Origin of the sequence: Geothrix limicola, assembly GCF_030268085.1 — a bacterium.
In the GTDB taxonomy this organism is placed as follows: Bacteria; Acidobacteriota; Holophagae; order Holophagales; family Holophagaceae; genus Geothrix; species Geothrix limicola.
The window spans coordinates 1-115,343 of record NZ_BSDE01000008.1 but is presented as its reverse complement, the minus strand read 5'-3'; the positions used below and the strand labels follow the sequence as shown (position 1 = coordinate 115,343).

Here is a 115,343-nt window from a genome sequence, read left to right as displayed (position 1 = left end):
GGCCACGTCGCTGGTGATTTCCAGGCCGCGGTTGATGGGACCGGGGTGCAGCACCACCACGTCCTTCTTTGCGCGCTTCATGCGGGCCGGGTTCAGCTGGAAGTAGCGGCTGTACTCGCCCTGGCCGGGGATGTAGGCGCCGGTGCCACGTTCGAACTGGGCGCGCAGCATCATGATGGCGTCCTGCTGGGGGATGATGGCGTCGAAGTCGTAGCTGATGTCGATGGAGGGCCAGGTGGCCTTCAGTTCCACGGGCAGGAGGGTGGGGGGGCCGACGAGGGTGACCTTGGCGCCCATGCGGGTGAGCAGCCAGAGGTTGGAACGCACCACGCGGCTGTTGCGGATATCGCCCACGATGGCCACGCGCAGGCCTTCGAGCCGGCCGAAATGCTTGCGCAGGGTGTAGGCGTCCAGCAGGGCCTGGGTGGGGTGCTCGTGGGCGCCGTCCCCGGCGTTCACGATGCTGGCCTTCATGTGCCGGGCCAGCAGGGCGTGGGCCCCGGGGGCGCTGTGCCGCATGACGATGAGGTCCGGGTGCATGGCCTCCAGGTTCATGGCCGTGTCGACGAGGGTCTCGCCCTTGTTCAGGCTGCTGGTGTCGGCGTCGAAGTTGATGATCTCGGCCGACAGGCGCTTTTCGGCGATCTCGAAGCTGTTGCGGGTGCGGGTGCTGTTCTCGAAGAAGAGGTTGACCACCAGCTTCTTGCGCAGGGCGGGGACGATCTTGATGCTGGGGCGCTCGCAGACCTCCTCGAAGGCCTGGGCCTGGTCCAGCAGAGCCGTGATGTCCCGGGGGCTCAGGGGCTCGATGCCCAGCAGATGCTTGTGGGGGAAGACGTAGCGTTCAGACGTCATTAACAGGCCTCCACGGTGACGCCGTCTTCACCGTCAACTTCCTTTACGCGCACCGCCACCCGCTGTCCGGGGGGCACCTCCACCCGCAGCCCCGCCAGATCCGCCTGGATGGGGAGTTCCCGGCCGCTGCGGTCGGCCATGACGAGGAGCATCACCCGGCGGGGCCGGCCATGGTCCAGCAGGGCGTCCAGGGCCGCGCGCACCGTCCGGCCTGTGTAGAGGACGTCATCCACGAGGACCACGGTCCGTTCCTTCAGGGTGAAGGGGATCTCCGTGGGACGGACGATGGGGCTGCCCACCATCTCGGTGAGGTCGTCCCGGTAGAGCGTGATGTCCAGGGCGCCCACGGGCACCTGGGCGCCGGTGGCGGCCCTCAGCAGGATGGCCAGGCGCTCGGCCAGGGGTAGGCCCCGGGAGCGGATGCCTAGGAGGACGACCTCCTCATCGGCCTTCAGGCGGGCCACCAGATCGGTGGCCAGGCGCCGGAGGGTCGCCTCCATCTGACCGGGGTCCATGGGGCAGGGGCCTGGGGCAGCGGGCATGGAACCTCCGGGGTGCGCTCCCCCACGGGGCGCGCTCGCACGTTTCAGTCTAGCCGAGCCGGGCCCCTGGTCGGAGACCCCGGGGCAGCTTTTGCAGGATTCAAGTTGGAAACCCGCCCCTCCGATGCCCCATCTGAGGACACTCATGAGTCAGGAACGGCGACAGTACCAACGGATCCCCCTGGAGGCCAACCTGAGCTTCCAGGAATTGAGTTTTCACAAGGGCGAGATCCCGGCCACGAGCAGCTACAGGGACGTGTCGGCCGGCGGCCTGCTGGTGGATTCCCCCCGGGCCTACCCCCTGGGGACCCTGCTCAAGCTGGAGCTGCGGGTGCCCGGCTGGGGCCGCTACCAGAACCACTTCGGGCCTGTGCAGGACGCCGAGGCCCGCCCCCTGGTGGCTCTCGGCATGGTCGTCCGGGTCGAACAGCTGGATTCCGGCGGCTACGAACTGGGCGTGAAGTTCCAGAACGTCTACCCTGATGACCTCGATGCCCTCATCAAATTCCTGGAGGCCTACGCGCCTCCCCCCTCTCTCTGATTCCGTTTCACCATCCTTTCCAGGAGGCCCCCCGTGAAGATCCTCATCGTGGACGATTCCTCGACGATGCGGCGCATCATCATCAACACCCTTTCGCGCATCGGCTACACCGATGTGGTCGAGGGTGAGAACGGCAAGAACGGGCTGGAAAAGCTCGGCCAGGGCGGGGTGGAGATGATCATCACCGACTGGAACATGCCCGAGATGGATGGCCTCGAATTCGTGAAGACCGTGCGCGGCCAGAATGCCGCCATCCCGATCCTCATGGTGACGACCAACGCCGCCAAGGAGGACATCGTCGAGGCGCTCCAGGCCGGCGTGAACAACTACGTGGTGAAGCCATTCACCCCGGAGACCCTCAAGGAAAAGATCGAATCCCTCCTCGGGTAGGGAGCAGGCCATGGACCAGTCCGAAATCGACGCCCTCCTCGCCGGAGGTGGCAAATCACCCAAGAAGCCCAAGGGGGGCAAGGGCTCTGAGCCGGATCCGGCCCCGGCGCCACCCGCGCCCCAGTCTGCGGCCCATGGCGAGCCCCACAAGGATGGCAGCGGCCACGTGATCTCCGAGTTGGACACGGTCACGGCCGTGACCGAGCGCGAGTCCAACAAGGTCATGGACCAGCTGGACCAGATCAGCCGGCTCGTATCCCGCCAGCAGCAGCTCATCACGGACATGATGCGCCACGAAGGCGCCCAGGCCCAGGGCGTCCAGAAGGCCATCCACGAGGTCATGAGCGCCAGCAAGGAGATCCAGGACAAGGTCTTCGAGGCCATGGACCTGATGCAGTTCCAGGACATCACCCGGCAGAAGCTGGAGCGCATCGTCCACCACCTGCGCCAGATCCACGACTACATCGTCGATCTGCTGGGCACGGGCCTGAAGAGCGATGCCGAACGGCCCTCCATTAGCCACACCATCGCCCAGACGGGCACCACGCCCGACGAGAACAAGGCCCACGCGGATGCCGTGATCGAGGCCTTCAAATCCCAGAAGAAGGGGTAAACCATGGCCGCCGAGTCCACCCAGGCCCTCCTCGCCACGGAGCTGGTGCCCTCGGGCCAGCTGGTGACCTTCACGCTCGACGGCGTGGAGTTCGGCCTGGACATCGACCGGGTGCAGGAGATCACCCATCGCATCGATGTGACGCCCGTTCCGGGCAGCCCCAGCTTCATCCTGGGCGTCATCAACCTGCGCGGGCTCATCATCCCGGTCATCGACAGCCGGGTGCGTTTCCACCTGGCCCCCCAGGAGCCCACGACGAAGACCCGCATTATCGTGATGCGGATGGCCAGCGGCCCCACGGGCCTGCAGGTGGATTCCGTGGCCGAGGTGGTGCGCCTGGAGGATCACACCGTCCGGGAGACGCCCCCCCTTGTGGCGGGCATCCGCGCCGAATACCTGGCGGGTATGGTCACGGTGGGCACGCGGCTCATCACGCTCATCCACCTCGAGAAGCTGCTGGACAGTGCCGAGCTGACGCGCCGGGCCGAATTCGATGATCTGGCCGTCACCGGCACCTTTGCGGGCGGCGGCGAGGGGGACGAGGAACTCGAAGAGGATGGTCGGCCCTTCGTCACCTTCCGGTTGGGCGCCGAATCCTTCGGCATCGCCCTGCATGAGGTGGAGGAGATCGTCGAGCTGCCCCCTGTGACCAAGGTCCCCGACGCTCCCGACTACGTGCTGGGGGTGATCTGCCTTCGCGACCAGGTGATGCCGCTGGTGGACCTCTCCGAGATCCTGTCCATCCAGCAGGCCGGCGCCGAGCGCAAGCGGGATATGGTGGTGCTGCTCTCCTTCGGCACCGCGCGGATCGGCGTGGTGGTGGACGAGATTCAGGAGATCCTGCGCGTGCAGGACGGCCAGATGTTGCCGCCGCCCCAGACCCTGTCCGAAGCCGAGCGCGAGCATCTGGAGGGCATCCTCCTCCTGCCGGGCCGCATGGTGAGCCTCATCAACGTGCTGAAGATCATCACCGGCGACGACCAGGAGAAGATCGCCGCCATGGGGCAGGGCCTCGGCCTCGCCGACACGCGGGTCCAGGAAACGACTCCGAGCCTGGAACTGGTGGTCTTCCGCCTGGGGCCTGAAAGCTACGGCCTGCGTCTGCACGAGGTCCGCGAAATCATCATGGTGGGCCAGATCACGCCCGTGCCGCGCGCACCCCATTTCGTGGACGGCGTGCTCAACCTGCGCGGCGAGGTGATGCCAGTGGTGGATCTGCGCACACGCTTCGGGCTTGAGCGGGTGGAGGCCACCAGCATTTCGCGCATCCTCATCACGAGCATTGGCGGTGTCTACACGGGCCTCGTGGTGGATGCCGTGGACGAGGTGCGGCCGGTGGACCTGCACCGCTTCGGTCCCCCGCCCGCCGTCACCGCCGTGGGCGCCAACCGCTACATCGAAAAGGTGGCGCGGCTGGACAACGGCATGATCTTCCTGCTCGAACTTCAGCAGCTCCTGACCGACGCGGAGACCGAGCAGCTCCAGGGCCTCCAGGGGCGCCGCAACAGGACGGGTGAGCCATGAGCGATTTCGCCCTCGACGATCCCAGCTTCTACGAGGATTTCCTCGTCGAGGCGCAGGAGCATTTCGAGCAGATCGAATCCAACTTCCTGGCGCTTGAGGAATCGCCCGGCGACCTGGATTTGCTGAACGCCATCTTCCGCAGCGTCCACACCATCAAGGGCGCCGCGGGTTTTCTGGGGCTGCAGAAGGTCCAGGCCGTCGCCCACGTGGGCGAGAACGTGCTGGACGACCTCCGCAAATCCCGGATGGAACTCAGCGACCGCGTGATGGAACTGCTCTTCGAAACCGTGGACATGCTCAAGGTCCTGGTCGAGGATGTGCGCGTCCAGGTCCGAAAGCAGGGGGAGGCCGAGGATCCCGATCCCAGCGAGCTGATCCGCAACCTCGAATCGCTGAAGAAGGGAGGCGAGGCCCAGGCCCCCACCCAGGCCGCCGCCTCCACGGGCACCCTGAACCTGCCGGCGCCCCTGGCCCGCGTGAGCGAGGCCGGACGAAGCGCCGCCGCCACGGCCCTGGCCGAGGGCAAGACCGTGCTGGGCATCCATGCGGAACTGGCGGGCACGATCTACGGCACGGCCTTCAATCCCCTCTCGCTCTTCCAGATGGTCGACCTGGTGGGCAAGCTGCTGCACCGCCAGTTGATCCCTCGGGAACCCGAGGTGGATCTCGAAAGCTTCGAAGCCCGCGCCTTCCACCTGGATCTGGTGATGATCATCGAAGCCACCGAGCCCATGGAGGAGATCCGCAAGGTCTTCGGGGCCGTGACCAACGCGACCATCAGCTTCTACCCCTTGAGTCTGGAGACGGCCTCGGCCGCGACTGCCGCCGGCGACGGCGCGCCCGCCGCGGAGGACCGCCGCAAGAGCGGCCGCCGCAACACGGATGACAAGGGCGCCTCCGACACCATCCGGGTGAGCCAGGCCAAGCTCGAGCAGTTCATGAACATCGTGGCCGAGCTCATCATCAGCAAAACGATGATCAGCCACCTCGTGGAGCGCCTGATCCCCCAGGTCAACGGGCACCCCGCCTCGACCGTGGCGAAGGAGCTGGCCCACGCCTCCGTCTACCTCGACCACGTGAGCAAGGAGATCCAGGCCTCGGTGCTCGGCATCCGCATGGTGCCGGTCAAGACCATCTTCTCCAAGTTCCCGCGCATGCTGCGCGACCTGGCCAAGAACAGCGGCAAGAAGATCGATCTGCAGATGGTCGGCGAGGACACCGAGATCGACAAGAGCATCATCGAGGAGCTGGGCGACCCGATGATCCACCTCATCCGCAACAGCGCCGACCACGGCATCGAGATGCCCGAGGCCCGCGTGAAATCGGGCAAGTCCGAGGTGGGCACCGTGATCCTACGGGCCCGTCACGAGGGCGACAGCGTGGTGGTGGAGATCGAGGACGACGGCAAGGGCATCGACCCCACCATCATCCGCGCCAAGGCCGTGGAGAAGGGCCTGCTGACCCAGGACCGCGCCGACGCCATGCCCGACGATGAAGTCATCGAGATGATCTTCGCTCCGGGCTTCAGCACCGCCGCCAAGGTGACGGACATCTCGGGCCGCGGCGTGGGCATGGACGTGGTGCGCTCCAACGTGCGCAAGCTCAACGGCCGCGTGGGCGTGCGCTCCACCGTGGGCAAGGGCTCGGTCTTCACCATCAAACTGCCGCTGACGCTGGCCATCATCGACGCCCTGCTGGTGAAGAGCGGCAACCAGGTCTTTGCGCTGCCCGGCACCGCCGTGGAAGAGACGCTCATCGTGCCGCTGGAGAGCGTGTCCCACCTCACCAGCCGCCAGGCCATCAACCTTCGCGGCGAGGTGCTGGGCGTCTGCCGCCTCAAGCACCTGCTGAAGTCTGCCGCCCCCGTGAACGAGGCTGATGAAACCGACGGCCTGTCCGTGGTGGTGGTTTCGGCCGCCGGACGGCGCATGGGCATCATCGTGGATGCCTTCGTCCGCCGCCAGGAAGTGGTCATCAAGCCCCTGGCGCCCTACCTCGCCAGCCTGCCCGGCATCAGCGGCGCTTCCATCATGGGTGATGGCGGCGTGGTGCTGATCCTCGATCCCGCCGAACTCCTTCAGCTCGCCGTCCAGGAGGCCGTGTGAGCCTTGGCGCCGCGCCCCAGATGGAGGCCCGGCCAAGCGCTCGGGCCGAAAGCCGGGAGGCCGTCCATCACCGGTTCATGACCTTCTTCCTCAACGACCGGACCTACGGCATCCCCCTCCGGTTCGTTGCGGAGATCACGCCCTTCCGGGAGCTGAACAAGCTGCCGCACATGCCGCGGGCGGTGGAGGGGATCCTCGACCTCCGAGGCCGCGTCGTGCCGGTGGTGAACCTGCGGGTGCGGATGTCCCTGCCGCCCCTCGATTCCGAAAAGACGGGCACCATCCTCGTCCTCGACCTGGCGGGAACGGCCACGGGCCTGTTGGTGGACGCGGTGGACGCCGTGGTGAGCATCCCCGAGTCGGATCTGGTTCCTGCCAGCCCGCTGCTGGCGGGTCTCGACGGCGCCTGGGTCGAAGGCTTCATCGTCCAGGGCGAGCGGGTGGTCACCCTGCTCGATGCGGCCCTGGTGGCCAATCAGGGGGCCGCGCGAGCCCAGGGCAAGGAGATACTCGCCAACATCAGCCTGGAGGAGCGGCTGGACGAAGGCCTGAGGCGCCTCATCGAGATGGCCCCGGGCAAGGAGGAGGGCGAGCACCGGGTCATGCCCCAGATCGAAAGCTCCATCTCCTACACCGAGCAGGAGATGGCCAAGGTCCTGGAGCGGGTGGAAGCGATGCTCTCCAGCACGGACAAGTTCTTCCACGGGCTCGGCTACCTGAAACAGGAGGCCGGCCTCGGCAAGCTGAAGGGGCACGAGCGGGACATCGCAGAACTGGAGCGCATCAACCAGGACATGCAGGACACGGTTTTCGCCCTCATCCAGCAGATGCAGTTCCAGGATATCGCCCGTCAGAAGCTGGAACGGGTCATGTCCCACCTCAAGGGCATGCAGGTGGCGATCTCCGGGAAGTTCCGGGGGTCGAAGAATGGCAGCTGAGTCAAAAAGCGGGAACTGCGAATAACGCGAATCGCGCTGCGGGCGCGCGAATGAAGGACTGGGGCCAAGGCCCGGAATGACCCATCTGTCTCATTCCGTTTCTATTCGCGCCCATCCGCGCCATTCGCGGTTTCATGTTTTTTACGCCGACGCTGGAGCGCCTGCCTCGCCCCGGGCACAATGGAGGTTTAGGCCCAGGAGTCCCCGTGAGCAGCCAGCCCTTCACCGAAGTCCGATTCCTCGCCGGCCAGGTCGGCGAGACCGTCCGGCTGCGGGGCTGGGTCCGCAATGCCCGCACCAGCAAGACGCGCTTCATCGAGCTGCGGGACGGCTCGGGCTTCGTGCAGTGCGTGGTGGGGGCCGCCGAGGCGGATCCCGAGAGCTACGAACTGGCGGGCAAGCTCACGCAGGAGGCCGCCATCACGGTGACGGGCCTCGTGCAGCAGCATCCCAAGACCGGGCAGCCGGAGCTGCTCGTGAAGGCGCTCGAACTCATCGGCGGCAGCACGGATTTCCCCATCACGCCCAAGGAGCACGGCACTGAGTTCCTCATGGAGAACCGCCACCTCTGGTTGCGCAGCCGTCGCCAGTGGGCCATCCTCCGCATCCGCCACACCCTGGTGAAAGGCATCCGCGACTTCTTCGACGGCGATGGCTTCACGCTGCTGGACGCGCCCATCCTCACGCCCAGCGCCTGCGAGGGCACCAGCACGCTGTTCGGCACCGAGTACTTCCACGAGGGCATGGCCTTCCTCAGCCAGTCGGGCCAGCTCTACCAGGAGCCCGGCATCGCCGCCTTTGGCAAGACCTACTGCTTCGGCCCCACTTTCCGCGCCGAGAAGAGCAAGACCCGCCGCCACCTCACGGAGTTCTGGATGGTCGAGCCCGAAGTGGCCTTCGCCCACCTGGACGACGTCATGGCCCTGGGCGAGCGCATGACCAAGTTCCTCATCCAGCGCGTGCTCGAAGGCCGCCAGGAGGAGCTGAAGATCCTCGAGCGCGATCAGGCACCGCTGGAGACGGCCCTGAACACCACCTTCGACCGCATGACCTACACGGAAGCCGTGGAGAAGCTGAAGGCGCTCGGCAGCGACATCAACTGGGGCGAGGATTTCGGCAACGACGACGAAACCATCCTCATGAACGCCACGGACAAGCCGCTTTGGGTGCACCGCTTCCCCAAGGCCTTCAAGGCCTTCTACATGGAGCCGGATCCCCTGGACCCGCGCCTGGCCCTGGGCGCCGATCTGCTGGCCCCCGAAGGCTACGGCGAGGTCATCGGCGGCGGCGAGCGCGCCTCCAGCCTGCAGTACCTGCTGGAGCAGATCGAACACCACCAGCTCAGCCGGGCCGACTACGAGTGGTACCTGGATGTCCGCAAATACGGCAGCGTCCCCCACGCCGGTTTCGGCATGGGCCTCGAACGCGCCGTGGCGTGGATCTGCAAGCTGCCGCACGTGCGGGAAACCATTCCGTACCCGCGGATGATGGGGACGCTCAGGCCGTGATTCGCACGAGACCGAAGCCGAGCAGGGCCTGAGGGGCGAGGCTCAGACGGGGCCCGGGCGCAGGTGGGTACCTTCGTTTGTGCTCTTTGACTATCGGGGACGGACCTGATCGTCCAAGGCCCCATTCAAGCGAGGCGGACCTTCCCCCCTCGCCTTCAGGGCCGCCTCACCCTGCCCGCAGCCATCTCGAGGGGGCAACCCCTCGAAACGACGGTTGAATTCCCTCTCCTCAGGCGGAGGCGCAGGAGACCGCTTGGTCGGAGTCGGGTAGAGGCATGGTCGGTCCACCTTGACGGGGGCCAGAACTCACGTGCGGGGTGGACCAAACCCCGTGCACCTTCCTGGCTGCTGCTGGCCAGTAAAAAAGTGAGACTGCCTCTAAAAGAACCACCAATTATAACGATCCACGGCGACCTGCCGAGAGGTTGGGTTGAAAGCCATTGTTGAAAGCCATTGTTGAAAGCCAATGGTCCCGGAAGGAGAAGCCATGCTGAAGGGCTTGAACATCGCAAGGCGGCTCAGCCTGGGGTTCGGGGCGATCCTCGCGCTCATCCTCCTGGCCGTGTTCGTGGCCCATCTGCAGTCACGCAGGGTCCAGGCCACTCTGAAGGTCCTGGTCGAACGTGACCAGCGGGCCCTGATCCTGGGTGCCCTCATGGATCGTCAGATGCTCCTGACCGGGCGGTTCATCCGTGCCTACGCTTTGGAGGAATCCGAAGCGGCTCGGACCACCCAGAAAGGGAAGCTGGCGACAGCCAGGGCCACCTATGAGGACGCGCAGGCGAAGCTGACTGCCCTGCTGGGTTCGGAGGATGCGGGCACCCTCTCGATCCTCCGCAACATCGCCCCTCATCGTGAGCAGTCCGAGGGCATCCATGCCCAGTTCATTCAGCTGGTGGATCAGGGTAAGAAGGAGGAGGCCATCCGCCTCATATTCGGCGACGGGCGGAAGGCCATCAACGCCTGGCAGGAGGGGCTGGAGCAGCTCCTGGCCCTCCAGGAGAAGCAGGCCGAGGACCGAAGCGCGGCGGCGGTGATGGCCTCCACCCGCTCGGATGTCATCTTGCTGTCCCTCGGATTGGGGGCGCTGGCCGTCGGACTCTGGCTCTCTGTGGCCATCTCGCGCAGCATCGCACGACCCGCCGAGGAGATGTGCCAGGCCATCGAACAGGGCCTGGCCAAGGGGGACCTCCGGACGGACCTGCCCGTCCATTCCAACGATGAACTAGGCCGAGTGGGAGTCGCCTTCAATGAATTCCTGGTGAAGCTCAGGGGCATCTGGAAGGGGCTGGCCGATGCCTCCGCCCGCACGGCCAGTGGATCCATGGAGTTGTCGGCAGGTGCCCTGCAAATGTCCGCAACCACGGATCAGATTGCGAGAAGCACGGAGTCCCAGCGCCAGAGTTCCGAGCGCCTCTCCACGGCCATGACGGAGTTCTCTGCCTCCATTCAGCAGGTGGCAGGAAACGTCCGGGAGGCCCGCCAACAGGCCGGCAACGCCGTCCAGGCCACGGACCAGGGACACCGGGCAGGCGACGACACCACCGCCGCCATGGAGGCGATCCAGCTCACCAGCGGGCAGATCGTGCGGGCCGTCCAGGTCATCCAAGAGATCGCCCGGCAGACAAACCTCCTGAGCCTTAACGCGGCCATTGAGGCTGCCAAGGCGGGGGCCCAGGGGAAAGGCTTTGCCGTGGTCGCAGAGGAGGTGCGGAAACTGGCAGAGCGATCCGGCCTCGCGGCCAAGGAGATCGCGGAACTGATCAACAGCTCAAACGAGGCTGTGGCTGGAGGACGGGAGACTGTAACTGCCACGGTGACCGCCCTGGTCTCCATCCGTGAGAGTGTCACCGGGCTCTCCTCCCTGGTCAGCGAAATCGGCCAGGCCACGGAGGAACAATCCCACACCAGCGACGAGGTGGCCAGGTCCGTCGACGAAGGCGCCCAACTGGCCACCCAAAATGCCACGGCCACCACACAGTTGGCCCACACCGTTAACGAAGTGGCCCGCACTGCCGATGACCTGGCCCACGTGGCGGAACACTTGGCACACTCGGTGGCCCAATTCCAGGCTTAGAGTGCCTAACAAAACTCCGACGGGGCCGCCACGGGCCTTCCGCAGGAAGGCTCTCCCTCACAACTGCATCACCACGCCCGGCAGCTTCTGGATGGCTTCGCGCAGCGGGGTTTCGGCCCGGTCGTGGGGCAGGGTGACCCAGAAGGTGTAGCTGATGAAGGCGCCCTTGCAGTTGGCCTGGTGCCGTTGGTCGCCTTCAGGCTGGGGGCCGAGGTGGGCGAGGATCAGCTCCATCACCATGTCGGGGCGCAGCTCCTCCTGGCGACCGATGATCTTCATGGGGATGCGGGTGGGATAGGTGATCTCGGGACGTTCCGGTTCGGACATGCTTCCAATCTGCCCCAAACGAGACACGCACGCCACCGGGGCGTGCGTGTCATCAAAAGGAGGGCTTGGAACTAGTCGACTTCGATTTCCCGCAGGTCCTTGCCGGGCTTGAAGCGGATGCTCTTGCCCTTGGGGATCTGGACACTGGCGCCAGTCTTGATGTTCCGGCCCATGCCGCGCTTGCGGGGGCGTGGTTCGAAGACCCCGAAACCGCGGATCTCGATTCGGTGGCCGTTGAGAAGGGCGTCCTTCAGCCGCTCGGTGAGCAGGTCCACCACCTGGAGGGCGGTGGCGCGCGAGCAGGGATGAACCTTCATCAACGAATTGGCGATGTCGATCTTAATCATCTGCGACCTCGGGCCTTGGGGTGGGAGAGCCAGAATAGGAGAAGGACGTTCAACGTGCCAGGGTGATTTTCACATCCGTCGTGGGGGGCATGGGCATGGGCGCCCCCGGGGCCGGGGAAAGGATGGGCGGGGCAGGCGGCCCACCGGATTCCCGGCCGCCGCCCTGGGCGATGGCCATGCCGCGCTCCATGTTGGCCTTGGCCATGTCGGCGGTGGCCATGACGCCTTCGAGCCGGAGCTTGAATTCGCCCACATTGGTGGCCCGGAGCAGGGCTTCTTCCTCGGTGATGAGGCCCTGGCGCAGCAGGAAATAGAGGCTCTGGTCGAAGGTCTGCATGCCGTACTGGGCCGTGCCGGCGGCGATGACATCCTTCAGCATCTTGGTCTTGTCCTTGTCCTCGATGCAGCTGCGCACGGTTTCCGTGGCCACCATGACCTCCACCGCGGGCACACGGCCCTGGCCGTCCGCCCGGGGCACGAGGCGCTGGGAGATGACGCCCTTGAGCACGGCGGCCATCTGGAGGCGGATCTGCTTCTGGTGGTGGGGCGGGAACACCGAGATGATGCGGTTGATGGTTTCCGTGGCGTCGAGGGTGTGGAGGGTGCTGAAGACCAGGTGGCCCGTCTCGGCGGCGTGCAGGGCCGTTTCGATGGTCTCCAGGTCGCGCATCTCGCCCACGAGGATGACATCGGGATCCTGGCGCAGGGCGGCGCGCAGGGCCGAGGAGAAGGTCTTGCAGTCGGCCTCGACCTCGCGCTGGTTCACGATGCTGAGGTTGTCCCGGTGCAGGTATTCAATGGGGTCCTCGATGGTGAGGATGTGCTCGGTGCGGGTGGCGTTGATGAGGTCGATCATGGCCGCCAGCGTCGTGGACTTGCCTGAACCCGTCGTGCCCGTCACCAGCACGAGGCCGCGCTGCTCCTGGCAGATGGTCTTGAGCACCTTGGGCAGCATCAGGTCGTCGATGGTGTAGATCTTCCGCGGGATCACGCGGAGCACCAGGCCCACGGTGCCGCGCTGGTTGAAGATGTTGCAGCGGAAGCGGCCCAGGCTCGGCACCGAATAGGCGATGTCGAGGTCCATGTTCTCCTTGAACTTCGCCTTCTGCTTGTCGCTGGCCATGATCGCGTAGGCCATGGCGATGGTGTCTTCCTGCACCAGCCGCTTGAACTGGGTCATGGGCGTGAGTTTGCCGCGGATGCGCGCGATGGGGTGGTTGCCGACCTTGAGGTGGAGGTCGCTGGCTCCCTGCTCGCAGACCACGGTGAGCAGTTCGTTGATATGCATGGAGTTCTCCCGAGGAGGGTCCGCTTATCTTAGACCTGTGCCGCGGCAATGGAAGGGGGCGCGAATAGATCTCGGAAATGGTTGGGCTCTCTGGTAAAATCGAGGGTTCTGCCCGGCCTTTGCCTGGGCCCCACCAGGACTCCTGATGACGCCTCTCGAAAAGATCCGCAACCTGGCCATCATCGCCCACGTCGATCATGGCAAGACGACCCTCGTCGATGCCCTGTTCAAGGGCGCCCACATGTTCCGCGACAACCAGCGCGTCCAGGAACGGGCCATGGACAGCAACGACCAGGAGCGCGAACGCGGCATCACCATCCTGGCCAAGACCACGGCCCTGCACTGGGGCGGCTACCGCTTCAACATCGTGGACACCCCCGGCCACGCCGATTTCGGCGGCGAGGTGGAGCGCGTGCTGAGCATGGTCGATTCGGTGCTGCTGGTGGTGGACGCCTTCGACGGCCCCATGCCCCAGACCAAGTTCGTCACCCGCAAGGCCCTGGCCCTGGGCCTGCGCCCCATCGTCGTCATCAACAAGGTGGACCGCCCCGGCGCCCGCCCCGTCTGGGCCCAGGATCAGGTCTTCGAGCTGCTCATCGAGTTGGGCGCGACGGAAGAACAGCTGGATTTCCCCTGCGTCTTCGCCAGCGCCAAGCAGGGCTACGCCATGCTCGACGTCAATGACGCCAGCGACAACCTGGACCCCCTCTTCGACACCATCGTCAAGCAGTGCCCTCACCCCAAGGGCAGCCCCGACGCCCCCCTGCAGATGCTCGTCACCCTCATGGACTGGAGCGACTTCGTCGGCCAGATCGGCATCGGCCGCATCGTGAACGGTCGCCTCCACGTGGGCGATAGCGTGGCCCTCGTGAAGCGCGACGGCAGCATCCAGCAGCAGAAGATCACCCAGCTCTACGGCTTCGAGGGCCTCACCCGCGTCCAGCTGCAGGAGGCCAGCGCCGGCGAGATCGTCGCCATCGCCGGCATCTCCGACATCCGCGTGGGCGAGACCATCGCGGACGCCACCGACCCCCGGGCCCTCGATTACGTCGACATCGACGAGCCCACCATCTCCATGATGTTCATGGTGAACAACGGCCCCTTCGCCGGGCAGGACGGCAAGCACGTCCAGAGCCGCCGCATCCGCGAGCGCCTCACGAAGGAGCTGCAGCACAACGTGGCCCTGCGCGTGGAGGATACGGAGACCCCCGATTCCTTCAAGGTGAGCGGCCGCGGCGAACTGCACCTCTCCGTGCTCATCGAGACCATGCGCCGCGAAGGCTTCGAGCTCTGCGTGAGCCGCCCCGAAGTGATCCTCCACACGGATCCCGTCACCGGCGAGAAGCTCGAGCCCTTCGAGGATGTCACCATCGACATCCCCGAGGCCTACATGGGCGTGACCATGGAGCACATGGGCAACCGCAAGGCCGAGATGCAGGACATGGGCAACGAGGGCGGCCGCCTTCGCCTCCACTTCAAGATCCCCAGCCGCGGCCTCATCGGCTTCCGCAGCGAGTTCATGACCGATACCCGCGGCGAAGGCATCATCCACAGCCTCTTCAGCCACTACGGCCCCTACAAGGGCGAGCTGCCGGGCCGCAAGAACGGCGTGCTCATCAGCATGGAGACCTGCGAATCCGTGGGCTTCGCGCTCATGAACCTGGAAGAGCGCGGCATCATCTTCATCCACCCCCAGACCAAGTGCTATGAAGGCATGATCGTGGGCGAGCACGCCCGCGAGAACGACCTGGTGGTGAACGTGGCCAAGGGCAAGAAGCTGTCCAACATGCGCGCCAGCGGCAGCGACGAGGCCACGCGTCTCACGCCGCCCCGGGAGCATACCCTCGAGCAGGCCCTCGAATACATCGAGTCCGACGAGCTGGTGGAAGTCACCCCGAACTTCATCCGCATGCGCAAGCGGGTGCTCGACACCAACGAGCGCAAGAAGTCCGAAAAGCGCTCGGAAGCCTAGGCTAGCGCGCGCCATGGCGTAGCCCTCCCACACATGCCGCAGCCCTACCATGCCCCGCCGCGAGCCAGCTTCCTCCAGAAGCTGGGCCCAGGCGGGGCGGCCTCTTTGGGCCTGGGGATCCTGTCCTTCCTGGGGCTGGCGGGCCTTCCCTGGCTGATCCGCCTCCGCCAGGTGCTGCGCGGCACCCGCGGTGACGCGCCGCAGTCCGCCGATGCCATCCTCGTGCTGGGCCGGCGCCTGGAAGAGGACCGGCTCACGCCCGTATTCGAGGCCCGGCTTGCCCACGCCGAGTCCCTTTGGCGGCGTGGGCTCGCGTCGCGCATCCTCGTGGCGGGGGGCACCACCGGCACCGCGAACCGCAGCGAAGCCGAGGCGGGTCGGGACTGGCTGTTGGGGCGAGGCGTCCCTGACACGGCGATCCTGCTCGAAGACCGCAGTCAGCACACGCTGGAAAACCTCTTCAACGTCCGCGCCACCCTGCGGGACGAGGGGTGGAGGACCCTGCTGGTGGTCTCGGATCCCCTCCACCTCGCCCGCGCCAAGGCCACGGCCCAGGGCCTGGATCTGTCCGTCCGTTGCAGCCCGGCCCTGGAGGCGCCCCCCAGGCGCGGCAGCCTGTCCTGGTGGCGGCGTGCCGCGGCGGAAGCCTTCCTCCTTCACTGGTACCACACGGGCATGCTCTACAGCCGACTGATCCGGAGTCGCCGTCAACTGGAGCGCGTGACCTAGCCTGAGTTCATCTCCGACGTCCGGGCAGCCGAAAGGAAGGGGCTGGAGGACGGTTTGCGGGATCAGCGACTCCTCAAACGCTATGCGAGGCGCCTGACCTCGGGTACGGCCTCGCTCGAGCAGCTGACACGGGCCATCCACACCCTGCTGCAAGCCGGGGAAACGGGGGATCCCTTCTTCCTGTCGAAGAGCCTGGAACTGCTGGCGGACAGCCTGGAGGCTTCCCAAACGGCCCTGGTGATGGTGTCGGGGGCCGCGGCGGAGATCCGGTGGTGGCACCCCGAGCGACCCGAGGAACCGGCGCCCGTCCCCATCGCCGCCTTCTGCGAGTGGCTGCTGGTGAACCCGGAACGCATGCTCGTGATCCGGGACATGGCGACGGGACCTCATGTGAAGGAGCTGGGTGATCCCTCGGCCATTCCCCACCGGGCCGCCCTCGCCTGCGCCCTCCGGCACGGCGAGGGCGTCCGGGCCCTGCTCTTCGCCTACTTCGACCGGCCGAAGGCCTTCAGCCGCACCGAGTTCGCCCTTCTGGAAGCGGTGGCCGGCTTCATGGGGCGGGTGCTCGAAATCGAGGATCTGAAACAGTCCCTGAACCGTCTGGAGGACGCGCTGGCCATCACCCAGGCCGTGATGGAGGACAGCTCCATCCGCGATCCCGAGACGGACCTGCCGAATCTCCGCTACCTCGACATCTGGGAGAAGGCCATGCTGGGCTCCGAACACCGGCCCGAAAGCTTGGTTGTCGCCGACTGCCAGGTGCAGATGAAGGGACGCAAGGACGTGGCGCGGATCCACAGGGTGCTGGAGGGCGTGCGGGGCGGGGACCTGGTGGTGCAGGCCGGCCCGGGGCGCTTCCGGTTCATCTTCCAGCACACGCCCCGCAGCCTCGCCCACATCCAGCTGCTGCGCCTGCGCACGCAGCTGGATGGGGCTCCCATGGGCGCCACGCTCTGGTTGCCGGGTCCTGAAGGTCTGCGGCTGGAATCCTGCCAGGGACGGCTGGACGCGGCCCTGGCTGAAAGCCGCGCCATGAGCCAGCCGGCCCTCGTCTGGCACCTGCCAGAGGGTGTGGCGGTGGAACCGCCACATCAGGTTCGCGCGGCACAGCCGCCGGCCCCCCGACGCTGGGAGCCGCCCGTCCTGCGCAAGCCCTGAATGTCGCGTTCGATCGAGGGCTGCCAGACTGGAAGAATCATGACCGGCCACCTCATCCTCGTCCCCACGCCCATCGGCAATCTCGGCGACCTCACGGACCGCGCGAAGGAGGCCCTCGCCGAGGCCGACCTGGTGGCCTGCGAGGACACGCGCCGCACGGGGGGGCTGCTCAAGCACCTGGGGATCGACAAGCCGCTGCTGCGCTTCGATGATCATGCGGGCGCCGCCGCTTTCGAGCGCCTGGGCCTGGAGCTGATGTCGGGGCGCACCGTGGCCTACTGCAGCGATGCGGGCATGCCCGGCATCAACGATCCCGGCTTCGAGATCGCGCGGGCCGCGCGGGCCGCGGGCTCCAAGGTCACGGTGCTGCCCGGTGCCTCTGCGGTGCTGCTGGCCGTGGTGGCCTCGGGCCTGCCCAGCCACGCCTTCAGCTTCTGGGGCTACCTGCCCAACCGCAGCGAGCCGCGGCGCACGATGCTGAAGAAGCTCGGCGCCGAGGAGGAAACGGTGGTCGTCTTCGAAACGCCCCACCGCATCCACGAAACCTTGTCCGATCTGGAAGAGCTGCTGCCGGACCGCGAGATCGCCCTGGGCCGCGAGCTGACGAAGCTGCACGAGACCTGGTACCGCGGCACACCCGCCCAGGTGAAGGTCCAGCTCGGCCGCGAGGATCGCGGGGAGATGGTGCTGGTGCTGGCGGGAGCCGCCGCCAAACGGCTGGTGACCGAGGTGGATCCCGCCTTCGACGGCCAGGAGCTGCCGGACTGGGCCAAGGCCTTCCTCGCCGCCGCGCGGGAAGGCGGCATGACCCAGCGCGAAGCCGTGAAGCCCCTGGCCAAGCACCTGGGCATGTCCGCCTCGGAGATCTACCGGCTGGCCTCGGATATCTGAATCTCTGCTTACCTGGTCGGTCCTTCCCTCAGAGCCGTCGGTATCGGTTTGGCAGAAAACGTGTGTCATTTGTCCTTGCTGCCATCGGTTGGCATCGCGATCCTGCTTTCATGCCGACGCGGTCCACTCCCCACAAGGTCCCGAGGGCCCGCTCCGTGGCGCGGGGGCCCCGCCGCATCGCCATGCTGGCCTTCCCCGAGGTGCAGGTGCTGGACGTGATGGGGCCCCTGGAGGTGTTCTCCCGCACCTCCCGCTGGCTGGTGGATCAGGGCCGGGCCAAGCAGCCCGTCTACACCGTCGAAATCATCGGCCTCAAGCACGGTGCCTTCCTCACCTCCTCGGGGCTGCGCCTCCACGCCGATCACGCCTTCGCCGAGGTGGGCGGCGGACTCGACACCTTGCTTGTCGCCGGGGGCGTCGGCGTAGCCAAGGTCCGCACCCAGCGGCCCCTGCTGGCCTGGATCCGCGCCCAGGCCGGGAAGGTGCGCCGACTGGCCTCCATCTGCACGGGGGCCTTCCTCCTGGCTGAAGCCGGACTGCTCAAGGGGCGGCGCGGCACGACCCATTGGAACCACTGCGAAGCCTTCGCACGGGCCTACCCGGACGTGGCGCTCGAGCCGGACACGATTTTCGTGAAGGACGGTTCCATCTACACGTCGGGCGGCGTCACGGCGGGCATGGACCTGGCTCTGGCCCTGGTGGAGGAGGATCACGGCCGCGAGGTGGCCCTGGCCGTGGCCCGGGAGCTGGTGATGTTCCTGAAGCGCCCCGGCGGCCAGGCCCAGTTCAGCGCCCAGCTGTCCGTGCAGCTGGCAGAACAGGAGCCTCTGCGGGACCTCCAGGCCTACATCCAGGACCATCCCTCGGCGGACCTTTCCGTGGAACGGCTGGCCCGCCGCGTGGGCATGAGCCCGCGCAACTTCGCCCGCCGCTTCACCGAGGAGGTGGGCCAGACGCCCGCGCGCTTCGTCGCGTCGGTGCGCGTGGAAACCGCGCGCCGCCTGCTGGAGGAGAGCAGCGAAACGCTCGAATGGATCTGCGAGGCCAGCGGCCTCGGCACCCCCGAATCCATGCGCCGGGCCTTCCTCCGCACCCTCGGTATCCCGCCGGGCCAGTACCGGGCGCGCTTCCAAAGCACCTGAACCGGGCCCGGCTTCCAGCAACCCCCTTTTCGGAGTTCCCCGTGAACCTCGCCTCCGGCCTGCGCGCCAGCCTCGTCGCCCTCTGCTGCCTGCTCGCCTCCTGGCCCCTGGCCGCCCAGGGTCAGTCCGCCGCCCCCAAGGGCTGGGCCTGCCCCCCCTGCGACCTTCCCTGCGACGCCGTCGTGCACGATAAGGCTGGGGTTTGCCACGGCTGCGGCATGGCCCTCGTTCAGGCGCCGAAGAAGGTGGCGATCCTGATCTTCGATGGCGTCGAGATCATCGACTACACGGGCCCCTACGAGATGTTCGGGGCCGCGGGTTTCCAGGTCTTCACCGTGGCCGCCACCAGGCATCCCGTGAAGACCGCCATGGGCATGGTGGTGGTGCCAGCCTACACCTTCGCGGATGCGCCCAGGGCGGACGTGCTGGTGATCCCCGGCGGCGGCGTGAACGTGGCCAGTGCTCACGCGGACACCCTCCGCTACATCAAGGACACCGCGGCCCAGGCCCAGCACACGCTCTCCGTGTGCAACGGCGCCTTCATCCTGGCTCAGACGGGCCTGCTCGACGGGCTCACGGCCACCACCACCCGGGGCAACCTCCAGGGCCTGGCCAAGCGCCATCCCAAGGTCAAGGTCGTGGGGGATCGCCGCTACGTCGACAACGGCAAGATCATCACGGCCGCCGGGCTTTCCGCAGGCATCGATGGGGCCCTGCACGTGATCGAAAGGCTGATGGGTGCCGAGGCGGCCACCCAGGTGGCGACCTACGAGGAATACGCCTGGAAGGCGGGAAGCGAGCCGGGCCGTTAGGCATCCGTCTACATGATTCGGCCGCGGACGTATGCATCGCCCGCGGCCGGAACATCGGAACGATTTACTTCTGCTCGGGCGTCGAGGCGCCCACCAGATCTTCGGCGGCGCGGGCGAGGTAGGTTTCCAGCAGGTTGGGCACCTGATTGGGCGTGAGGGGGCCGTGCACCTCATCGCCGATCATCACGACGGGGGCCAGGCCGCAGGTGCCGACGCAGCGGGTGCTTTCGAGGCTGAAGATGCCGTCCTTGCTCGTTTCGCCGAAACGGATGCCCAGTTCTTCCGTCAATTTCTGCGCGACCTTCTCGGCGCCCTTCACGTAGCAGGCGGTGCCGAGGCAGACGTTGATGAGGTACTTGCCGCGGGGCTGCAGGCGGAAGTAGTGGTAGAAGGTGGCGACGCCGGTGACCTTGGCGAGGGGCACCTGCATGAGCTGGGCGACGGCTTCCAGATGTCCGGGGCCCAAGTGGCCGAAATGGCCCTGCACCATGTGGAGCGTCGCGATGAGCATGCTTTCGCTGTGCTCCTTCTCGCGGTTCGCGTCGATGAAGGCGAGGACATCCTCGGGCAGCATGGTGCGGTAGCCGCGTTCGAGGTCTTCCCAGTTGTCGGTCTGGCAGTGGCAGCATTCGCTCATCGGATCCCCCGGGGTGTGCGGGCGGTGTAGTGCGTGTGGAGCAGTTCGTGCGAGGTGTGGCCCAGCGGCTCGCCGAGGAAGTCGGCGTAGAGTTTCTGGATCTCCGGATTGTCGTGGCTGCAGCGGATGGCCTTGGCGGAATCAATGTCATAGAGCGCCTTGGCGCGGGAGGCCCGCAGCTTGCGGTCCAGCGTGTAGGTGCCCATGGGCGGGTAGGGCTGGCCGCCGCCGCAGATGCAGCCTCCGGGGCAGGCCATGATCTCGATGAGGTGGTAGTCCTTCTCGCCGCGCTTCACGGCGTCGAGCAGGATCTTGGCGTTCTGCAGGCCGTCGGCCACCGCCACGTTGAGGGTCTTGCCGGCGAGGGTGACGGAAGCCTCGCGGATCTCGCCGTTGGCGCTGCGGACCATGGTGAGGTCGAGGTTGCCGAGGTTCTGCCCGGTGAGCTTGAAGGCCGCCGTGCGGAGCGCGGCCTCCATGACGCCGCCGGTGGCGCCGAAGATGTCCGCCGCGCCGCTGGAGGCGCCCAGGGGATGGTCGAATTCGCCGTCGGGCAGCTTGTGGAAGTCGATGCCGTAGGACTTGATCATCTGCGCCAGTTCGCGGGTCGTGATGACCGCGTCCGTGGTGGGCATGCCGTCGATGGTGTGCTCGGGGCGCGCGGCCTCGAACTTCTTGGCCACGCAGGGCATGACCGAGACCACGTAGATGTCCTTGGGGTCGATGCCCTTCTGCTTGGCGTAGAAGGTCTTGATGAGGGTCGACTGCATCTGCATGGGGCTCTTGCAGGTCGACATGTGGGGGATCATCTCGGGGTAGAACTTCTCCAGGAAGCTCACCCAGCCGGGGCTGCAGGAGGTCAGCAGGGGCAGGGGCCCGCCGTTCTCGAGGCGGTGCAGCAGCTCGTGGGCCTCTTCCATGATGGTGAGGTCGGCGCTGAAGTTGACGTCGAGGACGGCGTCGAAGCCCATGCGGCGCAGGGCCGTGATCATCTTCCCCGTGGTGGGGGTGCCGATGGGAAGGCCGAAGGCCTCGCCCAGGGCCGCGCGGATGGCGGGCGCGGTAGTGACCACCACATGCTTTTCGGATCGCTTGTATCCGAGCGCCTTCCAGACGCGCTCGGTGTGATCCTGCTCAAGGAAGGCCGCCGTGGGGCATACGCTGACGCACTGGCCGCACTGGATGCAGGCGCTTTCGTCCATGGGCACGAGGTTGGCCGGGCCCACCACCGTGTTGAAGCCGCGGCCGTGCTGGCTGAGGTTGAAGACGCCCTGGACTTCGCCGCAGACGCGGATGCAGCGACCGCAGAGGATGCACTTCTCGGCGTTGCGCACCACGGAGGCGCCGCTGTCGTCGATGGGGAACTGCTTGCGCTTGCCCTCGAAGTGGCGCTCGCGCACGCCCATGCGGTACGAAAGGTTCTGCAGCTCGCAGTGGCCGTCGCGGTCGCAGGTCTGGCAATCCTTCGGGTGGTTGTCGAGGAGCAGTTCCACGATGTCACGGCGGGCCTGGCGGATCATGGGGCTGTTGGTCTGGACCTCCATGCCCTCCCAGGCCTTGGTGGCGCATGAGGCCAGGCCGTGGTCGAAGCCCTCCACGGCCACCACGCAGACGCGGCAGTTGCCTTCGAGGCTGAGGTCGGGGTGGTAGCAGAGGCGCGGAATGTGGATGCCGATCTGCTCGGCCGCGTCCATCACGGTGGTGCCTTCAGGCACCAGGATGGACTCGCCGTCGATCTTGAGGTTGATCATCTGGGACATGGCGGACTCCTAGACCCGATCGATGGCGGCGAACTTGCAGACGTCGAAACAGTTCCCGCACTTCACGCAGGCCTCCTGGTCGATCACGTGGGCTTCCTTGCGGGCGCCGGTGATGCATTCCACGGGGCAGTTGCGGGCGCAGATGGTGCAGCCGATGCACTTCTCCGCGTTGATCTCGTAGCGGATCAGGGCCACGCACTTCTTCGCCGGACAATGCTTGTCATGGATGTGGGCGAGGAACTCCTCGCGGAAATGCTTGAGGCTGGAGAGCACCGGGTTGGGCGCGGCGCGGCCCAGGCCGCAGAGGCTGGTGCGCTGGCAGAGTCGTGAGAGGCGGTGGAGCTTGTCGAGGTCCTCCGGCTCGCCCTTGCCCTGGGTGATGCGTTCGAGAATTTCGAGGATGCGCGTCGTGCCCTCACGGCAAGGCGTGCACTTGCCGCAGCTCTCCTCCTGGCTGAAGGCCATGTAGAACTTGGCGATGTCGACCATGCAGTCGTCCTCGCTCAGCACGATCATGCCGCCCGAACCCATGATGGAGCCGGCCTTCTGCAGGGGCTCGAAATCCACTTCCATGTCCTGCATGGCTGCGGGGATGAAGCCGCCCGCGGGGCCGCCGGTCTGGATGGCCTTGAGTTTCTTGCCGCCCGATACCCCGCCACCGATGTCGTTCACCACCCGCGAAAGCGTGGTGCCCAGGGGAACTTCCACGAGGCCCGTGTGCTTGACCTTGCCGGCCAGCGCGAAGACCTTGGTGCCGCCGCTCTTCTCGGTGCCGATGCGGGCGTACCAGTCGCCGCTGTAGCGCAGGATGGCCGAGATGTTGGCGAAGGTCTCCACGTTGTTGATGCAGGTGGGATGACCCCAGAGGCCGCGATCCGTGGGATAGGGCGGGCGCACCTTGGGCTGGCCGCGCTCGCCTTCGATGGAACGGATGAGGGCCGTTTCCTCGCCGCAGACGAAGGCGCCCGCGCCGAGCCGGATCTCCATGTCGAAGTCGAAGCCCGAGCCCATGATGTTCTGGCCGAGCAGGCCGTTGGCGCGGCAGACGTCGATGGCGTGCTGAATGCGCTTGATGGCGAGCGGGTACTCGGCGCGGATGTAGAAGAAGCCCTTCTGCGCGCCGATGGAGAAGCCGCCGATGATCATCCCTTCGACGATGTTGAAGGGATCGCTTTCCAGCATGGAGCGGTCCATGAAGGCGCCGGGATCGCCTTCATCGCCGTTGCAGATGATGAACCGGGTCGTGTCGGCCTGCTTGCGGGCCAGGGCCCACTTGGCGCCGGTAGTGAAACCGCCGCCGCCGCGGCCCCGCAGGCGGGCCTTGGTGAGTTCGTTGATCACCCATTCGGGATCGCGCCGGGCCAGCACATCGGTCAGGGCCTTGAAGCCATCGCAGCCGATGTACTCGTCCAGGCTTTCGGGATCCACCACGCCGGCATTGCGCAGGGCGATGCGGCTCTGGCGGTTGAAGAAGGAGACGTCGCCGTAGCGCTCGAGGAATTCGAGGGCGATGGGCTCTTCCTTGGCCTTCAGCCGCTCCACCACCTGGCCCGCGAGGACGTGGCCTTCGACGAGGGCCACCAGGTCCTCGTCGCTCGACAACCGGTAGAGCACCTTCTCTGGGCGGGCGAGGACAAAGGTGGCCGGCTCGCCCCCGGAGATGCCGCAGGCGCCGAAGCAGCTGGCGGCGCCTACGCGCACCCGGTGGGGCTCGATGCCACGGGCCTCCAGCAGGGCGCTGAAGCGGTCCCGCAGGCTGGGGCCGGAGCGCTGGCAGCGGGCGCCTTCGCAGAAGAGGAATTCGCGCTCGGGCAGCGTCTCGCCGTCATGGTCGAGGATGTGCTTCACCACGGGCGTGCTGTTCTGGATGTGCTCGGTGAAGATGCGGTGCACCAGATCGCGGTTCACGCGCTCGTATTTCACGGGGATCAAGCCCGGAACGTGGATGCCGACGATGGGCTCGCGTGAGCAGCGTCCTGTGCAGCCGGTGCGGTGGATGACGATGTCCTTCCGTCCCGAGGCGCGGATGTGGCGGGCGAATTCCTCTTCGACCGTCTGGGAGCCCGCGGCATGTTCGCAGGTCGCCGATCCCACCTGGATCAGGATCTTGTCGTCGAGACCTCGCTCGGCGAGGGTCTGTCCAACGCGGTCCGCCATGGACCGGTAGAAATCGCGTACGGGAAGAGACATGGGATCTCCTACCCGCCGGGGGATCCGGGCGGGTTCAAAGATGTGTCAGCGTGCGGGCTACTGATATTTCACCGCGCGACCGGACACGAGGCTGCAAGAGGAGTTTGCTCATTGAAGACCAATCGGTCAGTGATGGAAATCACTTGCAATCAAATTTTTACAGTCTGCTTTAAGACGCCCTCCGGGTCCTTTGGCGAGGCTTCTCCCGAGGGAGCGGATGCGCCCTTCGAGACATCCCTGGCAGGCCAAGGCCGTTTCGTTGATACAGGCTTTTCCCGGGTAGATTTCGTAGCGCGCGCGGTACGACACGGGCGTCACGTTGGGCATGACGACGTTGGCGCCGCGCATAAGGGCGAGTTCGCGGCCCTGCGCGCGGTCGAGCGTGGCGAGGGCGGTCGTGCTGGGGATGTTGGCCTCGGGGCAGACGAGCCGCGTGAGGGCCACGACCTTCAGTGTGGTGAGTTCGTCGTTGGGCACCTGGGCCTCGGGCGGCGCGAAGAAGGCCTCGGCCTCGGGGCGGCCCAGCGGGGTGCGCGGGCTCGGCAGGAAGGGGCCCACGCCGATCATGTCCATATCGAACTCGCGGAAGCGGAGGATGTCGCCGGCCAGCGTGTCCCAGGTCTGACCCGGGATGCCGACCATCACGCCGGTGCCGATCTCGTAGCCCATGTCGCGCATGCGCGCGAGCTGCGCGAAGCGGTCGCTCAGGGTGCCCGGCAGGCTGGGGTGGATGCGCCGGTAGAGGACCGGATCGCTGGTCTCGAAGCGCAGCAGGTAGCGGTCGGCCCCTGCCTCGCGCCAGGCCTGGAGATCCGCGTCGCTGCGCTCGCCGAGCGAGAGCGTAACGGCGAGCGGCGTGTCGCGCTTGATGGCGCGAACCACTTCGGTGATGAAATCCTGCGTGAGGCCGGGATCCTCGCCGCCCTGGAGCACGACACTGCCGTAGCCCAGCCGGACGGCCTCTCGCGCGCATTCGAGGATTTCACCGGCGTTCATGCGGTAGCGCTCCAACCCTTCGGAGGGGGCGCGCAGGCCGCAGTAGAGGCAGTGGCGGATGCAGTGGCTGGAGACTTCGATGAGGCCGCGGAGATGCACCTCGTCGCCCACCTGCGCGCGGCGCACCGCGTCGGCACAGGCCCAGAGTTCGTTCAGGCTCGCGGGATCGGTCTCCTGCAGCCAGGCCTTCAGGCCGGGCTGGTCGAGGCTGGCTGCGAGGCGGAGATCAGGCGCGGCAGGCATGGAGGAACCCCTCGACTTCGGGGAAGGGTCGCAGAGCCCGGTCGAAGATGCCGAAGGAATAGGCAATGGCCAGCCCGTAGTTGGTGATGGGCACGCCCGCGGCTTCGCAGCGGTGGATGCGGGACAGCATCTCGCGCCGGTTGCCCATGCAGTTGCCGCAGTGCACCACCAGCTTGTAGGGCGAGAGGTCGCTCGGGAAGTCGCGGCCCTGGATGGTGTCAAAGTGCAGGGGGGCGCCGACCTTCTCGTTCAGCCAGCGGGGCAGCTTCACGCGGCCGATGTCTTCTTCGGTGGGGTGGTGGGTGCAGCCTTCAGCCACGAGCACGCGGTCTCCGCCGCGCAGGTTCTCGATGGCGAGGGTGCCGCGCACCTGGGCCGCCAGATCACCCTGGAAGCGGCTCATGAGGATGCTGAAGGAGGTCATGGGCACGGCGTCCGGCACATCTCGCGCCACCGATTGGAAGGCCTGGGAATCCGTGACGACGAGGGCCGGATTCCCCTTCAGGGCGGAGAGGGCCTGGGGCAGCTCCCGGGCCTGCACGACGAGGGCCAGCCCTGCGCCATCCAGCACGTCGCGCACGGCCATGACCTGGGGCAGGATGAGCCGGCCCTTGGGCGCCGACGAATCGATGGGCATGACGAGCACGGCGACCTCGCCGGGCGGCACCAGGTCGGAGATCAGGTGGCGCGAATCGAAATGACCTTCGGGCGCGGCGCGCAGGAGGGCCTCCCGCAGGCGGTCGATGCCCTGCCCATGCAGGGCTGAGACGGCGATGACGGGGGTGCCGTCCATGTTCTGGAGGACGGTGGCTGGGAGATCGCGTGGCGAGGCGAGGTCCGACTTGTTCAGGGCGACGACGGTGGGGATGCGGCGCGCCGAAAGTTCGGCGAGCAGGCCCGCTTCGAAGGGGCCCCAGACACCCGATTCCGCCACCAGGATGCCGAGATCCACGCGGTCGAGCACGGCCCGGGAGCGGCTCATGCGCGCCGCGCCCAGGGCGCCTTCGTCATCGAGACCCGCCGTGTCCACGAAGAGTACGGGGCCCAGGGGGAGCAGCTCCATGGGCTTCTCCACGGGGTCCGTGGTGGTGCCGGCCTCGGGCGAGACGATGGACACCTGCTGGCGCGTGAGGGCGTTCAGCAGTGAGGACTTGCCCACGTTGCGCCGGCCGAAGAGGCCGATGTGAAGGCGGATGCTGCGGGGGGCGGGCTGCATCTCAGCAGAACACATCGCGCTCTCCTTCCTTCACGAGGGCGACCATGCTTTCCGCGAGCACGCGGGCGCGGCCGTCCATGTCCTTCAGGCTGTCCGCCAACAGCCGCTCGGCGGCCCGGCGGGTCTCGGGGCTGGCGTGATCCTCGATGAACTCCTGCAGGGTGGAGAGGGCGTTGGGATGGCAGTGGGCCTTGATCTCGCCGGGCTTGGCCAGGTCCATGAAATCGGCGCCAGTCCGGCCCATGCGGTAGCAGCTCGTGCAGAAGCTCGGGATGAAGCCGCTTTCGGCGAGGTCGCGCACCACTTCGTCCAGGCTGCGGTGGTCGCCCAGGGAGAACTGGGCGCCGCCGTCGGAGGCCTCCTCTTCGTAGCCGCCGGGGTTCGTGCGGCTGCCGGCGCTGATCTGGCTGATGCCCAGATTGAGGGCTTCGCGTCGGACTTCGGGGCGTTCGCGGGTGCTGAGGATGAGGCCCGTGTAGGGCACGGCCAGACGCAGGATGGCGATGATCTTGGAGAAGTCCTCGTCGGTCACGGCGTGGGGCGGCGCTTCGCTGGTGGCGGAGCCCTCGGCGGGCTCGATGCGAGGCACGCTGATGGTGTGCGGACCGCAGCCGAAGCGCTCTTCGAGGTGGCGGGCGTGGTGCATGATGGCCAGCAGTTCGAAGCGCCAGTCGTAGAGGCCGAAGAGCGCGCCGATGCCCACGTCATCGATGCCGGCGAGCATGGCCCGGTCCATGCAGCCCAGGCGCCAGTCGAAGTCCGACTTGAGGCCGCGGACGTGCATCCGGCTGTAGGTCTCGCGGTGGTAGCTCTCCTGGAAGACCTGGTAGGTGCCGATCTCCACGTCCTTCAGGCGACGGAAGTCATCCACGTCCAGGGGCGCGATGTTCACGTTCACGCGGCGGATGTTCTCGCTGCCGAGGCGCGTCTTGTAGACGGTCTGGATGGCCTTGAGGATGTAGTCGAGGCCTTCTTTCGGATAGGCCTCGCCCGCCACGAGCACCACGCGCTTGTGGCCCTGGGAGAGCAGGCAGGTCACCTCTGCGGCGATCTCCTCCTGGCTCAGGGCGCGGCGCTTGAGCTCGCGGTTCGTGGCGCGGAAGGCGCAGTAGAGGCATTCGTTGGCACAGAGGTTCGAGACGTAGAGCGGCGCGAACATCACGATGCGGTTGCCGTAGATCTGATCCTTCACCCAGCGGGCGGTGTCGAACAGTTCGTGCAGCAGCTGCGGATCCTGAATGGCCATGAGGGGCGGGAGATCGCCATCGTCCAGACCCTTCATGGCCCGGGCCTTGGTGAGGATCTCGCGGATCAGCGCGGGATCGTCGATCGGTGCCGCATCGAGCGCCGAGCGGATGGACGCCTCGTCCAGGGGAAAGGATTCGGATGGGCCATGCATGGAAAGAACCTCCGCGGGGGAGTACCGCAGGCAAAACATAACCCTCGTGTCCTCTTTAGGCCACCCCCACCGGACGGACCTGCGTCACAACCGGGCTGCGCCTTCGCCTCGCATGCCGAGGCTGGCCGTCACTGGCCGAAGAGCCCGAAGGCCCGGCGCCAGCCGAGGAATTGCACGGGCTTTTCGAGGGCGACGAGGGCCACACATTCCGTGCCCGGATCCGCCGTGGGCCCATGCAAGTGCCCCGCCTGATGGGTGATCCAGTCCCCGGCGCGCAGGTGGGCCGGCCCGTCCTGCAGGGCGCCCGCGAGGATCAGGGCGCATTCGAGCCCGGTGTGATTGTGTCGCGGAGAGGTCCGTCCCCCCGGCAGGCAGGTCAGGTGCAGGGCGGCCCCAGTGGCGGCGTTCTTCTGGATCAGCGCGGCGCGCCCGCCGCCCAGCCCGTACCGGGTCCACCGCCACTGGGTTTCGGGCGGCAGGTGGGGGCGGATCGCCTCCAGCGGATCGGCCGTGGGGGGAATGGCTTTTTCGGCGCCGCGGGTGTCGCGGCAGGACTCGCAGTGGCCGAGGTGCAACCGCAGCAGGATCCCCAACAGGGGATCGCCCGCGGACTCCAGCGCCGTCCACGCCTCGGGTTCCGGGTGATGCTGGGGGCCCTTGGGCACGCGCCCTTCGCGCAGGGCCGCCAGGGCGCCCGACAGCGCGTGCTCGGCCACGGGCGTGGGTTCGTCGTCCCAGGCCCGCCGCAGGAGGGCGGGGGTGCGCTCGAAGGAATCCAGGAAGGTCTGGCAGGGCGGGCAGAGCACCAGGTGGAGCTTGAGGCCCAGCCAGTCGAGGGGGCCGAGGGCACCCTCCTCATAGGCCGTCAGCAGCTCGGTGACGCGTTCGCAGGTGGGGATGAGGATGGTCATCGTCCCTCCGGGGCGAATTCGGGCAGCATGGCGCGCAGGGCGAGGCGGGCGCGATGCACGCGCTGGCGCACCAGCTCGCGGGTGATGCCCAGGTGCTGGGCGATCTCCTCGGTGTTCCAGCCTTCGAGGTCGCGCAGGACGAAGACGGCGCGCTGATCGTCGGACAGCCGGTCCAGGCCCGCCCGGACCTTGGCCTTCAGCTCTGCCTGTTCGACCTTCATCAACGCCTCCGAGTCCTCGCTCCAATCGAGGATCATGTCCACGTTCATGTGATGCCCTTCGTCACCGAAACGTGGCATCAGATCTTCGATGGCGTCTTCCCGGCGGCGGACCCGCTTGCGGCGGGCCATGAGGGCCTGGTTGACGCAGATGCGGTAGGCCCAGGTGCTGAACTTGCTCGCGCCCTGGAAGCCCGGCAATTCCCGATGAAGGGTGAGCAGGGCGTCCTGCAGGGCGTCCTGGCTTTCGGCCTCGTTCCCGAGAATGCGGTCGATCACCCGGAAAAGCATGCCGAGGTGGGGACGCACGAGGGCCTCGAAGGCCCCGGCGTCGCCCTCGGAGGCGGCCTGGACGAGGGCGCCTTCGGAACGCGGGTCCCGGGCCGGTCCCGGATCAGGCATCGGCCGGACCTTCCGCAGACGCGTTCGAGGACTCGTTCGAAGGTTCAGCCAGGCGGGGCAGGCGGATGGTGAAGGCCGATCCGAGCCCGTGGCCGCGGCTGGAGGCCCGCACGTCGCCCCCGTGGCGGGTCACGATCTCCTTCACGAGGAAGAGCCCCAGGCCCGTGCCCGCGACCTGCCGCGTCATCTCGTCGCCCACCCGGAAGAAGCGGTGGAAGACGCGGGGCAGGTCCTTGGGCGACAGGCCGTGGCCCAGGTCGCTGACGACGATGAGCACATCGTCGCCGTCGCCGTCCAGGGTGACCGTGGTCTGGCGGGGCTCGGCGGCGTACTTGTAGGCGTTGGACAGCAGATTCTCGATGACGGTGCCCAGGGCCTTGGGATCGGCGTTGGCCCAGAGGGGCTCGGTGGCGAACTCCAGCTGGAGGCCCAGGGCGCCAGGGCCCAGCCGCTGATCCATGGCCTCGCAGATGCCCTGGAGCCAGGGCTTCAGCTCCAGTGGCGCGAGGTGCAGCACGAGGCTGCCGGATTCGGCCCGGGCCACGTCCAGGAGGTTGCCCACCAGTTCCTGCAGGCGGTCGAGGTCCTTCTCCATGAGACCGCGGATGCGCAGGCGCTGTTCGTCGGCGAGGCTGCGGGTGAAGAGGGTCTCGGTCCAGACGCGTAGCGAGGCGATGGGGGTCTTCAGTTCATGGGTGACTGCCGACGTGAAGTTGCGCTGGCGCAGTTTCAGATCCAGTTCCTCCGCCAGTTTCCGGTAGAGGACGACGAAGCCGCTGAGCACGGCGAAGACCATGAAGGCGCCCTCGGAGGCGGCTCGGAAGACCGAATGCCAGCGCTGGTTCTTCAGCTCCACGAGGGGTTCGGGGCGCAGGGCGAGGAAGGCGGCGCCGTCCAGCAGGGGCAGGTCACTGGGCGTCGTGGGCGTGAGCACGACGACCACATGGGGGTACATGCGGTGGATGGCCTCGCGGCGCTGCTGCAGGCTGGGCAGGGTGACGATGCGCCCTTCCACGACGCCGGTGCGGGAGCTGGGATCGGGGCGGGCGTGGAGGAAGGCGAGGACGCTCAGGCTGTCCATCTGCCAGGCTTCGGCGCGGTTGGCGTTGAGAGCCTCGACGCGGGCCTCGAGCAGGCGGCCGGATTCGCGGATCTGCACGTTGATCCACCAGCCCACCTGGACGCAGAGCACCAGGGAAACGGAAAGGAAGATGACGCGCTGGAGCGAGAAGGTGGGGGCGTGGTTCGCCATGTCCCTATCTTGGGGCAAACGGAGCTCCGGAGGGTTATGAGACAGGCCCCTTGGCAGCTTGGCCGGGCAGGGCCATCCTGGAGGCCCATGACCAGCGCGAACCAGTCCTCCGGTCCCAAGCCGTCCCTCCCCGCCGCGAACACGGGCTCGGGTCCGAAGGCGGCGCCCGGCGCTACGACGGGTTCTGGACCCAAGCCGAATCCAGTCTCAGCCCATTCCAGTTCCGGCCCGAAACAGGTGGCCGTGCCGCCGGGGCAGCGGCCCCAGGGCGCGGAGATGCTGGCCGAGCTCATGCAGACCCAGCGCCAGCTTACCCAGGCCATGCACGAAAGCCGCGATCTGCGGGCCAAGCTGAGCCGCCGTTCGCATCAGATGCAGGTGCTCCAGCAGGTCTCCGAGATCCTGGCGGCCACCTCCAAGGGGGGCCAGGTGGTCAGCGTCGTGCTCGACGTGCTGGCCCAGGAATTCCACTGCCAGCGGGCCGTCGTGTGGACCCTCGAAGATGGCGGGGTGGGCTACGTCCCCAAGGACGGCACGGGGCTGCCCCGGCCGCAGTGGTCCAGCCTCGCGCTGCCCGCGCCCAACCCCTTTCCGGGCACGCCCCTCGTCCTCTTCCAAAGCCAGTGGTTGGATGCCGGGAGCGACGGTGGCTCCCTGGCGACCCTGCGGGGCACCGACGGCGCCCAGCTCTACTTCATCCCCTTCGAGCACCAGCTGCTGTTGCTGGGATTTGCCATCCTCGCCATGCCGGGAGACCGGCGCTGGGAAGAGGAGGACCTGGATTCCATCACCATCCTCCAGCGCCAGGCGGCCATCTCCCTCTACAACGCCTGGCTGTTCCGCGACCTCTCCGAGCAGCGCGACACCCTCCAGCGCCAGACCCTCGAACTGGAGCGCGTCAACGACGCGCTGCGGGAAGCGGACCAGTTGAAGAGCGAGTTCCTCGCCCTCACGAGCCACGAGCTGCGCACGCCCCTCACGGGCATCCTGGGCTTCACGCGCCTGGTCATGGACGGCCTCTATGACGATGCCGAGGAGATGCGGTCCATGCTGCAGGACAGCTACACCTCGGGGCAGCACCTGCTGGGCCTTCTCAACGACATCCTCGACTTGGCCAAGATCGAATCCGGCAAGCTGGAGGTGCATCCCGAGCCCTTCAACCTGGCGGTCCTTCTGGAAGAGGTGAAGCCCATCGCCGAGGCCTATCCGCGCAAGCCCGGCGTGGAGCTGTTCTGGCCGGTCCTGCAGGACATCCCCGACGTGATCGTGGATCCCAACCGCCTCAAGCAGGTGCTGCTCAACCTGCTCTCCAACGCCCTCAAGTTCACCAAGGAGGGCAGCGTCGCCATCCAGGTGGAACGCCATCCGGGCACCATCACCCTGCTGGTGGTGGATACGGGCATCGGCGTGAGCCAAGAAGCCCAGGCCCGGCTCTTCCAGAAATTCGCGCAAGCGGACGGCAGCCATAGCCGCGAATTCGGCGGCACGGGCCTCGGCCTCGTCATCTGCAAGCACCTGATGGAAATGATGGGCGGCACCATCGCGCTCTCCAGCGAGGGTCTCGGGAAAGGCAGCACCCTGCGCATCACGATGGGAATCGCCTAGCCCTTCATGAAGGCTGGCTTCAAGGCTGGGCCGGCGCCTTGCCGGTGAGCAGCTCCTCCAGGGCCGCGCGGAAGGCCTCGTAGGATTCGGCGCCGAGGAAGACCTTCTTGGCCGTGAGGATATTGCCGTCCTCGCTGAGGGTGCCGATGAGAAAGGCCGGCGTACCGCGGATCTGCATCCTCGAGGCGCCCATGGCGCTCCGCTGGATCGCATCGAGGTAGCGGTTGCTGTTGATGCAGGCCGTGAACGGCGCTTCCTCCAACCCGAGTGATTGCCGGAACCGCGCCAGTCCTTCGCCGTCGAAGGGGCGCTGATCCTTGAAGAGCTGGTCGTGGGCTTCCCAGAACTTGTCCTGCTCCCCCGCGCACCGCGCGACCCGGGCCTTGAACAGGGCGTTCGGGTGCTCGGGGCTCGGCATGTCCCGGAAGAAATACTTCACCTTGCCGCCCTGGACGTAGGCGTGATCGATCAACGGGTAGATTTCGGAGGCGTATTTCGCACAGAAGGAGCAGTCGAAATCCGAATATTCGAGGATGGCCACGCGCGCGAGGGGGCTTCCCTTGAATGGTTCGCCGTGGACATTCAGCGTGAGTATTTCCTGGGGTTTGGCCGTCGCAGGCGATTCGACGCGCGTGGACCGTTCCTTGAGCAGGGCCTTCAGTTCATCGAGGTCCCTCTGCAGCTTCGCCTGGCCCTCACGCAGGGCATCGATCTGGGCCTGCAGCGAGGCCTCCGCGGGCTTCGCCCCGCGCGGGGCCTTGGTCTGCGCCTGGAGCGCTGGAACAAGGAGGGCGAAACCCAGCGCGCTGATCGTTGGAATGAGGCAACTGCGAAAGGTCATCTGGAGATCCTTCGACGGACTCGATCATGGGGAAAAGCTGAAGGGTCCTCCAGGATAGCCGAGTCGATTCGGGGGATTGTTGCATTCGCAAATGAACTCAAAGATTGTTCTTGCGTACGTAAAAGACTGATTGGTTGGCATTAACAAAAATTAACATGTCATGAAAACTGAAATTTCTCTTAGACTCCTGTCCAAACGTTCTTTTCAGATAGCCATCGCACGGTCAGCTCTCACCACCTGAGATTTGGCCGGGATCCGGCGGGTGCGCCCGCCGGTAGGTCCGCTTCGAAACGCTCAGGCGTTTCCGGCGGAGCTGCACTTGCTTCTCCCCCCGGGGGTCCATCCATGGGCTCCCTCATCCTCCACTTTTTCTTTTCGTAAGGAGCCCCATGCACCTCCGCTTGCACCGCACCCTCGTGCTGACCGTGGCAGCTACCCTCGGGATGATGGCCTTTGCCGAGGCTCCTGAGGTGATTCATCACCGGCTCAACGGGAACGAGGGCGGCCCCCACGCTTCCTTTGGCGCGGCCCCCACCGCCGGTTCCACGAGCGCGCTTACCTCTCCCCTGAAGAACTATGGTGGCCAGGTCATGACGACGCCGACCGTCTACGTCATCTGGTACGGCAACTGGGCCCAGGGCAACGGGACTGACACGGCTTCGGGCCAGCAGATCGTGACGGACTTCTTCAACACCATCGGTGGTTCGCCCTACTTCAACATCCAGCAGACCTACCCGGGCTCCGGGATCACGGGCAACGTCAATTACGGCGGTGCCACCACCGTGGCCTACCCGTACGGCGCGAGCCTTTCGGATGCCAACATCCAGTCCATCGTGTCGGACGCCATCACCGGCGGCCACCTGCCCAACGACGCCACGGGCCTCTACTTCGTGCTCACCTCTTCGGACGTGAACGAGGCTTCGGGCTTCTGCTCCCAGTACTGCGGCTGGCACACCCACGGCACCATCGCCGGTTCCAACCACCGCTACGGCTTCATCGGCAATGCCGCCCGCTGCATCACCTCCTGCGCCGCCCAGAGCGTGGGCCCCAACGGCAATGCCGGCGTCGACGGCATGGTCTCCGTGCTCGCCCATGAGCTGGAGGAAGCCACCACCGATCCCGACATCGCCACCTGGAAGACCCGCCGCGGCGCCGAGAACGGCGATTCCTGCGCCTGGACCTTCGGCACCACGTACCTGACCGCAAATGGCGCCTACGCCAACATGAAGCTCGGCACCCGCGATTTCCTCATCCAGCGCAACGTCACCTTCCGCTCCACCGGCCAGTACTGCGCCCTGGTGAAGTAAGTCACCCGTTTCAAAACAGGATCTTCTGATCTTCCCGGCGGGCCGAGCCCGCCGGTTTTTTTTGCGCAGAGAAGCCGGGGGCCACCCTTCTCCGTGCAGCTTTGACATTCTTCGTTGGCGAAAGTGTTTTGACTGTTTTTTACATGTTATCGATATCTTGGAAGATAAAATATGTATGTGCGAATGATAGATTTAAATGATATTTCGGTTGATATTGGTAAAAAAATAAATGGTTGTGAGAATGAATTTCAATGCCTAGACTCCTGTCCAAACGTTCTTTCTGCCAACTGATCGCGGACTCCTGTCTGGTCGCGTGTCCTGGGTGTTGAACGATCGGGCATGACCAGCGGAAGCCTTCCGGCCCGGCGCAGCGTCGCCCGGGCCCCAACGGTCGGATTTCCTCTGGGCTTTCCACCACGGAACGCCCGGCATCTCCCCCCCAACACACTTCCCCACAAGGAGCACCATGAAGACCCTCGTCAAGCTCCACCTCACCGGCCTGGTTCTGGCAGCCCTCGCGATGCCAGCCGCCTTCGCCCAGGAAGGGCGCAGTTCCCACTTCGCCGAGAACGGCAGCGAGATCATCCACCACCGCATGTATGAAGGCAATTCCGCGAGCGTCTACGGCGCCCCCACGGTCGGCTCGACTTCCCCCCTGAGTCGGCGCTCGCAGCTCACCAATCACGGCGGGCAGGTGATCACCACGCCCACCGCCTACATCATCTGGTACGGCAACTGGGCCCAGGGCAATGGCACGGATACCGCCGGCGGTCAGCAGATCATCAGCGATTTCTTCAACGCCATCGGCGGCTCGCCCTACTTCAAGATCAATTCCACCTACACGGGCTCCGGCATCACGGGCAACGTGACCTACGGCGGCGCCACCTCCGTGGCCTATCCCTACGGCGCGAGCCTGTCGGACGCGAACATCCAGTCCATCGTCTCGGATGCCATCACGGGCGGGCACCTGCCCAATGACGCGACAGGCATCTACTTCGTGCTGACCTCGTCGGATGTGAACGAATCCTCGGGCTTCTGCACCCAGTACTGCGGCTGGCATTCCTGGGGCACCATCAACGGCTCCAACCACCGCTACGCCTTCATCGGCAACGCGGCCCGCTGCATCACCTCCTGCGCCGCCCAGAGCGTCGGCCCCAACGGCAATGCCGGCGTGGACGGCATGGTCTCCGTGCTGGCCCATGAACTGGAAGAAGCGACCACCGATCCCGACGGCAAGACCTGGTACGCCCGCACGGGATACGAGAATGGCGATGACTGCGCCTGGACCTTCGGTACCAGCACGCTGGGGTCCAACGGGGCCTATTACAACGTGACCATGGGCTCGAGGAACTACCTCATCCAGCGCAATGTGAAGTTCGTGGGGAGCAGCCAGTACTGCCTGATGCAGTAGTCCCAACAGGCCAGAATCCACCTCTCCGGCGGGCCCCGTGCCCGCCGGTCTGTTGTCTGCGCGGGGGCTCGGCCCGGCGGTTGGCTACAATGGTCGTTTTCGCGGAGCTTCCATGGCCTATGTCCGCCGCCCCGACTTCCTCCCCTTCACCCGCCCCATGGTGGGCGAAGAGGAGATCGCCGAGATCATCGACACCATCCACAGCGGCTGGATCACCACGGGGCCGAAGTCGGCCAAGTTCGAAGACCGGCTGAAGGCTTACAACGGCGTGCCCCACTGCCTGGCCATGAACAGCGCCACCACGGCCCAGGAGATCACCATGCAGGTGTTGAACCTGCAGCCCGGTGACGAGGTCATCACCACCTCGCTGACCTGGGTGAGCACCCTCAGCACGGTGGTGCTGCAGGGCGGCGTGCCCGTGCTGGTGGACATCGATCCGGTGACGCTCAACATCGACCCCGCCAGGATCGAGGCTGCCATCACGCCCCGCACCAAGGGCATCATTCCGGTGCACCTCACGGGCCTGCCTTGCCCCATGGAGGCCATCTGGCAGATCGCCGAGAAGCACGGCCTCTGGGTGATCGAGGACGCGGCCCAGGCCATGGGCGCTCACTACAAGGGCACCAAGATCGGCGGCAATCCCCGCTCAATCATGAGCGTCTACAGCTTCCACCCGAACAAGAACATGACCACGGGCGAAGGCGGCGCCATCGCCTTCTTCAACGATGACTACGAAAGCCGTATCAAGCGCCTGCGCTTCCACGGCATCGACCGCGACGCCTGGAAGCGCTTCGCCAAAGAAGGCAGCCCGCATACCGAGGTCTACGAGCCCGCCCGCAAGGCCAACTTCATGGATCTGCAGGCGGCCATGGGGCTGCACCAGATCGACAAGCTGGACGGCTTCAACGCCCGGCGCGGCGTGCTCTTCCACCGCTACCTCGACCTGATGAAGGACATCGACGAGGTGATGCTGCCCTGGGCCGGCGACGCCGACCACGGCCACTGCTTCCACCTCTTCGTGCTGCGCATCCACCCCGAGAAGCTGGGGCTGGACCGCGATGCCTTCGTGGCGGCCCTGAAGGACGAGAACATCGGCACGGGCATCCACTACCGCCCCGCCCACGTCCACCCCTGGTACCGGGACTTCTACGCGGCGAATCCCCAACACCTGCCCAAGGACGGTCTGCCCCACAGCGAATGGAGCGGCGAGCGGCTCATGAGCCTGCCCCTGTGGCCAGGCCTCAGCGAGGCGGACCAGGACCAGACCGTGGCCGCCATCCGGCAGGTCATCGCCCAGGCCAAGGCGGGCAGCCGCATCCGGGTCTGATCGAGATTTACCCAGTTCCTAAAAAGCGCCGATAGAGCCTTTAGAGGGCCTGCTCCGGTGCTGAACCTCGTCGTCATCCTCCTCTCGATCCTGCTGCAGATCGTGGCCGCGGGGTTCGGGATGCGCGTCAGCCGGACGGCCGGCCGGCCCCTGGCCTGGTTTCTGTTCTCGTTGGCCCTGGCGCTGATGGCGGGCCGGCGCCTGTACGTGCTGGTGGAGCTGTACGAACAGGGCCTCCCGAGCCGGTTGCTGCCCAACGAGCTGCTGGGCCTGTGCATCTCGGCCCTGATGCTTTCGGGCATCCTGCTCATCCAGGGGTTGTTCCGCACCAAGGACGCCCACGCTGCCCGGTTGGAGGAGGCGCGGGCCGATGCGCGGGCAGAGGCCGACAAGCTCGCCGCCGTCATGGCGGCCACCCCCGTGCCCACCTGGATCGCCGAGGATCCGGACTGCCGCGTGATCCGCGGGAATCCCGCCGCGGCCGAGCTGCTGCGGATGCCGGTGCATGCGAACCACTCCAAGTCGGCCCCGGAAGGGCAGCAGCCCACCCATTTCCTGCTCCGGCAGGAGGGCCGCGACCTGAGCGCGGAAGAGATGCCGATGCAGCGGGCAGCCCGGGGGGAGACGGAAATCCGCGATCTGCCCATGGATCTCGTCTTCGATGACGGCATCGTGCGGCACCTGAGGGCCTATGCCACGGCTCTAAGGGACCGGACCGGCCGCATCCATGGCGGCGTCTGCTGCATGGTGGATGTCACCGAGGTCCGCCGGGCCGAAGAGGCCCTGTCCAAGGCCCAGAAGATGGAAAGCCTCGGCATGCTGGCGGGCGGCCTGGCCCACGACTTCAACAACATCTTCCAGACCATGGTGGCCAACCTGGAGATGGCCGAGGCGACCGTGCCCGAGGATTCCCGCGGACAGATCTACCTCCAGCGCCTGAAGGCGGGCCTCGACCGGGCCTCAAGGCTGAGCCGGGACATCCTGCACTGTTCGGGCGGGGACCTGCGGCGGCCCGAATCCATGGAGCTGGCCCCCCTCATCGCCGAGGCACTGGACCGCACCGGGCTGCCCGTGATCCGGGACCTGGCGGAGGACCTGCCGCGGGTCATGGTGGATCCGGTGCTCGTGGGGCGGGTGGTGGAGGGGCTCGTCAGCAACGCCGTGGATGCGAGCGGGGCCCGCGGCGTGATCCGGGTGCGGACCTACGTGCGCGCGGTGACGCCCAGGGACCTGGCCATCGGACACTGGCCCGATCCCGTGGAACCGGGCACCTACGCGGTGCTTGAGGTTTCGGACCAGGGCCATGGCATCGACGCGGCGACCCTGCCCAAGATCTTCGACCCCTTTTTCTCCACCCGCGACATCGGCCGGGGCCTGGGGCTGGCGGCGGCCATGGGCATCGTACGGGGCCATCGCGGCGGCATCCAGGTGGAAAGCATCCCTGGCGTGGGCAGCGTGTTCCGGGTGCACTTCCCCTCGCCCGAAGGCCAGGTGTCCATCCCCGCGGAAGTGGTGGAGGGGGCCCGGGCGAAGAACCTGGTGCTGCTCGTGGACGACGAGGAGGAGCTGCGTTCCGTGCTGGCCGAGATGCTGCAGGACTGGTTCGGGCTGGAGGTGGTGACAGCCTCCGACGGGCAGGAGGCCCTGGAGGCCTTCCGTCAGCGGCCCGAGGCCTTCGACCTGGTCATCCTCGACGCCACCATGCCCCGCATGGGCGGGGTCGAGGCCTTCCGGGCCATGCGCGCGATCCGCGCCAACACCCCGGGCATCCTCTGCAGCGGCTACGCGCTGCCCGTCTCGCGGGACCAGGCCATCGCCCAGGGTTTCGCGGACTTCCTCAAGAAGCCCTTCTCCAGCGCCGAGCTGGAAGCCCTGATCGGCCGCGTCATGGGCAACCGCCAGGGCAGCGCCGGCGCGCCATTGGGGCCGATTTAGGCCCAGGTCTAGGTTCAGGTCCTGCGTTCGTGGGGCAGGGCGGGACGCGGCCCGTAGAGCGTGGCGAGGGGGTCGTACATGTAGAGGTTCCCGACCTTGCCGGTGTAGGCGCAGGCGAACTGCTGGATCTGATCGGCGAAGCGGGTGAGTTCGTCGCGGTCGCGGAACATGGGCCCCCACATGGGATTGAAGGCCGATTCCACCGCTCCCATGAGGCCCTTGAGCTCGAGGCCCTGGAGGTCCGCACGGCGCTGCAGAGCCTCGGCGCTGGTGGCCAGGTGGGCGGCCTCGTGATCGAGCGCCAGGGTGGCATCCGAACTCAGGCGCTGGCCGAGGATGTGGCGCCGGGCCCGGTTGCGCCGCCACTGGTCGAGCAACACGGATTCCTTCCGCTGGGTTCGGCGCCGGGCCGTCTCCAGGCGGAACACCTCGCGCAGATCCTCGGCCTTGGCCTCCAGGAGCTGCAGCTCCCGCTCCAGCTCGGGCACCAGGAGCAGGGTGCGCCAGGAAGCGTTCTTCTTGGAGCGCAGCACGTCGCCGTAGATGTGGTCGCCGACGTAGAGCACCTCTTCACCCCGGGCATCCAGCAGCGATTCCAGCCAGGCCGTGTGGCCGCCGCTGTAGCAGTGGGGATGGCCCTCCAGGGGCTTGGGCTCCGGCGCGTCGAGGAAGAAGGCCGGCTTCCGGCTGCTCACGACGATGAGGTCGAAGTAGTCGGTCCAGTTGGGCCGGGCCTCGTCCTGCCCGTTGAGGAGGTGGCTCAGCACGCCGTCCGTGAAGCTCCACTCGCTGTTGGTGAGGAGGAACAGCTTCTTGCCGGAGCGCTTCAGGCGGTCCAGGGCCAGGGCCAGCAGGGGTTCCTTCTGGATGAAGAAGTCCCGGTGCGCGAGAATCTCGGCCTTCATCTCGCCGTTGCGGTGCGCGGTGTCGATGGCCCAGCGCACGTCCTGGAACAGTTCCAGGTAGTTCTCGGCCCGCAGCGTGCCGCGGTCCAGGCCATCCACCATCTGGGCGTAGAGGAAGCTTTCGGGGATTTCGAACAGCGTGTCGATGCTGCGGAAGCCCTTGGCGGCCGTGGACAGGCGGCGGCGGCTGTAGATCGCATCCACCTCGTGGCGGGTGAGGGCCCGGCTGCCATGGCTGGCTCGCACTACCTGGCGTTCCCGGTTCAGCTTCAGCAGGTTGCCCCGCAGCCCGTCCAGCACCAGGCCGCGCACGGCGAAGGCCGGATCATACGGGATCTCCAGCAGCCAGGGCGAGTAGCCCCGATCCCGCACCAGCAGCCGCGCCGCCTTCTTGAAGGCCAGCTCGTCGATCTCCGGCGTCTTGTAGCGCGCCAGCGTATGGTCCATGTCGAAGCCCATGGCCTTGATCTCACCCATGGGCAGCGTGCGCAGCGCGTAGAGCTTGTGGGCCGGCGGCAGCCGCTCCTCGGCCTCGGTGAGGGGCGGCACGGCGAGGAGGGCAGGATCCCAGGCGGTCATGGCAGAAGTGTACCTCGGCAGAAAGCTCGCCTTTGATCAGTCCTGACGGGAAGCGAATCAGGCCGAAACCGCGCGAGGTCTCATTCCTCTTCCGACCCGATGCCGTGAGTGATGGCCTGATGCCCGAACACCTCCCAAGCCAGCTGCCGGAACCGCTCGCTGTGCCCCCAGTCCCTTTCGCGATCCATCCAGAGCTTGTAGTGGATGAGCTCGTGCTCCAGGATGCGCTGCTGCACCTGGAGCGGATCATGGCAGTTCATCCCGCACACCTGCTGCGGCCAGGGCCAATCCCGGCGCCGCAGCAGCGGGATGGAAAGGCGGATCTCCGGATGCCACTTCCCCCGCCCATCTTTCTCGACCACGAACAGCCCTGCGCACCGAACCATGCGTGGCGACCAGATGCAGGGTGGCGGCGGGATCTCCCAGCCCGCCTCGCGGAGGATGCCCTGGGCTCGGTGGCGGAGGGTGAACGTCATGCTTCGATTTTGAGGGTGTTCAGGACTTGGAGCGTCACGGGCGGGCCATGTGTCAGCAGGTGAGCCTGTAACTGAATCTGTCTAAGGTGCCCCGGGAGAGGTGGCTGTTGACCTTTCCCAGACGGTTGTGGACCCCGCCATTGACGCGATTTGCCTTGATGAGAATTGTGCCCACGGTCGTCTAAAAACCGAGATTGATTCTCAAATTGAGTGATCAATGCACATGTCGTCCCAAAGCATTCATCCGCTTGCTAGCCTTGCCTCAAGGAGCAGGCATGAGTTCAGGACCGACTACTAAAGCGAAGAAACAACCCAAGTCTCATGACCAGATGTACCGGTGCGAGATCAAAAAGAAATTCATTGAGGGTGAGACAAAGGTGTACCGGTGGACCGAGGTAAATGTGTCCGATATTCCCGGCAGGCCAAAGGCTCGTTGCGTTCACTGCAAAGGGGCTGTGCGGCTGCACTTCAAGAGGCAGGCTCACGGGACTCCAGACCATTGCGAGCATAAGCTGCGACAGGACTCCACCCACTGCGAAGCGGGCCACTACTTCGAGGGTGTACACCAAGAGTCCCTGAGTCCCGTTGAGTAACCGGCTGACACTTAGAAATTTGTGTTGGCTTGCCGACCCTGCCTAGTCAACAATTCAGAAAACGAAATTCAAAACTTTAAGTCATAAACAAGGAGAGGAAAACATATGGTTTTTAAAAGTGAAATACGTGATAGCACTATTAACGCACTTTTAGAAAAAGCGGCTAATCGTAACTATGGCCAATATCTTGCGAAATTAAGCCTCAAACATGTTAGAGGTTTTCATAACGAGCCAGTTTTGTTTGACTTTCCGGTTACTGCGTTGATTGGCCCGAATGGAGGTGGTAAAACGACCATTCTAGGCGCGGCTGGGTGTGCATATAAGTCTATATCTCCCAAACGTTTTTTTGCGAAAAGTGGTAAATACGACGAAACAATGCAGGATTGGTCAATTGAATATGAGTTGATAGACCGAGAACTGAACAAGAAGGATGCAGTTCGCAGAACAACCAGCTTCCGAAACTCGCGCTGGAATCGTGAAGCGCCCGATCGAAGAGTGCTTGTATTTGGTGTTTCAAGGACAGTTCCTGCTAATGAACGCCCTGAACTGGGTCGTTGTGCATCCAACTCTTTCGAAGTGCCAGAGGCACACGTTCAAGAATTAACGGAACCAGTCCAAAAGGCTGTATCTCGAATTCTTGGTAAGAATATTTCAGGATTTAGTAGTTTGCGAGTCGACCCCAAAGGCAGAGTCACGCTGTTGGCTGGGCGAACAAAGGATGGCAAGGGCTATTCCGAATTCCATTTTGGGGCAGGTGAATCGAGCATTATTCGAATGGTTGCTGAAATCGAACTCGTTGAGGATCAAGCCTTGGTATTGATTGAAGAGATCGAGAACGGCCTTCACCCCGTTGCAACAGTTCGAATGGTGGAATATCTCATCGATGCTGCAGAACGAAAAAAGCTTCAAACGATTTTTACGACACACTCTAACGATGCATTAAAGCCGCTTCCATCAAAAGCAATTTGGGTGGCTACTCAGGACAGAATCTTCCAGGGAAAGCTGGATATCAACTCACTTCGTGCAATCACAGGTCAGATTGATGCCGCCTTGGTTATCTTTGTTGAAGATCCATTCGCGAAACTTTGGGTTGAAGCTATCCTCCGCCAGGCTAATAACCTCGCAGTTGATCACATTCAAGTTTACGGTATGGAAGGTGATGGTACTGCGGTAGCCATGAATCGTTACCATCGAAAGGATCCATCTTCTCTGGTGCCATCTATTTGTCTCATTGATGGTGACTCGGAACAATCTGAATCGAAGGACGATGCAATTTATCGACTACCTGGGCAATCGCCTGAGGCATTTGTATTTGATGAGGTAATGACCGCATGGGATTCGATAGGAGGAAAGCTTGCAGTGGCCCTTCTTCAGCGCTTCGAAAATGCTGAGCGGGTCAAACAAATATGTAATTCGGTGAGGACAACAAATATGGATGCTCATCTACTCTTCGCTCAAGTGGGTGAGAAGCTTGGTCTCCTCCCCGAAGCTACGGTGGCAGCTGCTTTCGCAAATATTTGGGCCCAGGCATATCCAGAGGCACTTCAAAGAGTATTGATTTCTTTTGAGGAGTTCCTTCCTCACGAACAGCGGCAAGACTAGGTGCTCCTTCAGCGAAATAATTGTGAATCCCGTTTTCACTAGGACAGAGCATCAACCCACCAAATTGATGGCTTCGCGCATCTCCTCTTCACGGGTCTCGATGTAGATCATCGTGGTCTCGACTTTCGAGTGCCGCATGAGCTTCTGGATCGTCGGCAGTGGCACTCCCCGCTTGTTGAGAATGTTGGCGAAGCTCGCACGGAGGCGGTGATCGGTTAGGTCAGGGGGCAGCCCAACTGCTTCAGCCGCTCTTCGGATGTACCGGATGGTGAAGTCGTGGCCGCGAGGCTTGCCTTCCTTCTCCCCAGGGCAGATGAGACCAAAGGTTCCGCCCCCCTGGGGCTTCAACTTCTCAAACCAATCCAGCATCACCTCTGGAATGGGCATCACCGGGGCATCACCGTTCTTCGTTTTGTCCGGGATGAACACTTTTTGGTCGAGCCGAAGCCCAGACCATCGCATCAGACGGGCCTCGTGGTTGCGCATCCCCATGAGGATCTGGGCACGAACAAGAAAGCTCGCATGGAGGCTGCCCTGGGCATCCACGGCCTCCAGGAACTGGTCCAGGAGGTCCTTCGGGACGACGGGACGGTGCTTCCGCTGAACTGGGATTATCGAGATGGTGGGCTTCTCCTTGATCCAGTCCTTTTCAACCGCGAACCCAAGCAGGGCCCCGAGATGCAGCGCGAAGGTGTTGGCCCCACTCTTCGTGTGGGTTTCGAGGTAGCGGTTCAGGACGCCGTTCAACGCGGTCGAGTCCAGTTGGCTGACCAAGAACCCGCCGATTAGGGGCAGGGCATGAAGGGTGATGAGCCCCTTCAGCGTCCTGACATAGGAGTGGCTGCGCTGGGGAGCGACCTCCTCCATCCAGGCGTTGAAGCACTGCCGAAGGGTGATCGCCTTCGGCTTCTTGATGCCGACGCCTTCCAGGGAGAGCCGACCCTTCATCGCGTTGATGTAGTCCCGGGCTTCAACTAGGCGGTAGCAACCGGTCGAGCCCGTATAGATTCGGCCCTGATAGGAGAATCGGTAGAGGAAGACGCCAGATTCAGGATGCTTCGCCAGGTTCTGAACGAAATGAATCTTGCCGTCCTCCACGCGCCGCCTCCTGGGGCGCACCTTCCCCTGGATCGGAGGTTTGGACACCGGGGCCGCCACAGGAACCTGGATGGTCCAGGTGTGCCGAAGGACCATTGGGACTTGATTTCCGTTGACCTGGTCTGCGGTTGGAGTAAGGAAAGTAATGGGACCCAAGAAATCACCTCGGGTCGTTAACAGCGAATCTACGTTTCATGCGCGGATCTTCGTGCGGCCCGCAGGCTTCATCGACTCGATGTCGCCGAGGTTCCACGCGTGCCTCTGGGAGGCCACTTCCGGCGTTTCACGCTTGTCTCGGCCAAAGGGGTAGCGCCCGCGCAATGGCAGGCCGTAAAAACGTGGTTTTCGAGAGTGGATTCACACGTCTTTTTGGTTTTCAGCCCTGAAGGTCACCCACCACCGGGAAGGTCTACCTCACCGGCCCGGGCCTTCCTCTGGTCCCGATCCATGTGGGCAGCCCACTGACTCGGAAGGAACCTCATCCGCTCCGGCCGTTCCCGCATTCCGGGGATCCGGAGCGCTGCTTCCTCGAATATCTCGAAACTCGGGCAGAGGTTGGTGAGCCGGTAGATGATCTGATCCCTGACACCATCAATGGCCGTGTCAGCCAGAGCCTGACCAGTAAGCTCCTGCCAGCGCCGGTCCACCTCGTCCACGGTGCGTTCCTGAAACCGCTTCCTACCGAAGCTCCTGGACCGCACCAGGGCCAACTGGATGAGTTCCGGGTGAATCGCTCGATACAGCTTCGAGAAGCCGCCGGGACGAAAAGCATGATCCGCGACCTCCAGGATGCCCCGTGCGACCAACTGACCTATGGCCTTGGAGGCGCCTGAGGCATCGAGGTTCCCGCTCACATCAATCCTGAGATTGAACAGCTCGGGGTAGTACTGGTGCGCGAGCTTCTGGATGAGGGGACTCGGAATTCCCACGCCCTCGTGGAGCAACCGTTCCGGCATCGAGAGGGCAAACCGGAGGATCAGCTCCTGAAGCCGCGAAGCCTTCCGTCCAAACAACGCCCTCGGAATCGGCTCCTCATAGAGCGGAAGCCGGATCCCGTGCTCAAGCCGAGGCGCGAATTCCCGGTTCAGGTAGGCGTTAAAGGCATCGGGGAAGGGATCTCCAGGCTGCCAACCGCCCAGGAGATCGCTGATCCAGGAATCCGGTTGGGAAGGGGGCTCAATGAAAGCTTGGGCCTCGGTGGGGACGCGCTGTTCGATTTCCCGCTCCAGTGCCTCGTGAAGCTCCACTCGGCGTTGCTCATGCCATGCCTGCTCGCGTCTACGTGCCTCATCGTGAATGGCCTGCACATGCCGGCGATAGGCCTCGGCGAAAAAGACTCGCATCCCTTCGAGCACTTCTGCGGAATGGACAAAGGTCTTCCACATGTCGGAGGGGCCGAGGGCTGGGGCACATGCCGGATCCCCCTGGAACACCTCCTGGTGGATCTGGAGGAGCATCGCCTGGTGGGATTCACCAGAACCTCGTAGGCGCACCCAGAACGCAGCCTTGGGGCAGTGGACGGCATTCATCCAGACGAAGGCACGTCCCTGATTGTGGAGCACCCGGAGCCGTTCATAGGCTTCAAACAGCCGCTCCAGGGGGAGCCGGTCCATGTCGTAGAAGCAGAGGGCGTCCTCGTTCCCGTGAAATGTCCCGTTCTCGTCGTAGAGCCCGCACTCCGGCTGAACCAGGATCTGAAGGGGTTTGTATCCCTCGGGGAGACGACGCACAGCACCGGGTTTCCCTTTCACCCGAGAGGGTACGGTGGTCGCGGTGTCGTACCCGGCCTGCTCCGAGATGAAGTAGGCAAGGTCTCGGAACCGCTTCTGTAGGACGGGGCTCCGGGTATCGACCCACCGCACGGGGCGGACCGGTTCATCACCCTGGAGCGAGCACCTGCGCGGGATCGCGATCGAGAGAGGGATGATTGACTCCCCAATCCTCAGGGGAAGTGAAGCCATGTTGGGTCCTGTCGGGGAGGGGAATAGTCCCACTAGTATTTCTACACCCCCCTATCCCTCTTCCCCCATTTACTCCTTCCACTGCCCTCATCCCGATCCTGCATGCATCCCGCACATCAGGTCCGCAGGACCGCCGTGGTGAATAGTCCCACTAGTATCTCTACACCCCCCTATGTTCCATTCCCTGCTTCCCCTCCATTCATGGCCCCGGGCCCACATGGACACTTGATGGCTGTTGCCTCCACCGGCATCGATTCCCGGCATCGACCCCGCCAATGCCTGGCCTGGGTTGTGGCCTGAGTTTCCATGGGGTCTCAGACTGAGCAGACATGAAAAAGGGGACCCGGTGAGGTCCCCTTTGGTTCGGTCATACGGTCCTGACGGTCACACCATCGGCTTGCTTCGTGCCGGTCCGGATCGATCAAAAGAGCGGGCCCTGCTCCGGAACCTTAAACGGATCCCCGCTCAGGTCCACGCCGGGGAATTCGAATCCTGTGGCGGCAGGTGCCTTCTTGGGAACCGTGAGCGGGAACTGCTCGGGCGCCATGAAACACTTGGCGCTGACGCCGTTGAAGTAGCCCTGCTTGACGGTCCAGCCGTTGCTGCGGAGGCAGGCTGCGAGATCCCGGCGTTCAGCGAGCGTTGGCTTGGCGAAGCCCTTACCGTCCTCGACCTTCCCTTCGAGGAACCCAAAGATCGCGCTGAGGGTGATGCCGTTTGGCCCAGCGTGCTCCTGGTAGAACTGGGTGATCTTGGGCATCAGGTCGGCGTAACGGCTTTCCATCTGGTGGCGGTGGCTCTGGCCGACCCGGAGGGCTTCCATGTCGTCGGTGAGATAGTTCGGCTCCCCCTGGTTGTAGCTGTGGAGAGCCTGGGCCCAAAGCTGAGCCAGGTTCTCCTGCAGCAGCTCGATGTTGATCTTCGTGGCGGTGGGAATCACCCAGAAACGGCGGGAGCCGGTGGGATCGTTCAGGACCTGCTCCTTGTTCGTGGAGCCGACCATGATGCAGCGGCGGGGGAAATCACGGGGAATCCGGCCGTAGGAGGGGCGGAACTTGTCCGTGGCCGAGGACACGAAGGCCTTGATGGCCTCGGCCGATTTCACGGAGGTCATGTCGTCGATCTCGCTCAGCTCGTGGATCCACGAGCCCTGCAGCACCTTCTGCCCTTCGGCGCTGTCGATGTGGATCTTGGAATCGTTGAACCAGCCGGGGTCGGCGCACAGCGTCTTCCAGAAGGTCGACTTCCGCGCAGCCTGATCGCCGTAGAGGATCGTGACCGTGTCCATCTTGCAGCCGGGTTCCATGACGCGCCGCACGGCGCCGATGAGGGTGCACTTGAGGTACTCGGCATAGAGGGCGGCGTATTTGTCGTAGTCGAGGGTCTGGGTGGCGCCCAGGATTTCATCGCGAACCAGGGGCATGCGGTCCACGCCGTCCCATTCAGGCAGGGCTGCAAGCCAGACCTTCACGGGGTGGTACTTCGCCGAGGACGCGGCCAGATTGAGGGCCAGGATGATGGTCGATTGAGGCCACGACACGCCCCAACGGCGATCCAGATGGTTCTGGAGGCCCGTGACGCCGTTGTCCAGATCGTCGATATCCAGGTGGGCATAATCGGCGACCTGCAGTTCCGTGATCATTTTCAGCTCATTCCAGCGGATGGAATCCCGGTAGGCGTGGCCATTCGTCAGGATGATTTCGAGGTTCAAGGGGGACTTGGCGATGCCGCCCTTGCTGGTGAAGCGGATTTCTTCGGTGGGGATTCCGTCTTCTTCGAGCAGTTCCTTCCAGCGCTGGATCGCCGCGTTGCGCTTGGCCTCGTCCGGATCCCCCTCGCCCTGATTCATCACTTCTGCCTCGATGGCATCAGCGCCCTCGGAATCCACGGCATGCTTGGCCTCCTCGCGCCGGGTTGAAACCAGTCGCCCAGTGGTGCTGCGAAAGGGCTGGGCGTGCCGGAGGAGTATCTCTTCGCCTGCTTCGTGGCAAACCTCGCGAAGGTGAACGTCCTTGTGGGTGTCATGAAGGCAGGTGAAGCCGGGCCAGGAGCCGGGTTCCATGAAGACCGCGGCACCCTCGGCATCCATCGGATTGGAGTGCTCGTGCGCGAAGGGGCAGGTGCAGCGGGCCTTGGTGCCGCTGCCGTAGGGGACGGGCTCCTGAACTGTGGAGCCCATCTCACGCAGAAGTCCCACCATATCCAGGGTCTTGAAGTCCACGTTGTAGGCTTCCTGCCACTTGTCGGGATCGCTGGACATGGTGCTGACACGAGTCGCAGCACGCTTCGCCTGCCATTCCTGAAGCAGGGGGTGGACGGTGACGGGGGCGATCGTCATGTCGGCCAGATCTTCTTCGGTCGGGAGCGCCAGGGGGGCTCCGTTATAGGACACGAACTGGATGCGGTCCTTGGCTTCGGGTTCCTGAGCCCAGTTTCCGGCCGGGAAGTAGAGGCAGGCCGCACGGTGCATGGCGCCCAGGTCCAGGCAGCCCATGGCCCGCCACCGATCCAGCATGAGCTGGGACAGCAGCCACTCGGAGGTCAGCTTCCAATTCTTGCCATTGGAGGGGCGATCCATTAGAAGCATGATGCGAAATCGCTCGCACTCCGGCGTGCTGGAATAGCTGTGGTAGCCGAAGTGCGTGACTCCAAGCCGTGTGAGGTGCTCATGCACTTCCTGCAGGGTCGGGGCGCCCTCGATGGGGACTTTGCGGAACACGGGTTCCCCGTTTTCCTTGAATTCTCCCGTGGGCTGTTCGGCCTTGTTATCGAAGTCCAGCATGAAGATCTGGATGCTTTCGATGTCGCGGTCCCCACGGATCCCACCAGGAGGGTAGGCGGCAGGGCTGAAGGCGTAGAGGTTCAGCTTGGCCTCCTCCTTCGTGGCGCCCTGGACCTCGTAGGCACGGCCCAAGAAGGCCGGGGAAGTCAACTCCTCCCAGCTCGCGTTCAGGTTCTTGGGCGTGTTGTCGCGGCAGTTGGTGAAGCGGCTGCAGCGGATGAGGGGGGAAGAGACCGGAGTGTTCTCCGGGGTATCGAGGGGGGTGGTGAACTGGGCCATTAGGCCTCCATGAGGTGGGGCGCGTTGTTGCGCCAAAACCCTTAAGAGGCGATGCGAGGATCTCCCTGTTTACTTCGCTCTCGGATATGGAGAATCGAGGGATGGCATCTCCTCTTCCCTCCTGGTTCCTCAAACGGTTCTCCACTGAGGACCAGTGCCGGGCCTCGATTCGAGAGCTTCGTTGGCCGGGAGGGTTCCGTTGCCCAGGTTGTGGAAGCAATAGGGCTCGGCTCAACGCACGGGGATTGTTCCGTTGTCAGGACTGCCAGAAGCAGGCTTCCGAATTGAGCGGGACGGCTCTCGCTGGAGGCCGTGTTTCCCTGGTTACTTGGTTCTCAGTCCTATGGGTCATGTCAGAAACACCATCCGGCATCAGCGCGTCGGGCCTGGCGAAACTGCCGGATCCGGATGAAGACGAACGGAACCTTGTGAGCTACAAGACGGCTTGGCTCCTGCTCCATAAGATCCGAGGCGTGATGCAGCAAATTCCGGGGCCGCCAACATATGGTCGGGTCGAGGTCAGTATTGAAAACCTTGAGGTGGTGGAGTTGAACCAGTTCGGGCGCCAGGGGAAGAAGGCTGTCCAAGTGCTGGTGGTGGTTAAGGAAAGAGCAGATGGGTCTACCGAATGGGCCTGCCTCCGACAAATTCGCGACCGTGAACCGGAGACCTTGCAGCGGTGCCTCATGGAGGCCCTTGGGGGTGTTATGCGCGAAGAGATCTGGTCCAGCCCTGGGAGCGAGTTCGACTGGCTGGGGGAGGCGGAGTATCGACATCGAACGGCCACGGAATTGGGACTGCTAAGCGTCAATCGTGTTCTCGGGGAGCTACGGGTCTGGCAGGTCGGCACACATTGGGGGGAAATGAGCGAGAAACACCTCGGCGCCTATCTCGATGAATTCGTGTTCCGCTTCAATCACCGATGCCGGAAGTCCACTCCGAAAGAAGTGTTCGACGATCTGGTTCAACGGGCTCTGCACGGGGAGCCAAAAACATTCCAGGACGTGGTGCGGGGTGAGGCCTAATCGGGTGTGGATGCCCGCCCGCCTGGTTCCCTCAAGGACTGAGTCATTTTTGAAATTAAGGGATTTCTGGGAAACGAGGGAAACATGGAAACGGTCTTTCCATTGTCTGATGGACCCATGACCGACGTTTCCCTTGTTTCCGAGGTTTCGATAAATGAAAAAATGGCGGAGGGATGGTGAGTCCCTCCGCCACCATGGTTCAGCCTAGGTCCGTGACATCCTAGCTGGCTTCGTCGAAGGAGCAGTCCAGGAGCTGGTTCATGAAGGACTCCATCGAGAAGGGGATGTCATCAGCCGCGATCTTGCGAGATCCCTCCTGCAGCAGAGCGCCCTCCACCAGGACCGCTTGGCGCTTAGAAGACTTCATGCGGGGAGTTTCTTCTGCAGAGATTCCGTTAGCCTCGTTTCGCTGATCGTGGGTCATCATTCCGCAGAGGAGTGTGCGATTCCGCTTCTCGGAGCCGAAGCGGACCTCGACCTTTCCGTAGCGAACCCGGATGACCGTGCCGAAGCCGAATCGAGGGTGGTAGATGGTCTGGTCCCGCTTATAGGTGCCGGACTGGGTGTAGGTGACGATCGCATCACGGCTGATCGAGAGGATCTGGGTGCCGGACATGGTGGCCATGAAGGCTCCTTTGGTGGTTTTGCGACAGAGGTTCCCCAGGAGGCCGGGTGGACTCGGGTGTCGCGGTTGAGGTGGAAGGGGTGCCCGCACTCGCAGGCAGAGCTAACGCCGGTGGCCAGCATTTGGCCTGCTTTGAATCAACCGAGAGAATTTGAATGAGAGGGTCAGCCCTTTGGGCGGTGACCTATTTTCATTCCCGGTTTATGTAGCTGGGTAATTTTGGGGTCTACGTCGAATCCGGACCTATGAAATGGCCGGGAATCAACCACTGAATGGGCCTGTAGCCTTGAAAAATCGAAAAATGAGCGCACATGTCCGACCCCTGGTGAAAGGTGGTTTAAGGCAACTTAATAAAAAGGCTCCGAGGCTGCTTGTTCGATGCAGGGCACAATTACGAGAACATAATTTGATCATGAAACCACTGAAAAGTCAAACATTTTTTGTTGCGCATGGTTTGATTTTCTGCCTTGACGCTGGCCTGATGGATTTCGTTCCTTTGATTCCAGAATTGGCGGGGAGAGCAAAAGCCGCATCAGTGCTTGAACGGGTGATCCTTCCCTGCATCCGATGCTGGATTTTTGAGCAGTCGATTCGGATCTGCGTCTTCGACGGATTCATTGCGTAGACACGGCTCAGGCAGGCTTCTCGACGTAGCAATCAACTGCTTCAAATCCAGCCGTACCCCTCAGTGAAAGCCTCACGGATGCTGGATCTGGAGACAGCACCATGGTCCAAATCACACCAACCGGCATGCGGAACGAATACTGGCGAAGGCGGCTCCTGTGCGGCCTCATGGTGCCGGAGCGTTACGCCAGGGTGATCGTTTCAGATGAGATGCAGAGCCACCCACACGGCCAGGAAGCACTGGCCCGACTCCTCACGGGCCCGGCTCAACTGGATCCAGTGGTCAATGCCGAGGGTGATTGCGACTGGCTCCGGGTTGTCGTGGCCGGGGAGTCATTCGATCTGTTAGTGAGCTGCTTTGCCCAAGGCGAGGGACGGAGGCGCGGAAGCGACGACCCCTCGGATGACGACCTGACGACCCGTATCTACAGCTGCATGCTGACGGAAGAATACAGCGAGTCTCGCTCCAGTCCGGAGTGATGCCGTTGTTCCAGTGTGCGGCCCGCGCCGAAGGTGTCGCGGGAGGCACCGATGGTCATGATCACCCGCGCCGGTATCCAGAATGAACGGTGGCGACGCTTGCTCTCACAGGAGCATCCGGTCTCGCCGCTGTATGCCCGCCTATATGTGACGAGGGGTGTTCACCATCACCCACGGGGATACGAAGCTCTCCGCTGGCTGTTAACGTGCCCGACCCAGACTGATGATGGCATCAACCCCTGGGGCGATTGCGACATGCTCAAGGTGGTTCTGGATGGCGACACGTTCTATCTCAAGGTGGACTGCTACGCCCGAAGCTGGGGGCCAAACGAAGCCAGCGAGGACCCCGCCAACGATGAAATGACAACCCGCGTCTACACCTGCATGCTGGCAGGCGAGTATTGAAGCCTACACTTCAGGCTCTTTCGAGTCGGGATCAGCTACTTCTTGTATTGGTGCGGAGGCCTCAGAAACATACATCAAGGCTCCAGCTGTGCTATCCGGGAAGCGCTTTCGGTGCTCACGAGCATTGAGCTGGATAAGGTACTGGGCTAAGTGACAACTGCCTCCTAACGCTTGGATTACAACTTCATCAGAAATTCCCATCAATTGAAGGAATAGCACCCTAGCAAAAATGCTAATCCGGAAGCTAGCTTCGTACATTTTTGGGGGTTCAAGAATAGTAGGTTGGAGAGCTACGTCCCAATGGGTGTAATAATTTCTGGTCTCAACCCAAGATCCAGGGAATTGGCCTCCTTCGCCGAGGATGATTGTCCGAAGCGGTTCCGAAAGCCGCTTGGTCAATTCATCAAGACGCTTCCTCAGAGAGTATTGGTATCCATAGCGGATTCGGGATCGGAGTGATTCCCTATGCGCCTGCTCAACAATGTTGGGGATGGCGTCAACCAGGCTCTTCTTTACAGGTTCGTACGCCTTCGGGTCCATGTAATTCCCATCGAGGATTGACCGGTGGAGCCCCTCCAAAGCTTGCATCCAAGACAAAAATTCGACGTGAATCCATAACTCTTTCGAGCCTGAGGTGCTGATGGCTAGCCGGCATGGATCTTCAATTTTTGAGTAGATCTCGAACCAGTTGACAAGTGCTACCCCAAGCTCAATCCCGAGCAAAGGGCGTGGGATGAAGAGATCGATCTGACTCGGTGATAGATTTGGCTTTCTGTCCTGAAATCTGTACAGAACGGAGACGGATGAGTGTGGGTCATTGATTCCCTCGATCTTGTCTGGCGACATAGACCAGCTCGAAAGCCACGAAAGCATGTAGTTGAGAGTGGCGAATTGTTTCAAATGCCAATCTAGTGGTTGGGGCTCATCCGGGCATAACTCTACCCATGCTTCTGAGGCGACAGAACATGAAAACGGATCGAGTGCACGTGATTCGATCCATGTGGTGGTGAAGGTGACATCAGAGGCTATGGAAGGGAGTCTGAAGGACTCATCTGCTGAACCTTCCACTCGGTAATGAAAGACGATTGACCCATCATTCTCTTTCCTCTCGATCCCACGTTGAACGAGGGGAGATGAAAGCCAGTGCTGTAAGCCCGGGATTCGGAATCGCACCTTTTTGAAGCGAGCATCATCGGGAATCTGATGGCCGATTAGTAATCGACTGCTGATCATGCGGTCCTGCTGTCTTAGACCCGATGGGCCAAAGTTCATGTGCCTTCCAGTCTGATGGACATGAAACAGAATCATCGGAACACCAAGAGCTGTCTCGCCGTCTATGCGCTCAAAGGTGGTTGATTGATCTCCAAAGACAGGGCCCACGATTGAAGTGAAGGAATCGTCTAACTCAAGACGCGCTCCCTCCTCGGAGTACCGAATAGTTCCATTAATCTTCCGATCAGGATCAGACGGTAGCCACCAAGTTCCCGTTGATTCGAAGGGACTGTCTAGTGAGTAGTCAGCCATTGAATATGACCCCCATTTGGCTCTCTCCGATCTTGGGCCTTTATGATGTCGAGTGATTGGCCATCAGGTATGAAGATGCAACAAGAATTTCGTCATCTTCCCTGGTCATGGCTCAAACCACTAGGAGAAATATAGCCAAAGAGGAGAATGACCTCCGTTAGGTGGAGGTCATTCTCATGAGGGGTGCTGTTGCCTGGACTCTCGGTTCGTCTACTGGATCGCAAATGTCACGTTGTTGACCACCTTCACAGGCTGGACCAGGCCCTCGAACACGGGCGGCTTGAATCTCCGTTTCAGCTGCCAGTTCTCGGCTGCGATTCGGAGAACGATGGGGCCATTCTGGGATACGGCCGTGACGGGAATACCAGCCGTGGAGATCGTCACTTCGACCTGGATCTTGCCTTGAATTTTCTTGGCCTGGGCTTCAGCGGGGTAGACCAGCTCAGGCCTCGGAAGGATCTCCACCAAAGACGTAATGGGAACCAACGGGATCATGCCCTGGGGGATGCCCTCACAGTGGTCGTTCATATCTGTGCCGCCTAGGTGCTGGGGGTGGACCTCACCATTCGGTGAAGGATCCGTCTGGACCGGTACTGGAGCTGGTGAAGACTGTGCGAGCGATGGCATGGGTGGTTGGGCCTGCCTCGCTGCCTCCTCCTGGGCCGCTTTGGCCTGTGTCCGCTCGCGTTGGTGGAGCAGCGCCGGTAACGCCACCGCGACGACCAACCCGGCGAGGATTCCTACTCCCCAGAGAAAGACCTTCTCCCCTCGCCCCATTCGGTACTTCGGTTTGCTATCCATGTCGGCCCCTATTGGTCAAAGAGGTGCCGGTTCCGCAGCACCTTGTCTCGATTGATGAAGTCGACGATCACCCACAGGGCTCCGATCACCGCTCCAAAGAGCAGGTTCACTACCCCGATGACGATGAGTTGGGTGATCCCTTCGAAGGACGAAACCACGGAGGCGCGGCGGGCCTGAACCAGCTTGGCCCGATTGAACCGGGACAGAGCGGCATAGATGTTCCAGATCCCGGCGATCAGGAGCACCAGCATCTCGGTAGAGAAGCTCAGGAACGGCACGATCAGGCACAGCACCGGGACAAGGACTTGAAGTCCGCCGATGATGCTCCACACCACGCCGGAAGCCACCTCCAGCTTCCGGATCGTGTCGATGATTTCCTGGGTGGTCTGCCACGAGGCTCCGGCTGGCACCGAAGGCGGTAGCTGGCGCCCCCATCCAGCAAGCTCTGGAACCCGCTCAAGTGGGGTCCACTCCTGCATGTGGGCGGCCCACACCAGGTCGGTTCGATAGACCCTGCCGCCCTGGATCAGGGCTCGAAGCTCCTGATAGCTGATCGGTCCTATGCGTTCACCCTGGGGTGTGGCGTAGTACCAGGGATCCTGGTGGCTCATGCCTGCCCCAGGATCTTCTGTTTCTCTGCCTGGAACTCCTGGTCGTTCAGGATTCCCTGGTCCTTCAGTTGTGCCAGCTTCCGAAGCTGCTCGAAGCGATCCTCCGTGCTGGCCTGAGGCCTCGGCAGGAGCGGTGGCACTGGCAGTGCCGTCGGAATCGGGGGAGGCACCACCGAGGTGGGCATGCGCTGGAAAGCAGGAGCCGCCACGGGCGGCACCGCCTCGTGTTTGAACTCATCCTTCAATTCGGAAGAACCGTCCCGAATGTTGTCTCGGACCGTCAGGAAGTAGGGGAAGACGACGATCCAGAACATCAGGTGAAGGACGAAAATCGTCACCGGGTGGTAGGACATGCCGGTCTTGTAGCGACGGAATTCGAGGCGGCTCGTACTGATGCTGGCCCATAGGGTGGTTCCGAAAATGAGGAGCCCAACGATGCTCGATGCCATGCCATCACCACCGGGGCGAGGCGGGCTGATCCGGTCGATGAGGCCACCGAGGATCAGGGCCGCGATGAGCAGGCCAACCGCGATGAGGATGTTCTTCAGGACTCGCACGAGGTTCTCCAGATGGTGGGTTTGGTGGGAAATGGGAAAGCCCGGTCTAGGACCGGGCCACCCTGCGGAGGTAGATGAAGCCTTCTTGATCACGCCCGGCTTCCTCGGCCATGCGGGCTAGGTGTTTCAATGCCGATTCGCCCTTGGTCTCGATGAGCCCCTTCAGTTCCGTCAGCAGTGCCGCAGGGGGATCGTTCGGAGACAGGGCAGCCAAGATCCCAGCGAGACGCCGGGTATCGAAATCCACCGAATCGCGCTTGGGCTTCGAGGAGGCAGGCATCGCCGCGTAGTGGGCCTGGGCCTCCTGCATCGCTTCCTTGAGCGTCCAACCCTGAGCCGAGACCTCATCGACGAAGCCACGAGGCAGGACCGAAGCCAGGGCCTGGTCCGCATTGGGAAGCGTGGCGAGCGAACCGTACTGGAGCACGGCAGAGCGGAACAGCTTGCGCTGCTTGTCCTCGGTGGGACCGAAGCAGTGGTAGCTCCCCAGGCCCTTGCCGGGATAGAACTCCATCTGGGATTTCTTCTTGGAAGTGGAAACAGCAGGCGGGTCCTGCTTCGAGGAACCGGAACTGAACAGCTTGCTCATGGTGGGTCTCCTTGGAGTGCTCTTGGGCACCCGGGGACCTTCCAATGGCAGAACCACGAGGACAACGGACTCATGACCCATGACCTGAGTTACCCAGGAATCCGGAAAAGAATGAAAAACCCTGTTGACCCTCCCTAGAAGCCAGGGGAGGTGAGCCGACGAAAGATCAAACCGTGTGGATGAGATCGAGGCCATACAGGAGGGTTTCCCTGCGGGCGAAAGCAGGCCTGGGCTGGACCTTCTGGTAACGTTGGATCATGGCTCAGGCCCACCGAACCCGCCCTAACGTGAAAGGGTTGAGGGGTGGGAAAAACAGAATATCGGAATCCGATAGTATTGAATTCTCAGGAGCGTGTCCATGACTTCCAGTCGGGGCGCGTACCAATCCCTGAAACCAGTGGGTCGATTGACCACGCTGGGGCAACGCATTCGTGCTGTTCGTCTCGCCTGGGGTTGGACCCAAGGCACTCTCGCAAAGGCACTCGGCAGTGCTCAGAGCCTCATCAGCGAATGGGAGAAGGATGTCAGCAGGCCCAGCGGGGCCTCGCTTACGGCCTTGGCCAAGCTGTTTCACCTTTCCATGCCCGCGTTGGAATCAGGAAAGGGCTTCAAGATTCCAGAGCTTCCTGGGGTGTCCGAGGGAGCCGCTATGAGTAAGCGGGACATTCAGGATTTGCGAAATCTACTTCCCGGGCTCAAAGAGGGCGAGATCCTTCAGGTCGATACGCTCGCTGAGGATGCTGCGTTGGTTCCGCTGACCCAGGCTTTGGCTGCGATCCGTGAGGCTAAGAAGCAAGGAAGGGCCGTGTGGTTGGTGATTGGGGATCAGGCAAAGCCGAATGTCTGACATGATCCAAGGGACCGAAGATCTCATGCGTGATTTTGTATTATATTTGTGATTAAGACTCAGTAAGACGTGTTGGTAGTGGATTTGGTGATGAGATCACGCCGTTCAGGGGTGAGGGCTACACCGTTCGGCGGAAATAAATGATGATATATCGCTCTGGTATAGGCTCCCGTAAGGAATCAAAGGGATTCCGGAAAGGATGCTTCCATGCCCGAGTACCAAGTCACCTGCATTACCAAGCCTCATCCTCAGTCTGCGCACGAACACATCACACACATCGGCGGTCCCGATGGAGGGCAGGGCAGACCCTGGAAAATCAGCAGGGAAGAGGCTATCAAGTACATCGACTCCAAGACGCATAGTTTCTATGTTGTGGATTCCAAGACGAAGAAGAGGGCCTACGTTGGTGTGGTGCATCCTTCTGATGGGCGCGCACCATTTCTTCGGACCCACGCTGACGGGACCTGGAACGACAACTTGCTTTCGCTTGGGCAGTGTTCATAGGATTTGCTCATCGTCTTGGTACAGGTGTGCTGGGTTCCCATCGATCCAGACCCATGGTCCATCCCTTCCTAAAAGGACTACAAATGGGAATTCTATTCAACGGTTTGAAACTCCATATTAAGGCCCTTATGGTGCTTCGTCGGGGCAAAGAAAGTGAAATAGAATCCGCTAAAATGGATTTAGCATCGGCCCACGATATGATGCTAAAAGGAATTACTCAGGCCGAATCAGAATGGGATCAATTTGATAAAGATGCCTACGATTGGATCAAGGATCGAGAGATTTTTGAAGAGATTCCCTTGCGAAACATAGCTCCTGGAGCGAGGTGCAAACTCAGTTGGTGCATTATTGGGTCAAATCCAACTGAAGATCTTGCTGCTCATCCAGGCAAAGATGCCGCTGGTTGGTATTTAGAACAGCAAGTAGATTCAAAAATTCGCTGGGCAAAGGTTGAGGATTGGGGAACAGGTGAATGCTACGCCTCATTTTATCGTGGGAACATTGACGAAGTAGCGTCAGATTGAATCATAAATAGATAGTGATGCGATGAATTCAATTGTTAAATACCACTCGGATAGATGTTTGAGTGATCGATTACGGAGGATTTATGGCGATATGTCCGCAAGCTACTACTGGTGAGATGTGCGAAGCAATGAAGTCTTCTAATCTTTGGAAAAAAGGAATGCGAAAAGACGAAAAAGGAAACATCTATCACACCAAGGAATCCAGAAAACATGAACCGCCAGCCAGTCCTTGGTTTTGGTTCATTCTTGCGGCAATTTTATCGGCTATCCTCGTGATTGTACCTACTCTGCTCAGGGGCAACTTCTTCAGTATTCATCAATGGTTCGTGGCGAACCATTTGGCGAAACTAGTCGATATCCTCCTGGACTGGCAGCCATTACTCATTGGGGTGTTTTTTGGTCTCATTGCCACAACAATCAAAGTGTGGTGGATTCCCAAATACACACGGTCGAAAGCCAAATATTACAAGCAGTGGTACTGCGAAACACACAAATGCTTCTTCTTCGAGGTTTGAGGTGATGAACGCACCTTACTTAGACCTCGCCTGCATTGTCTTCCGATCTCTCTCAACCTTTCGCTACCTCGGCTTCGTTCATCACCTCGGTGCAGGCGGGGCTGGTTAGCTTCTCTCGTTAGGTGCCCGATGCGAGCAGCGCTATGACACTACGCGCAACATCTCTTGAATGGGCTATAGACTTCCTCCAACTGCATTCTGATGGGGATCTATTCCCAAAAATCCTAGAGGTCGAAGCCATTTCTGCCGACAAATCTGCTTTCGTTAGCCAATTGACGGGAGTTGACCTCAGCACATTTCAACCTGGCAGTTGTCGTCGCTTCATTGTTCCAAAAGACGATATTTCATACAGACAGGCAACACAACTTGATCCACAGGATTCGATTATCCTATCCGCTCTTGTTTACGAGTACGGTTCTTTGATCGAAAGCAGGCGATTGACAAATGATAAAATATTTAGCTATAGATTTCAACCGACACTAGAAGATGGTCTATATGGCAGCAAAACAGCGTGGAATCAGTTTTGGACAAGGGCCGGCCTGCTTGCCAAGCGTTCAGGGCACGTTCTCTATTGCGATATTGCTGATTTTTATAATCAGGTCTACCACCATACAGTTGAAAACCAATTATTTGCAGCGGGCCTTCCAAATCAGGCGGTCAAGTGGCTCATTTCATTATTGGAATCAACTACGGCAGGTGTTTCTCGTGGGGTGCCCGTCGGTCCGCATCCAATTCACCTAATCGCGGAAGCGACGCTGATTCCCGTAGACAATAGTCTTCAAGCAGCAGGATTGAACTTCATTCGGTATGCGGATGACATCCTGATATTTTGCGAGTCATTGCAGGAGGGCAAGTCAGCTCTCGCCACAGTTGCAACTGTTCTCGACAAACAACAACGATTGATGTTGCAAAGACACAAGACAAAATTCTATGATCCATCTGAATTTCAAAAGCTTTGTTTGCAGATGATTGAGGATCGTCCTATCAATTCCGATGAAAAAACGCTTCTTGCTTTGATTAAAAAATATACAGGTGGAGACCCATACAAAACGATTTCATATGCTCAAATAACACCCGATGACTGGGCTTCGATCTCTGATGCATCCATATGCAATGTGATTAATGATTACATCCAGCAGGAATCTATCGACTATATACGATTACGTTGGTTTTATCGAAGATTGGCACAAATAGGCCATCCCGGCGCAATCGAGATCTCACTCGATAATCTTGATGCCCTTGGGCCCTGTTTTGCTAATATTTGTTTTTATCTTGCTTCCATTCAATCTATTACGCCGGACATATGGAAAAGCATTGGTGGCAGGCTTCTAGAATTTATTCGTAAGCCTGAGATTCAATCAAGTGAATATTTCCGTCTACTGATCCTGAGCCTTTTTACTAGAAATGAATACATCAACCATTTTGCGCAGCTGCATGGTGCATTCCAGCAAAGCGATGCTATTGTCAGACGCGAAATTATCCTTGCAGCGAAAGTAAACAAGGCCTTCGATTGGGCCAGGGAGCTGAAGGAATCGTTCCCAACGATGGACCCATGGCAACAGCGTGCGTACTTATTCACTATTGCCGGCCTCCCCAGAGACGAGAAAAAATACTTCATTGCTCGTCAATCATTTATTCGTCCATTTGATAAAGCGCTTGCAAAGTGGGTAAAGGGTAGCTGACCCTCCGCTCAAATCCGACCCCGCCTGCGTTGCCTTAGGCTCTCTCTCAACTTCTCGCTTCCTCGCCTGAGGAGTCTTCCCCGAATGAAGAACCTGAAGCGTGACCATGGATCAAGTCACACCTTGATTTTAATCATTGGTTTCTGGGTAACGAGGGTAAAGGGAAAAGGGAAACCGACATGACCGAATTACCGAGATCAATTAAAACCATCGGTTCAGCCCTCTAGGTTCGGCTGGTCCACGGTTGCCTCGAGGCGCCTCTTTACCTCACGCTTCCCGATCCCCCGGAGTGCTGCAATCGCCTCCAGCTGTGCCTGCCTTGGGCGGCTCTTCTCGGACTCCCAGTGGTAGATGGTCTGGCCTGAAACACCGATAAGCAGTCCCATATCGGCGGCGCTGAGCCCTAACTTCTTCCGCAGAGCTGCAAAGCGCTTTGCGCTGAATCGAATCTTTGTGGTCGTTTCCGGGGTTTCCGATGTTTCCCTGGCTTTCATAGATTTCTTCTCTGCTCGGGATAGTTGCTTCTCGAGTGTTTCTACTCTGTGCTTCAGCTGACTAATCTCGGATCGGTAGGCTGCTGAGGCTTTCTTGAGTGATTCAACCTCTGCGCGGACTTCTTTCCGGGCGAGCCGGAGAATTTCGGATTTCAAGAGTGAGGCAATGTTGGGCATGGCGGCTCCACGTGAGGTGACCTCAAGGACGTCCATTTCGGCAAACTGAATGAAAATTGTAAATCGCATGCATGCGGCGAAAATTTCATATTTGCATTAATCTTTTTTGTGAATTTTTTAAAAACCCCCTAGACACGCTCAATGCACTCCGAATAGTTTGGGAGCTGTTTCTAGTTCAGCAAGCCGACCCTGATGTATCGTGCAAATTCCTTGCAGGATATGTATAAAACTTGGCTCAAACTGTCAAAGACACGAATGAAGTCTATATTTTGTAAAGGTGTGTCAACCGATGACTATCAATCTTCGATCTCTTGGGTTCTATTCGGGCGCTCTCGTGGCCTGTGCCACTGGAATCGCGGGAGCGGATTTTTCTGGTTGGACCTCCGTGGATCTTGGCTCAAATGTATCGGGTGATGTTCGGGCCTTCATCCAGTCTGGTCCTAGCGGTTACCAAGTCTTCTTCAAGAACTTTGGAACTACGTCGGTCCACTTTGGCTTCTACCTCGAAGGTCTCCAGACTTCAAATTCGATATCTGCCAATGGACACGTCTATCTAAAGCCTGGCAGCCAGGCTGGGCCCTTAAAGATCCAGGTCGAACCCGGAACACAGGGGCCAATCCAGGTGCGCATTGTCGAATGCGTCGTGAGCGAACCCAAAACAACCACCTCGTCCGCCTCTTAACGCGAATCAGGGGATCCCATGAATCGTTGGCTTAAGTTCTGTCTGGCTGTCTGCCTTGGTTTGTCTTGGACAAAGGTTCAGGCTCAAATCAGCAAGAACCTACTGATGCCTCCACCGGTAAACATGAATATGTCTGGGTGGGATGTCACTACGCAGGAGGGGAACCTGACATTCGGGTTGCCGATTGCAGCCGTTCCAGGGGAAGTGCCCATTCGGCTTTCTTATGGCATGAACGCGACTTATACCTCTAAGGCAACAACCCATAATGTGTATGACCCAGTGACTCGGCTGCGGGAATCGGTGACTGACGTAATTGATCGCCCGATGGTTGGTGGCGTTCACTTCGGGTACGTCTCGGACCAGGCCACGTACGACGGTTTGACCGTTGATGGTGTGACGGTGCTGGAAGATGGGACTCAGATTGCAGACCGCGATTGGACAGCCTTTTCTGCCAACCCGACGCTGGGCACAGTACTCAACCTCCCCCAGGCTTATGGCTTCGCTGCGGTGGGTACGAGCACTGCCATGGTTGATCCGACCGCGACGTACCTCACCTACACGACCACGGGATCAGGGCTGGGAACCACGTATCAATCTATCGTGCAGGGACTGGCGCCTTCAGGCTTCGGTGCGCTCAGCTCGAACTACAAGGTGGTGCTGGATAAAAATAGGGCGAGGATCTATGCCTACGCAACTTCGGTCCAGGCCTATGTGCCCATCGTATGGGCGGACCGATTCAATCACTACGTGACCTTCCAGTGGCTTCGATCCACCACGGGCCTTCCGAGCGGCATCACGGCGATCACCAAAGTGACGGCCATGAATCAGCACTCCCAAGGCTTGGTGCTTCGATGGGCTGACTACGCCTCAAATCAGATTTCCAGAGATATCCTACGTGCAGATTTTGTTGGGATGCATGCGCCATCCGTGATCGTTCAGGGCTATCCGGGATATGCCTACACTCCCCCTTCGGGAATCGGTTATCCCTTCAACGCAACCAATGAATGGACCGTGGTTCCGAGCACGATAGGAGCCACCTGCCGCCCTTTGAGCATTCAAATTGGGCCATACGGCAGTCTGGCAAAGCCGAGCTGGGATGGTTCAGGTTCAACGGCGGCGGCAGCTCCTGGGGCCCCGCCATCTGATGGCACGACCGATTCGCTCACACGAACTTGGGGCTTCGCTTATGACACAGCTCAAGCGGAACTTATGTCGATCAATCAACCCAATGGCTTGGTGAGCAGCTTCTTTTATACCAACGCTCCAGTCGTGGCGGTTGCCTCCTTCGGATCCCAAATTGCTTTCCGCGGCGTCTCTCGTGTGGAAATGACAGATGCCTCTGGAGCCAAACTGAACAAGCGATGGACGAGAACTTTCGCAACAGCGGGTGTTCCCGCCAGCGCCAAAGTGGAGGGCTGGTGGGATCCGAATCAGATGGCGAATCCGGATCGGTACCATCAGATCACCTTCCCGGCGGATACGCTGAATTCTGGGAACGGCGTCATTCAGGTCGACACCCTGATGGATAGCTCTGGGAAGACTTGGAGCACCACGACCTATGGGTACAACACGACGGGGGCGGGTGTGAATGCGAGCCTCTCCAGCGTGCAGTCCGTGACAGTTCAGCAAGACAATGCGCCCACCATCACAACATCTCTGGGTTATCCCAATAGCCTGAATTTGCAGGCTACCCAGCAGAACGTCTCCTCCAATTCTTTATGGATTTCAAAGACGACTAATACCTATGCAGCTCGCTGGGACATGTTGGAAGGGCACCAACTGACCAATGTCGCTACCACCAGGTACGCATCTGACGGCACGACTCCATTGTCCACGGTCACTCAGGCAAATGTCTTCGATCCGGCCTCCTCCGGTGTGCCTTTGCTGCAGCTTCAGAAGAGCTACCTCGATGGTGGGACAACGGGAAAACACGGGGTCTCTTATACCTATGATACTCAAGGCCGACCCTCCACCCAGCAGGCCTACCACGTAGAGGGGAGCACGGAAGTTACGGCTCCGAACTACCTGGCTCTGGGCTATGACGCTACGACTGGTGCGCCGTCCTCTCAGAGTCTTACCAATACGTTGGTTTCTCCGAACCAATACCTCAATACGACCGCGGGTGGCTTTGATTCTGCGAGCCGGCCGACAACATCAACGGATCCCTCTGGAGTCACCACAACATCTTCCTACGACGATCGCGGCCGGAAGCTTTCCGTTTCACGACCCGGCTCACCGGCTGTCAGCTACGGCTATCCCGACGAACTTACAGCTACCTCAACTGTCAATGGATTGACCACCACGACCAAGTTTGACGGTTTCGGGCGGATCAGCTCTGTCCAGAAACCCACTGGGTTCACGTCTACAGGCGCTGTCAGTTACACCACCCAAGTGCCAACCTACGACGTTTATGGGCGAGTGGTCAGCGTTCGAGAGACCAATCCGGCTGGTACGGTAAGGAATGCATCCACCTCCTATGATTCGTTGGATCGCATCACAAGTCAGACACCATTCGCTGGGGGTGGATCTACGACCTCCTACTCTGTCAATGGTCTTAATCGGATCATCACGACCACCCTCACCAATCAGGTCAGTTCGAGTAAACGGATCGATCCTTTCGGCCAAGTCGTCGAGCAAATTGCTCCCAATGGAACCATCACCGATGCCTACTTTGACGGTGCTGGGCGCACTGTTGAGGTTGATGTAAGCGCCACTGATCCTGGATCGGATGTTCGACGCGTGCAAACACGAACCTGGTCGTTCGATGCATTGGGTCGCCTTACTTCTAAAACTGAACCAGAGACGAACACTCAAACCTTCTCGGGATTCAATGCTTTCGGTCAGCCTTCTACGGTAACGGAGGCTGCGGGAACGGCAGATGCACGTTCGCGTTCACTCTCCTACGACGGTTTTGGGCGTTTGGTCAGCATGACCAATGGCTCGGACTCCGTATCAAACACCTATACAGGGGCTCTTCTAACTTCCGCCATCAAGACAGTGGGAGGAGTGAGTGTTAGCCAGACCTTCACCTACAATGCACCTGGTAGCGTTCTGGATTCCGAAACGACCACTCAGCCAGGATTCAGTTCCACCATCGGATATGCCTATGATTCCGTGACTGGGTTTTTAACCGGCCTGACCTACCCGAGTGGACGTGTGGTTGGGTATGGATACGACGCTCTCGGGCGAATTACGAGTATCACCAATAATGGATCGTCCATCGTCAACAACATCAAATTCGATGATTGGGGCAATCGCGATCAGATCCAATTCGCCTCAGGCGCCCAGGACCAGTGGACTGCCGATCTGACAGGTACCAAGCTAAACAATTGGAGCATTGGGTACGTGGGGGGTGGCCCAGACAGCAGAGGATATACCTACGACGACGCGACCAACATCCTGAAGACCGCCGGAGAATGGAAACTCACAAATGACCCGAACACAGGGCGTCTGCTGGAGGCTGATGGGTTCGGGATAAAAACGGCTCACACGTACGATGGATTCGGGAATGCCATTTCTCATTTGGCGACTCCCAATGGAGCCTCTGTTCCATCGGCGTTCAATAATTTCACCTTCAATCCTATGGTCAACAACCAGATTCCTGGCGTTGAAGCCAATGGTGCCTTGACGGGTTGGAACACAAACCTTCGTGGTGAGGCTACGCAGGTTGGCACCGCCACCTCGAGTGGAACGGCCCTAGGGCTGGCCTGGGACGGCCTGGGGCTCCTTAAGTCCGTTGCTTGGAGCTCGGGGGGGCAAGCCTACCTGTATGCGCCCTCCGGGATGCGGGTGAATGTCAACGATTCCAGTAGTGGGAAGACATTTAACAATACCTACACCAGTTCGGGGCTCCTTCTGGAGCAGGATGTGGTTTGGGCGGCAGGCTCATCAAATCCAAATCTTTGGTCAGGGGCGACCAGCGCCACGGTCACAGTCCCGACCCAATGGGGTGAAGTCGCGCGTTCGATTCCATGTAACCCCGGAGACATAATTTCCGGAGAAAGCTTTGCGCGTACCGTCGGCCTACCGCCCGGGAGCGCGATCCTCGGGATCCGATTCGATTCAGACACCCAGACGGGCATCGGATGGGGGAGTTGGACCGGCATGACCCATAGTGCGAACCGAGTCAAACTCACGACCATCGGAACCGCTCCGGCCGGTGCGACGAAGGCGTATCTCTTTCTAGATGTGGGGCCGAGCAATCCTGGAGCCCAAGGCATTTTTGATAACGTCGCTTATTGGAAGGGATCCGCAGGAAACCCACTTCGGCGGGAAGTGATTTATCTGGGTGATCAGGCGATTGCTGAAATTGATGCGAATGGTGTGCATGAACTTCACAGCGATCATTTGGGGACGCCTAGGCTAGTCACGAAAGGAGCCGGGACCTGGGCTTCAAGTCAAAACGGCACTGTCGATGGAACTCAGGCGTTTGGTCCCTACGGGGAAATGATCTCCCAGACGGGCTACGCGCCCCTCACGGGCTACACGGGCCACACCCAGACAGATGCCTCAGGTCTCATTTACATGCGCGGCCGCTACTACAGCCCCGCCTGGCACGCCTTCGTGAACAGCGATCAGGGTGTCGACCCCAGCACTTGGAATCAGCGCGCTTACCTAGGTGGGAGTCCGTTTATGGGAACGGATCCATCGGGAATGAAATGGATGATGAATGTACTGACATCTTGTACTAGAATTTTTGATGCGGATGGAAGAGTTCTCTGGGAATCATGCCGAAGCAGCATTTTAGATATTTATAACGATGGAGAAGAGGAAGGAAGCGGAGGCGAAGGCCAGCCGCAAACACCGCAGGTGAGGCACTGCGAAGGCTTGGCCACCATCATTGGAGGCAATAGTAATTTCATCGGTCGAGCCACAGGCGCTTTTGGAAACACCATTACGGCTGATTCTGCCGCAGTCATTCCATCGCAGTTTGGTTTTGACAGCAAAGATGCAATGGCGCCATACGCATCCCAGATTTCTGGGCAGATTTGGTGGCCAGCCGGAGCTGGTGGTATGGGGCCAACCGGATTCGGATCACTCTTCTCTGACGTCAGAGACAGGGCCGATGACGCAGGAACTCGAAAGAGAAAGGGCTGGAGCCTGCGTCAATTTGAGAACTACCAGATTAATAAGGTTTCTGGATTGAATGGCGGTAATCAAGCTCTGTATATCGAGATTCCAGGCATGTCGCAGATCAATTCGGCATGGGTCCGTATCACGGTGCCGTCGAGCATGCCTTGTCCGCAAGGCACAACGGAGAAGCCATGAGGGCAATTTACATAACGGTCGCATTGCTGTTTTTATCTGCGTTTTCCGTGCTTCAGGCGGACGGTAACGTGGAATCGTCAGAGTTAAAATTTGCTCTTTCTCGCAACAATCGAGCAAATGTGGTCCGACTAAAAAACGACAAGAAGATCGTCCGCTACATCCTGGAAGCCTATCTGGACGGATGGGAAATCGATGGGCCGGATGATCAGCTTGGTGGGGCTCTGTGCTTAAGAATCAACAAAGCAGGCGGAAGGTATATTCCAGGATGCCTGCTTTGCAAAAACAATGGAGAAAGAACCTATTCTCCGACCGGCTGTTTTGGGGTTATCACGAAGGCCGAGCTTGAAGATTTTCTTCAGAGATCAATTCGGAACAACCCCGTTGTCTTTACTGGCTATGGGATGAATATTGTTCTGAAAATCACCAAGTTGGAATTCTCGGAGGAGCGTGATCCGGCCTCAAAGGAGCAGAAAGTAAAGGCGCTAAATTTCGAGATAGACATTCAGTCAGATGGGAAAATACCCATCTCTCAGCCCTTTTCTAGAAAGTAGTTTCAATCCATTTCCCACGAGAAACGCCCCATCGTGGGGCGTTTCTCGTTCATACGGATGCTCGCTGGATGTTTTCCGAGGACGATTCTGGGGGCACGTCACAGGAAAGGCGGTGGCTTGAGTTGCGGTGCGTGCCTGCGTGCTTGTGTGAGGCAGGCAATCCAGCATCCCCGTGACATGGTATGGGGTGTTGCCCTACTCACCTTCCATGCCGACCCTTCTCTTGGTACATGTCCACCCTAAGTGGGAACCCCGATGAATTCTCTGTATTTCGCCACAACCTGGAAATGCCGGTCATCAGTTGGGTTCCGATCAGTGGTTTGGCCTAGAGTTTGCGCCTGTAACCGAGACTGTCCCGGCTCTCCAAGGCGAGTCCAAACCAGCTGATTCAAGAAGGGTTCAAACCCTACATAGCTTGTAGTGGATGAGCTCGTGCTCGAGGATGCGCTGCTGCACCTGGAGCGGATCGTGGCAGTTCATCCCGCAGACCTGCTGCGGCCAGGGCCAGTCCCGGCGACGCAGCAGCGGGATGCTGAGGCGGATCTCCGGATGCCACTTCCCCCGCGCATCCTTCTCCACCACGAACAGCCCTGCGCACCGCACCATGCGTGGCGACCAGATGCAGGGCGGCGGCGGGATCTCCCAGCCCGCCTCACGGAGGATGGCCTGGGCTTTGTGGCGGAGGGTGAGGGTCATGCCTTCATTCTGAAGTAGATCCTGCCTGGTATCTCCGCCATTGGGAGCTTGCAGTATGGCTCAGTTGCTGGCGGGACGGTCCTCGGCCCGCATGGACCTTCTGATGCGAGCCTCCTGCTCTCTGCGGTAGGCGGAGATTCGGCTTCGATCCGCTTCGGTGAGGGCGCGGCGGAGGGAGGCGGCGTCGAGATCCCGGCAGTAGGCGGGTGTTCCGGGTTGCTGGCGCCAGGAGTCGTCCAGGGTTCCAGCATCGACGGGATCGAAGCCGAGGTCGTCGACGAGGTGGAGCACGGTGGCCTTGGCGTCCGTTGCGTCTCCGCAGACGGAAAGCGCGATCCGCCCGGGCGTTCCCTTGGGCGTACCCTTCTCGAGTAGGCTCTGGGCGAAGATGTTGTTGAAGACCTTGATTACGGGACGGCCGATCTGCTGCGCGACCCACTGGCTGTCGAGCAGGCCCCGGTCGATGGCCTCGATGCGGCCATCGCGGAGTTCGGGATGGTAGTTGCCGATATCGACGACGATGACCCCTTCCCGCAGGTTCGAGAACATCCCCGCCGGAAGGATAGGAATGGCTTTCGTGGGGATCGCGAGGATGACGATGTCTCCGGCCCGGGCGGCTTCGGCCACGGACACGGGCGTCGCGCCGATCTCGTCGGTCAGGGATTTCAGGCTTTCAGGCCCCCGCGCATTCGAGAGCATGACGCGGTGATCGAGTCTGGTGAGGTGGCGGGCCAGGGTGCTACCCATGCTGCCTGAGCCGATGATTCCGATCTTGAGATGGGCCATGCCCCATGCCTCCCTTGTCGTTCGAGATGGGTGTGAGGGCCCGTGCCGACGCGGATATCTTCCGGCCGGCACGGGCCCTCCAATTAGGCCTTCGCTTTCGCGGGCGGTTTGATTGCGCCGGGCAATCCCAGGAGCTTTCGGGCTGTGCCCAACTGGCCCAGGTGGTAGGTCTCGTGCATGAAATACGTGCCTACGATCTGGGCCAGGGGCAGGGAGGCCTGGAACGCGGGATGGAAATGCGATGCATCCCATTCGGCGGAGCCGAAGGCTTCGTCCAGGGCCGCCTGCGTGTCCGCCACGGCGGCTTTGAATTGGGCCAACGTTTTGGGCGCGGTCGCCGCCGGCCTGTAGGGAGACTTGAACACGTCCCTGAGGAGTTCGTGGCGGTATTCCAGGATGTGATCGAGGATCCACGTGATGCTGTTCACGTCGTCAGCGGGCGGTTGATCCGCCTGGCTTTGGGTGACGTCGGCGAGGTTCTTCTCCAGCAGGACATCCCGATGGATGCCGAAGAGGGCGGTCCAGGGTTGGGACATGGGGTACTCCTTGAGAAAAGCAGGCAGGGCGAGGCCCTCCCGCGAAGTGGGGCGTGGGCCCATCGGATATGGGCGGAGGTTGCGTTCGCTTTCTAGGTTTCGACGAAGGCTTTGAGGCGGCCCAGGGCGACATCCCACTGCTTGGACAGGCGCTCCAGGTAGGCGTGGGCGTCATCCAGGCGCTTGGGTTCGAAGGCCCAGATGCGTTCCCGGCCCTCGCGGGTGCTCTTGACGAGGCCCGCCTCGGACAGCACTTCGAGATGCTTGGTGATGGCCTGGCGCGACACGGCGAACTGGCCGCTCAGATGCGTCACCGTGACGGGGCCGCCGGAACAGAGGCTGACGAGCAGGCCCAGGCGCGTGGCGTCGCCCAGGGCGGCGAAGAGCGGCGCGGCATCCTTCAGGCGCGCGGGGGAGAGGGCTTCAGCTCGCGACATAGCGTTCGATGCGGGCCATCTGGCCCGTCCAGCCGCCCTCGTTCATGCGGAAGGCCTCGTCGCGGCGATCGGCGGGCAACTGGTCGAAGCCGGATTCCACGACGCTGAGCCGGGTGCCGTCCTCCACGGCCTCCAGGTGGAATTCCACGAGGGTCATGGGCTCCTGCGTGTAATCCCGCTTCAGGTCCATGGGGTAGGGGTGCCAGCGGTAGGAGAAGAGGGATTCGGGCTCCATGCGCTCGACCCTCATCTCCAGGTGGATGTGCTCGTAGTCTTTGTGCGTGATCCGTCCGAAGACCGGCTGGCCGGGCACAAAGGGGCCTTCCAGCTTCATTCCGAACCAGGTGCCGAATTCCGTGGCATCTGAAAGCGCCTTCCAGACCCGCGTCCGCGGCGCGCGAAGGTGGATCTCCTTCCGGATGCAATCGGTGGTCGATGGGTTCATGTGTAACCTCCTGGTTGCATGTTAGGGCATCCAGGTTTTGATGCAACCCCTTGGTTGCATTTTTTGAAAACCTTCTTACACCTCCATTGGAGAAGGGCGGGGTGGCTGAAGTCAGAAGCGCCCAAGTGCCAGTGTAATAAAAGTGTTCATTTCCCTTGCGCGAACGGTCCTGTGACCAGGCAGATGGGGAATCCATTCCCCCCCAAGGCCAGTGTCGAGGGGCCGCATCGAATGATCTTGCGAGGGCGGTATTCGGGGGCGTACTGGAATTGGAGTGTGGGAACAAAGGTCGTAGAAACCGGGGTGGAATGGGCCAGGTCATAGGAGCGGATGTTGAATGACCAACCGCCCGGTTGCGGTGAAGAGAAGTCGAGGAAGAAAGCGAGGCCCAATGCTGGATCAAGGGCCACCCCTGACCATCCACTCCCGCAGGCCCCCACGATTTGACCTGTGGCGGCATCGAGAATCTGGCCATTGCCGACGTAGATTTTTCCTGTAGAGGGAATCATGTGAATGTCGTGAACACCTTCGGTCAAGGTGTTTGTCAGGTCCAGCTGAAGGGTCGAGCCGCCGGTATTCACATTCAGGATCATGAATTCACAGACCGGGGACCAAGAATTGGTTGCGTAGAGGGTGGAGGCGTTCGTTCCCCACGCGAGATCGTTCGGTGGAAGGCCATTGCTGGAAGCCACCAGGGCGGGGCCTCTTTGGATGGCATCGTCGAAGACGGCCACTCCTGCATCGCGCCAACCCGATGAGGCCCTGCCGATCGCGAGGGTATGCGGCGCACCAGGAGCAACAGCCATGGCAGAAACGTCGTATTCCCCGCCGAGGCTGTTGGACCCGAATGGGATGGAGAAACTGGTATCTAGGGTCAGGGAAGGGAGGGTGAATCGCTGAATGGTGGACCATTCTGAAAGAAGATTCCCATTGGCCGGGTTCTCAATGATGTACGCGTAGAGGAAGTTGCAGTCTTCGGAAAGGGCAAGGCGCATTGGACCCGCGGGGGCCGGGTAGGCGGTTCCGAGCGTGGAGGCAGATGTCTTGACCTGGCCACTCACCGGATCGATGGCGAGAATGGTGTTGGGGGCGACGGTATTGGGGCCCGAGGCAGCGATGGTCGCATTGGCGGCATAGATGACCTGATGGATGCGATCCCACACGATGTCCATGGCCGGAACATTGAGGAAAGCTGCCTGGGCATTGGCGATGGGAAACGGCATCGGGACGCTGGTCCCAACATCCGGCCCCCCGACCGTAATACGTGGCGAGCCAGCCGCGGCAACCGCCTGGGCCGGAATGGCAGCCGTGATGCTGGTGTCCGACAGGTAGGTGGTCGGCATGGGAGTCCCATCCCAAAAAACCTGCGCGTTCGGCCTGAAACCAGTACCCGTGAGGCTCAGCGTGAAGGCGGGCCCTCCCACGTAGGCCGAAGCCGGACTCATCAAGGCCACCTGGGGTTGTGGGTAGAGCACCTTGTAGGTGGTGCTAATGGATTGAGGGCTGTTTTGGATTTGGTTGTTGCCTGCCTGATCGGTCGCTGCGACCACGGTGATGGTGTCGCCGTATATTCCCGGGGCCAGGGAACTCGCATCTTTGAAGGTGATGGTAAGCGTGAGTGATTTGCTGCTGGTTTGGCTCGACGCAATGGTTTGAATGCCGTTGTTGGTGGCGTTACCCCCGATATAGATTCCACCGGTGGGAATGGTCCCCGAAATCGTGAGGTCGACCGTCGCCGATGCAGTCGTGGATAGATTCTGAGGGAAGGTGGTCACCGTAACCGCAGTGGTGGAAACCGTGAGGCTGGGCGGTTGGGGGCCGGGATTCGAGGAGCCTTTGCCACCACCTCCGCATCCGCTCGAAACAACAGCGGCACAAACCAATCCCAGAACTGTTTCATTCCAACGCATGAGACCCCTTCATCTTGATGAGCCGGGATTTGAAAAATGAGAAACGGGCCTAAACGCTGAACCTGAATACTTGGTTTGTTCTTCACCATCGTATACGAAACGCGTGAAGAGATTTTGGGTCTCCCTAATGGCCGAGTTCATCTGGATGCGTTCTTCGGCTTCGGCAGGTTTCAGGCCATCCTGAGTGCAAGGGTAGAGAATTTAGATCCAAGAAAAACGGTACATGGTTGGAGTGTTCCTTTTCTTGGATCGGAAATAAGGAATTTTCGGGTGAGCCCATCCAAGAATGCGAACCTGGCTTTAGGTTGAGCTGGCAGGTCGTGAGCCGCGCATTCGAATGGGAGCTTTTGGGTGATCCGACAAATCAACCCGCCCAGCCGCCAGCGTCAAGCCTCAGCGCCCGTAGGTGCCCATCCAGGCCGCTTCGGCCAGCACCTTGCCCTTCAGGGTCGCATCCACCTGGGAACACGTCGCGCCCGGGGGCAGGCCCAGGGACGTCGACAGGGCCTTGAGGCGGAAGAAGTAGCGGTGGGGCCGTCCCGGCGGTGGCGAAGGGCCGTTCCAGCCCAGCCTGCCCCAGCTGTTCTTCCCTTGTTTGGCGCCACCGGGAAGGTCAGCCTTGCGGGGCTGGTCCTCCGCCAGGGTTCGCACGGTGCCCGGCAGATCGTAGAGCACCCAGTGGACCCAGGTGCCCGCTGGGGCGTCGGGATCATCCACGATCAGGGCGAAGGCCTGGGTGCCCGTGGGCGGATCGGTCCACTGGAGGGCCGGGGAGCGGTCGGCGCCGTCCGCGGTGTGCACCCGGGGAATGGCCCCGCCATTGGGAAAGGCTGATGTCCGGAGTTCCATGCGGGCCTCCTTCCCGCCCGGCGCACCGCCCGGCCCGGGATCGGCAACCAGGGACAGCAGAACGGGGAGCAGCAGCGCGGGAGTCACGCCTTACAAAATAGGCCCATCGAGGGACACAGCCATGGCAGGGGTGGAAACGGGGCGAAGGCCCCTTCCGTCCTACTTCCTGGGCTTCTCCTGCACCTTCTGGTGCTTGAAGGAGCCGATGAGCAGGTTCGGGCCCTGGCTGGCGATGCCGGCTTCCAGCGGCTCGTCGCCGTAGATGAACTCGTGGTTGAAGAAGCTGAGCTGCGGGCTGCCCAGGTCGGAGAGGCTGCGCAGCACGGCGACCGCGAGATGCACGAGGGCGTCGAGGTTCTGGTACTGCACCGCCACGCTCCGGTCGAGCAGCAGGTGATCCTCGAAGCGGTTGCAGGGCCTAGAGTAGTAGAGGGTGCGGCCGTCGAAGAGGATCTGGGTGCCATCCGTGGACACGGTGTAGGCCCGGCCTTTGTCATTGACGTCGAACTGGTAGGCCGTGCCCTTCTTGAAGGCCGCCATGAGGGCCTGGAACTTGGGGTGGTTGAGGTAGGCCCCGCCCAGGTTGATCTTCTTGGCCGCGGGGCGGAATTCGCCAGCCGTGGGGCCGTACATCATGTGGTTGTAGCGCAGGGCCGCCTGGCGTTCCTCGGGCGTCTGCCGCTTCTCCTTCACCTTCTTGGGGGCGCTGCCAGAAGCTGACGTCATGAGGTTCCTTCCCGAACAGGTGGGGCTACCCAAGTGTGACACGGGGCCGAGCCGGGTTCATCCGGTTCGGCCCCGTGGCAGGTCGGAACGCTGGTTTGGACGCGCGTCAGGGGACGAGGTAGGTGGACACGAGCCCGGCGGAGGTCACGTTGCGCAGCAGGTGATTGTCCGTGTCCGCGATGGCGAGGCTGCCGCCGGGCGTAACCGCGAGGCCACAGGGCAGGTTGAACAGGCCGGCCGAACCCTGTCCGTCCTGGTTTCCGAGCGTTCCCGAACCGGCCAGGAGGCTGACCGTGCCCGTGGCGCTGACCTTGCGAATGGCGTGGTTGCTCGAATCCGCCACATACAGGGTGCCGCTGGCGGCATCGAGGGCGAGTCCCACGGGCTGGCTGAACATGGCCGTGGTCGCGCTGCCATCGAGGTAGCCACGGTTGTTGTACTTGCCGGAGAAGAGGGAGGTGGTCCCGCCCGGGGAGATGGCGCGGATGACGGAGTTGCCGAAGTCCGCAATGTAGAGGGTGCCGTCGGCGGCGAGCGCCAGCCCGTTGGGCTGGTTGAACTGGGCCGAGGCGCGGGCGCCATCCGTCTGGCCCGGCAGGCCGGCGAGGCCCGCATAGGTGCTGACGGTGCCATCCGTCGCCATGAGGCGGACGGTGTGGTTGAGGGAATCGGCGATGTAGACCTGGCCCGTCGCGTTCACGGCCAGGCCGGAGGGGGCGTAGAACCGGGCGGCGGCCCCGAGGCCGTCGGCGCTGCCGGGGGCGCCCGCGGTACCGGCCACCGTGGTGACGGTGCCATCGGGGGCGATGCGGCGGATGGTGTGGTTGCCGGTGTCGGCCACCAGCAGGTTGCCGGCGGGATCGAGGGCCAGACCGCCGGGGGTGTTGAAGCGGGCGAGGCCGCCTAGGCCATCGTTGGAACCGGGCAGGCCGGAGCCGCCGGCGAGCAGCGTCATCTGGCGGGTGGGGCTCACCTTCCAGATGGTGTGATCGGCCGAGTCAGAGACGTAGAGGTTGCCCGCGGCATCCGCGGCGATGCCCGTGGGCGTGTTGAAGGGCAGGGCGACATCCACCTTCAGGGTGGCCGCCGTGCTTGTCGCGGTGCCGTTCGGATTGGTCACGGTCACCGTGTAGCTGCCGGAATCCGAACCCTTGGGGTTGTAGATCGTGTAGGTCGAGTTGATGGCGCCCAGGATGTTGACGCCGTCCTTGGCCCACTGGTAGCGGAGCGTGGCCTCGCCGGTGGCGGTCACGGTGAAGCTCACCTGGCGCCCCGACACGATTTCGACGCTCGTGGGATTGGTGGTGATGGCGGGGGGCGTGCCGGGATCGGAAGACGTGTCGTGGTGGTGGCTGCAACCGAGGCCCAGGCCCAGGGGCAAGCTCAGGAGCAGGAGGGGGAGGACCAGTCTGCGGGACATGCGCATCCATCGCGCGGCCCGGCCTGAGTTGGCCTGGGGCCGCATCGGCTCGAGCCTTCCCCCGGGGGCGGGGAATTCCTGAAACATTGAACCTCCAAGAGATCAAAAACGCCGGGGGTGAAGGACACCCCGAGGGGCGAGGCCTAGTTTAACGGTGAAGCGGGTCTTTCGCCGAAAGCCAGGATCCCATGATGGATGGGGAGTGGACCTGGAAGGTTCCTTGGCGGGCGCGGTCAAAACTCGAAGGTGGGCCCGCTCAGGGTCTGGGCATCGAGGATCTGGCCCTGGGCGTCGAGCGTGACGAGGCCCTGGGCCTGGCGCGGCGTCATCTGGCTGATCTGTTGCAGGGCCTGGCCGCGCAGTTCCGAGCTTCCGCCCTCGGCGCTTTCGAAGAACACGGCGCCCACGCGGTAGGTCTGCTTGGCATCCTGGACCAGGTGCAGATCGCGCAGCTGGCGCTCGTCCACGGGGCTGGGCGCGTCCGTCATCAGGCAGCGGGCCTGGGCGGTCTTGGGGAAGGCGATGACCTCGCGGATGTTGTCCACGCCCGCCATGAGCATGACGAGACGGTCCAGGCCCAGGGCCAGGCCGCCGTGGGGCGGCGCGCCGAAGGCCAGGGCGTCGAGCAGGTAGCCGAACTTGGCGCGGGCCTCGGCCTCGCTGATGCCGATGGTGCGGAACATGAGGCTCTGCGTTTCGGCATCGTGGATGCGGATGCTGCCGCCGCCCACCTCGAAGCCGTTAAGCACCAGATCGTAGGCCACGGCGCGGCAGGCGCCGGGATCGGTTTCCAGCAGGTCGAGGTCATCGGGGTGCGGGCTGGTGAAGGGGTGGTGGCAGGCCACGAAGCGGCGATCCTCCTCGTCCCACTGGAAGAGGGGGAAGTCCACGACCCACAGGAACTCGAAGGCGGATTCGTCAGTGAGGCCGAGGGTCTTGGCCAGCCGCAGGCGCAGCTCGCCCAGCACGCGGGAGGTCTGGTCATCGGTGCCCACGGCGAAGATGGCGAGGCCCTCGCCCTCCACCTTCAGGGTCGATTTCAATTCCGCCTCGAGATCGGCGCTGATGAACTTCTTGAAGCTGGAGGCCAGGCCGTCCTTGCCCCACTTGGCGTAGGGCAGGCCGCCGGCCCCGAGCTGCTTGGCGACCTCCTGCAGCTCGTCGAGCTGCTTGCGGCTGTACGCACCGGCCGCCTCGCCGGGGAAGAAGAGGGTACGGACGCGGCGCTGGCCCTGGGAATCCGAAGCGGCGCGGAAGAGGTTGAACTCGCTCTGGGCGAAGAGGTCCGTCACATCCTGGATCCTGAGCTTGCAGCGGAGGTCGGGCTTGTCGGAGCCGTACCACTCCATCGCGTCCTTGTAAGCCAGGCGCTGGAAGGGGGCGACGGCGCGCTGGCCCACGAGGGGACAGAGCTCGACCATCAGGCCTTCGATGATGTCCTGCACGTCGTTCTGGCGGACGAAGCTCATCTCCACGTCCACCTGGGTGAACTCGGGCTGGCGGTCGGCGCGCAGATCCTCGTCGCGGAAGCAGCGGCAGATCTGGACGTAGCGCTCGAAGCCCGAGACCTGCAGCATCTGCTTGTAGAGCTGGGGGCTCTGGGGCAGGGCGTAGAACTGGCCCGCGTGCACGCGGCTGGGCACGAGGTAGTCGCGGGCGCCTTCGGGGGTGGACTTGCCGAGGATGGGCGTTTCGAACTCGACGAAATCGTGCTTCCGGAAATAGTTGCGGATGACGTTGGAGGCTTCGCTGCGCAGGATCATGTTCCGCTGCAGCTGCTCGCGGCGCAGGTCCAGGAAGCGGTAGGTGAGGCGCAGATCCTCGCCCACGTGTTCGTCTTCCAGGGGGAAGGGCAGGGTGGCGGCGGTGTTGAGGATGCGCAGGCCCGTGAGGCGGATCTCGACGTCGCCGGTGGGCATGTTGGGGTTCTTGCTTTCGCGCTCGGCCACCACGCCTTCGGCGGCCAGCACGAACTCGCTGCGCACGGCCTTGAGCTTGGCCAGCAGGTCGGGATCGGCGGTCTCCTCGTTGGCCACGAGCTGCACCAGGCCCCAGCGGTCCCGCAGATCGAGGAAGACGAGCGAGCCGAGGTTGCGCACCCGGCGGCACCAGCCGAGCAGGCGCACGACCTGCCCCACGTGGTCGAGGCGCAGGTCGCCGTTGCGGTGGGTGCGTTGGAAGTCGCCGAGCCGATCGAGTTTCATAGCCTTCCAGGATCGCACCCGGGGGGCCGGGGCTCAAGCCATGGGGTGAGGCCGGGCGATGGGGCCGAAAAGCTGGAACCGCGAATGGCGCGAATGGGCGCGAAATGAAGACTCGCACGGGCGGAGGGCCGGGCTCCGGGGCATGTGTTGTTTTTTCGCGTCTTTCGCGTGTTTCGCGGTTGCTTTACCTGGCTTTGCGCCAGCCGGTCCAAAGCAGGGCCCCCAGGGCGACCCAGGCGCCGAAGGCGGTCCATTCGGTGCGTGTGAAGCTGCCGGGGATGCCGGGCAGGGCCTTCATGGCGATGAGGGCCAGGCTCACCACGGCGCTGAGGCCGGCCAGGGCCAGGCCCGTCGGATCAGGCGTCGCGGCCCTCCGGAGCCGCCCCAGGGCCGCCAGGGAAGCCGCCTGCCAGCCCAGGGTCACGGCCAGGGAGCCCACGTCGATGATGGGGATGAGGGCCGCGTCTCCCAGGAAGCTCGCGAGCCCCGTCAGGCCGGCGACGAGGAGGACGGCGGCGCTGGGGGTCCGGTAGCGGGGGTGGACGGTGCCCATGGCGGCGTGGACCATCCCCTTGTGGCCCAGGGCGTAGACCAGACGGGTGGCGGCCACGAACATGGCGTTGAAGACCTTGAGCAGGGAGAGCAGGGCCGCGAAGAGGATCACCTGGGCCAGGAGGCGCGAACCGAAGGCCCGCTGGAAGGCCTGCTCGGTGCCGAACTTCCCGGCCACCAGGTCGCGCCAGGGCACGATCCAGGCCACCACGAAGATCACCAGCGTGTAGAAGAGGGCGCCCGCCCCCAGGGACAGCACCATGGAGCGGCCGAAGCCCCGGGGATCGTAGCCCTCCTTGGCTTCTTCCGAACCCTTCACCACCGTTTCGAAGCCCGTCATGAAGTAGGGCATGACCTGGAGCATGAGCAGGATGGACAGGCCCGCGCCCGCCAGGCCAGTGCCCGCGGGGCCCGCGTGGGCGAAGAGGGGCTGCAGGTTGCGGGCCTCACCCCTGAAGAGGCCCAGGGTGGTGAAGCCGAGGAAGAGGGCGAGCATGCCGTAGGTGGCGAGGTTCTGGAACCGCGAGCTGAACTGCATGCCTCGGTAGTTCAGCGCGCCGAGGAAGGTCACCAGGCCCAGGCCCGCCAGCAGCCGGGGCAGGAAGATGGTCTTGCCGCCGACGACGTAAAGCGGGATCTGGTTCATGCCCGGCAGGGCCCGGGCCAGGAGGTTGCCGATGGCCACGGCCTCCCAGGGGCAGACGATGCCGTAGGCCAGCACCATCATCCAGCCCGCCGCGTAGCTGAGGGAGGGCGGGAAGACGCCTTCCGTGTAGGCCACCTCCGCGCCCGCATCCTGCACCACGCGGGCCAGGCGCCCGTAGGTGAGGGCCACGGGCAGCAGGGCCAGGCCGCCGAGGAGGAAGGCCAGCATGCCGCCCGCCGGGCCGCCTCGCGCCAGCCAGTCGTCGATGAGCACCACCCAGGCCACGCCCACCATGGAGCCGAAGCCGAAGGCGAAGTATTCGATGGACGAAAGGGTCCGGCGCAGGCTGGGCTGGGAGGTCATACCCCCATCATCGCCCAGAAAACCTTCACCACGGAGACACGGAGTTCACGGAGAAAAGAACACGGAGAAAAGCATGGAGGCACGCTGTGATCGGCCTCTGTTCCGTGCCCCCTCCGTGCTCTCCGTGTCTCCGTGGTGGGTTGTTTTCACCGGCCCCGCCACCGCGCCCAGCGCAGCCGCGCGCGGTCCATGTAGAGGTAGATGACCGGTGTCGTGTAGAGCGTGAGCAACTGGCTGAAGAGCAGGCCGCCCACGATGGCGACGCCGAGGGGACGCCGCAGCTCGGCGCCGGTGCCCAGGCCGATGGCCAGGGGCAGGCCACCCAGCAGGGCCGCCATGGTGGTCATGGTGATGGGGCGGAAGCGCAGGAGGCAGGCCTGGAAGATGGCCCGTTCGGGCGTGCTGCCCTCGCGGCGTTCCACCTCGATGGCGAAATCGATCATGAGGATGGCGTTCTTCTTCACGATGCCGATGAGCAGGATGATGCCGATGAAGGCGATGACGCTCAGGTCCATGCCGCAGGCGAGGAGGGCCAGCAGGGCGCCCACGCCCGCCGAAGGCAGGGTGGAGAGGATCGTCAGCGGGTGGATGAGGCTCTCATAAAGCATGCCCAGCACGATGTAGACCACCAGCAGGGCCGCCACGAGCAGCAGGGGCATGTTCGAGAGCGAGGCCTTGAATGCCTGGGCCGTGCCCATGAAGCTGCCGCGCAGGGTGCCCGGCATGCGGATCTCCTGCTGGGCCTTGTCGATGGCCGCCACCGCATCGCCCAGGGCCACACCCACCGGCAGGTTGAAGGAGAGGGTGACCGAAGGCTGCTGGCCCTGGTGGTTCACGGAAAGGGCCGTGTTCCGGCGTTCCAGCGTCGTGAAGGCGCTGAGGGGCACCAGGTTGCCGGTGTTGGAGCGGACGTAGGTGTGGCGCAGGCCGTCGGGCGTCTGCATGAAGGGCGAGTCCACCTCCATTACCACGTGGTACTGGTTCAGGGCCGTGTAGATGGTGGAGACGAAGCGCTGGCCGAAGGCGTCGTAGAGGGTGCTGTCGATGGCCTGGGGCGTGACGCCCAGCCGCGAGGCTGTGGCCCGGTCGATGACGAGGGAGGCTTCGAGCCCCTTGTTCTGCAGGTCCGAATTCACATCCGCCAGCTGCTTGACGGTCTTGAGCTTCTCCAGCACCTTCGGCGCCCATTCGAAGAGTTCGCGGGCGTCGTCGCCCTGCAGCGTGTACTGGTACTGGGTGCTGGAGGGCCGTCCGCCCAGCCGCAGATCCTGCACCGGCTGCATGTAGAGGGCCCCCCCAGGCAGGTGGGAGGTCTTCCCCCGCAGGCGCGCGATGATCTGGTCCGGCGTGTCCTTGCGCTGATCGTTGGGCTTCAGCGAGGCGAAGAGTCGGCCGGTGTTGCCGCCGCCGACGAAGGCCGTGACGTTCTCAATGGCCGGGTCGGTCTGCACGATGGCCACGTACTGGGTCATCAGCTTCTCCATGCCGGCGAAGGAAATATCCTGGTCCGCCACGATGGATCCAGTGATACGCCCCGTGTCCTGCTGGGGGAAGAAGCCCTTGGGGATGAACCAGTAGAGGGCCACCGTCGTGAGGACGGTCAGGATCCAGGTCATGAGCGTGACGAACTTGTGCCGGATGACCCAGGCGAGGGAGGTCTCGTAGTGGCGCATGATCCACTGGAAGACCCGCTCGCTGGCCTGGAAGGAGCGGCCGTGCTGCTCTTCGGAATGGGGCCGCAGGAGCCGTGAACACATCATGGGCGTGGTGGTGAGCGATACCACCATGGAGATGAGGATGGCGACGGAAAGGGTGACGGCGAATTCGCGGAAGAGGCGCCCGACGATGCCGCCCATCAGCAGGATGGGGATGAAGACGGCGATGAGCGAGATGCTGATGGATACGACGGTGAAGCCGATCTCCTTGGCGCCGTGGAGGGCCGCCTCCATGGGCTGCATGCCGTGCTCGAGGTGGCGGGTGATGTTCTCCACCACCACGATGGCGTCGTCCACCACGAAGCCCGTGGCCACGGTGAGGGCCATGAGCGACAGGTTGTCGATGGTGTAGCCCAGCAGGTACATGGCCCCGAAGGTGCCGATGAGCGAGATGGGCACGGCCACGCTGGGAATGAGGGTGGATCGCACGCTGCGAAGGAAGATGAAGACGACGAGGATGACGAGGGCGATGGAGATGGCCAGGGCCAGTTGCACGTCCTTCACCGAGGCCCGGATGGTGCGGGTGGCGTCGATGAGGACCTTCAGTTCCATGGTGGGGGGCAGCGAGGCCTGCATCTGCGGCAGGATGGCCTTCACGCGATCCACCGTATCGATGATGTTGGCGTCCGGCTGGCGGAAGATGGGCACCATGATGGCGGGGATGCCGTTGGAGAGGCCGCTGTTGCGCACGTTCTCCACGGAATCCGAGACGTTGGCCACGTCCGCGAGGCGCACGGCGCTGCCGCTCCGGTAGCGCAGGATGAGGGGGCGGTAGTCCGCCGCGCTCTTAAGCTGGTCCGTCGTGGCGATGGACCAGGTGGTCGATGAACCCGACAGATCGCCCTTGGGCTGGTTCAGGTTGGCGGCGGCGATGGCCAGGCGGACGTCGTCGAGGGCCAGACCCTGGGCGTTCAGCAGGGCGGGGTTCACATCCACGCGCACGGCGGGGAGGGCACCGCCCCACACGAAGACCTGGCCCACGCCCTCGATCTGCGAGAGCTTCTGCTGCAGCACCGACGAGGCGATGTCGTACATCCGTTCGCGGGGGATCAGCTTGGACGTCAGCGCCAGGATGAGGATGGGGGAATCCGCGGGATTCACCTTGCGGTAGTTCGGATTGTTGGGCAGGTTCGCGGGCAGGTCGCCGCGGGCGGCGTTGATGGCCGCCTGCACATCGCGTCCCGCCGCGTCGATGTTGCGGCTGAGGTCGAACTGGAGCGTGATATTCGTGCCGCCCAGGGAACTGGCCGAGGTCATCTCCGTGATGCCCGCGATGCGCCCGAACTGGCGTTCCAGGGGCGTGGCGACCGAAGACGCCATGGTCTCCGGACTGGCGCCCGGCAGGCCCGCCGAGACCTGGATGGTGGGGAACTCCACCTGGGGCAGGGGCGCCACCGGCAGGAACTGGTAGGCGATGGCGCCGAGCAGGGCCAGGGCCACCGTTAGCAGCGTGGTGGCCACGGGCCTTCGGATGAAGGGGGTGGAGAGGCTCACCGTTGGGCCTGCGTCGCTTGCTCCAAACGTCCCGTTTGGAGATGTGCGCCGCTGGCGCGGCGGGAAGGGCTTGAGGGGGAAAAGCCGTTCATGCCTGCTCCGCCGCAGGCGGAGCCGTAGCTGCGCCGCGCCCGCGGCGCAGCTTCCGCGCCACCCGGTCGAACGCGAGATAAATGACGGGTGTCGTGTAGAGCGTGAGTACCTGGCTGAAGATGAGGCCACCCACGATGACGATGCCCAGCGGGCGCCGCAATTCGGCGCCCACGCCCGTTCCCAGGGCCAGGGGCACGCCGCCCAGCATGGCCGCCAGGGTGGTCATGATGATGGGGCGGAAGCGCAGCAGGGAGGCCTGGTAGATGGCCTCCTGCGGCGGCAGGCCCTCCTTGCGTTCGGCGTCCAGCGCGAAGTCGATCATCATGATGGCGTTCTTCTCGACGATGCCGATGAGCAGGATGATGCCGATGAGGGCGATGACGCTGAAATCCGTGCGGCAGAGCATGAGCGAAAGCAGGGCGCCCACGCCCGCCGAGGGCAGGGTCGAGAGGATCGTGATGGGGTGGATGTAGCTTTCATACAGCACACCCAGCAGGATGTAGACCGTCAGCACCGCCGCGAGGATGAGGAGGGGCGTGTTGGTGAGCGAGGCGCCGAAGGCCTGGGCCGTGCCCTGGAATCCCGCCTTGATGCTGGGCGGAACGTCCATCTCCTGCCGGGCCTTCTGGACGGCCTTCACCGCATCGCCCAGCGACACGCCCGGGGCCAGGTTGAAGGACAGGGTGGCCGTGGGGAACTGGCCCTGGTGGTTGACGGCCAGGGGCGCGGGCAGGGTCTCGATGCGGGTAAAGGCGCTGAGGGGCACGGAGCCGCCGGAGCCTGAACGGACGTAGATGTTCTGCAGATCCTCGGGGCGCTGGTACTGGTTGGGGTGGGCCTCGAGCACCACGCGGTACTGGTTCAGCTGGGTGAACATGGTGGATACCTGGCGCTGGCCGAAGGCGTCGTAGAGGGCGTCGTCCAGCATCTGGGGCGTGATGCCCAGGCGCGAGGCTGTGGTGCGGTCGAGGCTGATGCGCACCTGGAGACCGGCGTTCTGCTGGTCGCTGGCGACCTCCCGCAATTCGGGCAGGGCGGAGAACCGCTCGACGAAACGGGGCACCCATTCGCCCAGCTCCTTGGCGTCCGCGTCCTCCAGCGTGTACTGGTACTGGGTGCGGCTGACGCGGTCTTCCACCGTGAGGTCCTGCACGGGCTGCAGGTAGAGGCGGATGCCTTCGATCTTGGCCAGTCGGGGCTGGAGCCGGTGGATGACTTCGTTGGCGTCCAGCTTGCGCTCGTCAAGGGGCTTCAGGTTGATCTGGATGCGGCCGCTGTTGAGCGTGGTGTTGGTGCCGTCGATGCCGATGAAGGAAGACAGGCTTTCCACGGCGGGATCCTTCAGGATCTCGGCGGAGAGCGCCTGCTGGCGCTCGGACATGGCGGCGAAAGAAACCGTCTGCGGCCCTTCGGAGATGCCGAGGATCACGCCCGTGTCCTGCACGGGGAAGAATCCCTTGGGCACGGCGAGGTAGAGCAGGATGGTGGAGGCCAAGGTGGCGACGGCGACGATGAGGGTGCCGGTCTGGTGCTTGAGCACCCAGGCCAGGGTGCGCCCGTAGAAGGCGATGATCCGCTGGAAGACGCGCTCCGAGGACTGGTAGAAGCGGCCCTGTTCCTCGGGCGGCGTGTGCTTGAGCAGCTTGGCGCACATCATGGGCGTGAGCGTCAGCGAGACCACGGCTGAGACGAGGATGGTCACGCTGAGGGTGACGGCGAATTCGCGGAAGAGGCGGCCCACGATGTCGCCCATGAAGAGCAGGGGGATGAGCACGGCGATGAGCGAAACGGTCAGCGACAGGATGGTGAAGCCGATCTGCCCGGCGCCCTTCAGCGCCGCCTGGAGCGGGGCCTCGCCCTCCTCGATGTAGCGCATGATGTTTTCGATCATCACGATGGCGTCGTCCACCACGAAGCCCGTCGAGATCGTCAGCGCCATGAGGGTGAGGTTGTTCAGGCTGTAGCCCAGCAGGTACATCACGCCGAACGTTCCCACCAGCGACAGCGGCACGGCCACGCTGGGGATGATGGTGGCGGCGAGGGTGCGCAGGAAGAGGAAGATCACCATGACCACGAGGGCGATGGTGAGCATCAGCTCGAATTCGACGTCCTCCACCGAGGCGCGGATGGTGACGGTGCGGTCCGTGAGGATGTTGAGCTCCACCGCCGCGGGCAGGGAGGCGCGGAGCTGGGGCATGAGGCTCTTCACCCGGTCCACCACGGCGATGATGTTGGCCCCGGGCTGGCGCTGGATGTTGAGGATGACGGCGGGGGTCGTGTTCTCCCAGGCGGCGAGTCGCGCGTTCTCGATGCCGTCGGTGACGGTGGCGATCTCGGAGATCGTCACGGGGGCGCCGTTCTTGTAGGCCACGACGAGGGGCCGGTAGTCGTCGCTGGTGAGCAGCTGGTCGTTGGCGCCGATGGCGTAGGCCTGGCGCAGGCCGTCGAAGCTGCCCTTGGCCTGGTTCACGTTGCTCTGCGCGACGGCGGTGCGCACATCGCCCAGGGTGAGGCCCTTGATGGCGAGGGCCGCGGGATTGGCCTGGATGCGCACGGCGGGCTTCTGTCCGCCGCTGATGCTGACGAGGCCCACGCCGGGCAGCTGGGAGATCTTCTGGGCCAGGCGCGTGTCGGCGAAGTCCTCCACCTTCGACAGGGGCAGGGTCCTCGATGTGAGGGCCAGGGTGAGGATGGGCGCGTCGGCGGGGTTGATCTTGCTGTAGATGGGTGGATTGGGGAGGTCCCGGGGCAGGTAGGTGCCCGCCGCGTTGACGGCCGCCTGCACCTGCTGCTCGGCCACGTCGATGTTCAGGTCCAGCACGAACTGCAGCGTGATGACCGAGCTGCCGCCGGAGCTGGTGGAGGACATGCGGTTGAGGCCCGGCAGCTGGCCGAACTGGCGCTCCAGCGGGGCCGTGATGGCCGAGGCCATGACGTCGGGGCTGGCGCCGGGATAGAAGGTGACCACCTGGATGGTGGGGTAGTCCACCTGGGGCAGGGCCGAGACCGGCAATTGCCGGAAGGCCAGCATGCCCACCAGCAGCAGCCCCGCCATGAGCAGCGAGGTCGCGATGGGCCGGAGGATGAAGGGCCGTGACGGATTCACAGGCAACTCGAATCAAAAAGCTTGAACCGCGAATGACGCGAATCGCCCTGCGGGCGCGCGAACAAAGGAAAAGGAGCCAAGCCCAGAAGAGAAGAACGGACGGTTCGAGTGCCCCAAACCATCAGCCCAGCCTCATTCGCGCCCATTCGCGTCATTCGCGGTTTCATGGTTTTCATGGGGCTCACCCCTTCGCGCCGGGGGCCTTGGGGAGGGACACCTTGCTGCCGGGGCGGAGTTTCTCGAGGCCGTCGGTGACGACGGTCTCCCCGCCGCTCAGGCCCTTGGTGAGGGCCGTGTCATCGCCGTCGGTGCCCTGCACCTCGATGAAGCGCAGCTCCACGGTGTTGTCGGGCTTCACGACGTAGACGAAGGCGCCCTGGGGACCGCGCTGGATGGCGGCGGTGGGCACGATGACGACGTCGTGCAGGGTGTCCACCAGCAGCTGGGCGTTCACGAACTGGTTGGGGAAGAGCACGCGGTCGTCATTGGTGAAGATGGCCTTGAGCCGCACGGTGCCGGTGGTTATGTCCACCTGATTGTCGATGGCGGCCAGGGATCCCGTGGCCAGGCGGGTCTTGAGGTCCCGGTCCCAGGCTTCCACGGGGAGTTTGCCGGCCTTCGCGTTCTGGCTGAGCACCTTCTGGATGTTGTCGGCGGGCACCGCGAAGAGGACGTTGATGGGCTGGATCGGCGCGATGGTCGCGATGCCGTTGGCGTCGGAGGCGTGCACGATGTTGCCTGCGTCCACGAGCCGCAGGCCCACCCGCCCTGAGATGGGCGCCGTGATGTGGCTGTAGACGAGGTTCAGCTTGGCGTTCTCCACCTGGGCCTGGTCCGACTTGAGGGCCGCCTGGTACTGGGCCACGGAGGTGACCTGGGTATCCAGCTGCTGGCGGGAGATGATGCCCTGCTGCACGAGACCTTCGAGGCGCCTCAGGTCCGCCTGGGCGTTCTGGTAGGCGGCCTGGTCCTTGGCGTACTGGCCCTCGGCCTGCATGAGCTGGACCTGGAAAGGGCGGGGATCGATCTCGGCGAGGAGTTCGCCTTCGCGCACCATCTGGCCCTCGGTGAAGGCGATGCGTTCCAGCTGGCCATCCACGCGGCTCTTCACCGTGACGTTGCTGAGGGCCGTGACGGTGCCCAGTCCGGTGAGATGCACGGCCATGTCGCCCTTTCGCGCCTTGGCCACGGCCACGGGCACGGCGCGTCCGCCGGGATTCGCGGCCGCATCCTTCTTGCCCCCACGGAAGAGGAAGAAGCCCAGCAGCAGGACGCCGCCGGCGAGGGCCCAGGGCCGCCAGCCGCGGAGGAGCAGCGGGCGGTTCGAGGTCAGGTCGGTGAAGGTGGATTCAGAAGCGTCCATAGGGATTCCAAACAATCAGGTGGGGGCTCAGGGCCGGGCGACACGGCCGGGGCCTTTGCCCGAGGCCACTGAGAAGAAGGTTTCCCAGGTGACGAATTCGCTCACGGGTTTCCATTCGGGCCAGGCGGCCGTATCGAAAGTCTTGGCGAGGGCCGCCCCATCCTGGCCGGGGTGGGCCTTCACGTGGGCCTGCACGGCCTGCAGGAAATCGCGATAGCGGAGCAGCTCCTTCTTGCCGCAGACGGGGCCGTGGCCGGGGATGATGCGGGAATCCTCGGGGATCCAGGAGGCCACCGAAGTGATCTGCGCGGCCAGTCCCTCGAAGCTGCCCCCGCCTTCGACATCGATGAAGGGCAGCATCCCGAGGAAGAAGAGGTCGCCCATGTGCATCACGTGGACGGAGGGGATGCCCACGAGGACATCGCCGTCCGTGTGGCCCGGCCCCAGGTGCAGCAGGTGGATCTCGGCCTCGTCCAGGTGGATGTTCAGGCGGGCCCGTTCCTTCGTGTCTTCGGATCCCAGCGAGAGCTCCGGCAGGCCACCCCGCTTGGCGGGGTCGAGCTTGGCCTGTTCCGTGATCATGCGGCGGCGGACGTTGGCGTGGGCGATGATGGCTGACACCTGCTTCTCCAGCACGACGTTGCCGCCGACGTGGTCGGGGTGGCCGTGGGTGTTGACGAGGTATTTGATGGGCTTGTCGGTGACGGAGCGCACGGCGTCGAGAAGGCCCGGCACGAGACGCTCGAACTGGTCGTCGATGAGCACGGCGTGCTTGGCGGTGACGACGAGGCCGATGTTTCCGCCCTGCCCGAAGATGCAGTAGACGTTCTCGGCCACCTTCTCCACCTTGTGGATCTTGGCGGCGTCGGCGGATCCAAGGGGTTGCGCGGCGCGATGCTTGGCATGGGCCGCGAGCGGCAGGGACAGGCCCACCGCGAAGGCAAGGCCGAGGGCGGTCAGGACACGCATGGCACCTCCACAGCTGGGCAGGATGGAAAGATCAAAGGGGCGGAACCGCTCAGGAAGCGGCGGATTCGTCTCCGGCTTCCGAAGCCGGAAGGCCGATCATCATCTCATCGAGGTTGCCGATCATGGCGAGTAGCCCGCGGCGCATCATGGCCTGCTCATTGAGGTCGATGCCCTCGACCAGGCTCGACTTGATCTCGGCGGAGAGGCGCTGGAGTTCCTGGGCCAGGGGCAGGGCCGTGGGGGCCAGGCTGATGAGGATGCGGCGGCCGTGCTTGGGGTCCGGCTGCGTGCGCAGCAGGCCGCGACCGACCATGGCCTTGACCACGCGGCTGGCCGTGGGGTCATCCATCCAGACCTGCTGGGCCAGCGGGTGCAGGGAAGATGGACCCTTCTCCAGCAGTACCAGGATGACCCAGAACTGTTGGAGGCTGAGGTCGTAGGGCGCAAGCCGGGCTGCCACCACGTGCTTCAGGCGTCGCCTTACGGCGGCGGCCAGGGTGCCGAGGCCCGCGTGGGTGAGGAGATCGGGCATGGGTTCTTGCATAAGCAAGAATCCTGGTCTTCGATTAGCCTCGTGTCAAGGGGTATAGGGTGTGGTCTTATTTTCCGCGGTTGCTAGGCCGGGCGGGGTGGCGTCCCCGTTCGCCGCGGGGGGCCGCACCCGCCGAGGGGCGCGGCGCGCGGGCCGGTCCGCGGCTGCGGCCACCGCCGCCCTGGCGGCCGGTCTGGATGGGCTCGGCGGGGATGCTCGGGTCCGGGGCGTAGCCGTGGATCACGTCCTTGGGCAGCTCCTTGCGAAGCAGCTTCTCGATGTCCTTGAGGAGCTTGTGCTCATCCACGCAGACCAGGGAGAGGGCCTCGCCCTCGCTGCCCGCGCGGCCCGTGCGGCCGATGCGGTGGATGTAGTCCTCGGGCACCTGGGGCAGCTCGTAGTTCACGACATGGGGCAGCTGGTCGATGTCCAGGCCGCGGGCGGCGATGTCCGTGGCGACGAGCACGCGAACGGAGCCCTTCTTGAACTCCTCGAGGGCCTTGATGCGCTGGGGCTGGCTCTTGTTGCCGTGGATGGCCATGGAGCTGATGCCGTCCTTGTCGAGCTGTTCGGACAGGCGGTTGGCGCCGTGCTTGGTGCGGGTGAAGACCAGCACCTGTTCCAGTTTGCGGGACGTGATGAGGTGGGCGAGCAGGGCGCGCTTGCGTTCGCGGTCCACGGGATGGACCACCTGCCGCACCAGCTCCGCCGCGGTGTTCTGCGGCGTGATCTGCACGGAGGCGGGATTCTTCAGGAACTTGGAGGCCAGCTGCTTGATCTCGTCCGTGAAGGTGGCCGAGAAGAGCAGGGTCTGACGGCTGGTGGGCAGCAGCGAGATGATCTTCTGGATGTCGCGGATGAAGCCCATGTCGAGCATGCGGTCCGCTTCGTCCAGCACGAGGATCTCGAGCTGGCTGAAGTTCAGGTTGCCCTGCTGATGGTGGTCCAGCAGGCGGCCCGGCGTGGCCACGAGGATCTCAACGCCGGCGCGCAGGGCCTTGGTCTGGGGGTTGATGTTCACGCCGCCGAAGATGGTCGCCGAGCGCAGGGGGATGTGCTTGCCGTAGGTGCGGACGCTTTCTTCCACCTGCATGGCCAGCTCGCGGGTGGGCGTGAGGATGAGGGCGCGGATGGGATGGCGCGCGGGCGAGGCCGAACTGCTGGCGTGGGGCGCCAGGAGCTGCAGCAGGGGCAGGGTGAAACCGGCGGTCTTGCCGGTGCCCGTCTGGGCGCGGGCCAGCAGGTCGCGGCCCTCCAGCACCAGCGGAATCGCCTGGGCCTGGATGGGGGTGGGGTGTTCGTAGCCCTGCTCGCGTACGGCGCGCAGGAGCTCGGGCAGCAGCCCGAGGGATTCGAAGGACATGACTTGCTCCTGGAAGGGCCCGCCCACGGAATCATTCCGGAGGCCCGGTCAGGGCAAGAAGGGGATGTTCGGATTGAGAAGCGGCGGAGACCGGGGGTCGCCTGCGATCACGAAGGATTTACCTTACCATGCCAGTCAGGATTTGGCCATGGGCCCCGCCGCCGAATGCCTTATCGGGCCGGTGCCATTTTCGACATCTCCTCCCATTCCAGGATGTTGATGCTCTCCTGGACGAGGCGGCGCACATCCACGGGCTTGATGAGAAAGCCCTGGATATCCATCTGGCTGAGGCCCGCCACCATGGATTCCTCCCGGTGGACCGAGACCACCAGGATGGGCGTCTTCTCCAGGACCGGGTCCTCGCGGATCGTGCGGATGAGGCTGACGCCGTTGCAGCCCGGCATCTCCAGATCGGTGATGACGAGGTCCGGCCGGCCCTGGCGCAGCGCGCACATGAGGTCGAACACGCAGGTGGGCTCGGGCTCCTCCACCACATGACCCGCTCCCATCAGGGCTGATTTGGCGGGTAGTCGGCACAATTTGACGTCATCGATGACGAAAATCCGGCTCACGGGGCCCCCTCAAACTCCTATCGGGTGGGTTGGTCCGGCCCTGAACCGAAAAAAGCATCAAATGTTGGGGTATAGATCATGAGGCTCAGATGCACATGCGCCGGGCGGACCCGGCGCATGTGGAGCCTTGGGGTTTTGATATCAGTAGCCGCCGCCCCCTCCGCCACCGGTGCCCCCACCGCCCGTCCCGCCGACGCTGTCGGCCGGGATCTGGCCGCGGATCTCACCGCTGGGGAAGGCCGCACTGTGCACGTTCACGTACAGGCCGCCGCTGCGGAAGGCGGCGAACTGGGCCGCCGTGAGGAAGGTGTCGGGCGGCACCACCCACGCGCCATCCGCATCCAGCACCAGGGGGATGATGATGGGCCCCGCCACGCCCGTGGCCGCCATGTGGATGTGGGCTCCGGTGCCGGTGATTCCCGATACGACGACGCCGCCGCGCAGGGCCATGGTGTAGGGATCGAAGGAGAAGGTGCCGGTCCCTGTGGCTGTGGAGGTGTTGGCGGGCGTTTCGTTGGCGCCGCTGAGGGTGGTGGAGCGGGTCAGGCTGAGGCTGAGGTTGAATTGTCCCCGGATCTCGCCGTTGACGAAGGCCGCGCTGTGGACGTTGCCGTAGAGTCCGCCGGCCTGGAAGCTGGTCACCTGGGCAGCGGTGAACATGGATCCGTCAGGCACGTTCCAGACGCCCCCTCCGCCATCGGCCAGGGGCAGGATGATGGGCCCGCTCACCCCCACGTCGCCCTGGTGGATGTGGGAGGCCACGCCCGTGAAACCCTCGGAGCGGAGGCTGCCGTAGGCCTCACCGGTGGTGGGATTCACGGACAGGATTCCGGCGCCCACGCCCGTGCTGCCCGTGGCCGGGGTTTCCTGGGTTCCGTCCAGGGCAGCGAAGCGGGTGACCAGCTCGATCTGGCCGCGGATCTCGCCCGAGGGGTAGGCCGGGGTGTGGATGTTGAAGTAGTAGTGGCCGGCCTGGAGGCTGGCGTACTGGGCGCTGGTCAGCACGGTGCCGCCGGGGATGGTCCAGACGCCGCCCGTTCCGCCGCTGAGGGGGATGACGATGGGGCCCGCGACCCCGTCGGCACCTTCATGGATGTGGGCCGCCGTGCCCGCGATGCCGCTGGAGACCAGGGTACCCGTGATGGCCAGGGTGGAAGGATCCACCGAAATGGTGCCCGTGGCGGCGGCCGCGGACGGTGTGGAGGGCACCTCATCGGCCCCGCGCAGGGCCGCGGCGCGCACATAGGGCGCCGGAGGCGGGGGAGGAGGCGGCGGGGGAGCGGAGTAGCTGGAGCCCCCGCCTCCACCGCCACAGGCCAGGGAGAGGAGGAGACTTCCGGCGAAGGAGACGAGGGAGAGCCGAGCTGGGATTCGGGTGGAGATCATGGCGGACTCCGAGGATGCGGCCGGGAAGGGCCGATCCAACGATGGGGATTCCGCCGGGCCCGGGACAGCTCCGGTTGTGAAATAGAGACCCATCCGGTGCCGGTCCGCCCGAGGCTGCGCTGCCCATGGATCCGGTCCGGAGTTCGGTCAGGGGGCCGGATTCAGGTTGGAGATTCCACCCAGCCGCACCCGCCGCCCACCCGCGTGCACCGAGAAGATCTCGAGGCGCTGGGCCTCCACCAGCGGCATCCGGAGGAGGAAGCCCGTGGGCCGCTCTCCACCCGGGCGGTAGCCATCGATGCGCGCCGGGTCGGCCGCGTTCTGGAATTCGCCGCGGAGGAGGGTCGGATCCTCGACGGCCTGGCTGAACAGGACCTGGCCTTCCGGGCCATGGACCTCGACCTGCCACGCGGCCGGGTTTGGCAGCGGTTCGGGCGGCAGGGGGAGGTCGACGATCCGGCGCTCCGCCACGTGGAACCCGGCCCCATCCCGGGCGATGCGCAGCAGCAGGTGCTGCGCGGCCGGTTTCGCCGCCAGGGGCGCGGCGGCCACGGCCTCGTCCGGACTGGCCACCGTCACTGTCCAGGTGTGGGACTGGACCAGACCTTCCCGGCCCTGCCGGACCAGGGGGGTCGCATCGCTCAGACTGGCGCGGACTTCGTGGACGCCGGGCTTCATTGCGGGCAGGTCGTAGCGATCACCGGTTTCCTCCACGGCGATCCCGTCCACAAACCAGGCCACCTGCAGGGTGCCGGGGTTCGGGGTGGGGTGCGCGAGGGTGAAGGTCTGGGCCGCCCCCGCCGCGAGGTGGACTGGCGAGGCTGGCGTGGCTGCGTCGATGGGGCTCACCCGTCCGTAGACGCCCCGCACGATGGCCTCGCTGCACACGTCGCAGAAGCTGTCGTTCAGCGAGCGCATGCGGCAGGCGTGGCGCGGGCGGAAGACGCCGCAGGCGTGGTAGTAGGCCCCTTCGAAGAGGCCCAGGCAGTCCGCGTCGCCCCAGGTCACCGGCGTGGGGAGCGGCGTCCCGGCCTCGATCCAGAGATTCCACTTGATGAGGTCCGGGCTCTGCCGCGTCGTGACGTTGGGATAGGCCTCGAGGTTTTCCGGCAGGGGGCTGGTGTCGCCGGAGGCGTATTCGTCCGCCAGCCCGCCGAAGGAATGCCCGAGTTCATGCAGGGCGATGAGGCCCGAATCCGGATTCACGGAAAACACGGGGACGGCCCCGCCGGAGCCGCCGTAGTTCGCATCGTTGACGATGACGAGGGCCTTCGTGCATTCGGGCACGTGGGCGAAGGCCACGGCCTGGGCCCGGGCATTGTCCACCACCAGCAGGCGGTAGTCGGGGGGCTGGCCCGCGGGGTTGGCGTTCTGGAAGGCCGCGCCCAGGGCCGTGGGGCGCGTGACGCCGAGGCCGTGCATACCGTTGTCGGCCCCGTCCTCCTGGGATTCGACGTGCACCAGCTTGACGTTGAAATACCCGGCGTAGTTGCCGTAGGGCGCCGTGTCCCTGAAGGCCGCCAGCCAGGCCCGGGCATCCCGGGTGAGCTTGGCCTGATCCTGCGCCCTGTAACCGTCTCCCAGCAGGACCAGGTTGATCCGGTTTGCGGCATCACCCGTGGCCTGGAGCGTTTCCACCTGGAAGACCTGGGCGGGGGCGGCCGGGTCCGAGGCGGCCCCGTTCCGGGAGCCCCCGCCGCAGCCCGGGACGAGCAGGAGCAGGAGGGCCGCCAGGGATGTGCTCGGGATCCGGTTCATCCATCCTCGGGGCGGCGTTTGCAGAGGCCGGGAAAGGGATCGGAGGATCCCCGTGCAAGGTCCGACGGCCGCCCGCCCCGCTCGGGGACCGGCAGCCCACCCCCATGGAATCGGCAGGATTCCGCGGGCCTAAATCACAAATGTGGGGGTGCTATCGACTGGCCAACCGCGAGGCCACCTCGCCCAGGGGCCAGCTTTCCTGTTCGCCGGTGGCCATGTGCTTGACGGTGACCGTACCGCCTTCCAGCTCGCCATCTCCGAGGATGAGCACGGTCCGGATGCCCAGGCGGTTGGCCGAGGCCATGGCCTTCTTCAGGGCGCCGCCGCGGGTTTCGAGCTGCAGGGCCACGCCCGCATCCCAGAGGTTGCGGGCGAGCTTCAGGGCCTCCAGGGTGGCGCGGTCGCCGAGGGGGATCAGCAGGGCCGGGGTGCTGTGGGGCGCTTCGCCGCGCACCTGCTGGAGCACCATGGCCAGGCGGTCCAGGCCGATGGCCCAACCGAAGGCTGGCACGTCGGGGCCGCCCAGGTGCTTGACCAGCAGGTCATAGCGCCCGCCGCCCAGCAGCGCGCTTTGCGCGCCGAGGTCGGAGCTGAGCACCTCGAAGGCCGTGCGGGTGTAGTAGTCCAGGCCGCGCACCAGGCGAGGATTCTCCTCGAAGGGGATGCCCAGTTCGGTGAGCAGCACCTTGAGCCGCGCGTGATGCTTGGCCGAGGCCTCGTCCAGATGATCAGTGATGACAGGGTGCCCTTCCAGAGCTGCCTGGCACTTCTCGTTCTTGCAGTCCAGCACGCGCAGCGGGTTGGTTTCGATGCGGCGGTGGCAGTCCTCGCAGAACTGGGCTTCGCGCGCCGCGAAGAAGGCCCGGAAGGCCGCGTGGAAGGCGGGCCGGGATTCCGGCGTGCCCACGCTGTTGATGGAGAAGGTCAGGTTCTTAAGGCCCAGTTCCGTGAGGAAACTGTGGAGCATGAGCAGGCTTTCGGCCTCGCTTTCGGGCGTGGCCACGCCGAAGCTTTCGGCGCCGATCTGCCAGAACTGGCGGTAGCGGCCCGTCTGCATGCGCTCGTAGCGGAACTGCTGGCCGATGTAATAGAACAGCACGGGATCGCTGGAGTTCAGCAGCTTGTGCTGGATGGCGGCCCGCACCACGCCCGCGGTGTTCTCAGGGCGCATCACCACCTGGCGGCCGCCCTTGTCCGTGAACTCGTACATCTCCTTGTTCACGATGTCGGAGCTTTCGCCCACGCTGCGCTTGAAGACGTCGAGCTCTTCGAGGATGGGGGTGCGGATCTCGCCGTAGCCGTGGCGTCCGAACACGCGGCGGGCGGTTTCCTCGATATGCTGGAACCATCGCAGCTCTGTACCGAAGAGATCCCGCATACCTTTCACCGACTGGGCCATGATCAAACTCCCGAGCCTTCTGCTCGCCACCTTCAGCCTACTGTCTTGGAGCCAGACTCCCAAATCCGCCGCCCCGGTCCCGGCTTCAGCCCCGCGTCTCAAGGTGATGGTGGACCCGGGCCACGGGGGCGATGACGGTGGCGCCAAGGGGACCAAGGGCCTGAAGGAGAAGGCCGCGGCCCTCGAGATCGGCAGGGCCGTGGCGGCCAAGCTGCAGGCGGCGGGCTTCGAACCCCTGTTCACCCGGGAGGACGACACCTTCATCCCCCTCTGGGACCGGGCCAAGGCCGCCAATGCGCAAGGCGCCGACCTCTTCATCAGCCTTCACCTCAATGCGGCCCGGGCCAAGGCCGCCCGGGGCTCTGAAGTCTATTTCCTGAGCCTGGGCCAGGGGGATGACGACGAGGTGGCCGCCACCGAGAACGCCGGGGCCGGCGCGGCGCCGGGCGCCGAAGACAGCGTGGTGGCCAGCATCCTCGACGATCTCGCCCAGAAGGCCTTCTTGCAGGATTCCGAGCGCCTCGCCGTGGCCATCCAGGGTCAGCTCAACCGCCTGGCGGGCATCAAGGAGCGCGGCGTCAAGCAGGCCCCCTTCGTCGTGCTGCGCGGCGCGGCCATGCCCGCCGTGCTGGTCGAGGTGGCCTTCATCTCCAATCCCAAAGAAGAAGAAAAGCTGAAGGACGCGGCCTTCCGCGCCAAGGTGGCCGACGCCATCACCCTCGGCGTGCGCCGCTACTTCGCCCAGGCCAACGGCGGCGTGAGGCGCCGCATGGTGGGAGGCCCCAGCCTGGGCCGGCCCTAGGCGTTCACTCAGGCGGTTCGAGAAAAAGCTGAACCGCGAATGGCACGAATGAACGCGAATAGGAAAACAACGTCTTTCGCGGTTAAAGCTTTTCGGCCATCCGCTGGCCCTGGAGGGTGATCGAAAGGCGGGACAGGCGGTTGAATTCGTCGGGGTAGAGGTAGGCGCGGCGGGCCGCGCGGGTGGCGCCTGCCAGCAGGCTGGCCTTGGGATCCTCCGTGACCTGCACCTGGATGCCGGCCGAGCGGTGGATGCCGATGACCTCGGAGAGGCCCTCGAAGAATTCGATGCGGCCGAATTGGAAGAGCGGTGCGAGGGCGCCCGTGATGCGCACTTCGGAGACGCCGAGCATCTGGATGGCGCCGGCCAGGTGATGGCCGAGGAGGCGCGAGATCTCCCGCAGGGTCTTGAGAAATTCGGGATGCCCCGATTGGGCGAGGGCCACCAGGTCTTCGAGCGTGCTCACCTTCTGGTCGGCGAATTTCTGCAGCAGCACCCAGCCACCGGCGTAGGCCTCGATGCAGCCCTTCTCCCCGCAGTGGCAGCGCGGGCCCTGGGCGTCGATGCTGATGTGTCCCAGTTCGGAGATCATCCGGCCGCCGTCCTCGCCACCGTGCACCGTGAGCAACTGGCGGTTGCGCCCGAAGGCGAAGCCCAGGCCCAGGTCCCAGTACATCACGAGGGCCGTGTTGTTGGCGGGGATGCTCGCGACCTCGCCGTAGTAGTAGGCGGCGCCCAGTGAGTTCGCGAGGGTGGGCAGCTTGAAGGTCCTCTGCATGAGCTCGGAGACATCCAGGCCCTCCAGGGCCGGGAAGTTCACGGCCCGCCGCACGGCGCCGGTGCTGGAATCCAGCACACCGGGCAGGGCGGCGAAGGCGTTGCGCAGCAGCAGGCGGCGGGCCTTCACCTCTTCCATGGCGCGGGCCACGAGGGTGCAGACTTTTTCGCCGATCTTCTCGCTGCGGCGGCAGGCCCGCAGGCTGGCCCCCTGGGTGAAGAGGATGGTGCCGGTGAAATCCTCCAGCTGCACGTGGACGTGGGGCGGATCGAAGACGAGGCCGAGGGTGGCGTTCTGCTCGCGGGCCACCTCCCAGTGATTGCTGGGCCTTCCGGGGCCGCGGCCCTCGGGCTCGATGCGCAGCGCGCGCAGCAGACCCTCGTATTCCAGACGCTGGAAGTGGAGGTTGCAGGCGCCCTGGGAGAGCCCCAGCGCCTCGCTCGCCTCGCCCTGGGTGATGGGCCCCTTTTCATGCACCAGCTGCAGCACCCGGCGGGATGCCAGCATCTCATCCAGGCTGATCCGCTCGCGGATATAGGCTGGCAGCTCTTTTTTCTTCCGTGCCCTCATGCCTTAACCATACCCGGTTCCTGTCTCTTCATCGAAGCCCTCCGCTTCAGGCGCGTTCCCTATGACATCATCAAGATGCAGGGCCCGTGGCGTGGGTTCCTTTCCCTGGTCCTGTGCACGGCCTTGTCCGCGGGGCGTCGAGCCTCCCCCCGCCGCCAGGGCGGACGCACCGTGGCCGTGCGGATCACCGCGACCCGCAAGGGCCGCCTGCGGGTGAGCCGCACGGGCCTGGAACACATTCATTGGAACCGTCCGGTGCGGGATCGCGTAGGCTTTTGGGAACTAATGTTTCAGGCCGGCGACACCCTTGAGGGCCATTCATGAACCACGTTCCCACCGTTCTTCTCACGGGCGCCACGGATGGTATCGGACGGGCCCTGGCCTCGGCCCTGGCGTTGCGCGGCGCCAGGCTCCTCCTGCATGGGCGTTCCGAAGCCAAGCTGGCACGCCTCGCCGGGGAATTGCCGGGCTGCGAAACCCTGCGGGCCGACTTCGCGGATCTCACCGAGGTGCGGGCCATGGGCGCGCAGCTCGCCGCGCGGCGCGAACCCATCGACGTGCTCATCGCCAACGCAGGGGTCTTCATGACCGAGCGGGTGCTCACGGTGGATGGCTGCGAGACCACCTTCCAGGTCAACCACCTGGCCCACCTGCGCCTGATGCTGGACCTGCTGCCCGCTCTGCGGCCGGGCGGGCGCGTCGTGGTGGTGGCCTCCACCAGCCACGACAAGGTGCGCGCCGTGGATCTGGACAACCTGGACTGGCACCGCGATTTCGCGGGCTATCCGGCCTACGGCCTGGCCAAGCTGGCGCAGCTCGCCGCGGCCCTGGAACTGGCGCCGCGCCTGTGGGAACGCGACATCACCCTCCAGGCCCTGCACCCGGGCAGCATCCTCACCAAGCTCCAGGTGGCGGGCTGGGGCGGCGGGGGCGACCCCGCTCCCGATGCCGCCGTGGCCCGCGTGCTGGCCCTGGCCCTGGATGAGCCGCGCCCCCTGCCCACGGGCCAGTGGTGGGTGGAGGGCCGGCCGCGGGCCGCCAATCCCCTGCTTGACGACGCGGATCTGCGCCGTGCTCTGATGTCGCGGAGCATGGCCCTGCTGGAGGTGAGGACCTGAGATTCAGGGTCTGCGGAACAGGTCCCCAGGCGCGAGGTTCAGGGCTCCCGGCGCCATGTCCTCGCAGCGGATGTCGCGGCTCAGCAGATTGCCTTCGGCGCTGTTACCGCAGATCTCCACGTCTTCGCAATGGATCAGGCGGATCGCAGGCCGGTCCGCCAGCCAGGGGGTGAAGGCGCGGGTGCGCTGGATGCGGTTGTTCCGGAAGCTCAGGCCCGAGGTGTTGTCCGCATAGAGAATGGGCGCGTCGAAGACCTGGAAGGTGTTGTCCTCCACGCGGATGTTGCGGTGGACGAAGCGGCCCGGCTCGCGGCGCTTCGCCTCCGGGTAGACCACAACCACGGCTTCGGAGAACTGGCTGTCGGCGATGAGGCAGTTCTCGAAGACGTTCTGCTTCAAGAGGATGTCGGCCACGCCGCCGGATTCGAACCAGCCGTTGGCATCGCCGGGCACGCGGCGGGCCTCGTCCAGCAGGTGCTGCAGCGCGGCGGTGACATCCCGTCCCTGGTCCGGAAGCAGTCCGTGCTCCCGGCCTCGAAGGACCGGCGTGGCTCCGGCGAGGGGCCAGACGAGCAGGAGCAGGAGGGCGAGTGGGCGGGCCAGCATGCGGGGCACTGCAGGGGCGGCATCAGCCGCCGAGGGCCCGGATTGAGGACACGGGATGGGCGTGGGGCTGGGTGGATGTCTCAGTCGAACCACATGCTTTCATAGGGTGCCAGCACGACTTCAGTGGTGGTGCCATCCCCGCGGTGCACGAGGGTGCGCTGGGGATGGCCGCTGTTGTTGACCACCACGAACTGGCCTGTGGCGGGGTAGTAGGCGCACTCGGTATTCGGATTCTCGCTGAACCAGCGGCCGAATTCACGCTCCCGGTTGGCCGCCCAGAAGATGGCGCGGTGAAGCAGGCGGCTGTTCGTGAGGTCGTAGGGCAGGGCGCCGAAGTAGACCGAACGGCCCTCGCCGAAGGTCTTGGCGGCGACCATCACGTGCAGGCCGTTGGCCGCCAGCAGCTGGGTGGCGGGATCGCAGACGTAGACGAAGGTCTCGGGATTCCCGAAATCAGGCTGTCCCTGGAGGTCGGCGGTGATGAAGTGGGCGGGCAGCACCTCGGCCTTGACGGTGGCCGATTGCAGGGTGTGCCCCACTTCCTTGTCGACACCCATGACGTCCGCCAGTTGGAAGTAGCGGCCCTGGTGCTGGAAGGCACTGGGGCCGCGGCAGCCGATGAAGCCGCCGCCGCGGTGCACGAAGGCGCGCAGGGCCTCGACGATCTTCGGTTCGGCCCAGCGCCGGCCGCCGCTCCAGGCGGTTTCGGCATCGCCATCGTTGATGACCACGTCCACGTCGGCGGGGATGCCGTCTTCGGCCACCTCGTCGAAGCTGAGGAAGACCACCTCCACGGGCAGGCCCGCCAGGCATTCCAGCAGGTTGGTGCCGGCCACCTGGATGACGTCGGGGCGCTTGACGAGGAACTTCTGCGGGGCGCCGAAGCTGTTGATCCAGGCCTTCCAGGTGCCCCAGCAGTTGAGCACGGCGACCTTGATGGGCGCCTTGAGGGATTCGCCCCCGCCGGAGTTGGCCTTGAAGGTGCGGAACTCGTGGCAGAGGTCAGCCACGTGTTCGACGAAGTCCGGGAACTTCAGGGCCAGGCTCAGGTAGCCGCCGTAGCCCAGGCGGTCCACGGGCTTGCGCATGAGGGCGCGGCGGATTTTGATCCAGTTGCTGAGGCTTTCGCCCAGCGGGTCGCCGCCCTCGCGGAAGACGTCGGGGAAGAAGTAGGGGTAGAGGCGCAGCTCCTTCACGAGCCCGCCGGGCGTGTCGGAGATGCGGCGCAGGGCCACGCCGTCCTCGGCGGCGCCCACGTGGATATCGATGCCCATCTCGAGGAAGCTCTCCTGGAAGGGCTCCACGCCGATCCAGTGATCGCCCCAGAAGATGGCCGTGCGCTTGCCGCGGGCCTTGCACTTGTCCACCAGGGCCTTGCCGTACTTCACGACGAAGCGATGGATGAAGGCCATCCAGTCGCGGTAGCCCTTGGAGGGCACGCGGCAGGCGGCGTTGTAGTAGCCCTGGTCGACGAAATCCTCCGCCCGCAGGCGGTAGCCGTATTCCTTTGCGAAGTCCTCCAGCGCCAGCACGCTGATGGTGTCCTGGTAGCCGGTCCAGTCGCGGAATTTGTCGACCGAGTCCTGATCGGAATCCACGGCGAAGTGGTAGGCGAGCGTCGTGAGACGCACCACGTCCGTGTGCGGGTGCTCCTCCAGGAAGCGGTCGAAGAAGGCCATCAGGTGATCCCAGCACTCGGGGTGGTAGGGATCCACGCTGATGACGTGGGGCTTGGTCCAGCCGTTGGTGAGGTGGTTGTACATCGACGTCGTATCCCAGATCTGGAACACGAGGAAGTTCACGGTGTAGACGTGGAAGGGCGTGATGCCGCTGAGCGTCACGAGCCCCGTGGCCGGGTCGAAGACCCACTTCTCGACGGGCACGACCTCGCCCGTGGTGCGGTCGATGACCTCCCAGAGCGCCTTGGCGTCGTGCTTCGTATCGAGGATGTACTTCTCCCGGTAGAAGCCCGCCATGGGATCGATCACGAGGCCGGGACCGGTGGCGGTGAGGGGATCGCTCATGAGGAATTTCTGGGGGAGCTGATCCATGTGCGTGTGCGGGTAATCCTGGTCCGCGCGCACGAGGCAGGTGAGGGAATAGACCTCCAGGCCCAGGTCCATCACCTCCCCGGAGAGCTCGGTGCCATCGCTATCGCGGATGGCGTCCGCGCCCCACTGTCGTGCCAGTTCCACCACCATCGCCTCTTCGCCGACCTCGGCGGGGAGGGTGATGGATCCCGTGAGCGCGGGCTTCGAAGTGGTCATCTCAGACTCCTTCTAAAATCAGAACTGAAACCGCGAATGACGCGAATGGGCGCGAATGAAACGGAAATGATCTGAGGGCGCGGCTTGGGACTCGGCGGAAGGATTCCCGGTCGACCTTCGCACGCCCGAAGGGCGATTCGCGCCATCCGCGGTTGACGTTTTTTGAGATGAGCCGAGACGTCGCATTCAGGCGTGCTTCCCGGCGAAGTGGTCTTCGATCTCTTCGAGGGTGCGGCCCTTGGTTTCGGGCATGAAGAAGGCCGCGGTGAGGAAGTAGATGACCGTGCATCCCGCCCAGGCGAAGAACATGGCGTGGAAGCCGTAGCGGCCCACGACGGGCAGGAAGACGAGGGCGCTCACGAACTGCACGCCGTTGTTGAGCACCATGGCCACGCCCATGCCCGTGGAGCGGATGCGCGTGGGCATCAGCTCCGTGAGCGCGAGCCACACGCACACGCCAGGGCCCACGGCGAAGAAGGCCACGAAGAGGCAGAGCAGGGCCGTGACCAGCCAGCCCGTGGTCGGCGTGGGCGTGGGCCCCCACTTGGCGCGGGCGATCTCCAGGCGGACGGGATTCCGGGGGTCGGACTGTACCTTGAGCTTCTGCGCGGCGAGGATGCCGTCGGCCTGGGCCAGGGCCCGCCGCTGGTCGGCGCTCCACTGGGCTTCGGGAATGGCGCGCAGGGGCTCCGCGGCGGCGACCACCCTGAGGTCCTCGGCGGTGGGCATGAAGGCGCGGACGACCTTCTGCTCGGCGCCCAGGGTGTAGAGCACGGTCAGGGCCATGGGTCGGTCATCGACCCCGGGCAGGGCCACGCGGTGGAGGTCCACCTCGAGCTGGTTGTCCTGCACCAGGGCCCGGATCTCCGCATCCACGTCCTTGCGCTGGGCCTCGAATCCCCGGTAGACGAAGGCCGCGCCGCACAGGGTGGCGATGATGCCGAGGGTGCCGAGCTTGAGCAGGAAGCGGCGGCCGACCCTGTCCACCAGGGCCGCGCCGACCAGCGTCATGGCGCAGTTGAGGGCCGTGATGATCGTGAAGCCCAGCGTGGCGCTCACGGCATCCAATCCGGCGCCCCGCAGGATGATGACGGCGTAGGCGATGATGGAATTGATCCCAGTGGCCTGGGTGGCGGCCAGCACGACGCAGGCGAGGAGGAAGGGGATGACGTATTTGCGCTGGAAGAGGCTGTCCTTGGCGGAACCTTTCCCCGCCTGCGAGTCCGTGTGCTGGCCCATCTCGGCCATTTCGAGCGCGGTCTGCTCGGCGGAGCGGGAGAGGCGCAGGATGCGCTCGGCTTCGTCGGCGCGGCCGCGGCGGAAGAGCCAGCGGGGGCTTTCCTTCACGAGCAAGGCGCCCAGGCTGAAGATCAGGCCGGGCACGGCCGCCACGAGGAACATGTTGCGCCAGGCCTCGCTGTTGGCCTTGAAGGTGGCGGCCTGGAGGGCGGCGGGATCCGCCGTGTGCAGCTGCTGGGCCAGGGCGAGGCTCGCGGCGTTGCGGTTGGTGAAGAAGACGCCGATGGCGCCGGCGGCCACCATGCCCAGGGTGAGCATGAACTGGAAGATGGCCGTGCCGCGTCCGCGGATGCCCGCGGGCAGGCATTCGGCCATGTAGAGGGGCACCACCACGCAGATGATGCCGCCGGAGAGGCCCATGAGCACGCGGCCCAGCAGCAGAGGCAGGAAGCCCTGCGAGGTGTAGATGAGGAAGATGCTGAGCACGAAGGCGGCGCCGCCCGCGACCATCAGCTTCTTGCGGCCCAGCCAGTCGGCGAAGAAACCCGCGAAGAAGCTGGCCAGCACGCCGCCGCCCGTGTAGATGGCGACGATGAAGGAAAGCTGGGCCTCGCTGACCTTGATGGTCTTGTTGAGGAACTCCAGGGCGCTGCCGATGATGCCGAAATCGACGCCCGCCAGCAGACCGCCGAGGCCCGAGATGAGGAGGAGGAAGGGCAGGTAGCCCGGTCGGGCGCCGGCCTGTTCCGAGGGGGACCGCATCAGTGCACCTCCTCGATGAGGAGGTCATCGATGACGAGGATGCCCTGGCCCTTGGTCTTGGCGATGCCCACGAACCAGTCGTCCTGGGAACCCGTGCTGAAGGTGGTCGTGAAGGTCGCGGGCTTCCACGTGCCCTTCGAGATCTTCGCCGTGTGGCCGGCCTCCTTGGCCGCCTCGCTGCCCGCCTGGAAGCTGAACCGGTCGGCGCTGTTGGCGAGGTAGCTGAAACTCACGCGGTACTTGGTGCGGGGCTTCAGGGCGAGGGTGGCGGGCACGGTGCGGTAGACGAGGCCGTCCACATCCTCGTTCCAGGTCTTGAGGCTGAAGTCGCCGCGCAGGGTGTCGTCGGTGTAGGGCTTGTGGGTCTCGGAGAGGTGGGTCTGCATGGGGCCTTCGAAGGCATACATGAAGGGGCCCCAGCCCTCGTCCACGTGTTCGAAATCCTCGAAGAGCACCACGCTCTTGGCCTTGGCGGGGGGCTTGCTGAGCTCCGTCGCCACCAGCCGCACGTCGTCGAAGCGGACGGCATCCTGGCCTTCCCCGGCGCTGAGGGCCAGCACCGCCTCGCCGCTGGAGGGCGCCTGGAAGATCACCTTCATGCGGTGGTAGCGGCGCAGATACTTCTGGGACTGGTCCGTGTAGTTGGGCAGCACGGTGCGATCGATGCTGCGGCTCACCGGGCTCAGCGCGGTCTGGGGGGCGGGCAGGCGGTGGCCGAGGAAGTCCAGCTCGGCGCAGGTGGCGAGGTCGCCGCCCTTCAGGGCCGACTTGGCCACCAGACGGAAGAAGCGGGCCTTGGCCTTCCGGGCGAAGGGAACAGTGGCGCGACCGGAGGCATCGTAGCTGAAGCGGCCAACCGCGGCCTTGGTCCAGGCTTTGCCATCCAGGCTCGTGAAGGCTTCGAAGGCGTCGATGGTTCCTTCTGGGAGGCCTGGCCGCGCGGTCTGGATGAAGCCCTCCAGCTCATGCGCGTCGCCCAGGGACACGTCGAGGGTGTGCGGGAACTTGGCGCTCTTGGCGGGCTCCTTCTTGTTGACTTGGGATTTCCAGAAGGTGTTCGGATCGCCGTCGAAGAGCTTCTCGGGATCGTTGCCGTTCTGGCCCCGGCCCTGGCTGATGAGGGTCCAGGCGCGGCGGTCCAGGGCGGGCTCCCGGAGCGTGGGCTGGCTGGGCCGCACGGAGAGCGTGGCCTGGCGGCGGCTTTCGATCTCCACCCACACGGAGGCGGCGTAGGTCTGACCCGGCTTCAGTCCCTTGACCACCTGCCGGACTTCGCCCGGGGCGGCCATCACGAGGTGGGTCTGGGCGAAGGCGTCGTTCTCGATGCGCACGGCCTCGCCGCCGGAAGTCTTCGTCCAACTGGTGAAGCCGTGGCTGTCGAAGCCGGGATCCTTCACGAGGCTGCCCTCTCCCCACTGCATGTCCGGCAGGGAGCCGGGATCCTCGCGGTAGAGGACGTAGGGCGTGGCAGCGGCGATGCCCCCGAGGGTGATGCGGCCCTCCTGGATGGGTACGGTGCGCTCGAAGGTGCGGCCCAGGTCCGTGAGGCGGTAGAGGCGCGCTTCCTTCAGGCCCTTCCAGGAGACGGGCAGATCCCATGTGGACTCGCCGCCCTGGTCGCTCCAGTGGTAGATCTTCGTTTCCCGGACCGGATCCCAGGGGATGAAGCAGAGGTTGTGCTCGGGGCGCGAAGCGGGCTTGGGGTAGGTGCAGCTGTTGAGGAGGTGGCCTTCGGCGCTGTAGAGGCGCGCCACGCCGTCCTTCACTTCGGAACGCACGCCGGTGGCGAAGCGGGCCTCGGCCTCCGTCTGGCTCATCAGCGGGAAGTGCTGCAGGTACTTCGTGGGCAGGTTGACGGTGAAGGCCGAACGGATGGTGACGTTCATGTCGTGCTCGGCGTGCCAGCCCAGGAAGCCGTCGCTGTTGGCGCCGCGCAGCAGGGGCGTGTGGCCGAAGGTGTCCTTCTGGTGGTTGAAGACGAAGCGCGCGATGACGCTCTGGTCGCCCGCGCCCCAGATGGCCTGGGTCCAGTCGTTGGCCACGTGGTTCCAGATGACGGCGCGCTCCATGGTGCCGGGGAATTCCGTGTGCTGCATGATGCCGAGGCCGTTGGTCGTCGTGTGCATCTTCCAGCCGGGCCAGCCCATGCCGTAGTACACATCGAGGTAGGCGAAATCGAGGAAGGGCAGGTCCTCGCGCATCTCGCGCAGGCGCGATTCCACGGCGCCCGAGGCCGTGTCCTTGTGGTAGTTCGTGAGGTAGGATTCGTCCAGCCAGGACCAGCCAATGGCCTTTTCGTCCACCAGGTCGGGGCGGAAGTGCTTGGCCTCCTTGTGGTACTCCTGGGCGTTGATGTGGACGCCCGACAGCACGCCGAAGTCGTGGCCGCGGCGCATGGCGAGGTTCAGCTCCTCGCGCCCGCCCTGGCGGCGGCCCACGTTGCCACCGTAGTCGGGATGCGAGCTGTCGTGGCCCTCGCCGGCGAAGCCCTTGTACTGCACCCGCTGGCCCAGGCCGTCCGTATAGAGCCAGACCTTCTTGAGCTGGTCGAGGCCGCGCAGGAAGGGCGTGGTGGCCTGGCTGGCGAAGTTCATGAGGATGTGGGCCAGGGGATGGGTGGGGATGGTCTGGGCGCCGTAGGGCGTGGGCAGGATGGCGCGGCTGGCCACGGCGGCGTCCTGCCATGTCACGCGGCCGTCGCCGTTGACATCCTCCACCACGACGACGCGCAGCTCGGGTTCCCAGGTGGTTTCCTTGCGCACGGCGCGCCAGGTCCAGGTGCCGGGGGCGATGCTGAGCGTCGCCTCGGCCCCCTGGCCCTCCACCTTCAGCTGGAGGCGGTCCTTCTCGATGAGCGTGTTGGCGTAGGCGCCCACGGCCAGGCCGCCGCTGCAGACGAAGGCGTAGGAGGCGCCCCGGACCTCGGGCTTGAATGAGGACACGGGGCCGATCTCGTCGTCATCCTCCTTCTTGCCGGTCTTGTAGGAGTGGAAGGGCAGGCGGGCCACGGCGGCCTCGTCGCCGCCCCTCGCGGCCATGGTGACGAGCCCCGGGAGGGCCAGGGTGTAGAGCGGCTCCTCGCCCGCTTCCACGATGTCGGTGACGCGGAAGAGGACCGTGTTCCCTTCGACCTGGACGCGCAGGGTGCAGCTGATTTGGGCCGTTTCGAAACGGAGGCTGTACTTCGCTTTGCCGGGGCCTTCCTGGCGGAACGTCACGAGGGGCTCGCAGGCCTTCCCGTTGACGAGGGCCAGGCGGCTTCCCGGGGCCGACAGGATCATCTTCCCCCGTCCCGACGTGTAGCTCTGGATGCCGGGGAAGGCCGGATCCAGGGCCACGGAGAGCTTGTCCGAGGACAGCGTCTCGGCCTGGAGGAGACCGCTGAGGGCCACCAATGTGAATAGGACGCGGGCTGGAGTCATGGTGGTCTCTGCGGCGGCGGTGCGGAATGGGACCGGGCGGGGTCCGGTGAATGACGGCGCCCGGTGCGGGGGCTATGCGAAAAGGGACGTCAGGTCGGCTTCAGCGGAGAGGATGCGCGTCTCCGGCTCCGCGGGGAGGAGCTCGGCACCGTTCCAGATCCGCAGCCCATAGAGCGTGGCGAAATGGAAATCGGGTGCGGCGCCGCCTTGCCCGCCCACCAGCTCTCCGCCGCGACGCACGTTGTCGCCCATCCAGGCGGGCAGGTGCAGGTGGTAGGGATTCCGCGCCACTTCGCCCTTGTGGAAGGTGATGGCCGCGACGAGATCCGCCACGTCTTCCACCGTCGACTCGATCATCAGGTTGGGCTTTTCCATGGGCGCCCAGAATTCCGTTTCCACCACGCGGCACTTGAAGTCGGGGCCGAGGCTGCGCAGGGCGTCCACCACCAGCAGGTGGGTGCCCTGGTGGGTGCTGTTTGCGTCCCCGAGATGAGGGAAGCACACGGTCTTCGGCCGGTGGGTCGAAAGCAGGTTCGCGATGATGGCGACGGCCTTGGCCCAGGCTTCCGGCGCATCCTGGCGGCCCTTGGGGTTGATGCCCGCGAGGCCATGCTCCTGCGTGGTGACCAGGTCGAAGCCGAGGAAGGCGCAGGCGCCGCGCATCTCCTCCAGACGCGCGGCCTGGCGGGCCGCATTGCTGCCCTGCGTGACCGCCACCACCAGCACGCGCTGTCCCGCCTCGCGAAGCAGGCGCAGGGGCAGGGCGCCCACGATGGATTCGTCATCGGGGTGGGGCGAGAAGACCATCACGAGGGGCGCATCCGTACCCGGGTGGACCGGAACGGGCGAGGTGAAGGCACCGAGGGGCAGGGCGCGGGCGGTGTCCTGCACGCGGGCCAGATCCTGCACATAGGTTCGGTACGGATGGCTCATCGCGATGCTCCGGCCCTGGGCAGGCTGGCGGCGGCCACGGCCTGGCCCACCCGGCGGCTCTTTTCGTCGGGCAGGAAGATGGACAGGCGCTGGGCCAGCTCCGGGAACTCGGCGGCGAGCACCTCCTTGGCTTGGGCGAGGATCAGTTCGCCGCCGGGGCCCGAGGTCACGCGGCCCAGGATCATGGCGTGCTCCATGTCGTAGAACTCTGCGTACCAGGGGATGACGTAGCCCAGGTAGATGCCGATGGTCTCGAAGATCGCTTGGGCGGCGGGATCGCCCACAGCCATGCGTTCCTGCACGACCTTCAGGCGCTCGGGCAGGCCCATATCATCGGGGAAGGTGATGCCCGCGGGCCCCGCCAGCTTGTTCACGGCCTGCTGCGAGAAGTAGGCCGCGCCGATGCCCGGATTGCCGGACCAGTCGTCGGTGCCCGCCTCGGGATTGGCGTCCACCGGGGCGAAGGCCAGCTCGTTCAGCCAGCCCGTGATGCGGCCCGAGCGGTCGAGAAATCCGGCGGCTTCGCTCGATCCCATGGCGATGCCGAGGATGCCCGAAAGGCCCAGGGACAGGGCCCCGGCCAGGGCCGTCACATCGCCGTCGTTGATGACTTCGATGGGGATGCCCCACTCGGCCTGCAGGCGCTGGAACAGCGGCCGCACCTGCTCCTGGAAGGTGCTTTCGGGCACGGCGCGGAACAGCGAGGCGACCATCACCTGGTTGTCCACGAGGATGCCGGCGGAACTGCCGCCGATGGCATCCACGCGCGGAAGGTGGGAGGCGGCGAGCCTGAGGCCCTCTTGGATGCGCGTGTAGTGGTAGGCCGGGTCGGGCTCCACCTTGGGATTCCAGGGCAGCTCGGTGCTGAACACGGCTTCCCCATCTTTCACGGCCGCCACCTTGTAATCGCTGGCGCCCAGGTCGAAGCCGATGCGGCAGCCGTCCAAGTGGCCGCCCGATACCGAAGGACTGCTGGTCGCCTCGGGCATCTCCGGGGCGGGCACGATGCGAATTTCGAAGGGTTTGCCGAAGGCCTGGCCCATGAGACCGGCGTCGAAGGCGCGGGCGCCGTCGGGCGCGTATTCGGCCGCCACGGCCCGGCACAGCTCGTCGGGACCGGAGAGCACGACGCGCCATCCGCCGCAGGACCACAGCATGAAATTGAGCATCCACGATACGTAGCGGAGGTTGTCCGCATCACGGCCCGCGACCTTCGGGAAGATGTCGAGATCCTTCCTGGAAATGCGCTCGGGGGACTGTTCCAGGGCGATGCAGACGCGGTCCCGGCTGCTCTCCTCCGCGAGCACCCGGCGGTAGGTGCGCAACCCCAACGAGAGGGGCCTGAAGCCGGGATCCAGCCTGGGCCGGCGTTTCGGCGCGGCGTTGAACAGGCTTTCAACGAAAGAGGGATGCGTGGTGGTCATGGGATGGCTCCTCAGCGCCCCGATGGCGGGCGGGCAAGGTGATGGTTCAAAGGACGGATTCAGTCCTGGCTGTTCGGCACGACCTGAGGCAGGTCCGCCGGCCTCGCGGGGCGGGGTTCCGCAGGCAGACTCATGGTGTCCCAGAGCTTCGTCCCCAGGTTCTGGGTGGGGCCGCCGGTGGCGAGGAAGTAGCGGCCATCCCGGATGCCTGCGTCGATGTTCAACACGGGATTGCGGTCCGCGGTGAACTTGGCGCGGTCGAGCAGGCGCCACTCGCCCTCGAGGCCGAGCGCCCATCCGGGCCCGTAGGCCGCCTGGCGCACGAGCTTGGTGGAGGCACGGTCGCGCTTGAAATCCTCGACGAAGGAATAGTAGTCCTTCAGGGCCCGGCCTTCGGTGACGGTGCTGAAGGTGACAAGCTTTCGCCAGGCCTTCCGTGCGGGATCGAAAACCCAGCCGCTGAACTCCGTGCGGCGACCGATGGGCTTGGCGCTGACCATGAAGCGGTAGGTCACGCCCACTTTCCAGGGGAAGGGCAGGAAGCTCTGGCCGCCCGTGCCTTCGCCGCCGAAGCGGCCCACGCGGACTTCGGGGTCCTGGTGGCGGAGGATCACACGCTGGCCGTCGGGCACGGCGCCCGGGTCGTCGCCCTTGTAGGCGTCCCAGACGGAGAAGATGATCTGGCGATGGCCGTCATAGCCTTCCTGGATGCCGAAGTAGCCGTCCTTCCAGCCGCAGACCATGAAGTAGGTGCCGAGGGCGGTCTTCTCGACCTTCACTTCGTTGTAGAAGGCCAGGCTTTCCGGGGCCGGATAGCCGAGGTGGACCGAGCGGCAGGCGATGTCCTTCAGCTTTTCGTCGGCGCGGAGGGAGAGCGGCGCGGCCGCCAGGAGGAGGAGGGTGGCGCCGCGGCGCAGAATCGAGCTCATGCTTTGCCGCTCCAGTGACCATTCGTGAAGTCGGGGAACTTCTGCAGGGAGCCGCCGCCCTTGACGCTGGCGATGGAGAGGGGGAAGGGCGCACTCCAGGCGGCGGCGTCGTAGACGTTGAAGTCCGGCGTCAGGCCCTCGAGCATGCACTCGACCACGCGGTAGCACATGATGTAGTCCATGCCGCCGTGGCCACCGTTCTTGCGGGCCAGGTCGCCCACGCGTTTCCACAGTTCATGCACGTACTGCTCGCGGTAGGGCTTCAGGGCGTCTTCGCCTTCGATCCATTCGTGCTTGCGGGTCTTCTTCGCCACCTCGTCGAGGTAGAGGCGCTCGGGGTAGTCGGCGAAGGCGCCCTTGGTGCCCTGGATCATGTTGTGGCGCGTATAGGGGCGGGGCGAGACGGTGTCGTGCTGCAGCAGGATGGTGCGGCCCTTCACGGTGCGCAGGATGCTGGTGTTCATGTCGCCGCAGACGTAGTGCTCGCCGCGGCCCTTGAAGCGCTCCTGCTGGTCCTCGCTGAGGGAGGCTTCGAGGCTGGACATGGAGACGAGGCTGTCGAGGCGGTCGCCCTGGTGGATGCCCATGTACCAGCAGACGGGGCCGAGGCCGTGGGTGGGATAGAGGTTGCCGTTCTCCTTCGTGTGCCAGGCTCGGCGCCAGGCGGCCTCGCTGACGTAGCGGCCCTCCTTGTCCTGCTCGTTCATGACCATGCGCAGGTTGTGGATGTAGGCGGCTTCGCCATGGGTGATGGTGCCGAAGAGGCCCTGGCGCGCCATGGCCAGCACCATCATCTCGTTGTCGCCGTAGCAGCAGTTCTCCAGCATCATGCAGTGTTTGCGGGTGCGTTCGCTGGTGCGGACGAGCTCCCAGAGCTGGGGCATCGTCACGCCCGCGGGCACCTCCACGCCCGCATGCTTGCCGTGGTTCATGGCGCACAGCGCCATCTCGGTGTGCCATTCCCAGGGCGTGGCGATGTAGATGAAATCGAGGTCGTCCTGCTTGCAGAGGTTCTCGAAGTCATGGGGGCCCTTGGCGTAGAGCCGGGGCTCCGGCAGGCCCTTCTTGGAGAACCGCTTCTTCGTGAGTTCGATCATGCGGGGATCGATGTCGCAGACGGCGCGGATCTCCACCTTGGGCACGTTGAGCAGGTCGCTCATCACGCTCTGCCCGCGGGCGCCCGCGCCGATGATGCCGATGCGGACCTTGTCGACCTTCTCAAAGGGCACGCCCATCATGGTCTTGGGGGCCACCGCGCCAGACTTGGTGGACTTGGATTCCCCGGCCAGGCCAATGGTCGCGGTGGCACCTGCCAGGGCGCTGGCCTGCAGGAAGAAACGGCGTGAGATGGCGGACTGGCTCATGGGACCTCTGAAACGAAAAAGCCCCGCCCATCGAGCGAGGCCTGAACCCAGGGGAATGGCGCCTTCGGAGTGTCGGGCGCGGCACTGGAGCGGCGGTGCTGGTGGGTGGAGCTGGGCATGCGCGGGCGATCGAGAGGGCGGGAAGGGAATCCCTGGCGGGCAAGGAACCACCACGAAGGCTCGGGGGTTCCAAGCCTTCGTGGTGGCGCATTCAGTTCAGAAACGGTAGTTGGCCTGGAAGGTCCAGTAGGCCGGGCGGCTGGGGTTCAGGCCTGGCGTGTAGTCCAGGTCGGCGCGGCTGCGCCACTGGGTCTGCGTGAAGCCCGTGGACACGGACCAGTCCTCGTTGATGACGTATTTCACGCCGAGGCGCCAACCCAGCTTCCAGTTCTGATCGCCCTGGTTGGCGGTGACGGGATCGCCGCCGCGGCGCTCCACCTGCCACTGGTGGATGGAGGGGCCCGTGTAGATGCTGAGGGGCGTGCCGTCGATCTTGTAGTTGAGATCGACACCCACCAGGTTGGCGGCCAGGTTGAAGGTGCTGGCGTCCGTTGTCTCCTTCCCCGGCAGGATCTGGTGGCCGAAGTAGGTCAGGAAGGAAACGCCGTAGCCTTCGGGATGGCTGAGGTAGCCCACCTGGAAGCCGTAGCCCTTCATGGTCTGGCGGTTGAGGTCGAGGGCGTCGCCGTGGGGTGTGAGGATGGCGGCGGAGAGGACGATGCCGTCCTTGTCCTGGGCCCGGAGCGAGGCGGCGGAGGCGAGGGCCAGCACCGCGGCGAGACTGCTGAGGATCTTTTTCATGGTCATGTCTCCAGGTCTTAGAACCGCAGGCCGGCTTCAATCGTGAAGGCGCGCGCCGTGTTCCGGGCGTTCCCGATCGCGACGTTCGACAGATCCGACGAGGCGCGCCATCCGTGGGTGAGGTAGTTCGGGGAACCGTAGACTTCGGTGTTGTCGGTATAGGCGGGGACACCGTTCCAGCTGCCGTCGCTGTAGCCGCCCATGCGGACGTTGAAGGGGTTGGTGACCTCGATGGAGACGAACACCTTGGCGCCGCGCTTGACCTCCAGCTCGACGTCGTACTTCAGGGAGTTCGTGAAGACCTCCTCCTGGGTGAAGCCCGGCTGGACGAGGGTGAGGGTGTTCCTCAGGCCGAGGGCCTGGGGCGTGGCGGGGGCCCAGTTGCCGGTCGGGTAGCCGACCTGCATGGGGGTCGAGCGGTAATCCGGGCGACCGCTGATGTAGTTGACGCGGAAGCTGATGCTCGACTTCACCTTGGGACGGCTCAGGTCATAGACGAACCAGGCCTTGGCGTTGTGCTCGGGGTCCTGCAGCTTGACGGGGTTGTAGGCGTCGCGCGGGTAGAGCGTGTCATAGAAGTCGCGGAAGTTGCCGTAGGGCGTACGGTCGGCGCTGGGGCTGTCGTTCACCGATGCGGCGTTCGTCATGGTGCGGGCGTAGGTGTAGTTGCCGGCGAAGCGCAGTTTCTGAGTGAAGGGGATGCTCCATTCCAGCTCGAAGCCCTTGTAGGTCTTCTCGGCCTGGGGATCGTTCATGGTGGTGCGATGGTAGATGCTCTTCGAGATCGTCGGATCTGTGGGGCTCACGAGCAGCGAGCTGGCATAGGTCGGGAAGGAATCGTAGAGGTTCTTCCAGGTCTTGTAGACGAGGGTGGTGCGCCAGGACATGCCGCTGGCGTAGCTGCGGCGCAGACCCACGGTGTACTCGGTGGCGATGGGCGCCTTCCAGTTCGGATCGAGGATGAAGGTGCCCGGGCCCGAGTAGCTGGCGAGCTTCTTGTAGTTGTTCAAGTCGAGGATGGCGCTCTTGTCCACCAGGTAGGGGGCGTTGGGGTTGCCCGTGGGGGCGGTGCCGGTCCAGTAATAGGTGGAATCGTAGGCGAGACGGCGGTCCACGAACTGCTGGAACTGGCCACCGGGCACGCGGTTGTGGAACTGGCCATAGGAGGCGTTGAACACGCGGCTCTGGTCGCCGAAGACGTCCCACTTGTACTCGAAGCGGGGCGTGATCACGCTGTAGCTGTGGAGGGTTCCGCGGTCATCCTGCAGCTTCATGGTGTCGCTGCGCAGGCCGGCCATGATGCTGTGGTTCTGGTTGAGGGTCCACAGATCGTTGATGTAGAAGCTGGTGGAGGGCTGGTAGTAGGTGCCGTTCTCGTTGCCCGTGAAGACGCGGACGCGCGGGATCAGGTTCCGCTTGCCGTTGTCGAAGAGGGTCTTGGAACCCGCGCCGCCCACATCGGAGTAGAGGGCCTGCCAGTTCACGACGATGTACTTGCCGTTCACCGTGGCGGGATCGATGCCGCCGGTTTCGGCCAGAGTGTAGTCCGTGGCCAGCTGGCCGGGCACGTAGAAGTTCCGGGGCGGCATCTGGGCCAGGGTCTGGGTGTCCCACTGGAACTTCTGCCGCTCCATGCCCACATCGATCATGTGAGTGGAGGAGCCGCTGCTCAGGATGTGCTCGTAGTTGATGACGAGGGTGTCGTCGAAGAAGTTGTCACCGCGATCCGACGTGGCGCCGTTGGTCCACTTCGCCGCGGAGCCCTTGTCGTTGAGGTCCATGTAGGAGTTGGCGATGTAGTTGCCATTGGCGTCGGGGATGGAGCTCTTCCCGTAGCGGACCATGATGGGATCCGTGGGCGTGGTGGGGTGGGGCCAGAGGCGGTTGGTCCGCCCGAAGCGGGCCTCCAGCACGCCGGAGGTGCCGATGATGCCCTTGTAGGCCAGGTCCCAGACGCGGGTGCTGAGGCCGTCCTGGCCGCCCCCGGCGGTGCTGATGGGGTTGTAGCCGTACCAGGTGCCGCGGTAGTCGTTCTGGGTGTAGTTCCACTCCACCTGGTGATTGGTATTGACCTGCCAGTACAGCACGAACTGGTTGAAGGTGGATTTGGACGTCACGGGTTCGAGCACGTTCTGATCGTAGGTGTTGGCGCGGCGCAGAACGGATCCGTTGGGCAGCTTGAAGTAGGTGCCCGCGGCATCCGTGGGCAGGGCCGGCTCGTGGATGAGCTGGTCCATGCGGGTGGTGGTGGGATGCATGGGCGAGTAGGTGCCGCCGAAGGCGAAGGTGATGTGATCCTTCCAGATGGGGCCGTGGAAGACCACGTCGTAGGTGCGGGAGGAATCATCGGCGTAAGGGTAGGGCACGGACTGCTCGCCCAGGCGATTGGGGTAGTCCACGGGCGTGGCTTCCATGCCGCCCGCGTAGTACTTGGCGCGGATGCTGCCGCCGAAGGTGTTCGAGCCCTTCGTGGTGACGAAGGAGACGATGCCGCTGTCCGTGTTGCCGTAGCGGGCGTTGAGGGGCGACTGGATCACCGCCACGGACTCGATCATGTCCTGGATGGTGGTGTCCACCAGGTCGTAGCCCCAGGCCTGGTCGTTGATCATGGCGCCGTTGAGCATGAACTTGGTGCTGTTGCCCGAGCCGCCGCGAATGCGGGGCGAGCCGCCCGGGTTGGCGATGCCGGGGGCCAGGAAGGTCACAGCGTCCAGGTTGCTGGACATGAGCTGGTTGATCTCTTCGATGGCCATGTTGGTCTGGGTGACCGTTTCCGTCTTGTCCACCTGGGTGGTGGCCGAGACCACTTCGACCGTGGCCTGCTGCACCTTCAGGATGT

The 115,343-nt window shown here is 64.0% G+C and carries 92 protein-coding genes and 1 pseudogene (1 of these 93 running past the window's edge); 34 read left to right on the top strand and 59 right to left on the bottom strand.

Annotation, left to right across the window (positions count from 1 at the left end; genetic code table 11):
- Both QSJ34_RS16860 and pyrR read right to left on the bottom strand, forming a co-directional pair.
- Window positions 1-855 carry the 5' portion of an aspartate carbamoyltransferase catalytic subunit gene (locus QSJ34_RS16860; protein ID WP_285577500.1) on the bottom strand. 105 nt of this gene lie to the left of the window's left edge, so only the first 855 of its 960 coding nucleotides appear in the window; it begins with the start codon at window positions 853-855; its stop codon lies off the left edge, out of view.
- Window positions 855-1,397 (bottom strand): bifunctional pyr operon transcriptional regulator/uracil phosphoribosyltransferase PyrR, encoded by a 543-nt coding sequence (gene pyrR / locus QSJ34_RS16855; protein ID WP_285577498.1) that lies wholly within the window; start codon window positions 1,395-1,397, stop codon window positions 855-857. Before pyrR ends, QSJ34_RS16860 begins: the two co-directional genes overlap by 1 nt.
- A 145-nt stretch (window positions 1,398-1,542) precedes the next feature.
- Here pyrR and QSJ34_RS16850 point away from each other — a divergent pair, with 145 nt between their 5' ends.
- From QSJ34_RS16850 to QSJ34_RS16815, 8 genes are all read left to right on the top strand, one after another.
- A complete protein-coding gene (locus QSJ34_RS16850) occupies window positions 1,543-1,938 on the top strand; it encodes a PilZ domain-containing protein (RefSeq protein WP_285577496.1) in 396 nt (131 codons plus the stop codon).
- Between the two features lie 33 nt (window positions 1,939-1,971).
- Window positions 1,972-2,328 carry a response regulator gene (locus QSJ34_RS16845; RefSeq protein ID WP_285577494.1) on the top strand — a complete coding sequence of 119 codons (357 nt, stop codon included), beginning with the start codon at window positions 1,972-1,974 and terminating at the stop codon, window positions 2,326-2,328.
- 10 nt (window positions 2,329-2,338) lie between these two features.
- Window positions 2,339-2,941 (top strand): hypothetical protein, encoded by a 603-nt coding sequence (locus tag QSJ34_RS16840; RefSeq protein ID WP_285577492.1) that lies wholly within the window; start codon window positions 2,339-2,341, stop codon window positions 2,939-2,941.
- 3 nt (window positions 2,942-2,944) lie between these two features.
- The gene (locus QSJ34_RS16835) at window positions 2,945-4,465 is read left to right on the top strand and encodes a chemotaxis protein CheW (RefSeq protein ID WP_285577490.1); all 1,521 of its coding nucleotides are present in this window, start codon (window positions 2,945-2,947) and stop codon (window positions 4,463-4,465) included.
- Window positions 4,462-6,570: a chemotaxis protein CheA gene (locus QSJ34_RS16830; protein WP_285577488.1), complete on the top strand. Its 2,109-nt coding sequence runs from the start codon at window positions 4,462-4,464 to the stop codon at window positions 6,568-6,570. The genes QSJ34_RS16835 and QSJ34_RS16830 overlap by 4 nt, the downstream gene beginning before the upstream one ends.
- Window positions 6,567-7,508, top strand: coding sequence for a chemotaxis protein CheW (locus tag QSJ34_RS16825; protein ID WP_285577485.1), 942 nt, complete (start codon window positions 6,567-6,569; stop codon window positions 7,506-7,508). The genes QSJ34_RS16830 and QSJ34_RS16825 overlap by 4 nt, the downstream gene beginning before the upstream one ends.
- A 206-nt stretch (window positions 7,509-7,714) precedes the next feature.
- Window positions 7,715-9,016, top strand: coding sequence for an asparagine--tRNA ligase (asnS, locus tag QSJ34_RS16820; protein WP_285577483.1), 1,302 nt, complete (start codon window positions 7,715-7,717; stop codon window positions 9,014-9,016).
- A 487-nt stretch (window positions 9,017-9,503) separates the two neighbouring features.
- Window positions 9,504-11,093 (top strand): methyl-accepting chemotaxis protein, encoded by a 1,590-nt coding sequence (locus QSJ34_RS16815; protein ID WP_285577481.1) that lies wholly within the window; start codon window positions 9,504-9,506, stop codon window positions 11,091-11,093.
- Window positions 11,094-11,150: 57 nt separating this feature from the next.
- Here the strand turns inward: QSJ34_RS16815 and QSJ34_RS16810 are convergent, their stop codons facing one another.
- The 3 genes from QSJ34_RS16810 to QSJ34_RS16800 all read right to left on the bottom strand — a co-directional run bounded on the left by QSJ34_RS16810 (window position 11,151) and on the right by QSJ34_RS16800 (window position 13,055).
- Entirely contained in the window at window positions 11,151-11,420 is a 270-nt protein-coding gene (locus QSJ34_RS16810) for a DUF493 family protein (protein WP_285577479.1), read from the bottom strand.
- 71 nt (window positions 11,421-11,491) lie between these two features.
- Window positions 11,492-11,767, bottom strand: a complete 276-nt coding sequence (locus tag QSJ34_RS16805) for an HU family DNA-binding protein (RefSeq protein WP_285577477.1) — start codon at window positions 11,765-11,767, stop codon at window positions 11,492-11,494.
- 49 nt (window positions 11,768-11,816) lie between these two features.
- Window positions 11,817-13,055: a type IV pilus twitching motility protein PilT gene (locus QSJ34_RS16800; protein WP_285577475.1), complete on the bottom strand. Its 1,239-nt coding sequence runs from the start codon at window positions 13,053-13,055 to the stop codon at window positions 11,817-11,819.
- 145 nt (window positions 13,056-13,200) lie between these two features.
- Here QSJ34_RS16800 and typA point away from each other — a divergent pair, with 145 nt between their 5' ends.
- From typA to QSJ34_RS16770, 6 genes are all read left to right on the top strand, one after another.
- Window positions 13,201-15,027: a translational GTPase TypA gene (gene typA / locus QSJ34_RS16795; RefSeq protein WP_285577474.1), complete on the top strand. Its 1,827-nt coding sequence runs from the start codon at window positions 13,201-13,203 to the stop codon at window positions 15,025-15,027.
- Between the two features lie 33 nt (window positions 15,028-15,060).
- Window positions 15,061-15,756 carry a YdcF family protein gene (locus tag QSJ34_RS16790; protein WP_285577473.1) on the top strand — a complete coding sequence of 232 codons (696 nt, stop codon included), beginning with the start codon at window positions 15,061-15,063 and terminating at the stop codon, window positions 15,754-15,756.
- 54 nt (window positions 15,757-15,810) lie between these two features.
- Window positions 15,811-16,914, top strand: coding sequence for a GAF domain-containing protein (locus tag QSJ34_RS16785; protein WP_285577471.1), 1,104 nt, complete (start codon window positions 15,811-15,813; stop codon window positions 16,912-16,914).
- Between the two features lie 39 nt (window positions 16,915-16,953).
- The gene (gene rsmI / locus QSJ34_RS16780; RefSeq protein ID WP_285577470.1) at window positions 16,954-17,805 is read left to right on the top strand and encodes a 16S rRNA (cytidine(1402)-2'-O)-methyltransferase; all 852 of its coding nucleotides are present in this window, start codon (window positions 16,954-16,956) and stop codon (window positions 17,803-17,805) included.
- 110 nt (window positions 17,806-17,915) lie between these two features.
- The gene (locus tag QSJ34_RS16775; protein WP_285577469.1) at window positions 17,916-18,947 is read left to right on the top strand and encodes a GlxA family transcriptional regulator; all 1,032 of its coding nucleotides are present in this window, start codon (window positions 17,916-17,918) and stop codon (window positions 18,945-18,947) included.
- Window positions 18,948-18,988: 41 nt separating this feature from the next.
- Window positions 18,989-19,759 (top strand): DJ-1/PfpI family protein, encoded by a 771-nt coding sequence (locus tag QSJ34_RS16770; protein ID WP_285577468.1) that lies wholly within the window; start codon window positions 18,989-18,991, stop codon window positions 19,757-19,759.
- 64 nt (window positions 19,760-19,823) lie between these two features.
- On the opposite strand, the gene nuoE is transcribed toward QSJ34_RS16770, so the two are convergent.
- From nuoE to QSJ34_RS16725, 9 genes are all read right to left on the bottom strand, one after another.
- The gene (gene nuoE, locus QSJ34_RS16765; RefSeq protein WP_285577465.1) at window positions 19,824-20,396 is read right to left on the bottom strand and encodes an NADH-quinone oxidoreductase subunit NuoE; all 573 of its coding nucleotides are present in this window, start codon (window positions 20,394-20,396) and stop codon (window positions 19,824-19,826) included.
- Complete coding sequence (locus QSJ34_RS16760) at window positions 20,393-22,156, bottom strand: NADH-dependent [FeFe] hydrogenase, group A6 (protein WP_285577464.1); 1,764 nt, start codon at window positions 22,154-22,156, stop codon at window positions 20,393-20,395. The genes nuoE and QSJ34_RS16760 overlap by 4 nt, the downstream gene beginning before the upstream one ends.
- 9 nt (window positions 22,157-22,165) lie before the next feature.
- Window positions 22,166-24,346, bottom strand: a complete 2,181-nt coding sequence (locus QSJ34_RS16755; protein ID WP_285577463.1) for an NADH-ubiquinone oxidoreductase-F iron-sulfur binding region domain-containing protein — start codon at window positions 24,344-24,346, stop codon at window positions 22,166-22,168.
- Window positions 24,347-24,472: 126 nt separating this feature from the next.
- Window positions 24,473-25,585: a [FeFe] hydrogenase H-cluster radical SAM maturase HydE gene (hydE, locus tag QSJ34_RS16750; RefSeq protein ID WP_285577461.1), complete on the bottom strand. Its 1,113-nt coding sequence runs from the start codon at window positions 25,583-25,585 to the stop codon at window positions 24,473-24,475.
- Window positions 25,569-26,801, bottom strand: a complete 1,233-nt coding sequence (gene hydF / locus QSJ34_RS16745) for a [FeFe] hydrogenase H-cluster maturation GTPase HydF (RefSeq protein WP_420798872.1) — start codon at window positions 26,799-26,801, stop codon at window positions 25,569-25,571. The genes hydE and hydF overlap by 17 nt, the downstream gene beginning before the upstream one ends.
- Before the next feature lies 1 nt (window position 26,802).
- On the bottom strand, window positions 26,803-28,200 hold the full coding sequence (hydG, locus tag QSJ34_RS16740; RefSeq protein WP_285577455.1) for a [FeFe] hydrogenase H-cluster radical SAM maturase HydG: 1,398 nt from the start codon (window positions 28,198-28,200) through the stop codon (window positions 26,803-26,805).
- A 128-nt stretch (window positions 28,201-28,328) separates the two neighbouring features.
- Window positions 28,329-29,111, bottom strand: a complete 783-nt coding sequence (locus QSJ34_RS16735; protein ID WP_285577454.1) for a cupin domain-containing protein — start codon at window positions 29,109-29,111, stop codon at window positions 28,329-28,331.
- On the bottom strand, window positions 29,108-29,731 hold the full coding sequence (locus QSJ34_RS16730) for an RNA polymerase sigma factor (protein ID WP_285577452.1): 624 nt from the start codon (window positions 29,729-29,731) through the stop codon (window positions 29,108-29,110). The genes QSJ34_RS16735 and QSJ34_RS16730 overlap by 4 nt, the downstream gene beginning before the upstream one ends.
- Window positions 29,724-30,983: a sensor histidine kinase gene (locus QSJ34_RS16725; protein WP_285577450.1), complete on the bottom strand. Its 1,260-nt coding sequence runs from the start codon at window positions 30,981-30,983 to the stop codon at window positions 29,724-29,726. The genes QSJ34_RS16730 and QSJ34_RS16725 overlap by 8 nt, the downstream gene beginning before the upstream one ends.
- 87 nt (window positions 30,984-31,070) lie before the next feature.
- On the opposite strand from QSJ34_RS16725, the gene QSJ34_RS16720 reads away from it, so the two are divergent.
- Window positions 31,071-32,588 (top strand): ATP-binding protein, encoded by a 1,518-nt coding sequence (locus QSJ34_RS16720; RefSeq protein ID WP_285577448.1) that lies wholly within the window; start codon window positions 31,071-31,073, stop codon window positions 32,586-32,588.
- A gap of 19 nt (window positions 32,589-32,607) precedes the next feature.
- Here the strand turns inward: QSJ34_RS16720 and QSJ34_RS16715 are convergent, their stop codons facing one another.
- Entirely contained in the window at window positions 32,608-33,429 is an 822-nt protein-coding gene (locus QSJ34_RS16715; protein ID WP_285577446.1) for a DsbA family protein, read from the bottom strand.
- A 389-nt stretch (window positions 33,430-33,818) separates the two neighbouring features.
- Here QSJ34_RS16715 and QSJ34_RS16710 point away from each other — a divergent pair, with 389 nt between their 5' ends.
- The 4 genes from QSJ34_RS16710 (at window position 33,819) to QSJ34_RS16695 (ending at window position 39,409) form a co-directional block, all read left to right on the top strand.
- On the top strand, window positions 33,819-34,736 hold the full coding sequence (locus tag QSJ34_RS16710) for a hypothetical protein (RefSeq protein ID WP_285577444.1): 918 nt from the start codon (window positions 33,819-33,821) through the stop codon (window positions 34,734-34,736).
- Window positions 34,737-35,202: 466 nt separating this feature from the next.
- Window positions 35,203-36,147: a hypothetical protein gene (locus QSJ34_RS16705; protein WP_285577442.1), complete on the top strand. Its 945-nt coding sequence runs from the start codon at window positions 35,203-35,205 to the stop codon at window positions 36,145-36,147.
- A gap of 112 nt (window positions 36,148-36,259) precedes the next feature.
- Complete coding sequence (locus tag QSJ34_RS16700) at window positions 36,260-37,474, top strand: DegT/DnrJ/EryC1/StrS family aminotransferase (protein WP_285577440.1); 1,215 nt, start codon at window positions 36,260-36,262, stop codon at window positions 37,472-37,474.
- Between the two features lie 57 nt (window positions 37,475-37,531).
- Complete coding sequence (locus QSJ34_RS16695) at window positions 37,532-39,409, top strand: hybrid sensor histidine kinase/response regulator (RefSeq protein ID WP_285577438.1); 1,878 nt, start codon at window positions 37,532-37,534, stop codon at window positions 39,407-39,409.
- A gap of 14 nt (window positions 39,410-39,423) precedes the next feature.
- On the opposite strand, the gene QSJ34_RS16690 is transcribed toward QSJ34_RS16695, so the two are convergent.
- Entirely contained in the window at window positions 39,424-40,893 is a 1,470-nt protein-coding gene (locus QSJ34_RS16690) for an HAD-IG family 5'-nucleotidase (protein WP_285577436.1), read from the bottom strand.
- 80 nt (window positions 40,894-40,973) lie between these two features.
- Window positions 40,974-41,369, bottom strand: coding sequence for a SprT family zinc-dependent metalloprotease (locus QSJ34_RS16685; protein WP_285577434.1), 396 nt, complete (start codon window positions 41,367-41,369; stop codon window positions 40,974-40,976).
- A 698-nt stretch (window positions 41,370-42,067) separates the two neighbouring features.
- Between QSJ34_RS16685 and QSJ34_RS16680 the strand changes: the two genes are divergently transcribed.
- Complete coding sequence (locus QSJ34_RS16680; protein WP_285577432.1) at window positions 42,068-43,564, top strand: ATP-dependent nuclease; 1,497 nt, start codon at window positions 42,068-42,070, stop codon at window positions 43,562-43,564.
- 51 nt (window positions 43,565-43,615) lie between these two features.
- Here QSJ34_RS16680 and QSJ34_RS16675 read toward each other — a convergent pair whose 3' ends face one another.
- The 3 genes from QSJ34_RS16675 to QSJ34_RS16665 form a co-directional block, all read right to left on the bottom strand.
- On the bottom strand, window positions 43,616-44,662 hold the full coding sequence (locus QSJ34_RS16675; protein WP_285577431.1) for a tyrosine-type recombinase/integrase: 1,047 nt from the start codon (window positions 44,660-44,662) through the stop codon (window positions 43,616-43,618).
- A 389-nt stretch (window positions 44,663-45,051) separates the two neighbouring features.
- On the bottom strand, window positions 45,052-46,623 hold the full coding sequence (locus QSJ34_RS16670; RefSeq protein WP_285577429.1) for a hypothetical protein: 1,572 nt from the start codon (window positions 46,621-46,623) through the stop codon (window positions 45,052-45,054).
- A 421-nt stretch (window positions 46,624-47,044) separates the two neighbouring features.
- Window positions 47,045-49,684, bottom strand: coding sequence for a virulence-associated E family protein (locus QSJ34_RS16665; RefSeq protein ID WP_285577427.1), 2,640 nt, complete (start codon window positions 49,682-49,684; stop codon window positions 47,045-47,047).
- 86 nt (window positions 49,685-49,770) lie between these two features.
- Here QSJ34_RS16665 and QSJ34_RS18610 point away from each other — a divergent pair.
- Window positions 49,771-49,947: pseudogene (locus QSJ34_RS18610) on the top strand (transposase); the annotation flags it as partial.
- 87 nt (window positions 49,948-50,034) lie between these two features.
- Window positions 50,035-50,709: a transposase gene (locus tag QSJ34_RS16660; RefSeq protein WP_285577424.1), complete on the top strand. Its 675-nt coding sequence runs from the start codon at window positions 50,035-50,037 to the stop codon at window positions 50,707-50,709.
- A 220-nt stretch (window positions 50,710-50,929) separates the two neighbouring features.
- Here the strand turns inward: QSJ34_RS16660 and QSJ34_RS16655 are convergent, their stop codons facing one another.
- On the bottom strand, window positions 50,930-51,334 hold the full coding sequence (locus tag QSJ34_RS16655) for a hypothetical protein (RefSeq protein ID WP_285577422.1): 405 nt from the start codon (window positions 51,332-51,334) through the stop codon (window positions 50,930-50,932).
- Between the two features lie 412 nt (window positions 51,335-51,746).
- Between QSJ34_RS16655 and QSJ34_RS16650 the strand changes: the two genes are divergently transcribed.
- From QSJ34_RS16650 to QSJ34_RS16640, 3 genes are all read left to right on the top strand, one after another.
- Window positions 51,747-51,959, top strand: coding sequence for a hypothetical protein (locus QSJ34_RS16650; RefSeq protein ID WP_285577420.1), 213 nt, complete (start codon window positions 51,747-51,749; stop codon window positions 51,957-51,959).
- Window positions 51,960-52,060: 101 nt separating this feature from the next.
- The gene (locus tag QSJ34_RS16645; RefSeq protein ID WP_285577419.1) at window positions 52,061-52,438 is read left to right on the top strand and encodes a hypothetical protein; all 378 of its coding nucleotides are present in this window, start codon (window positions 52,061-52,063) and stop codon (window positions 52,436-52,438) included.
- A gap of 51 nt (window positions 52,439-52,489) precedes the next feature.
- The gene (locus QSJ34_RS16640; protein WP_285577418.1) at window positions 52,490-52,843 is read left to right on the top strand and encodes a DUF3768 domain-containing protein; all 354 of its coding nucleotides are present in this window, start codon (window positions 52,490-52,492) and stop codon (window positions 52,841-52,843) included.
- 3 nt (window positions 52,844-52,846) lie between these two features.
- Here QSJ34_RS16640 and QSJ34_RS16635 read toward each other — a convergent pair whose 3' ends face one another.
- The 5 genes from QSJ34_RS16635 to QSJ34_RS16615 all read right to left on the bottom strand — a co-directional run bounded on the left by QSJ34_RS16635 (window position 52,847) and on the right by QSJ34_RS16615 (window position 56,925).
- On the bottom strand, window positions 52,847-54,367 hold the full coding sequence (locus QSJ34_RS16635) for an ApeA N-terminal domain 1-containing protein (RefSeq protein WP_285577416.1): 1,521 nt from the start codon (window positions 54,365-54,367) through the stop codon (window positions 52,847-52,849).
- 210 nt (window positions 54,368-54,577) lie between these two features.
- Window positions 54,578-55,168, bottom strand: coding sequence for an energy transducer TonB (locus QSJ34_RS16630; RefSeq protein WP_285577413.1), 591 nt, complete (start codon window positions 55,166-55,168; stop codon window positions 54,578-54,580).
- Between the two features lie 8 nt (window positions 55,169-55,176).
- Entirely contained in the window at window positions 55,177-55,779 is a 603-nt protein-coding gene (locus QSJ34_RS16625; RefSeq protein ID WP_285577412.1) for a DUF4339 domain-containing protein, read from the bottom strand.
- The gene (locus QSJ34_RS16620) at window positions 55,776-56,336 is read right to left on the bottom strand and encodes an SHOCT domain-containing protein (protein ID WP_285577411.1); all 561 of its coding nucleotides are present in this window, start codon (window positions 56,334-56,336) and stop codon (window positions 55,776-55,778) included. The genes QSJ34_RS16625 and QSJ34_RS16620 overlap by 4 nt, the downstream gene beginning before the upstream one ends.
- 46 nt (window positions 56,337-56,382) lie before the next feature.
- On the bottom strand, window positions 56,383-56,925 hold the full coding sequence (locus QSJ34_RS16615) for a hypothetical protein (RefSeq protein WP_285577408.1): 543 nt from the start codon (window positions 56,923-56,925) through the stop codon (window positions 56,383-56,385).
- Window positions 56,926-57,283: 358 nt separating this feature from the next.
- Between QSJ34_RS16615 and QSJ34_RS16610 the strand changes: the two genes are divergently transcribed.
- The 5 genes from QSJ34_RS16610 to QSJ34_RS16595 all read left to right on the top strand — a co-directional run bounded on the left by QSJ34_RS16610 (window position 57,284) and on the right by QSJ34_RS16595 (window position 60,997).
- The gene (locus QSJ34_RS16610; protein WP_285577407.1) at window positions 57,284-57,772 is read left to right on the top strand and encodes a helix-turn-helix domain-containing protein; all 489 of its coding nucleotides are present in this window, start codon (window positions 57,284-57,286) and stop codon (window positions 57,770-57,772) included.
- A 207-nt stretch (window positions 57,773-57,979) separates the two neighbouring features.
- Window positions 57,980-58,276: a DUF3892 domain-containing protein gene (locus tag QSJ34_RS18605; RefSeq protein ID WP_420798870.1), complete on the top strand. Its 297-nt coding sequence runs from the start codon at window positions 57,980-57,982 to the stop codon at window positions 58,274-58,276.
- Window positions 58,277-58,329: 53 nt separating this feature from the next.
- Window positions 58,330-58,800: a hypothetical protein gene (locus tag QSJ34_RS16605; RefSeq protein ID WP_285577399.1), complete on the top strand. Its 471-nt coding sequence runs from the start codon at window positions 58,330-58,332 to the stop codon at window positions 58,798-58,800.
- A gap of 62 nt (window positions 58,801-58,862) precedes the next feature.
- The gene (locus QSJ34_RS16600) at window positions 58,863-59,315 is read left to right on the top strand and encodes a hypothetical protein (RefSeq protein ID WP_285577388.1); all 453 of its coding nucleotides are present in this window, start codon (window positions 58,863-58,865) and stop codon (window positions 59,313-59,315) included.
- A gap of 143 nt (window positions 59,316-59,458) precedes the next feature.
- Window positions 59,459-60,997, top strand: a complete 1,539-nt coding sequence (locus tag QSJ34_RS16595; protein ID WP_285577386.1) for an RNA-directed DNA polymerase — start codon at window positions 59,459-59,461, stop codon at window positions 60,995-60,997.
- 215 nt (window positions 60,998-61,212) lie between these two features.
- Here QSJ34_RS16595 and QSJ34_RS16590 read toward each other — a convergent pair whose 3' ends face one another.
- Window positions 61,213-61,668 (bottom strand): helix-turn-helix domain-containing protein, encoded by a 456-nt coding sequence (locus tag QSJ34_RS16590; protein WP_285577383.1) that lies wholly within the window; start codon window positions 61,666-61,668, stop codon window positions 61,213-61,215.
- A gap of 700 nt (window positions 61,669-62,368) precedes the next feature.
- Between QSJ34_RS16590 and QSJ34_RS16585 the strand changes: the two genes are divergently transcribed.
- Both QSJ34_RS16585 and QSJ34_RS16580 read left to right on the top strand, forming a co-directional pair.
- On the top strand, window positions 62,369-67,618 hold the full coding sequence (locus QSJ34_RS16585; RefSeq protein WP_285577380.1) for an RHS repeat-associated core domain-containing protein: 5,250 nt from the start codon (window positions 62,369-62,371) through the stop codon (window positions 67,616-67,618).
- On the top strand, window positions 67,615-68,169 hold the full coding sequence (locus tag QSJ34_RS16580) for a hypothetical protein (protein ID WP_285577379.1): 555 nt from the start codon (window positions 67,615-67,617) through the stop codon (window positions 68,167-68,169). Before QSJ34_RS16585 ends, QSJ34_RS16580 begins: the two co-directional genes overlap by 4 nt.
- 399 nt (window positions 68,170-68,568) lie before the next feature.
- Here QSJ34_RS16580 and QSJ34_RS16575 read toward each other — a convergent pair whose 3' ends face one another.
- From QSJ34_RS16575 to hisS, 21 genes are all read right to left on the bottom strand, one after another.
- Window positions 68,569-68,865: a hypothetical protein gene (locus tag QSJ34_RS16575; protein WP_285577376.1), complete on the bottom strand. Its 297-nt coding sequence runs from the start codon at window positions 68,863-68,865 to the stop codon at window positions 68,569-68,571.
- 60 nt (window positions 68,866-68,925) lie between these two features.
- The gene (locus QSJ34_RS16570) at window positions 68,926-69,651 is read right to left on the bottom strand and encodes an NADPH-dependent F420 reductase (protein WP_338001183.1); all 726 of its coding nucleotides are present in this window, start codon (window positions 69,649-69,651) and stop codon (window positions 68,926-68,928) included.
- 83 nt (window positions 69,652-69,734) lie between these two features.
- On the bottom strand, window positions 69,735-70,187 hold the full coding sequence (locus QSJ34_RS16565; protein WP_285577372.1) for a DinB family protein: 453 nt from the start codon (window positions 70,185-70,187) through the stop codon (window positions 69,735-69,737).
- A gap of 92 nt (window positions 70,188-70,279) precedes the next feature.
- Window positions 70,280-70,624, bottom strand: coding sequence for an ArsR/SmtB family transcription factor (locus tag QSJ34_RS16560; protein WP_285577370.1), 345 nt, complete (start codon window positions 70,622-70,624; stop codon window positions 70,280-70,282).
- Window positions 70,611-71,069 (bottom strand): SRPBCC family protein, encoded by a 459-nt coding sequence (locus tag QSJ34_RS16555; RefSeq protein ID WP_285577368.1) that lies wholly within the window; start codon window positions 71,067-71,069, stop codon window positions 70,611-70,613. The genes QSJ34_RS16560 and QSJ34_RS16555 overlap by 14 nt, the downstream gene beginning before the upstream one ends.
- A gap of 146 nt (window positions 71,070-71,215) precedes the next feature.
- Window positions 71,216-72,979 (bottom strand): hypothetical protein, encoded by a 1,764-nt coding sequence (locus tag QSJ34_RS16550; protein ID WP_285577366.1) that lies wholly within the window; start codon window positions 72,977-72,979, stop codon window positions 71,216-71,218.
- A gap of 393 nt (window positions 72,980-73,372) precedes the next feature.
- Entirely contained in the window at window positions 73,373-73,828 is a 456-nt protein-coding gene (locus QSJ34_RS16545; RefSeq protein ID WP_285577365.1) for a YbhB/YbcL family Raf kinase inhibitor-like protein, read from the bottom strand.
- Between the two features lie 159 nt (window positions 73,829-73,987).
- Window positions 73,988-74,554 carry a hypothetical protein gene (locus tag QSJ34_RS16540; protein WP_285577363.1) on the bottom strand — a complete coding sequence of 189 codons (567 nt, stop codon included), beginning with the start codon at window positions 74,552-74,554 and terminating at the stop codon, window positions 73,988-73,990.
- A 106-nt stretch (window positions 74,555-74,660) separates the two neighbouring features.
- The gene (locus QSJ34_RS16535) at window positions 74,661-75,974 is read right to left on the bottom strand and encodes an immunoglobulin domain-containing protein (RefSeq protein WP_285577361.1); all 1,314 of its coding nucleotides are present in this window, start codon (window positions 75,972-75,974) and stop codon (window positions 74,661-74,663) included.
- A 233-nt stretch (window positions 75,975-76,207) separates the two neighbouring features.
- A complete protein-coding gene (aspS, locus tag QSJ34_RS16530) occupies window positions 76,208-78,178 on the bottom strand; it encodes an aspartate--tRNA ligase (RefSeq protein WP_285577359.1) in 1,971 nt (656 codons plus the stop codon).
- 184 nt (window positions 78,179-78,362) lie between these two features.
- Window positions 78,363-79,739, bottom strand: a complete 1,377-nt coding sequence (locus tag QSJ34_RS16525; protein WP_285577357.1) for an APC family permease — start codon at window positions 79,737-79,739, stop codon at window positions 78,363-78,365.
- Between the two features lie 146 nt (window positions 79,740-79,885).
- Window positions 79,886-82,948, bottom strand: coding sequence for a multidrug efflux RND transporter permease subunit (locus QSJ34_RS16520; protein WP_285577355.1), 3,063 nt, complete (start codon window positions 82,946-82,948; stop codon window positions 79,886-79,888).
- Window positions 82,949-83,036: 88 nt separating this feature from the next.
- Window positions 83,037-86,147, bottom strand: a complete 3,111-nt coding sequence (locus QSJ34_RS16515; protein WP_285577353.1) for an MdtB/MuxB family multidrug efflux RND transporter permease subunit — start codon at window positions 86,145-86,147, stop codon at window positions 83,037-83,039.
- 181 nt (window positions 86,148-86,328) lie between these two features.
- On the bottom strand, window positions 86,329-87,510 hold the full coding sequence (locus QSJ34_RS16510) for an MdtA/MuxA family multidrug efflux RND transporter periplasmic adaptor subunit (protein ID WP_285577351.1): 1,182 nt from the start codon (window positions 87,508-87,510) through the stop codon (window positions 86,329-86,331).
- A 27-nt stretch (window positions 87,511-87,537) separates the two neighbouring features.
- Window positions 87,538-88,479 carry an MBL fold metallo-hydrolase gene (locus QSJ34_RS16505; RefSeq protein WP_285577349.1) on the bottom strand — a complete coding sequence of 314 codons (942 nt, stop codon included), beginning with the start codon at window positions 88,477-88,479 and terminating at the stop codon, window positions 87,538-87,540.
- Between the two features lie 49 nt (window positions 88,480-88,528).
- The gene (locus tag QSJ34_RS16500) at window positions 88,529-89,011 is read right to left on the bottom strand and encodes a MarR family winged helix-turn-helix transcriptional regulator (protein WP_285577348.1); all 483 of its coding nucleotides are present in this window, start codon (window positions 89,009-89,011) and stop codon (window positions 88,529-88,531) included.
- Between the two features lie 67 nt (window positions 89,012-89,078).
- Window positions 89,079-90,374 carry a DEAD/DEAH box helicase gene (locus tag QSJ34_RS16495; RefSeq protein ID WP_285577346.1) on the bottom strand — a complete coding sequence of 432 codons (1,296 nt, stop codon included), beginning with the start codon at window positions 90,372-90,374 and terminating at the stop codon, window positions 89,079-89,081.
- A gap of 170 nt (window positions 90,375-90,544) precedes the next feature.
- Entirely contained in the window at window positions 90,545-90,946 is a 402-nt protein-coding gene (locus QSJ34_RS16490; RefSeq protein WP_285577344.1) for a response regulator, read from the bottom strand.
- Between the two features lie 141 nt (window positions 90,947-91,087).
- On the bottom strand, window positions 91,088-92,332 hold the full coding sequence (locus QSJ34_RS16485) for a CHRD domain-containing protein (protein ID WP_285577342.1): 1,245 nt from the start codon (window positions 92,330-92,332) through the stop codon (window positions 91,088-91,090).
- Window positions 92,333-92,479: 147 nt separating this feature from the next.
- Window positions 92,480-94,090 (bottom strand): M64 family metallopeptidase, encoded by a 1,611-nt coding sequence (locus QSJ34_RS16480; RefSeq protein ID WP_285577341.1) that lies wholly within the window; start codon window positions 94,088-94,090, stop codon window positions 92,480-92,482.
- A gap of 151 nt (window positions 94,091-94,241) precedes the next feature.
- A complete protein-coding gene (gene hisS / locus QSJ34_RS16475; protein WP_285577340.1) occupies window positions 94,242-95,489 on the bottom strand; it encodes a histidine--tRNA ligase in 1,248 nt (415 codons plus the stop codon).
- Here hisS and QSJ34_RS16470 point away from each other — a divergent pair.
- Window positions 95,488-96,291, top strand: coding sequence for an N-acetylmuramoyl-L-alanine amidase family protein (locus QSJ34_RS16470; RefSeq protein ID WP_285577338.1), 804 nt, complete (start codon window positions 95,488-95,490; stop codon window positions 96,289-96,291). The genes hisS and QSJ34_RS16470 overlap by 2 nt on opposite strands.
- A gap of 82 nt (window positions 96,292-96,373) precedes the next feature.
- Here QSJ34_RS16470 and QSJ34_RS16465 read toward each other — a convergent pair whose 3' ends face one another.
- Window positions 96,374-97,639 (bottom strand): ROK family transcriptional regulator, encoded by a 1,266-nt coding sequence (locus tag QSJ34_RS16465; protein ID WP_285577336.1) that lies wholly within the window; start codon window positions 97,637-97,639, stop codon window positions 96,374-96,376.
- A gap of 320 nt (window positions 97,640-97,959) precedes the next feature.
- On the opposite strand from QSJ34_RS16465, the gene QSJ34_RS16460 reads away from it, so the two are divergent.
- The gene (locus tag QSJ34_RS16460) at window positions 97,960-98,757 is read left to right on the top strand and encodes an SDR family NAD(P)-dependent oxidoreductase (protein WP_285577334.1); all 798 of its coding nucleotides are present in this window, start codon (window positions 97,960-97,962) and stop codon (window positions 98,755-98,757) included.
- A 3-nt stretch (window positions 98,758-98,760) separates the two neighbouring features.
- On the opposite strand, the gene QSJ34_RS16455 is transcribed toward QSJ34_RS16460, so the two are convergent.
- The 10 genes from QSJ34_RS16455 to QSJ34_RS16410 form a co-directional block, all read right to left on the bottom strand.
- On the bottom strand, window positions 98,761-99,363 hold the full coding sequence (locus QSJ34_RS16455; RefSeq protein ID WP_285577332.1) for a hypothetical protein: 603 nt from the start codon (window positions 99,361-99,363) through the stop codon (window positions 98,761-98,763).
- 80 nt (window positions 99,364-99,443) lie between these two features.
- Window positions 99,444-101,630, bottom strand: a complete 2,187-nt coding sequence (gene gnpA, locus QSJ34_RS16450) for a 1,3-beta-galactosyl-N-acetylhexosamine phosphorylase (RefSeq protein ID WP_285577328.1) — start codon at window positions 101,628-101,630, stop codon at window positions 99,444-99,446.
- Window positions 101,631-101,816: 186 nt separating this feature from the next.
- Window positions 101,817-103,631, bottom strand: a complete 1,815-nt coding sequence (locus tag QSJ34_RS16445) for an MFS transporter (RefSeq protein WP_285577325.1) — start codon at window positions 103,629-103,631, stop codon at window positions 101,817-101,819.
- Complete coding sequence (locus QSJ34_RS16440; RefSeq protein WP_285577322.1) at window positions 103,631-107,053, bottom strand: endo-alpha-N-acetylgalactosaminidase family protein; 3,423 nt, start codon at window positions 107,051-107,053, stop codon at window positions 103,631-103,633. Before QSJ34_RS16440 ends, QSJ34_RS16445 begins: the two co-directional genes overlap by 1 nt.
- Before the next feature lie 72 nt (window positions 107,054-107,125).
- A complete protein-coding gene (locus tag QSJ34_RS16435) occupies window positions 107,126-107,986 on the bottom strand; it encodes a PIG-L deacetylase family protein (RefSeq protein ID WP_285577319.1) in 861 nt (286 codons plus the stop codon).
- Window positions 107,983-109,410: a hypothetical protein gene (locus QSJ34_RS16430; protein WP_285577316.1), complete on the bottom strand. Its 1,428-nt coding sequence runs from the start codon at window positions 109,408-109,410 to the stop codon at window positions 107,983-107,985. The genes QSJ34_RS16435 and QSJ34_RS16430 overlap by 4 nt, the downstream gene beginning before the upstream one ends.
- A 59-nt stretch (window positions 109,411-109,469) precedes the next feature.
- Complete coding sequence (locus QSJ34_RS16425) at window positions 109,470-110,339, bottom strand: DUF3472 domain-containing protein (RefSeq protein ID WP_285577313.1); 870 nt, start codon at window positions 110,337-110,339, stop codon at window positions 109,470-109,472.
- The gene (locus QSJ34_RS16420) at window positions 110,336-111,703 is read right to left on the bottom strand and encodes a Gfo/Idh/MocA family protein (protein WP_285577311.1); all 1,368 of its coding nucleotides are present in this window, start codon (window positions 111,701-111,703) and stop codon (window positions 110,336-110,338) included. Before QSJ34_RS16420 ends, QSJ34_RS16425 begins: the two co-directional genes overlap by 4 nt.
- A gap of 216 nt (window positions 111,704-111,919) precedes the next feature.
- The gene (locus QSJ34_RS16415) at window positions 111,920-112,510 is read right to left on the bottom strand and encodes an outer membrane beta-barrel protein (RefSeq protein ID WP_285577308.1); all 591 of its coding nucleotides are present in this window, start codon (window positions 112,508-112,510) and stop codon (window positions 111,920-111,922) included.
- Window positions 112,511-112,521: 11 nt separating this feature from the next.
- Window positions 112,522-115,343: outer membrane beta-barrel protein (locus QSJ34_RS16410; protein ID WP_285577304.1), on the bottom strand; the 2,822-nt coding region annotated here is incomplete at its 5' end.

Bases quoted from the DNA above. Each gene is read 5' to 3' on its own strand.
- pyrR (WP_285577498.1), bottom strand. From the start codon at position 1,397: ATGCCCGCTGCCCCAGGCCCCTGCCCCATGGACCCCGGTCAGATGGAG.
- QSJ34_RS16850 (WP_285577496.1), top strand. From the start codon at position 1,543: ATGAGTCAGGAACGGCGACAGTACCAACGGATCCCCCTGGAGGCCAAC.
- QSJ34_RS16840 (WP_285577492.1), top strand. From the start codon at position 2,339: ATGGACCAGTCCGAAATCGACGCCCTCCTCGCCGGAGGTGGCAAATCA.
- QSJ34_RS16835 (WP_285577490.1), top strand. From the start codon at position 2,945: ATGGCCGCCGAGTCCACCCAGGCCCTCCTCGCCACGGAGCTGGTGCCC.
- QSJ34_RS16830 (WP_285577488.1), top strand. From the start codon at position 4,462: ATGAGCGATTTCGCCCTCGACGATCCCAGCTTCTACGAGGATTTCCTC.
- QSJ34_RS16815 (WP_285577481.1), top strand. From the start codon at position 9,504: ATGCTGAAGGGCTTGAACATCGCAAGGCGGCTCAGCCTGGGGTTCGGG.
- QSJ34_RS16810 (WP_285577479.1), bottom strand. From the start codon at position 11,420: ATGTCCGAACCGGAACGTCCCGAGATCACCTATCCCACCCGCATCCCC.
- QSJ34_RS16805 (WP_285577477.1), bottom strand. From the start codon at position 11,767: ATGATTAAGATCGACATCGCCAATTCGTTGATGAAGGTTCATCCCTGC.
- QSJ34_RS16800 (WP_285577475.1), bottom strand. From the start codon at position 13,055: ATGCATATCAACGAACTGCTCACCGTGGTCTGCGAGCAGGGAGCCAGC.
- typA (WP_285577474.1), top strand. From the start codon at position 13,201: ATGACGCCTCTCGAAAAGATCCGCAACCTGGCCATCATCGCCCACGTC.
- QSJ34_RS16790 (WP_285577473.1), top strand. From the start codon at position 15,061: ATGCCGCAGCCCTACCATGCCCCGCCGCGAGCCAGCTTCCTCCAGAAG.
- rsmI (WP_285577470.1), top strand. From the start codon at position 16,954: ATGACCGGCCACCTCATCCTCGTCCCCACGCCCATCGGCAATCTCGGC.
- QSJ34_RS16775 (WP_285577469.1), top strand. From the start codon at position 17,916: ATGCCGACGCGGTCCACTCCCCACAAGGTCCCGAGGGCCCGCTCCGTG.
- nuoE (WP_285577465.1), bottom strand. From the start codon at position 20,396: ATGAGCGAATGCTGCCACTGCCAGACCGACAACTGGGAAGACCTCGAA.
- QSJ34_RS16760 (WP_285577464.1), bottom strand. From the start codon at position 22,156: ATGTCCCAGATGATCAACCTCAAGATCGACGGCGAGTCCATCCTGGTG.
- QSJ34_RS16755 (WP_285577463.1), bottom strand. From the start codon at position 24,346: ATGTCTCTTCCCGTACGCGATTTCTACCGGTCCATGGCGGACCGCGTT.
- hydE (WP_285577461.1), bottom strand. From the start codon at position 25,585: ATGCCTGCCGCGCCTGATCTCCGCCTCGCAGCCAGCCTCGACCAGCCC.
- hydF (WP_420798872.1), bottom strand. From the start codon at position 26,801: ATGCAGCCCGCCCCCCGCAGCATCCGCCTTCACATCGGCCTCTTCGGC.
- hydG (WP_285577455.1), bottom strand. From the start codon at position 28,200: ATGCATGGCCCATCCGAATCCTTTCCCCTGGACGAGGCGTCCATCCGC.
- QSJ34_RS16735 (WP_285577454.1), bottom strand. From the start codon at position 29,111: ATGACCATCCTCATCCCCACCTGCGAACGCGTCACCGAGCTGCTGACG.
- QSJ34_RS16730 (WP_285577452.1), bottom strand. From the start codon at position 29,731: ATGCCTGATCCGGGACCGGCCCGGGACCCGCGTTCCGAAGGCGCCCTC.
- QSJ34_RS16725 (WP_285577450.1), bottom strand. From the start codon at position 30,983: ATGGCGAACCACGCCCCCACCTTCTCGCTCCAGCGCGTCATCTTCCTT.
- QSJ34_RS16720 (WP_285577448.1), top strand. From the start codon at position 31,071: ATGACCAGCGCGAACCAGTCCTCCGGTCCCAAGCCGTCCCTCCCCGCC.
- QSJ34_RS16715 (WP_285577446.1), bottom strand. From the start codon at position 33,429: ATGACCTTTCGCAGTTGCCTCATTCCAACGATCAGCGCGCTGGGTTTC.
- QSJ34_RS16710 (WP_285577444.1), top strand. From the start codon at position 33,819: ATGCACCTCCGCTTGCACCGCACCCTCGTGCTGACCGTGGCAGCTACC.
- QSJ34_RS16705 (WP_285577442.1), top strand. From the start codon at position 35,203: ATGAAGACCCTCGTCAAGCTCCACCTCACCGGCCTGGTTCTGGCAGCC.
- QSJ34_RS16700 (WP_285577440.1), top strand. From the start codon at position 36,260: ATGGCCTATGTCCGCCGCCCCGACTTCCTCCCCTTCACCCGCCCCATG.
- QSJ34_RS16690 (WP_285577436.1), bottom strand. From the start codon at position 40,893: ATGACCGCCTGGGATCCTGCCCTCCTCGCCGTGCCGCCCCTCACCGAG.
- QSJ34_RS16685 (WP_285577434.1), bottom strand. From the start codon at position 41,369: ATGACGTTCACCCTCCGCCACCGAGCCCAGGGCATCCTCCGCGAGGCG.
- QSJ34_RS16680 (WP_285577432.1), top strand. From the start codon at position 42,068: ATGGTTTTTAAAAGTGAAATACGTGATAGCACTATTAACGCACTTTTA.
- QSJ34_RS16670 (WP_285577429.1), bottom strand. From the start codon at position 46,623: ATGGCTTCACTTCCCCTGAGGATTGGGGAGTCAATCATCCCTCTCTCG.
- QSJ34_RS16665 (WP_285577427.1), bottom strand. From the start codon at position 49,684: ATGGCCCAGTTCACCACCCCCCTCGATACCCCGGAGAACACTCCGGTC.
- QSJ34_RS16660 (WP_285577424.1), top strand. From the start codon at position 50,035: ATGTCAGAAACACCATCCGGCATCAGCGCGTCGGGCCTGGCGAAACTG.
- QSJ34_RS16655 (WP_285577422.1), bottom strand. From the start codon at position 51,334: ATGGCCACCATGTCCGGCACCCAGATCCTCTCGATCAGCCGTGATGCG.
- QSJ34_RS16650 (WP_285577420.1), top strand. From the start codon at position 51,747: ATGAAACCACTGAAAAGTCAAACATTTTTTGTTGCGCATGGTTTGATT.
- QSJ34_RS16645 (WP_285577419.1), top strand. From the start codon at position 52,061: ATGGTCCAAATCACACCAACCGGCATGCGGAACGAATACTGGCGAAGG.
- QSJ34_RS16640 (WP_285577418.1), top strand. From the start codon at position 52,490: ATGGTCATGATCACCCGCGCCGGTATCCAGAATGAACGGTGGCGACGC.
- QSJ34_RS16635 (WP_285577416.1), bottom strand. From the start codon at position 54,367: ATGGCTGACTACTCACTAGACAGTCCCTTCGAATCAACGGGAACTTGG.
- QSJ34_RS16630 (WP_285577413.1), bottom strand. From the start codon at position 55,168: ATGGATAGCAAACCGAAGTACCGAATGGGGCGAGGGGAGAAGGTCTTT.
- QSJ34_RS16625 (WP_285577412.1), bottom strand. From the start codon at position 55,779: ATGAGCCACCAGGATCCCTGGTACTACGCCACACCCCAGGGTGAACGC.
- QSJ34_RS16615 (WP_285577408.1), bottom strand. From the start codon at position 56,925: ATGAGCAAGCTGTTCAGTTCCGGTTCCTCGAAGCAGGACCCGCCTGCT.
- QSJ34_RS16610 (WP_285577407.1), top strand. From the start codon at position 57,284: ATGACTTCCAGTCGGGGCGCGTACCAATCCCTGAAACCAGTGGGTCGA.
- QSJ34_RS18605 (WP_420798870.1), top strand. From the start codon at position 57,980: ATGCCCGAGTACCAAGTCACCTGCATTACCAAGCCTCATCCTCAGTCT.
- QSJ34_RS16605 (WP_285577399.1), top strand. From the start codon at position 58,330: ATGGTCCATCCCTTCCTAAAAGGACTACAAATGGGAATTCTATTCAAC.
- QSJ34_RS16595 (WP_285577386.1), top strand. From the start codon at position 59,459: ATGACACTACGCGCAACATCTCTTGAATGGGCTATAGACTTCCTCCAA.
- QSJ34_RS16590 (WP_285577383.1), bottom strand. From the start codon at position 61,668: ATGCCCAACATTGCCTCACTCTTGAAATCCGAAATTCTCCGGCTCGCC.
- QSJ34_RS16585 (WP_285577380.1), top strand. From the start codon at position 62,369: ATGAATCGTTGGCTTAAGTTCTGTCTGGCTGTCTGCCTTGGTTTGTCT.
- QSJ34_RS16580 (WP_285577379.1), top strand. From the start codon at position 67,615: ATGAGGGCAATTTACATAACGGTCGCATTGCTGTTTTTATCTGCGTTT.
- QSJ34_RS16575 (WP_285577376.1), bottom strand. From the start codon at position 68,865: ATGACCCTCACCCTCCGCCACAAAGCCCAGGCCATCCTCCGTGAGGCG.
- QSJ34_RS16570 (WP_338001183.1), bottom strand. From the start codon at position 69,651: ATGGCCCATCTCAAGATCGGAATCATCGGCTCAGGCAGCATGGGTAGC.
- QSJ34_RS16565 (WP_285577372.1), bottom strand. From the start codon at position 70,187: ATGTCCCAACCCTGGACCGCCCTCTTCGGCATCCATCGGGATGTCCTG.
- QSJ34_RS16560 (WP_285577370.1), bottom strand. From the start codon at position 70,624: ATGTCGCGAGCTGAAGCCCTCTCCCCCGCGCGCCTGAAGGATGCCGCG.
- QSJ34_RS16555 (WP_285577368.1), bottom strand. From the start codon at position 71,069: ATGAACCCATCGACCACCGATTGCATCCGGAAGGAGATCCACCTTCGC.
- QSJ34_RS16550 (WP_285577366.1), bottom strand. From the start codon at position 72,979: ATGCGTTGGAATGAAACAGTTCTGGGATTGGTTTGTGCCGCTGTTGTT.
- QSJ34_RS16545 (WP_285577365.1), bottom strand. From the start codon at position 73,828: ATGGAACTCCGGACATCAGCCTTTCCCAATGGCGGGGCCATTCCCCGG.
- QSJ34_RS16540 (WP_285577363.1), bottom strand. From the start codon at position 74,554: ATGACGTCAGCTTCTGGCAGCGCCCCCAAGAAGGTGAAGGAGAAGCGG.
- QSJ34_RS16535 (WP_285577361.1), bottom strand. From the start codon at position 75,974: ATGTCCCGCAGACTGGTCCTCCCCCTCCTGCTCCTGAGCTTGCCCCTG.
- aspS (WP_285577359.1), bottom strand. From the start codon at position 78,178: ATGAAACTCGATCGGCTCGGCGACTTCCAACGCACCCACCGCAACGGC.
- QSJ34_RS16525 (WP_285577357.1), bottom strand. From the start codon at position 79,739: ATGACCTCCCAGCCCAGCCTGCGCCGGACCCTTTCGTCCATCGAATAC.
- QSJ34_RS16510 (WP_285577351.1), bottom strand. From the start codon at position 87,510: ATGGACGCTTCTGAATCCACCTTCACCGACCTGACCTCGAACCGCCCG.
- QSJ34_RS16505 (WP_285577349.1), bottom strand. From the start codon at position 88,479: ATGCGTGTCCTGACCGCCCTCGGCCTTGCCTTCGCGGTGGGCCTGTCC.
- QSJ34_RS16500 (WP_285577348.1), bottom strand. From the start codon at position 89,011: ATGCCCGATCTCCTCACCCACGCGGGCCTCGGCACCCTGGCCGCCGCC.
- QSJ34_RS16495 (WP_285577346.1), bottom strand. From the start codon at position 90,374: ATGTCCTTCGAATCCCTCGGGCTGCTGCCCGAGCTCCTGCGCGCCGTA.
- QSJ34_RS16485 (WP_285577342.1), bottom strand. From the start codon at position 92,332: ATGATCTCCACCCGAATCCCAGCTCGGCTCTCCCTCGTCTCCTTCGCC.
- QSJ34_RS16480 (WP_285577341.1), bottom strand. From the start codon at position 94,090: ATGAACCGGATCCCGAGCACATCCCTGGCGGCCCTCCTGCTCCTGCTC.
- QSJ34_RS16470 (WP_285577338.1), top strand. From the start codon at position 95,488: ATGATCAAACTCCCGAGCCTTCTGCTCGCCACCTTCAGCCTACTGTCT.
- hisS (WP_285577340.1), bottom strand. From the start codon at position 95,489: ATGGCCCAGTCGGTGAAAGGTATGCGGGATCTCTTCGGTACAGAGCTG.
- QSJ34_RS16465 (WP_285577336.1), bottom strand. From the start codon at position 97,639: ATGAGGGCACGGAAGAAAAAAGAGCTGCCAGCCTATATCCGCGAGCGG.
- QSJ34_RS16460 (WP_285577334.1), top strand. From the start codon at position 97,960: ATGAACCACGTTCCCACCGTTCTTCTCACGGGCGCCACGGATGGTATC.
- QSJ34_RS16455 (WP_285577332.1), bottom strand. From the start codon at position 99,363: ATGCTGGCCCGCCCACTCGCCCTCCTGCTCCTGCTCGTCTGGCCCCTC.
- gnpA (WP_285577328.1), bottom strand. From the start codon at position 101,630: ATGACCACTTCGAAGCCCGCGCTCACGGGATCCATCACCCTCCCCGCC.
- QSJ34_RS16445 (WP_285577325.1), bottom strand. From the start codon at position 103,631: ATGCGGTCCCCCTCGGAACAGGCCGGCGCCCGACCGGGCTACCTGCCC.
- QSJ34_RS16440 (WP_285577322.1), bottom strand. From the start codon at position 107,053: ATGACTCCAGCCCGCGTCCTATTCACATTGGTGGCCCTCAGCGGTCTC.
- QSJ34_RS16435 (WP_285577319.1), bottom strand. From the start codon at position 107,986: ATGAGCCATCCGTACCGAACCTATGTGCAGGATCTGGCCCGCGTGCAG.
- QSJ34_RS16430 (WP_285577316.1), bottom strand. From the start codon at position 109,410: ATGACCACCACGCATCCCTCTTTCGTTGAAAGCCTGTTCAACGCCGCG.
- QSJ34_RS16425 (WP_285577313.1), bottom strand. From the start codon at position 110,339: ATGAGCTCGATTCTGCGCCGCGGCGCCACCCTCCTCCTCCTGGCGGCC.
- QSJ34_RS16420 (WP_285577311.1), bottom strand. From the start codon at position 111,703: ATGAGCCAGTCCGCCATCTCACGCCGTTTCTTCCTGCAGGCCAGCGCC.
- QSJ34_RS16415 (WP_285577308.1), bottom strand. From the start codon at position 112,510: ATGACCATGAAAAAGATCCTCAGCAGTCTCGCCGCGGTGCTGGCCCTC.